The organism is Streptococcus infantis (assembly GCF_047460825.1).
Classification (GTDB): domain Bacteria; phylum Bacillota; class Bacilli; order Lactobacillales; family Streptococcaceae; genus Streptococcus; species Streptococcus infantis_V.
This window is the reverse complement of sequence record NZ_JASHFO010000003.1, coordinates 1-99,529: the sequence shown is the minus strand read 5'-3', so window position 1 is coordinate 99,529 and position 99,529 is coordinate 1. Positions and strand designations below refer to the sequence as shown.

83 protein-coding genes, 1 tRNA gene, 5 pseudogenes, 1 riboswitch and 1 other annotated feature are annotated in these 99,529 nt (G+C 39.0%); of the genes and pseudogenes, 10 read left to right on the top strand and 79 right to left on the bottom strand.

The genetic code is table 11. The annotated features are described in order from the left end of the window. From QM911_RS01965 to efeO, 14 genes and pseudogenes are all read right to left on the bottom strand, one after another. The coding region (locus QM911_RS01965; RefSeq protein ID WP_301393612.1) for an IS630 transposase-related protein at window positions 1-86 on the bottom strand (86 nt) is incomplete at its 3' end. Window positions 87-203: 117 nt separating this feature from the next. Next, window positions 204-1,115, bottom strand: a complete 912-nt coding sequence (locus tag QM911_RS01960; RefSeq protein ID WP_045763473.1) for a bifunctional riboflavin kinase/FAD synthetase — start codon at window positions 1,113-1,115, stop codon at window positions 204-206. A 65-nt stretch (window positions 1,116-1,180) separates the two neighbouring features. Beyond that, window positions 1,181-2,119: a dihydroorotate dehydrogenase gene (locus QM911_RS01955; protein ID WP_414312943.1), complete on the bottom strand. Its 939-nt coding sequence runs from the start codon at window positions 2,117-2,119 to the stop codon at window positions 1,181-1,183. Between the two features lie 10 nt (window positions 2,120-2,129). Further along, entirely contained in the window at window positions 2,130-2,930 is an 801-nt protein-coding gene (locus QM911_RS01950; RefSeq protein WP_414312942.1) for a dihydroorotate dehydrogenase electron transfer subunit, read from the bottom strand. Window positions 2,931-3,180: 250 nt separating this feature from the next. Continuing rightward, on the bottom strand, window positions 3,181-3,870 hold the full coding sequence (locus tag QM911_RS01945; protein WP_414312941.1) for a sugar phosphate nucleotidyltransferase: 690 nt from the start codon (window positions 3,868-3,870) through the stop codon (window positions 3,181-3,183). 12 nt (window positions 3,871-3,882) lie between these two features. Further along, window positions 3,883-4,761: a DMT family transporter gene (locus QM911_RS01940; protein ID WP_045615914.1), complete on the bottom strand. Its 879-nt coding sequence runs from the start codon at window positions 4,759-4,761 to the stop codon at window positions 3,883-3,885. After that, window positions 4,751-5,620 carry a phosphotransferase gene (locus QM911_RS01935; RefSeq protein ID WP_414312940.1) on the bottom strand — a complete coding sequence of 290 codons (870 nt, stop codon included), beginning with the start codon at window positions 5,618-5,620 and terminating at the stop codon, window positions 4,751-4,753. Before QM911_RS01935 ends, QM911_RS01940 begins: the two co-directional genes overlap by 11 nt. A gap of 12 nt (window positions 5,621-5,632) precedes the next feature. Then, on the bottom strand, window positions 5,633-6,655 hold the full coding sequence (locus QM911_RS01930; protein ID WP_414312939.1) for a ribitol-5-phosphate dehydrogenase: 1,023 nt from the start codon (window positions 6,653-6,655) through the stop codon (window positions 5,633-5,635). 4 nt (window positions 6,656-6,659) lie between these two features. Further along, on the bottom strand, window positions 6,660-7,367 hold the full coding sequence (locus QM911_RS01925) for a 2-C-methyl-D-erythritol 4-phosphate cytidylyltransferase (RefSeq protein WP_414312938.1): 708 nt from the start codon (window positions 7,365-7,367) through the stop codon (window positions 6,660-6,662). Window positions 7,368-7,714: 347 nt separating this feature from the next. Beyond that, window positions 7,715-7,882 carry a twin-arginine translocase TatA/TatE family subunit gene (locus QM911_RS01920; protein WP_414312937.1) on the bottom strand — a complete coding sequence of 56 codons (168 nt, stop codon included), beginning with the start codon at window positions 7,880-7,882 and terminating at the stop codon, window positions 7,715-7,717. Beyond that, on the bottom strand, window positions 7,866-8,597 hold the full coding sequence (gene tatC, locus QM911_RS01915) for a twin-arginine translocase subunit TatC (RefSeq protein ID WP_414312936.1): 732 nt from the start codon (window positions 8,595-8,597) through the stop codon (window positions 7,866-7,868). The genes QM911_RS01920 and tatC overlap by 17 nt, the downstream gene beginning before the upstream one ends. Next, window positions 8,597-10,285 (bottom strand): FTR1 family iron permease, encoded by a 1,689-nt coding sequence (locus QM911_RS01910; protein ID WP_414312935.1) that lies wholly within the window; start codon window positions 10,283-10,285, stop codon window positions 8,597-8,599. The genes tatC and QM911_RS01910 overlap by 1 nt, the downstream gene beginning before the upstream one ends. After that, window positions 10,260-11,474 (bottom strand): annotated as a pseudogene (gene efeB, locus QM911_RS01905) (iron uptake transporter deferrochelatase/peroxidase subunit). The gene QM911_RS01910 and the pseudogene efeB overlap by 26 nt, the downstream one beginning before the upstream one ends. A 5-nt stretch (window positions 11,475-11,479) precedes the next feature. Further along, window positions 11,480-12,352 carry an iron uptake system protein EfeO gene (gene efeO, locus QM911_RS01900; protein ID WP_414312934.1) on the bottom strand — a complete coding sequence of 291 codons (873 nt, stop codon included), beginning with the start codon at window positions 12,350-12,352 and terminating at the stop codon, window positions 11,480-11,482. A 182-nt stretch (window positions 12,353-12,534) separates the two neighbouring features. On the opposite strand from efeO, the gene QM911_RS01895 reads away from it, so the two are divergent. After that, window positions 12,535-12,834, top strand: a complete 300-nt coding sequence (locus QM911_RS01895; protein ID WP_000981533.1) for a YbaB/EbfC family nucleoid-associated protein — start codon at window positions 12,535-12,537, stop codon at window positions 12,832-12,834. A 46-nt stretch (window positions 12,835-12,880) separates the two neighbouring features. Here QM911_RS01895 and QM911_RS01890 read toward each other — a convergent pair whose 3' ends face one another. From QM911_RS01890 to QM911_RS01835, 12 genes are all read right to left on the bottom strand, one after another. Further along, a complete protein-coding gene (locus tag QM911_RS01890) occupies window positions 12,881-14,644 on the bottom strand; it encodes a glycerophosphoryl diester phosphodiesterase membrane domain-containing protein (protein WP_414312933.1) in 1,764 nt (587 codons plus the stop codon). 8 nt (window positions 14,645-14,652) lie between these two features. Further along, entirely contained in the window at window positions 14,653-15,243 is a 591-nt protein-coding gene (locus QM911_RS01885) for a 3'-5' exonuclease (RefSeq protein ID WP_414312932.1), read from the bottom strand. A gap of 70 nt (window positions 15,244-15,313) precedes the next feature. Next, window positions 15,314-15,805, bottom strand: coding sequence for a chromosome segregation protein RocS (rocS, locus tag QM911_RS01880; RefSeq protein ID WP_000021254.1), 492 nt, complete (start codon window positions 15,803-15,805; stop codon window positions 15,314-15,316). Window positions 15,806-15,981: 176 nt separating this feature from the next. Continuing rightward, entirely contained in the window at window positions 15,982-16,860 is an 879-nt protein-coding gene (gene truB, locus QM911_RS01875) for a tRNA pseudouridine(55) synthase TruB (protein WP_414312931.1), read from the bottom strand. A gap of 3 nt (window positions 16,861-16,863) precedes the next feature. Next, on the bottom strand, window positions 16,864-17,667 hold the full coding sequence (locus QM911_RS01870) for an alpha/beta fold hydrolase (protein WP_414312930.1): 804 nt from the start codon (window positions 17,665-17,667) through the stop codon (window positions 16,864-16,866). 31 nt (window positions 17,668-17,698) lie between these two features. After that, window positions 17,699-18,142: an N-acetyltransferase family protein gene (locus QM911_RS01865; protein ID WP_414312929.1), complete on the bottom strand. Its 444-nt coding sequence runs from the start codon at window positions 18,140-18,142 to the stop codon at window positions 17,699-17,701. A gap of 9 nt (window positions 18,143-18,151) precedes the next feature. Further along, complete coding sequence (locus tag QM911_RS01860; RefSeq protein WP_414312928.1) at window positions 18,152-19,426, bottom strand: DUF2130 domain-containing protein; 1,275 nt, start codon at window positions 19,424-19,426, stop codon at window positions 18,152-18,154. An 80-nt stretch (window positions 19,427-19,506) separates the two neighbouring features. After that, window positions 19,507-20,304, bottom strand: coding sequence for a formate/nitrite transporter family protein (locus tag QM911_RS01855; RefSeq protein ID WP_000254784.1), 798 nt, complete (start codon window positions 20,302-20,304; stop codon window positions 19,507-19,509). Window positions 20,305-20,694: 390 nt separating this feature from the next. After that, window positions 20,695-21,492: a formate/nitrite transporter family protein gene (locus tag QM911_RS01850; RefSeq protein ID WP_075226870.1), complete on the bottom strand. Its 798-nt coding sequence runs from the start codon at window positions 21,490-21,492 to the stop codon at window positions 20,695-20,697. Between the two features lie 71 nt (window positions 21,493-21,563). Beyond that, window positions 21,564-22,211, bottom strand: a complete 648-nt coding sequence (locus tag QM911_RS01845) for a hypothetical protein (protein WP_414312927.1) — start codon at window positions 22,209-22,211, stop codon at window positions 21,564-21,566. Window positions 22,212-22,277: 66 nt separating this feature from the next. Beyond that, a complete protein-coding gene (locus QM911_RS01840) occupies window positions 22,278-22,697 on the bottom strand; it encodes a hypothetical protein (protein WP_414312926.1) in 420 nt (139 codons plus the stop codon). A 117-nt stretch (window positions 22,698-22,814) separates the two neighbouring features. Next, complete coding sequence (locus QM911_RS01835; protein WP_045763277.1) at window positions 22,815-23,324, bottom strand: QueT transporter family protein; 510 nt, start codon at window positions 23,322-23,324, stop codon at window positions 22,815-22,817. Continuing rightward, window positions 23,325-23,422: riboswitch (PreQ1 riboswitch) on the bottom strand. A gap of 28 nt (window positions 23,423-23,450) precedes the next feature. On the opposite strand from QM911_RS01835, the gene QM911_RS01830 reads away from it, so the two are divergent. From QM911_RS01830 to QM911_RS01820, 3 genes are all read left to right on the top strand, one after another. Beyond that, window positions 23,451-23,885 carry a GtrA family protein gene (locus QM911_RS01830; RefSeq protein WP_414312925.1) on the top strand — a complete coding sequence of 145 codons (435 nt, stop codon included), beginning with the start codon at window positions 23,451-23,453 and terminating at the stop codon, window positions 23,883-23,885. Between the two features lie 71 nt (window positions 23,886-23,956). Beyond that, entirely contained in the window at window positions 23,957-24,337 is a 381-nt protein-coding gene (mscL, locus tag QM911_RS01825; protein WP_049526579.1) for a large conductance mechanosensitive channel protein MscL, read from the top strand. Between the two features lie 107 nt (window positions 24,338-24,444). Continuing rightward, window positions 24,445-24,516 (top strand) — tRNA-Arg (locus tag QM911_RS01820). A 45-nt stretch (window positions 24,517-24,561) separates the two neighbouring features. Here the strand turns inward: QM911_RS01820 and QM911_RS01815 are convergent. The 4 genes from QM911_RS01815 to QM911_RS01800 all read right to left on the bottom strand — a co-directional run bounded on the left by QM911_RS01815 (window position 24,562) and on the right by QM911_RS01800 (window position 29,854). Beyond that, the gene (locus QM911_RS01815) at window positions 24,562-25,728 is read right to left on the bottom strand and encodes an MFS transporter (protein WP_414312924.1); all 1,167 of its coding nucleotides are present in this window, start codon (window positions 25,726-25,728) and stop codon (window positions 24,562-24,564) included. A 75-nt stretch (window positions 25,729-25,803) separates the two neighbouring features. Beyond that, window positions 25,804-26,667 (bottom strand): XRE/MutR family transcriptional regulator, encoded by an 864-nt coding sequence (locus QM911_RS01810; protein ID WP_414312923.1) that lies wholly within the window; start codon window positions 26,665-26,667, stop codon window positions 25,804-25,806. Between the two features lies 1 nt (window position 26,668). Then, window positions 26,669-28,570, bottom strand: a complete 1,902-nt coding sequence (locus QM911_RS01805; RefSeq protein ID WP_414312922.1) for an ABC-F family ATP-binding cassette domain-containing protein — start codon at window positions 28,568-28,570, stop codon at window positions 26,669-26,671. Window positions 28,571-28,648: 78 nt separating this feature from the next. Next, window positions 28,649-29,854: a DUF4352 domain-containing protein gene (locus tag QM911_RS01800; protein WP_414312921.1), complete on the bottom strand. Its 1,206-nt coding sequence runs from the start codon at window positions 29,852-29,854 to the stop codon at window positions 28,649-28,651. A gap of 415 nt (window positions 29,855-30,269) precedes the next feature. On the opposite strand from QM911_RS01800, the gene QM911_RS01795 reads away from it, so the two are divergent. Next, entirely contained in the window at window positions 30,270-31,988 is a 1,719-nt protein-coding gene (locus QM911_RS01795; RefSeq protein ID WP_414312920.1) for a phospho-sugar mutase, read from the top strand. A gap of 257 nt (window positions 31,989-32,245) precedes the next feature. Further along, on the top strand, window positions 32,246-32,593 hold the full coding sequence (locus QM911_RS01790) for a thioredoxin (RefSeq protein ID WP_414312919.1): 348 nt from the start codon (window positions 32,246-32,248) through the stop codon (window positions 32,591-32,593). 137 nt (window positions 32,594-32,730) lie between these two features. Here the strand turns inward: QM911_RS01790 and QM911_RS01785 are convergent, their stop codons facing one another. The 7 genes from QM911_RS01785 to mutY form a co-directional block, all read right to left on the bottom strand. Next, window positions 32,731-33,504, bottom strand: coding sequence for a potassium channel family protein (locus QM911_RS01785; RefSeq protein WP_414312918.1), 774 nt, complete (start codon window positions 33,502-33,504; stop codon window positions 32,731-32,733). Window positions 33,505-33,556: 52 nt separating this feature from the next. Beyond that, the gene (locus QM911_RS01780) at window positions 33,557-33,811 is read right to left on the bottom strand and encodes a type II toxin-antitoxin system RelE family toxin (RefSeq protein ID WP_045615883.1); all 255 of its coding nucleotides are present in this window, start codon (window positions 33,809-33,811) and stop codon (window positions 33,557-33,559) included. 1 nt (window position 33,812) lies between these two features. Then, window positions 33,813-34,055, bottom strand: a complete 243-nt coding sequence (relB, locus tag QM911_RS01775) for a type II toxin-antitoxin system RelB family antitoxin (protein WP_223140897.1) — start codon at window positions 34,053-34,055, stop codon at window positions 33,813-33,815. Between the two features lie 89 nt (window positions 34,056-34,144). Then, a complete protein-coding gene (locus QM911_RS01770; protein WP_045763287.1) occupies window positions 34,145-34,954 on the bottom strand; it encodes an MBL fold metallo-hydrolase in 810 nt (269 codons plus the stop codon). A 1-nt stretch (window position 34,955) separates the two neighbouring features. Continuing rightward, window positions 34,956-36,305 (bottom strand): cell wall metabolism sensor histidine kinase VicK, encoded by a 1,350-nt coding sequence (gene vicK, locus QM911_RS01765; RefSeq protein ID WP_414312917.1) that lies wholly within the window; start codon window positions 36,303-36,305, stop codon window positions 34,956-34,958. Continuing rightward, window positions 36,298-37,002 carry a response regulator YycF gene (gene yycF, locus QM911_RS01760; protein ID WP_000722070.1) on the bottom strand — a complete coding sequence of 235 codons (705 nt, stop codon included), beginning with the start codon at window positions 37,000-37,002 and terminating at the stop codon, window positions 36,298-36,300. Before yycF ends, vicK begins: the two co-directional genes overlap by 8 nt. Before the next feature lie 64 nt (window positions 37,003-37,066). Beyond that, entirely contained in the window at window positions 37,067-38,230 is a 1,164-nt protein-coding gene (mutY, locus tag QM911_RS01755; protein WP_414312916.1) for an A/G-specific adenine glycosylase, read from the bottom strand. A gap of 177 nt (window positions 38,231-38,407) precedes the next feature. Between mutY and QM911_RS01750 the strand changes: the two genes are divergently transcribed. Beyond that, on the top strand, window positions 38,408-40,747 hold the full coding sequence (locus tag QM911_RS01750; protein WP_414312915.1) for a Xaa-Pro dipeptidyl-peptidase: 2,340 nt from the start codon (window positions 38,408-38,410) through the stop codon (window positions 40,745-40,747). Continuing rightward, complete coding sequence (locus QM911_RS01745) at window positions 40,698-41,168, top strand: arginine repressor (protein ID WP_414312914.1); 471 nt, start codon at window positions 40,698-40,700, stop codon at window positions 41,166-41,168. The genes QM911_RS01750 and QM911_RS01745 overlap by 50 nt, the downstream gene beginning before the upstream one ends. A gap of 35 nt (window positions 41,169-41,203) precedes the next feature. Here QM911_RS01745 and QM911_RS01740 read toward each other — a convergent pair whose 3' ends face one another. The 34 genes and pseudogenes from QM911_RS01740 to QM911_RS01575 form a co-directional block, all read right to left on the bottom strand. After that, complete coding sequence (locus QM911_RS01740) at window positions 41,204-41,368, bottom strand: hypothetical protein (RefSeq protein WP_049502767.1); 165 nt, start codon at window positions 41,366-41,368, stop codon at window positions 41,204-41,206. Window positions 41,369-41,377: 9 nt separating this feature from the next. Next, window positions 41,378-42,688 carry a GTPase ObgE gene (gene obgE / locus QM911_RS01735; protein ID WP_414312913.1) on the bottom strand — a complete coding sequence of 437 codons (1,311 nt, stop codon included), beginning with the start codon at window positions 42,686-42,688 and terminating at the stop codon, window positions 41,378-41,380. A gap of 75 nt (window positions 42,689-42,763) precedes the next feature. Further along, window positions 42,764-42,898: a DUF4044 domain-containing protein gene (locus QM911_RS01730; RefSeq protein ID WP_000863850.1), complete on the bottom strand. Its 135-nt coding sequence runs from the start codon at window positions 42,896-42,898 to the stop codon at window positions 42,764-42,766. 29 nt (window positions 42,899-42,927) lie between these two features. After that, the gene (locus QM911_RS01725; RefSeq protein WP_301559964.1) at window positions 42,928-43,119 is read right to left on the bottom strand and encodes a PspC domain-containing protein; all 192 of its coding nucleotides are present in this window, start codon (window positions 43,117-43,119) and stop codon (window positions 42,928-42,930) included. Between the two features lie 26 nt (window positions 43,120-43,145). After that, on the bottom strand, window positions 43,146-44,462 hold the full coding sequence (locus QM911_RS01720; protein ID WP_414312912.1) for a glycosyltransferase family 4 protein: 1,317 nt from the start codon (window positions 44,460-44,462) through the stop codon (window positions 43,146-43,148). An 8-nt stretch (window positions 44,463-44,470) separates the two neighbouring features. Then, the gene (locus QM911_RS01715) at window positions 44,471-45,523 is read right to left on the bottom strand and encodes a glycosyltransferase family 4 protein (protein WP_414312945.1); all 1,053 of its coding nucleotides are present in this window, start codon (window positions 45,521-45,523) and stop codon (window positions 44,471-44,473) included. Window positions 45,524-45,622: 99 nt separating this feature from the next. Then, complete coding sequence (locus QM911_RS01710) at window positions 45,623-45,952, bottom strand: metal-sulfur cluster assembly factor (protein ID WP_414312911.1); 330 nt, start codon at window positions 45,950-45,952, stop codon at window positions 45,623-45,625. A gap of 17 nt (window positions 45,953-45,969) precedes the next feature. After that, window positions 45,970-47,079, bottom strand: coding sequence for an RNA polymerase sigma factor RpoD (gene rpoD, locus QM911_RS01705; protein WP_000201894.1), 1,110 nt, complete (start codon window positions 47,077-47,079; stop codon window positions 45,970-45,972). Window positions 47,080-47,081: 2 nt separating this feature from the next. Beyond that, window positions 47,082-48,842 (bottom strand): DNA primase, encoded by a 1,761-nt coding sequence (dnaG, locus tag QM911_RS01700; protein ID WP_414312910.1) that lies wholly within the window; start codon window positions 48,840-48,842, stop codon window positions 47,082-47,084. Between the two features lie 180 nt (window positions 48,843-49,022). Further along, window positions 49,023-49,454 carry a hypothetical protein gene (locus QM911_RS01695; RefSeq protein ID WP_414267827.1) on the bottom strand — a complete coding sequence of 144 codons (432 nt, stop codon included), beginning with the start codon at window positions 49,452-49,454 and terminating at the stop codon, window positions 49,023-49,025. Window positions 49,455-49,618: 164 nt separating this feature from the next. Continuing rightward, window positions 49,619-50,377 carry an ABC transporter ATP-binding protein gene (locus QM911_RS01690; protein ID WP_414312909.1) on the bottom strand — a complete coding sequence of 253 codons (759 nt, stop codon included), beginning with the start codon at window positions 50,375-50,377 and terminating at the stop codon, window positions 49,619-49,621. Continuing rightward, window positions 50,374-51,240, bottom strand: a complete 867-nt coding sequence (locus QM911_RS01685) for an ABC transporter permease (RefSeq protein ID WP_223140889.1) — start codon at window positions 51,238-51,240, stop codon at window positions 50,374-50,376. Before QM911_RS01685 ends, QM911_RS01690 begins: the two co-directional genes overlap by 4 nt. Before the next feature lie 61 nt (window positions 51,241-51,301). After that, window positions 51,302-52,303 carry a tryptophan ABC transporter substrate-binding protein gene (trpX, locus tag QM911_RS01680; protein WP_414312908.1) on the bottom strand — a complete coding sequence of 334 codons (1,002 nt, stop codon included), beginning with the start codon at window positions 52,301-52,303 and terminating at the stop codon, window positions 51,302-51,304. Window positions 52,304-52,738: 435 nt separating this feature from the next. Next, a complete protein-coding gene (gene ppc, locus QM911_RS01675) occupies window positions 52,739-55,564 on the bottom strand; it encodes a phosphoenolpyruvate carboxylase (RefSeq protein ID WP_414312907.1) in 2,826 nt (941 codons plus the stop codon). A gap of 24 nt (window positions 55,565-55,588) precedes the next feature. Continuing rightward, a complete protein-coding gene (gene ftsW / locus QM911_RS01670) occupies window positions 55,589-56,800 on the bottom strand; it encodes a cell division peptidoglycan polymerase FtsW (protein WP_414312906.1) in 1,212 nt (403 codons plus the stop codon). A 272-nt stretch (window positions 56,801-57,072) separates the two neighbouring features. Next, window positions 57,073-58,014 (bottom strand): peptidylprolyl isomerase PrsA, encoded by a 942-nt coding sequence (gene prsA, locus QM911_RS01665; RefSeq protein ID WP_075226892.1) that lies wholly within the window; start codon window positions 58,012-58,014, stop codon window positions 57,073-57,075. A 73-nt stretch (window positions 58,015-58,087) separates the two neighbouring features. After that, on the bottom strand, window positions 58,088-58,801 hold the full coding sequence (locus tag QM911_RS01660) for an O-methyltransferase (protein WP_414312905.1): 714 nt from the start codon (window positions 58,799-58,801) through the stop codon (window positions 58,088-58,090). A 5-nt stretch (window positions 58,802-58,806) separates the two neighbouring features. Next, window positions 58,807-60,609, bottom strand: coding sequence for an oligoendopeptidase F (gene pepF / locus QM911_RS01655; RefSeq protein WP_414312904.1), 1,803 nt, complete (start codon window positions 60,607-60,609; stop codon window positions 58,807-58,809). 18 nt (window positions 60,610-60,627) lie between these two features. Continuing rightward, the gene (locus QM911_RS01650; RefSeq protein ID WP_414312903.1) at window positions 60,628-61,584 is read right to left on the bottom strand and encodes a competence protein CoiA; all 957 of its coding nucleotides are present in this window, start codon (window positions 61,582-61,584) and stop codon (window positions 60,628-60,630) included. 94 nt (window positions 61,585-61,678) lie between these two features. Beyond that, a complete protein-coding gene (gene pyk / locus QM911_RS01645) occupies window positions 61,679-63,184 on the bottom strand; it encodes a pyruvate kinase (RefSeq protein WP_178894771.1) in 1,506 nt (501 codons plus the stop codon). Between the two features lie 66 nt (window positions 63,185-63,250). Further along, window positions 63,251-64,258: a 6-phosphofructokinase gene (gene pfkA, locus QM911_RS01640; protein ID WP_414312902.1), complete on the bottom strand. Its 1,008-nt coding sequence runs from the start codon at window positions 64,256-64,258 to the stop codon at window positions 63,251-63,253. 81 nt (window positions 64,259-64,339) lie between these two features. Further along, a complete protein-coding gene (locus QM911_RS01635) occupies window positions 64,340-67,441 on the bottom strand; it encodes a DNA polymerase III subunit alpha (RefSeq protein ID WP_414312901.1) in 3,102 nt (1,033 codons plus the stop codon). Between the two features lie 117 nt (window positions 67,442-67,558). Continuing rightward, window positions 67,559-68,230: pseudogene (locus QM911_RS01630) on the bottom strand (B3/4 domain-containing protein). A 109-nt stretch (window positions 68,231-68,339) separates the two neighbouring features. Further along, window positions 68,340-68,726: a VOC family protein gene (locus QM911_RS01625; protein ID WP_371607433.1), complete on the bottom strand. Its 387-nt coding sequence runs from the start codon at window positions 68,724-68,726 to the stop codon at window positions 68,340-68,342. Window positions 68,727-68,783: 57 nt separating this feature from the next. After that, complete coding sequence (gene rplT, locus QM911_RS01620; RefSeq protein WP_000124830.1) at window positions 68,784-69,143, bottom strand: 50S ribosomal protein L20; 360 nt, start codon at window positions 69,141-69,143, stop codon at window positions 68,784-68,786. Between the two features lie 50 nt (window positions 69,144-69,193). After that, entirely contained in the window at window positions 69,194-69,394 is a 201-nt protein-coding gene (gene rpmI / locus QM911_RS01615) for a 50S ribosomal protein L35 (RefSeq protein WP_001125942.1), read from the bottom strand. A 32-nt stretch (window positions 69,395-69,426) separates the two neighbouring features. Beyond that, window positions 69,427-69,957 carry a translation initiation factor IF-3 gene (gene infC / locus QM911_RS01610; protein WP_000848177.1) on the bottom strand — a complete coding sequence of 177 codons (531 nt, stop codon included), beginning with the start codon at window positions 69,955-69,957 and terminating at the stop codon, window positions 69,427-69,429. A gap of 15 nt (window positions 69,958-69,972) precedes the next feature. Then, window positions 69,973-70,103 (bottom strand) — a sequence feature (ribosomal protein L20 leader region). A gap of 88 nt (window positions 70,104-70,191) precedes the next feature. After that, window positions 70,192-71,586 (bottom strand): peptidoglycan-N-acetylglucosamine deacetylase PgdA, encoded by a 1,395-nt coding sequence (gene pgdA, locus QM911_RS01605; RefSeq protein ID WP_414312900.1) that lies wholly within the window; start codon window positions 71,584-71,586, stop codon window positions 70,192-70,194. 286 nt (window positions 71,587-71,872) lie between these two features. Beyond that, entirely contained in the window at window positions 71,873-73,600 is a 1,728-nt protein-coding gene (gene ezrA / locus QM911_RS01600; RefSeq protein ID WP_414312899.1) for a septation ring formation regulator EzrA, read from the bottom strand. 81 nt (window positions 73,601-73,681) lie between these two features. Then, the gene (gyrB, locus tag QM911_RS01595; protein WP_414312898.1) at window positions 73,682-75,628 is read right to left on the bottom strand and encodes a DNA topoisomerase (ATP-hydrolyzing) subunit B; all 1,947 of its coding nucleotides are present in this window, start codon (window positions 75,626-75,628) and stop codon (window positions 73,682-73,684) included. A 14-nt stretch (window positions 75,629-75,642) separates the two neighbouring features. After that, on the bottom strand, window positions 75,643-76,206 hold the full coding sequence (locus QM911_RS01590; RefSeq protein WP_414312897.1) for an HAD family hydrolase: 564 nt from the start codon (window positions 76,204-76,206) through the stop codon (window positions 75,643-75,645). Window positions 76,207-76,312: 106 nt separating this feature from the next. After that, window positions 76,313-76,864 (bottom strand): DJ-1 family glyoxalase III, encoded by a 552-nt coding sequence (locus QM911_RS01585; protein WP_414312896.1) that lies wholly within the window; start codon window positions 76,862-76,864, stop codon window positions 76,313-76,315. Between the two features lie 10 nt (window positions 76,865-76,874). Then, complete coding sequence (locus tag QM911_RS01580) at window positions 76,875-78,098, bottom strand: FtsW/RodA/SpoVE family cell cycle protein (protein ID WP_414312895.1); 1,224 nt, start codon at window positions 78,096-78,098, stop codon at window positions 76,875-76,877. 32 nt (window positions 78,099-78,130) lie between these two features. Beyond that, on the bottom strand, window positions 78,131-80,584 hold the full coding sequence (locus QM911_RS01575) for a bifunctional DnaQ family exonuclease/ATP-dependent helicase (RefSeq protein WP_414312894.1): 2,454 nt from the start codon (window positions 80,582-80,584) through the stop codon (window positions 78,131-78,133). A 118-nt stretch (window positions 80,585-80,702) separates the two neighbouring features. On the opposite strand from QM911_RS01575, the gene QM911_RS01570 reads away from it, so the two are divergent. After that, a complete protein-coding gene (locus tag QM911_RS01570; RefSeq protein ID WP_414312893.1) occupies window positions 80,703-80,888 on the top strand; it encodes a hypothetical protein in 186 nt (61 codons plus the stop codon). Window positions 80,889-80,911: 23 nt separating this feature from the next. Here the strand turns inward: QM911_RS01570 and QM911_RS01565 are convergent, their stop codons facing one another. The 8 genes and pseudogenes from QM911_RS01565 to QM911_RS01530 form a co-directional block, all read right to left on the bottom strand. Further along, the gene (locus tag QM911_RS01565) at window positions 80,912-81,760 is read right to left on the bottom strand and encodes an NAD(P)H-hydrate dehydratase (protein WP_414312944.1); all 849 of its coding nucleotides are present in this window, start codon (window positions 81,758-81,760) and stop codon (window positions 80,912-80,914) included. A gap of 9 nt (window positions 81,761-81,769) precedes the next feature. Next, a pseudogene (locus tag QM911_RS01560) lies at window positions 81,770-82,588 on the bottom strand (phosphate ABC transporter ATPase); the annotation flags it as partial. Window positions 82,589-82,713: 125 nt separating this feature from the next. Continuing rightward, window positions 82,714-87,804, bottom strand: a pseudogene (locus QM911_RS01555) (SIALI-17 repeat-containing surface protein); the annotation flags it as partial. A gap of 291 nt (window positions 87,805-88,095) precedes the next feature. Further along, window positions 88,096-88,164: pseudogene (locus tag QM911_RS01550) on the bottom strand (YSIRK-type signal peptide-containing protein); the annotation flags it as partial. Window positions 88,165-88,334: 170 nt separating this feature from the next. Continuing rightward, entirely contained in the window at window positions 88,335-96,182 is a 7,848-nt protein-coding gene (locus tag QM911_RS01545) for an SIALI-17 repeat-containing surface protein (protein WP_414312892.1), read from the bottom strand. A gap of 238 nt (window positions 96,183-96,420) precedes the next feature. Further along, window positions 96,421-97,275 carry a bifunctional methylenetetrahydrofolate dehydrogenase/methenyltetrahydrofolate cyclohydrolase gene (locus QM911_RS01540; RefSeq protein ID WP_414312891.1) on the bottom strand — a complete coding sequence of 285 codons (855 nt, stop codon included), beginning with the start codon at window positions 97,273-97,275 and terminating at the stop codon, window positions 96,421-96,423. Window positions 97,276-97,407: 132 nt separating this feature from the next. Further along, window positions 97,408-98,142, bottom strand: coding sequence for an amino acid ABC transporter ATP-binding protein (locus tag QM911_RS01535; protein ID WP_000140935.1), 735 nt, complete (start codon window positions 98,140-98,142; stop codon window positions 97,408-97,410). Beyond that, entirely contained in the window at window positions 98,142-98,825 is a 684-nt protein-coding gene (locus QM911_RS01530; RefSeq protein ID WP_371620906.1) for an amino acid ABC transporter permease, read from the bottom strand. Before QM911_RS01530 ends, QM911_RS01535 begins: the two co-directional genes overlap by 1 nt. Window positions 98,826-99,021: 196 nt before the next feature. Here QM911_RS01530 and QM911_RS01525 point away from each other — a divergent pair, with 196 nt between their 5' ends. After that, window positions 99,022-99,252 carry a DUF1797 family protein gene (locus QM911_RS01525; protein WP_000443576.1) on the top strand — a complete coding sequence of 77 codons (231 nt, stop codon included), beginning with the start codon at window positions 99,022-99,024 and terminating at the stop codon, window positions 99,250-99,252. Window positions 99,253-99,529 lie beyond the last annotated feature (277 nt).

The following is a 99,529-nucleotide window of genomic DNA, read 5'->3' as shown; positions in this document are numbered from 1 at the left end:
TCAAAAACTTTGGATGCCTCGACATGGCTGTGTCCCTCTTTGATGTAATTTAATGCTCGTTGTTTAAAATCTGTACTATATGCCATAGCTTTATTATAACATGTATTTTATAAACTAAGTGACTATAAAATACATTTTTTAGATTGCTAATTCCCTATCTAAAAAGAGTTTGAGAAAATCCCAAACTCTACTATTTTTTGATTTTATTTTCTAGCTATCTTTTCATCTTCTTCTAGTTGTTTAACTAATTGATCAACGCTATCAAATTTTACCATATCACGGATACGGTCCAACCAGGAAACGATGACAGTTTCCCCATAGATATCGTCGGAAAAATCAAAGATATGAACTTCAAAACGCTCTTCTTCGCCATCAAAGGTTTCATTTTTACCTAGACTCGCCATACCACGATAGACTTTTCTTTGAATTTCAACGTCAACAGCATAAACACCATCAGCTGGCATATATGTCCGATCCAAGTTGACTAGATTAGCTGTTGGGAAGCCAATAGTTCGACCTCGAGCATTTCCATGAACCACTACACCTCTCGTTGGTAAAGGGAATCCCAGAAGTTTGCCTGCCTCTTTTACATCTCCTTCTAGAATGGCTTGGCGAATGCGCGTTGAACTAATTTTCCCCTTTTCGTCCTCAACTGGTGGAACAATAACTACTTCTCCATGGAAGAGTTCTTTTAAATCCTCAGCTGTTTTTCTATCTGAACCAAGAGTATAGTCAAAACCAACTACAATCGTATCTGCCTTTGCTTCCTTGACGTAGGTATCAATGAATTCTTTTGCAGTCATATTTGCTACTCGACTAGTGAAATCCATCAAATACAAGCTCTCAACTCCAGCTCGCTTCAATCGACGTTCACGTTCGCTAGCATTCAAAATATGCAATAAGTGTTCAGGTGAGTATTGGTTCAGAGTTAGTTTTGGTGATTCGTTAAAAGTTACTAGAGCTACTCCCTGGCGCTTTTCAGCAGCAATGTTAGAAGCTATATCAAACAATTTTTGATGGCCGAGGTGGACTCCATCAAAATAGCCTAGTACAAGGACGTTTGGTCCTGGTGTTGCAATATCTTTTTCTGTTTTAATAGGTACTGTAATAATCATAGTATTTATTATACCAGAAAAATGGCGCTTTCAAAACAATTTAGACTGAATTTAGGACATAAAACTTAGAGCAAACTTTCTCTGACTTCTTTTCGCAACATTTCTAGACTTTGGATCCCGTACTTATCCATGACTTTTGGTAGATTTTCGATAATATCTGGACAAGCATAGGGATTCGTAAAGTTGGCTGTTCCGACACCGATTGCTGAGGCTCCTGCCAGATACATTTCTAAGGCCGCTTCAGCTGAATCAACTCCTCCCATCCCAATGATTGGAAGCTTGGTTGTTTGAGCTACTTGACGAATCAATTTGAGAGCTACCGGAAAGACTGCAGGTCCAGACATACCACCTGTCCCATTTGCGATAATCGGCTTTCTGGTTTTAAGGTCAAAACGCATCCCAACAAGGGTATTGATCATTGTGAGACCACTAGATCCAGCATCTTCTACTGCTTTTGCAATAGTCACGATATCCGTCACACTAGGAGTCAATTTGACGTAAACGGGCACATCTGATGCTTCTACGGCAGCCTTCACCACATCATAGGCCAACTCAGGATCTTGTCCAATTAAAAGTCCATGATTTCCATGATCGACGTTAGGACAAGAGATATTGAGTTCAATGGCTTTCACGTTAGTTGCCTTGGAAATACCATGAGAAACGGCTGCGTATTCTTGTTTTGAAAAGCCAGCAACATTGGCGATAATGGGGAGATTTGGGTATTCTCTTTGAAGCCAAGGTAATTTTTCAGAGAGAACGACCTCTAAACCTGGATTTTGTAAACCAATAGCGTTGAGCATACCTGCAGGTGTTTCTGCAACTCGTGGAGTTGGATTTCCAAACCTGGGTTCCAGAGTCGTCGCTTTAATCATGATAGACCCCAAAAGATCTAAATCATAGTATTTTGCATATTCTTGACCAAAGCCAAAACAGCCAGAAGCAGGAATGATAGGATTCTTTAATTCTAAGCCTGGTAGAGAAACTTGTAATCGATTTGCAGTCATGACACTCTCCTTATAAAACTACTGTTCCTGTTTTAAATACAGGTCCATCTTCACAGACACGTTGACTAACTGTTTCACTATCAGGTACTTTCAAGACGCAAGCGTAGCAAGCCCCCATACCACAGGCCATACGGGATTCAAGAGATAGATAAGCTCTTGGATGGTCATGAAAAGCTTTGTCAATATACTTCATCATACCAGGTGCACCACATGAGTAGATGGCATCAAATTCACTGTCAAATTCCTTAATCACAACAGATACATTTCCCTTGATGCCATAAGATCCATCATCAGTTGTTACAAAGACCTGACTATATTTGGCAAATTCATCTTCCAAAATAACTGCATCTTTGGTCGCAAATCCTAGAACCGTTGTGACATCTACACCACGCTCATGCAGTTGCTTAGCTACTTCAAATAAAGGAGGCACACCAATTCCGCCACCAACTAAGAGAACAAGACTATGCTGCTCTAAATCAGATAAATCAAAACCATTCCCCTGAGGTCCCATAACATCTAAGCTATCACCTGTTTTTAAGGTTGAAAAAATTGTCGTACCAGAACCTTCGATACGATAGATAAGACGACATTGTTCATTAGCCTTATCTATAGATGAGATTGAAATCGGACGCCGCAAGAGATGAGCATCATCAGGAACTCGTAAATGAAGAAATTGGCCTGCTTTCATAGCTTCAACCATTTCTCCTTGAAGTACTAGTTCAAAGATCGCTGGTGCGATTTCCTGTTGAGACACTACTTTCATGGTTTCCAAGCGAATGGCACCCATGCGTTTTTTACAATTTGGATTCATAACTTTTCCTCCTTAAATTTTAAGGGGTTCAGAAAAAGAAAAACCTTGCAATCGCAAGGTTTCAGTAAGATACTTACAGAAAAGAATCAAATAAACTGTGTTTATTCGAAGTTTGTGTAATCTATTTTCTATCTGACACCTTGTGAGCCTCTCTGGACTTCCCTTAAAGGTTAAATTTTTACTAGTATACTGTATCAACCCTAAAAAGTCAAGTAAAAATAAGTAAGGTGTCTGACGTATTTTAGTTTACTTATTTTTGTGAAGAGAGAATCTTCTCCAATTTTTGATAATCTTTGACACTATCGATTTCGTAGATAGAGTTTTCTTCCAATTCCTCTACGTAAACATCCAGTTCTTTGATATTATCTTTAACCATGTTGTCCCAATAGAGATCAACAAATTCACCGCTTGCATAGGCCTGGTCGATAAATCCAACGATTTTCTCCGCTGTTGGAGCATCCCAGAATGACACACCACTCAGGATGCGACCATTCTTACTATCAACGATGATATCTTGAACTTTATAATCTTCTCCGTAAACTAGGAACCATTCATTGTCACAATCTTCACGATAAACGCTGAAGTATGTTGAACGCTCGAGGTCATTGCGGAACATATTTTTGAAAAGATAGTTATCCGCATCGATAACGTAGCTGTTAGCCAACTCTTCTTTTACCAAGTAAAGTGAGTAAAAATTATTGTAATCAGCATACTTGTCGTTGAAGACCAAACGAACGCCATACTTCTCTTTAAGGTAGTCGAATTGTTCTTTCAAATAACCTACCACGATGATAATGTCATCAATTCCACGTTCTTTCAAAAATTCAATTTGATATTCAACCAAAGGTTTCTGATTGACTTTAACCAAAGCTTTGGGAGTATTTTCTGTCATGGGTCTCAAACGAGTTCCCAATCCAGCTGCTAAGATGATCGCTTTCACGCGTTTTCTCCTTTATTCTTTAATAATAATATAAACACCAGCCATTACAACAAATGAAGTTATAATGGTCAAGACAGTCAGAGGTGTCCCCAAGAACATTGCTGCAAACAGGACAGTCCAAACTACATAACTGACATTTAAACCAGTTGCTTTTGCTGGTTGCAATCGATTGATAGCCATATAGTAGGCAAGATAAGAAATCATATTAAATGCTGCAAAGACAATTAATAGACCAAACAATTGGCCATTTGCCACTTCTGCAAATGAGTGATGCGAGAAAAGCACAATAACAAGATAAGACAAGAAGGATGTAACTTGACGAATCAAGAGAGCTTCAATTTCGCTGAGGTCACTTTCCATAGCAAAGGAGCTTAGAACACTTTCACTTCCCCAAGCAAAAGCACAAATCAAAGCACATAGAATACCTATGTAGAAAGAATTAACCTGCTCTGCTTTATAGGTCTGAGCAATAATCCCAGCAATGATTAGAAAGATACCAAAAATTGTATTTTTGGAAATCTTGTGCTTCAAAAAGAAGAAGGCAAGCAAGACCGAGACTGCCGGATAAATAGCTGAGACTGACGAAGCTAATGAACTTCCAATATACTTAACCGCATAGAGATTGGCCTGCATACCAATCGGACCGGCTAGTAAAGCTCCGATGATAACACTGACATTTCGAATGTTCAAGAAGATTGAAAAACGAACTCTGCCTTCCTTAACTAGAAGATATCCTAGCAAGATAAAAATACTTAGGAAATCGTGTGCTGCTGCTACTACAAAGGGCGATAAATCCGTGAATATTGAAAAGATATAAGCACTAATAGTTAATCCTAATCCCCAGAACACACCTGATAGTAGCCCAAAAGAAACTCCATTTTTAGCCTTCATTAGAACCTCCCATATAATCCAATTCCTTCACAGCTCTATTGTAACGAGAGATTCCATAATCTCCGAAATCTGCACCATTTTCTTCTTTGTAGATAGTCCAGAGACTCCAAATGATGTCTTGCAAGATTTTGTAGATACGAATTTTTTCTCTTGAAACTGGAGTCTTATCGCTCTCGTAATGACTTAAAAAGTCTTCTTCTTCTGCACTGGTAAATTCAGATTCTAGGAAGAGAGCTGCCAAATCCCACATAGGATCATTCATAGATGAATATTCCCAATCAATGAGATAAAGGTGACCATCTGGTCCTTCTATGAAATTTTCAGGAACCAAATCAATATGACACGATTTCTTATCCATTCCAATTTCTTCAAGTTGATCTTTCAGAGAAAATACTAACTTTTTGACAGTTTCATAGTTCGGATAGGAAATCTCCCCTTGAATCAAGGATTCATATTTTTTGATTTCCTCAAAAGGAGCAAACTCTCCTTTTAGTTCTTTACCAGAAGCGTGAATGGTTTGTAGAATTGGTGCAATCTTTTCAAATTTTGTTTTAATGGTATTAAAATTAAGTGTCTCAGCATTTTCGATGTACTGATTAACCTTGATACCTGCATCGATATCAAAAAGATAATTTTCTACATCTAATTTTAAATCTTTCAACAATCCAATATTGAACTTTTCATTCTGGCGATCGATTAATTTATCTGTACCTTTTCCGAAAAACTTAACGATATACTGGTTTGAGGTTGTTTTAACTAAGTAGTTTTGATTAGTCATTCCACCCAATTGTTCAACACTCTGAATTTCTTCACCACCAGATAGTAAAGATGCAATCTTTTCTTTAACGATTTCTTTCACAATCATCCTCCATTAGACTTCCCACTTAAAGACTGTCTTAAAGGCAGTATTAAGGTCCGTTGCAAAAACTCGGTGAATATCTTTAATTTCTCTTACTGGTTCTTCTAGATAAATGATATTCTTCAAACGATTGGCAAATTTTTTAATTTCCATCATATGGATTGCATTTTCAAAGTCAATTCTTCCAGAACGGGAAGAACCGACTAGTAACAAGCCTTTTTCTAAAGAATCACGAGTATTGATGTTGACCTTATACTCACTAACACCCATCATCAAAATGGTGCCTTGTGGTTTGATGTAACGAATCAAGTCATTAATAGCAGGCCCGCATCCATCACCACCACAGCATTCGAAACCATGGTCAAAACTAAGATCTTCTGGAATGCTATCCGTAATGTAGAGCTCTTTCGCAAATGAGAAGAGTTCTAACTTTTCCCAGTGACGACCGATAACAATAATCTCAGCTTCAGGCAAAGTGTAGTTGATAATATTAGCCATGACAAAAGCTAGGCTTCCATCACCAATAACTGCAATTCGCTCTTTTTTACTGTGAGAAACTGTCAAGAAACGATTCATCGCATGCATACCCACACTGACAAATTCAGTGATAGCAGCAACTGTATCCTCGATTTCCTCGTAAGCTACTACACGATCTTTTGGTAATGAAACAAATTCACGCATAAATCCATCGTAGCCACTAGAAAGGAAATACGTCCCAGTCATGTAATTTTCGTAGAATTCCTCGTCACTTTGCATAGGTGGTTGATTTGGAATCATAACAACCTTCTGACCAACCTTATAGGTACCTGTTGGATCAGAAATGACAGTTCCGCAAGACTCGTGAATCATAGCCATTGGAAGTTTCTTTGATAAGATTTTTGGATCGCGTTTACCTTGGTAGTAACGTTGATCCGCGTGACAAACCGCCATATAGTTTGGTCGGATGAGAATATGATTCTCTTGATCAATTTCTTCTTCCTGATATTTGATATTGATAAACTTTGGTTTTGTCAGTTGATAAATTTGATTAATCATGTCTCTAATCTTTCTCAATCATGCTTTTAGCAATCTTCAAGTCTGTAACTGTTGTAATTTTAAGGTTTGAGTATTCCCCTTTTGCCAAGGCAACATCTTTACCCTTAATGACAAAGATTTTACAAGCATCTGTCAAAATTTCTTTTTCTTCTGTTGATAAAGAACCATACAAGTCAATAAAGTCCTTGCAACGGAAGGTTTGGGGAGTTTGTCCTTGATAAAGATGAGAGCGATTTGGAATATCTGTGATAAACTGACCATTTGTACTTTCAACGATGGTATCAACTGCTTCAACCACGGTATCAACAGCATCATGGTTTTTAGCGAGTTCAATATTGTCTTGAATCATTCGAAGAGTGATGAAAGGACGAACTGAATCATGTGTTACTACGATATCATCTTCTGTTAGTGGACGGTAAGCATCGATGGCTTCAATAATCTTTTCAATACTAGAATTACGATCAGCCCCACCTTTCGTAATGATGATACGTTCCTTGTGGAGTGGAAGGAATTTTTCAACTAAATCCTCTGCGTGTGTCACCCAGTCTCCGTGAACTCCAACTACAATCTTTTCGATACTTGGCTCTAAGACAAATTTTTCAATTGTATGGATTAGGATTGGGCGGTCTCCCAACTCAAGAAATTGTTTGGGTAGGTTACTAATACCCATGCGTGTGCCGGTTCCACCTGCTAAAATTCCAGCGTAAATCATTTTGATACTCCTTTGGTTTGTTTTAAAAACTCATTGTTTACTATTATATCACAATCTACTGGTATCTTGAAATAAATAGCGAGCAAGCAAAGCTATAATGAATTTGTATTCAAATAATAATCTGAACTTTTAGGATTAATCATTTATTTAAAATAAACAATTATCCAAGAAAACTTTCTCTATTTATGAAACTGAAGATATTTGTTCGGATAATATAGAGTTCTTCAGAATATTATAAAAACCTTAAAGAAACCTTAAACTGTTTAAATAGCTAATTGAAAAAGAGCTGAGAATTTAGACAAGATAATGATCTTGTACCAATTTCTCAACTCTTTTAGTAAGTTTCTTTATTTTTCTTCCGAATCCCCAATGCCTTTAACGGCTTTTTTAAACTCAGCAAGCATTTTTCCTACTGATTCGCCTAACTCTGGTAAGCGTTTTGGTCCAAAAATCAACAAAGCACCAAGGATGATGATGATCAAGCCAGGGGCACCAATATCACGTAAGATTCCCATTCTCTTCTCCTTTCATTTTTCTTTTTTCAATTCTTTTACTTAAGGCAATACTAATCTCGTACAAAAGGATCAGGGGTACCGTCATTGCCAAGTCGCTAACAAAATCTGCTGGTGTCAGTATGACGGCCAGAACCAATAAAATAAAGTAAGCATAACGACGATAAGTTATCAATAAACTTGGCCCAATAAACCCAATGGAAGTTAAAAATCCAATAATAACTGGCAATTCAAAGATAAATGCTAGTGGTACAGTAGTTTGAAAGACAAAAGCTAGATAATTTTGTGCTGTTAACTGCGTCTCAAATAAGTTTTCACCCAGTCCTAGCAAGACCTGAAGTAAAGCTGGTGTTATAAAATAAAATCCAAAGGCTAATCCTAAGATAAAACAAAGGAAAGTTGCAGGGATATAAGCAAAAATCGCCCCTGCTTCTTCAGTTTTAAGTGCTGGTCGAACAAAACTCCAGACTTGATAGACCGTAAAAGGTAAGGTAAGGCTAAAGGACATTAAACTTGCTAAACGGAGATAAATCCATAAAATATCATTCGGCCCTAAGACCATCAACTTCTGACTAAAGCCTTGTGTGATAAATTGATAAATCTGATCAGCAAATAATAGTGAAACGCAGAATACTAGAAAGAAGCAAACAACTACTGCTAGCAATCTCTTTCTAAATTCTACCAAATGCTCAATAATTGTCAATTCCTTTTGATCCATCACTTTTCACCCTGTCTAATGGTAATTAGAAAAACTATGAAGATAAAGAGAATCTGACCTGCTAACCCTTCCCAACTAGGGTAAATTCCCAATATATCAATACTTGGTATTCTTGAGATCAGATGGTTTGGAATCATATTTGTCAACTGTAAGGCATGGATACTGACTCCCGTCATCTTAAAGGCTAAGGCATAAATCATCCAAGTCAGGATAAAGAAAACCTTATGAGGCAGGAAAAATTGACTAGCCTTGTTCATCACAAAGGCAATCACGACTAAAACTGAGAGGGCTAGAGAAATTCCTAGGACAAAATCAAAACTAGAAATCCTTGGCAGAATCCCCACATAGAATAAAATCATCTCAGCACCTTCACGGAATACGGCTAGAAAACTCAGAGCAAACATAGAAAGGAAAGATCCTGTTTTCGTGACAGTTTGCATTTGTGATTCCATAAAAGCATTCCATTTTTTAACAGAAGATTTGCTATGAAGCCAAATACCGATTAAAATCATCATGATAACTGCAAAAATCCCGACTGCTCCTTCGATGATTTCACGGTTAGTTCCTGAGGCAACTGCTGGAAAGGCAATCTGTAGGATATAGGCAATCAAAAGACTGGCCACTATACCAGCAAATGCACCACCATAGACCCACTTGAGGCCCTGTCTCATCTTGGCAGCTTTCAAAGTTGTCACAAGCGCCATGACAATCAAGAGTGCTTCTACACCTTCTCGGAGCAAGATGAGCATGGCGTCAAATGCATTATAGGAAGCGCTAGTATCAATTTGAGATAGCTCTGCAATCAAGCTAGAAAGCTTTTCTTGATAGTCACTTTCCTTTCCCTTAACCATGATGACAGGACTTTCACTTTCAACCTTGGTATAAAGCGAAGGATTGGTTGTACTTACAGAACCCTCGATGGTGGGCCAAATAGTAATAAACTCCTTCATCGTCGCAGCTGCATCACTATCTTGACCAGCTTGAAATTGGGTCAAGGCCTTCTTTAAAAGTTCTATCCCATCCTTCAGGGTCAGATTCGAAGATGTAGTCGCTATTTCTGTACCTTCAACAAAGTTAGAAATAGCTTTTTTCAAATCATCAAACGATGCCTGAATAGTATCAAAGTTCGTTGGTTCAGTCTCAATGCTACTACGCAGAAAGGAAATTGCTGTTTCCACTTGCCCATAATGAGCTGTACTATGGTCTCGAACTACCGCTTCATTGATGGTCCAGGTTGAATTCATTTTTTTATAGGCCTCTCTTACTGCTTCCAGATCTTGAGAAGCGATTGCCATGTCTAAGGCTTCAAAACGAGGTTCTAATCGTGAAACAAGTTTCTCTTTTTCTGCATCTAGGTCGACTGGATTTTGCTCTTTCTCAAATGTCAAAAGGGCTAAAGAAATCTGAGTTAACTGTTCCTCAGTAATATCACCAGTTAAGGCCAACTTTTCTCGAACTTGTCGTCCTGCTTCAGAGTCAGGATTCTCGACTTTCTCGAAGTCTTTGGTCATTTCATCGATTAGTTTTCTTGCCTGATCTTGTTTACCTTCTTTAACAGCTTTAGTTGCATCAGTTATTTTCACAAAGTAGGGACTCAAACTTTCCTTAGCTCCTACCGGAAAAATCAACAGGAAGAAACAAGCAAATAGGAGGATAATACTTTTAGGATTCCAATAATTTCTGCCCAATGTAACCTCCCTTCTCTACTCCACCAAAGCAGGCAAAAAGACCACTGCCTATATGGGTAACGTACTCATTCATTTTATCCGTAGCACCTAGATTGGTCTGCACCTTAACAAAGTTATCTGGATCCTTTTGAAAAGAAATAAAGAGCAAACCAGTGTCAAACTGACCAGTCTTTTCATCTATGCCATCAGAATAAGAATAAGAGCGACGTAGGAGAGGTTTATCCACTTCTTTTGCTAAGCGAACATGAGAATCGTCAGGAAGAAGACTCAAGTCCACCTCATCAAATTCGTTTTTCTTACCAAAAGGAGCTCCACTTTCCTTATAGCGCCCAAAGGTATTTTCTTGTTCCTCCAGATTCGTTCGGTCCCAAGTATCAAGGAACATCTGGATGCGACGAACGGCCATGTAGGAACCATTTTCCATCCAGTCCTTACTATCTGCCCACACAACCTGATCAAATTCTTTCTCAGTAGTGACATTAGCAGTCCCGTCTTTAAAACCAAAGAGATTCCGAGGTGTTTCCATACGATTACCAATAGCTGCAAAACCTGATTGGCTCCAACGAAGAGTAACGGCATTTCTTCCCTTTCGGATAAGATTTCGAATGGCGTGAAAGGCAACTTGCTCGTCATCTGCACAAGCTTGAATGACAATATCTCCACCTGTGTACTTTTCTCGTAATTGTTCCTTTGGAAACGGAGGTAAATCTCTAAAGAGTGTTGGACGTTTGTTCTCTAGTTTCATCTTTTCTAGGAAACTAGCCGAAACTCCAAAGGTCAAGGTTAAACGATGAGGATTAAGCCCAACTGTTTCTCCAGTATCACTTGGAGGCAGAAGGCTATTGTTACCATCTTTTTTAACCAATTCTCCTTCTACAAGTTAGGCACTATAATCCGTCCAATCTTTAAATAACTGGATGATTTTCTCTTTGTCGGTTGTATGCAAATCCAAGACAACAAAGTAGATGTTTTTCTGCATGACTGTTGTAATGCCAGCTTGGTGCTTGCCATAGAAGGCTATTTTTTCATCCCCGTACGAGATTTTCTCCTGACCATCAAGCTTAGGTGTGAAAAAAGCAGAAGCACCGGAGAGACCAAGTGCGAGACCAGCACCTCCAATACCTGCTTTTTTTAGAAATTCTCGACGGTCCATTTTTCGTTCAAAAAATTTTTCGCCTTTGTTTGTCATATTACTTATTCTCCACCAAGAAATTTACCCATTTGTGATAATGGTTCACCAAGTTTTGTCACTGCTTCAGACAATTCTTTAGTGTCTTCTTTCGTTAATTCTGTATAGAGCTTATAATGTTCCTTGTCTGTCATGTGTTTGTCTAACAAACTATTGACAGATTTGAAATCTTCCTCTAGCTCTTTCACCAAGGCTGCATCTGATTTTTCAAGCAAAGGTTTAAAGAGTTGGAAAATCTTCTCAGCACCTTGGATATTGGCACGGAAATCATACAAATCTGTATGAGAGTAAATCTCCTCTTCACCAGTAATCTTACTTGTCGCTACTTCATTTAGAAGGTCGACAGCCCCAGTTAGCATAATCTTGTAATCAACATCTACAGTTGCAATCTTAGCCTTCAATTCCTTGATGTCATTTACCAGTTGGTCACCATAAGACTCAGTTCCTTTAGTTGTATTTTCTTCCCAAAGAATGCGCTCGATACGGTGGAAACCAGACCAACCTTCTTCAGTCTTATTTTCATCTAGATAGTCTGCTAATCGAAAATCAATCTTCACATCAGATTCACCAAAGCTTTCAGCAATCGGCTCTGAACGTTCATAAGACATACGAATTAAAGGGTAGGCCTTTTTAGCTTCTTCTAGCTTACCATCCTTCAATAGTTGAACAAAACCTTCAGTATCCGTCAATAGTTTATCAATCTGTTCTTCTACAAAGGTTTTGTAGTCACTAGTTGCCTTATCCAATAATTTTTGGTTATCTTCTGATAATTTTGCGACCTGAGATGAATCACTTGTAGTTGACGATTGTTCAAAACGAACTGCACAAGCAGATAACAACAATGCCGAAGATAAAAGGATAAAACCAAGTTTTTTCATATAACGCTCCTATTAAATCATGGGAATACCATTTTTAAAATTTATTATATCATAGTTTTTCTAATTATTCAATAAATTGTCAGAAAATTTAATGTTTGTTCCTTTAAAATTAGAATAGACTTTTCTAGTTAAAATTGTTAAAATAATAGGGAAAATAAAAGAAAAGGAAGCTATATACCACCATGATGAATATGCAAAACATGATGCGTCAAGCTCAAAAACTTCAAAAACAAATGGAGCAAAGTCAAGCTGAACTTGCTGCTACAGAATTCGTTGGAACTTCTGCCCAAAACCTTGTAACTGCTACACTAACAGGGGACAAGAAAGTTACAAAAATTGATTTCAATCCAGCAGTTGTTGACCCAGAAGATATTGAAACTCTATCAGATATGACAGTTCAAGCAGTCAATGCTGCTCTTGAACAAATTGATGAAGCAACTAAGAAGAAACTAGGTGCTTTTGCTGGTAAATTACCATTCTAGTAGCATAAAAAGAGGCTGATGTTCAATTCAGCCTCTTTTGTCTTACCTAGAAAGTAAATATTTCTGCTGCTTTCTTGAGAAGCAAGTCCGTATATTCAGGATCTTCCTGAGCGGTTTCAAGCTCTTCTTTAATTCTTTCTAGATCATCTGTTATCATACCATCAACTCCCAAACGTAGGGACTTATCAAAGGATTCCGAACTATTGATTGTCCATACATAGAGTTTTTGTTTTGTATTCCAAAGCTTGGTTACAAAATATTCATCTAAGGTAGAATATTCCATGGTATAACCTGTAGCATTCGTTCTTGGAAAAACGGAATTGTAGGGCAGAATGAAATAGACTGGAATTTCCTTATCATACTGAGTTACTTTTTCAATAACATGATAATCCAAAGATTGCATCTGATGCCCATAGACTTTGATCTTTGCCCCATATTGATCTAGAAAATGATCCATCATTTGGGCACTATCTTTTCGACTCGTTTTAATTTCGATCAGCAATTTCTGATGAAGGTCATTGGCACGATTTATATAATCATCAAAGCTGGATATTTTAGCCTGATAACCATTTTCATAAATATCTAATTGCTTCAACTCATCTAAAGTTAAGTCTTGTGGTGTTACATTTAATCCCGCTAAACTTTTTAGGTTAGCATCATGCATCATGACAAACTGACCGTCCTTGGTTTCCTGCACATCCATCTCAACTAAATCTGGTTTTAACTGAGCTGTTTTTTCTAAGGATTCAACTGTATTTTGGACACCATTTCCATTAGAAACACCTCTGTGAGAGATGACAAGTGGAGGATTGACTACGGGTGCCTCTAGATAAACATAACCCTCAATCGCAAAGAAAACACTCGCGCACCCCATTACACCCCATCTCATGATATGATCTTTCTTTCGTCTTGACATAATATCCAACTCCTCACCAGTTAAAAAGGAGGTAAACTTAACCAAGAAGTAAGTCAAAGCCATATAGTGGATATTTTTAATCAATATATAGTTCGAAATAGCAAGAATCAAAGATTCTCGATGTGTAAGACCATCCACTAAAGACTGTATCAACAATAGAGGTATTAAAAGCAAATAGAAGAAAAGATTCGTTTTGACAAGGATTAGAAAGAGATGCCAAGCGTAAAACCAAAAATGATTTCTGGTTTTTTCTAGACTGTAGACCACAGCATCCTTAACTGTCATCTTGTCATAAAAAATTTTCGGAAGGGCAAACATCACTCTTACAGAGATGTAGAGAAATAGGATACTTAAGATAAAAATAGATAACCACCACATCCAGTATTTGTCTTCCATATAGGTCTGAATAAATTCAGGTATCACTATTTTATTAAAATAATAAATTTTAAAAATTTTCCTGATAAACGGAAAAATCATAGCTATATAAACGAAGATAAACAAGGCCTTGGAAACAGTCAGACGTTTCATGAAGGCTATACTTTCACGAAAGACCTTCCGACTATACTCAATCAAGGTTCGTTTTTCATGATAGAGAAGGTGTCGAGCCCCAATGAAGAGAAGACTAATTTGAAAATAGGCTACTAAAAGGTTAATGGCTATTAAGATTAAAAAACCAAAGCTGACTAAAGGTGCATGTTTTAAAATTTCAAAAACATTGTTATAGGAAATAAACAAATAGCCCGTCTGACTTAGTAAAAAGCCTGCTATCAATGAGTTCAGTGGCAACCAAATATAATCTACCAGCATGAAGATTAGAAAAAATAGAAAGAGGATTTTATCCAGATTCAGGTAAATCTTTTTAAAACCCAATTTTTTAGGTTTTTCAGGTTTCATAAAACCTCCTAATCAAACAGCTGTGATAAATCTAAACCACCGAAAGGATTAGAGTTTAGACTACTCTTGGAGTCCAGTAAGATTCTACTTTCATCAGATTCTAGGAAAGCTTCATAAACACGCGCAGTCATTCGCGCATCCTCTAAACTGTTATGAGATTGGCCCTTGAATCCTAGAAATTCAGCCACAGTCTGTAACTTGAGATTGGCAATACCATGAAGATCAGAACTACGTCGCTCAAAAGCTTCATCATAGAGATCAACTAGATATTGGCTACTATAATCCAAACCATGTTCCAATAAAATCGGTAAATCACTCTTGGCTGCATTATAACCAATAAGGGGTAACTCACCCACAAAGTCTTGAAAATTCTTAAGTACATCTTCCACCATCGGTGCATCTTTCAAGGTTTCAGAAGTGATACCCGTTAAACCGTTTATAAAACTTTTCAATGGTACGTCCGTATGAACATAAGAGTCAAAAGCTCCAATTTCTTCACCATCTTTAAAACGGACTGCAGATACCTGAATCAAGTGGGTTTTATCTTGGTGTTCATTAAATTCCAAATCAAATGAAATGTAATCTCTTAATTTTTCCATCTTATCCATTCCTTACTGTATGTGTAAAAAGAAACTACTTGGTTATACCTAGAAACCAAGCAGTTTTTTCTTATCCTCCAAATAAGCGAGCAAAGAAGCCTTTCTTCGTTGCTTGTACTTCTTGCTTAGCCTGATCCAACTCCAACTGAAGGTTTTCTTGGTCCTTCATGGCTTGTAGGGTTAACTGTTGTTGTTGATCCAATTGCTTATCTTTTTCTGCGATTTGACGGTCTTTGACACGCATCTGTTCATCTTTTTCAGCTAACTGTTTGTCTTTAGCCTTTAACTGCTCATAAAGACGGATGATTTCAGCGTTCTTTTCATCAACAAGAATCTCCATCAACTCACGTTGCTTCACATCATCACTAACAGGTTCATCTTCAAAAATAGTTTTTTTGTAGATTTCTTCAAGCTTAATCAAGCCACTGCGAGTTACCACAGTGACTCCTTTATCATTTTTAGTCGTATCTTCTTCAGGTAATTCCTTGACACGGTTATTGATTGCTTGGCGGGACAAGCCCAAGACCTCAGCAATCTCACTAACAGTCATCTCAATACTCATAATATCCTCTGAAAGTTTTCTAGCTTTTCTTTATTTAAATATTATCATAAGCAAGCAAAACTGTCAAATATCACCGTGTTTTCAACCCTTTTTCAAAATAATTTTTCTTCTAAACTAGACTGTCTATCAGCTTTTTTAGACTAAACATCAGTTTGCAATTTTTCCACCAGCTCTAATCAATTGAAAACCTTTCTTGGTTTATAAAGAGTATCCCGTTTCTCTAAAATGGCTAATAACTTATCACCTTCAAAACCAGCCAATTCCTTCTCAGTTTGCTCCAATTCAATAAAGCGACCAAAACGCACTTCTTCTGCTTGTTCTGGAGTCAAATAAACTTTAACTAAGTCACCTGTTCCAATCTCTAATGGATGAAGAAAGTCTAACTCACCAGCTTGAACCTTTTCCTCAATTTCATTCAAGGTCAAAGCATCATCTAACTGCAAACCTGCAGCGCTTGTTCGTGTTAAATGAGACATATGAGCTGCATAGCCAAGTTTTTCTCCCAAGTCGACTGACAAGGTACGGATATAAGTACCTTTGCTACATTTTACACGGAAGCTAAATCTAGCAAGATTCTCCACATAGGAAATGGGACTGGTTCTTTCGAAACTATAAATCGTCACCTGACGTTCTGGACGCTCCACTTCCTGACCAGCACGCGCATATTCATAGAGTTTGCGACCATTGACCTTGACAGCCGAGTACATAGGTGGAATCTGAGTGATAGGACCTGTTAGACTAGCGATTGCTTCATTAACGAGATTCTCATCCAAAGGTGACAAAACTGGTGTCTCTGCAACTACCTCACCACTAGCGTCTTCAGTTGTCGTTGAATAGCCTAGGGTGATTTCACCTTCATAGACTTTACCCTCGTCCTGCATAAACTCGACCATGCGGGTTGCCTTACCGACGGCAATCGGCAAAACACCGACAACATCAGGGTCTAAAGTCCCTCCATGACCAATCTTCTTAGTTCCTAAAATCCTACGCAGCTTGAAAACTGCATCATGCGAGGTCATCCCCGCCTCTTTTTTTAAGTTGATAATACCGTTCATTTATTAACTTTCTAAAAATACTAAAACTCTTTTTTGGAAATCCTTATTCTGTTCATAGAGTGCATGTCCACACCCTGGTAAAATAATCAGTTGGCTACCTCTGATATGATGATGCAATCCAAACGAACCATCTACGCCAAGAACATCATCTTTTTCTGCTCCAATGATTAACGTAGGGCAGTTGATTTTTTCCAAAAAATCTAGACTATCATGTTTCAAACAAGATACAGACTGAATATCAATACGTTGTTTATCTTTAATATGACCAAAAATTCCCATTATTCGATAAAGGTATTTAAATTTTCCAAAGGATTTAGTCGTGTAAGAATGACGAGCGATATCAATCATCAGATCTTTATAAGTTCCTGTTTGACTCAGGTTCAGCCAGCAACTAATTCTCTCCCTGCCTAGATTACTTAGTTTTGCAGTTGTAACAGCCAATACTAGCTTTTCAACCTTTTCAGGGAAATCCGCCACCAAACATTGGGCAATCATTCCACCTTGCGAAATCCCCATAACATAGGCACTGGTAATATTCAATACCTCCATTGCTTCTGCAACATCTGCTGCCATATCTCGCGTCGTATAGCCCTGTCTCAGCTCATTGATTCGAGAAAAAACATAAATTTTGTAACGTTTGGCAAGTATACGGTATGTGATTGAAAAAGACATATCCATACCTTTAACCGTCTGAAGCCCATCCCCCAACCCTGGTATGATAACGAGAGACTTCTTTCCTTTACCAAAGGTCACATAATCCATGCTCTTATCGTTAAAATATAAGGTTTTCCCTTTTGTTGAAGACATTACTTCGTTCCCTCTACTATTTTTTCACGATTTATCTATGTTGAGTTTTTAAATGCAAGGCAAATCCGGCAGTCACTTTTTCAAATCCAACTGCCTGATAAAACTGATGAGCAGCATTTCGTTCAGCGGTTAATCCACTATTTAGAGCCAGTGCCTTAACTCCTTCTTTTACCGCTTGTTTTTTCAATTCATCAATTAGCCTACTAGCAATTCCTTGTCGTCTTGTTTCTTTTGCAACTGACAAAGCTAAAATACGATAATAAGATCCATCTGTTTCAAAAAAGAAGAGCTTTGCAAAACCTAAGAAACCTAAAATTTCTCCGTTTCTTTCAGCTAGAAGACAGCCATAATGTGATTGAGAAAGAATCATTTCTAAACGTCGAGACAGATTAGAAGCGGTCGTTGGATAGCCCAAGTCTTCGTATAAAGACAGTAGGGCTTCAGCATCTTTCATGGTTGCTTTTCGTATCTGCATAGGATCCTCCTAGTCTTCCTTCAAGGCTTCAAACTTGGCTTTCATGGTTGGGTTTTTTCGTGTCAATTTTTTAACGGAAACATCATCCAATTTGTTGTTAGCAAGGCGCAGTTGGTTTTCTGATGTGGTCAGGAATTTCTTGACTTCTTCCATACGCTTAATGGCCTTGTCAATTTCGTCAATGGCCTTACCAAAGTTAACAGAAGCTGAATTATAGTTCTTTGCAAAGGCTACCTTAAAGGCATCCAAGTCTTCCTCGAAATGCGTGATGTCAATATTCTGTTCACGAACAAGCGCCAATTCCTGCTTGTATTTAAGGGAATTAAGGGCAGCGTTGCGCAAAAGTCCAATCAACTGAATAAAGAACTGGGGACGAATGACATACATCTTCTCATATTCGTGACTAACATCGACAATCCCAGTATTGAAGTAGTCGTTATCAGCCTCAAGCATACTTACCAAAACTGCATACTCACAGTTTTTCTCACGACGATCCTTATCCAACTCTTTATAGAAGTCTGCATTTTTATGTTTCTTCTCTGTCCCGTCAGCTTCATTTTTCATCTCAAACATGATGGAAATGAATTCTAATCCATTTTCATCAAAATCACGGAAGATAAAATCGCCCTTAGAACCACGTGCTGAAACCTTATTGTCCTTCTCAAAGTAGGCATTTGGAAAGGCAAAACTTCGAACCTTGTTGAATTCACTCTCCGCATAGTGTTCCAAACTTTCACCGATTGCCTTGGTTGATTGTTGCGCCTTGAAATTCTTGTAAAATTCAACCTGCTCGCTAGCTGCCTTGAGCTGGGCTTCGTAGTTTTGTTTAACAGAAGCAAGAGAAAGTTCGTTTTCTTTTTCTTGTAAGAGGAGCTGATTTTTGACCTGATCACGTTCTTTCTCTAAATCAGATAGTGTTTTTTGTAGTTGGTTCTCATGCTCCAAGCGCAGGGTAGCTAACTGATTTTCGAGTGCTTGGACTTCTTTTTCTTTCTCTAACAAGCTTTGACTAGCACTTTGCTCTACCTCTTTCTTAGCCAATTCTTTTTCTGTATCAAAGTTGTTAATTTGACTTTGTAGCTGGGCAATTTCTTGGTCTTTTTGAGCCAGTTTGGTCTGTTGCTCATTCAAAGCCTTTTGTTCAACCAGAGTCAACTCTTGTTTGATTCGTTCATGCAATTCCTTATCAAACTCTGCAGTGCGAACTTGAGAAAGTAGTTCTGCATATTGGCTTTCATTGACTGTAAATACTTCGCCACAATTGGGACATTTAATCTCGTTCATGTTATTCCTCTATATTTATCTATTCTACATTCATTATAGCATGGATAAACAAAAAGAAAAAGTTGGAATGAATCCAACTTTTAATCTACATATGTATCTTCGTTTTTGTTTAAGAAGGCGTAAGGCAATCCCATCAGTAGACCACCACCAATAAAGTTACCAATAAAGGTTACACCCCAGTGACGAAGAATATTTCCAATACCGAAGTTTGCGATTGAATCAGCAGCAACACTGAATTTCACGATAGCAAAAGATGCAAAGTTTGCGGCGATGTGTTCATTTGTTAAGAATACAAACATGTAAATAGCTGAAAGAACTAACCAAAGTTTAGCTCCCCCATCTTTGACTAAAACAAATGAAAGAATTGCGATATTTACAAAGACATTAGCCAAGATAGCTTCAAGCAAGACTAGTTCATTTGAACGGCCCAACTTCATTTCCACAACTCCAGAAATAAAGCTATCATGTGTTAGGTTTGCATAAGCTGCTGAATGGGCGAAGCCCCAACCTGCTATAAGCGCACCGATCAGATTAAAGAGTGTACAATATAGAAGGATTTCAGCTGTTTTTCTCCAGCTAATCTTTTTCAAAAAGCTACCAGCTGTCAAGAACATCATGTTAGATGTTACCAATTCAGCATTCAAGAAGACAATGTAAGCCAATCCCCAAGCGAAAACAAATGGGAAGAGGAAACGTCCACTACCAGGAGCAATCTTATTAATCAAGTCAGCTCCAACTGCACCAGCTGCTGTACTAAATGTTAAGAATGCACCAGCAAACATTGAACGGATAGCGTACTTGAATTTACTTTGACTGTAAAGACTTTCCTTTTTCTTACAAGCAAACTCAATTTTTGAGATAAATTCTGAAGAAACCATATAAACTCCTAAAACTTTTATTTGTGAATATTATAACATAAAATCGAAATTATGGGAAGGCTTTCTTAATTCTATTTACAATATTTTTATCATTTTTAGCAATCGTTTCCATTTGCTTTGTATCAGCATCTTTAATGTTTTCAACTCTTTATTTTCAAATTCTCCACTCCATATATTTAATATATGTTTTCATTTTGTTTTATACTGAATTTACAAAAGAGTCTCTTTGGTTTTCAGCTAAAGTCCATGTACTAATAATTTGTTTGAATTTATAGACAGAGAAAATAACGTTTTTATCAAAAGCTTCTTTGGAAAAAAAATCGAGGTCTGGATTTTTTTCCCTGACCTCCTATATTATTAATTTTCATTTTATTTAGTAAGAGCTAAGTGCTAATCAACATAAGTCTCTTCATTTTTATTAAGATAAGCGTATGGTAAACCTATCAAGAATCCTCCACCTATCAAGTTAGCAATGAAGGTAACACTCCAATGACGGAGGATATTTGGAATATCAAAGTTTGCAATCTGATCAGCTACAATGCTGAATTTGATAATGCTAAAAGATGAAAAGTTAGCTGCAATATGCTCGTTAGATAAGAAGACAAACATAGAAATAGCTGACAAGATAATCCAGAGCTTGGCATTGCTATCCTTAACCAAAATTGAAGACAGAATGGCAATATTTACAAACATATTTGCCAAAATCCCTTCCAACAAGACCAACTCACTAGGACGTGCCAGCTTCTTGGCTACAATCTTTGGAAGATAACTGTCGTGTGTCAGGTGTGAAAAAGCCGATGAATTAGCAAAGCACCAACCTGCTAACAGAGCGCCAACTAAGTTGAAAAAAGCACAATAAAGTAAAATGATAAAGGCTTTTTTCCAATCAATCTTCTTCAAAAATGTTCCAGCTGTCAAGTACATCATATTTGAGGTAACCAACTCGGCATTCAAGAAAACGATATAGGCAAGTCCCCAAGCAAATACAAAGGGAAATAGGAAATAACCAGCACTTGGAACGATGCTATTGAGTAGATCAGCACCTATGGCCCCAGCGGCTGTACTAAAGGTTAAGAAAGCTCCTGCAAACATCGAGCGAATGGCATATTTAAACTTACTTTGGTCAAATAAACTTTCTTTCTTATGGCAATAATAATCAATCTTTGAAATAAATTCTGACGAACTCATATAAACTCCTTAAAATATCATTGTTAATATTATAATATAAAATATTTTAAGTGGAATTAAATTTTTGTCCTTTACATTTGATTGTTTTTAGTGCTAGCAAAAGCTTCAATTTCTTCCGCAGTCATCCCTAGCAGCTCTGAAACCCACAAGCCCACAATATCTGACAAAATAGAATCACAAACATATTCATCCTCCCCATGACTATATTTGCAAGTGAATAGAGGAGATCTTATAGCTGATTGATAAAATTTTAAGGCCAACTCTTGTAGTTTTTCTGGCTGAAATTCAAGTCTCAACTCTTGTGCAAGTAGAGTTCTCACTTTGTCCCACTTTTCGCCTTTTGACTGGTAATTTTGTCGTGCTTTGTTGATAAATCCCTGACAGAATTTTGCCAACAAATCCTTGTTTTGGTAGAGTAACCGGCAAGAAAAGTCTGAGATAGAACCAGCATGAAGTAAGAAGGTAAGCAAGTCATCAAAGCTTTCTGCCACTCTCCCAACTTGACCTTCACTCCCTATAAAGCCGATACTCTCATCCTCAAGAATTACATATTCTCCTCCACTACCGTCTTTAGCAAAGGCTATGGGCGATAGAGAATAAACTTCATTGTTCTGAGAAAATTCAACCTCTTTCAACTGGTCATAAAATAGAATATCGCATTCTTTCATCAATAAAATTCTTAGTTGTTTATTTTCTCTTATTACTTGTAGTTGATTCATATTAGCTACTCTCCTAGCTTTGACAACTGTCACAAGTGACAACAATCCAATTTTAGCAATCAACTCTTAATAATAATAATAATAGATTTTAATATGGCACTTCTTGGCCACATTGGCAAGATTTTTCACTAACTCCTCGTTTCTTTTGCTTTTCCCAAAATGAAAAGTAAAAGATTTTCCATCTTTCCTTGTAAAATACAGATGATACCTGTCCCCATTCATTCTTCTCCCTCGAACGTAATCAATATCAATCTGTCTAATTTCAGCTAGAGGAACAATCCTTTTTCTAAAAAGAATAATCGTGTGAATGTATAATCTTCCCTTTGCAATATGAAAAGGATCCAACATACTCCCACCACTTTTTAAAGATGTCTTAACTCTTTGGAAAAAAAGATAGAAATAAAATAGTGCTAAAAAAATTAACAAAAATCTAATGACCTGATGTTTCCAAAGGACTTCAAAAACTGAAATACGATAACTATACATATTAAAATAATTCCTTTTTACCTTATTATATCACTTTTATTGAACAACTAGTTTTATGGACAAAGAAAAAGACTGAACAATGTTCAGCCATTTTCAATAATATTTCATGTGATATCTTTATCTAGTTAAATCAAGACGTTTACCGATTTTTCCGATAAGAATAGCACCAACAATGAGTGAAGCGAATTCTCCGATAGCAGTTGTAAACCAAGTTAAGAAGAAAGGTGCTTCTGCTACGATGTTCAATTCAGCAGCAATGGTGATCATTGAAATCGAAAAAAGAATTGAAAAGAAGAAATGATCTTTACGAATCAATCCATTAAAAAGATAGTCTTTTTTATATTTGCTAAACAACCATACGCCTAAACTTAGGAAGACAAGAGTTGATCCTCCACCAACCGCAACATCGATGATTCCAAAACTGAAGAAATTAGCAATCATACAGCCAAGAGTAACACCGATAATGTACTTAGGATTGTAAAAGGCAAGAAAATTCATCATTTCAGAGATACGGAACTGATAAGCACCGTAACTGATAGCATTAAGGGGTGGTGTGATTGTCAAAACCACATAAATTGCTGCGACAATGGCAATATCTGCCAAATCACGGACAGTAAGTTTTTTCATCTATTATTCTCCTTTAGCGATTAACCCGCGTATAATATGCTTGGTGAAAGAAGCTAAGCACCAAGGGTTGAACAAGTCAACCTTTCAAGTATAGCACATTTATGTCCTTTATGCTATACTATTTTCATGAAAACATGCATAAAAAATTTTTTCGACAATGAAATCCTCTCCTACTTATTTTTCGGGGTTGCAACCACTCTTGTTTCTATCATTGTTCGGATCACAATTTTTTACTTTTTCCAACAAGAATTATGGGCGACTGCGCTGGGAAATATAGCTGGGATTCTCTTTGCTTTTTTCACCAATGATACCATTGTTTTTAAACAGAAACGAAAAAATTGGTTCAAACGTTTGATAAAATTTACGACCGCAAGATTCATAACTTTCTTATTAGACCTGCTCCTGACCTTTATTTTTGTGACAAGTTACCCCCATATTATCGGTCAATTCGTAGGTGATAATCTCAATACTATCAATTCAATTGAGACTATTTTTGCACAGGTCACCATCATAGTCCTCAATTACATCTTCAGTAAAGTTTTTGTTTTTAAAAAACACTAAGCATATTTCTTGCATTCAACAGATGATTAAGTTATAATTTAGATTGTAAAAATTTCGAAAGGAAAAAGAAAATGTTAAAAGATCTTAAAGAATTTTTGCTCCGCGGTAACGTTGTAGACCTTGCTGTCGGTGTGATCATCGCTTCTGCTTTTGGTGCTATCGTTACTTCATTTGTTAATGATATCATCACTCCACTCCTATTGAACCCAGCCTTGGAAGCTGCGAAAGTACAAAACATCGCTGAGCTTGCATGGAATGGTGTTACATATGGTAAATTCTTGAGTGCTGTTATCAACTTCCTTGTAGTTGGTACTGTTCTATTCTTTGTGATTAAAGCAATGGAAAAAGCTCAAAGCCTTACTAAAAAAGAAGAGGTTGTTGAAGAAGCACCTGCTGGTCCAACTGAGTTGGAAGTTCTTCAAGAAATCAAAGCTCTTCTTGAGAAAAAATAATCGTCTTGAGGATTCGGTTCATACTGAATCCTTTTTTACTTCTCCTTTTGCTGAGTTTAGAAAAAACTTGAGTTCAGCTCTCTTTTTTGATATAATAATTAAAGTTTCCACCCTTAGTGTAATGGATATCACGTAAGATTCCGGTTCTTGAGATGGGGGTTCGATTCCCTCAGGGTGGATAGATGTAAACAAAAAAGCAACGGCGCCGTTGCTTTTTTTCTGTGTTACCCTTGCCTTTGAATATAGAACATTGATACTAAAGAAAGAAAAATAACTCCAAGACCGATAATTAAAAAGGAAGCTAAATGGACGCTTGGTAGAAAGGTCATTAACCCTTTTGCAATCGGCATAAAGAGAATCGCTAGTGTAAAAATGGTACTCAATACTCTCCCCAGATAGTCTCCGTCAACCTTGGTTTGTACCTGAGTGAAAAAATGAATATTAAAAATCGTCATAAAGAGTTCACAAACTAGGTTTCCTGAAAAAGTGAGAAAATTGGGTAGTGGCAGTCCCATCATGAAAACTCCTACTCCTGTTAAAATCAATAAGAACAAAAGTGTATTCATACTCGATTTAAATTTATTTGCAATCAATGCTCCGACGATTGAGCCAATTGCACCCATGGTTAAGATAGTTGCATAAGCTCCGTCTACACCATAGAGTTTATTTGAAAAAGGGAGCAAAAACTCAAAAGCTGCAAAAAAGAAATTCACACTAGAAGCCACTAACAAGAGAAAGAAAATTTCTTTTTGATGCCAGATATAGTGCAAGCCATCTTTGATATCTGCAAAAATATCTTTCCCTGTAAAACTCTTCTGCTCTTGAACCTTTGGTTCTTCTTTGGGAAGTAAAGCGACTAGGACAAAGGCGATGAAAAAGGTCAAAGCATCCAATAAGAGCGTCAGATGGAGACTAGCAAATTGTAAAACAAGGAAAGAAAGCACCGGAGAACTGACTCCTACAACCTGTAAAACTAACTCCAAGCGAGAGTTATAGGTCACTATCTCGTCCTTTGCTACAACTTCCGTTATAATAGCTTTATTGGCAGTGCGAGAAAATGCAAAGGCAATGGCCTGGACAATATTAGCAAAGATCAAAGCTCCAATCATCCAGCTATCATTTCTGATAAAAGAAATGGCCAGACAGAGAATCCCACAAACCAAGTCTGTTGTCATCAAAATCTTGCGACGCGAAAAACGGTCTGAAATCACTCCACCAAAGGGATTAACTAGAATGGATGTAACGAGTTCAGAGATCTGATAAATCCCTAGAACGGTTTGCCCAATCGTTCCCATTGATGCCAACCAAACACTATTCCCATAATCATAGAGCATATTTCCTAGTTTGTTAATAGCTCCACGACTAATCAACTGTACTGCATATCGATTCATAAAAACTCCTCTCAAATTTTGAAACTATTGTATCAAAACTTGAAGGAGTTTCTCATTTTTCCCTTATTTGGGAAATTAATCTTTTACAAATTTATCGTAATGTTCCTGATAGTAAGCTACTTGCTCCGGAAGATCTAGCACATCAAAAATATGCATGGCTTCCTGCATTTGTTTACAACCTTCTTCTTTTTGCCCCTTCTGATAAAGAGCAAATCCTTTAAGAAAGTGGAATACATTACGCTCATAGAGTTTGATGCTCTTACCTATAATTTTCTCTATATAAACTTCAAAGTAGCTGGCATTTTCAAAAGCAAGATGTTCTAAACAATGCTGGTAACAATTAAGAGCTAAAATCAAGACCAGTTTTCGATGGCGACCAATTTCTTTGTAGAAATCTTCACGCTCCATCACTTCTCTACCAAAGCGAGCAACATAGTCCACATCATAAAAGCTATAGAGATTGCCAAAGAGGATCAACTCATACATGGTCCATTCGTCTGTTTGGAAAAGATAATCTGCCACCTTATCCAGATCTGCTTGCTTCATAGTGAAGCTAGCATCTCTTTGACAAATCAGACCTTGTAACAAAATCCAGTTCAGTTCAAAATAGAGGGGATTTGTTGAACTCTTAGCTTTTTCAAGTTGTTCTTCTTGAAGCTTTTGAAAACCTGCAATATCATTTGAGTAGTAAAGCGGAATAATCTGAGCCATCAAGCTCACATGCTCATGATGTTGAAAATTTCTAGTCTTATCCATAAAATTCTCAATCGTCACGTGAATATTATCTAATATTTCAAAGAAACGAGATGCAGCCAGATCTGACTCCCCCAATTCAAAGCGGGATAATTGGGAGGTCGAACAGACCTCGCCTGCAGCTTCTTTTAGAGAGTAATTTTTACTGATTCGAAATTCACGAAAAACTTTTCCAAGATTTTCCATCTTACACCTGCTCCGATAATTCTTCCCACTCTAACATTGCTTCTTCTTGACGATGGCTAATTTTATCCAGTTCTGCTTGTAATTGCATGAGTTCATCTGCATCATTAGTGGTATGCATTTGTTCAGAGATAGCTTGGGCTTGAGTTTCCAGTTCTTCGATTTCTGTCTCAAGACTTTCAATTTGTCTCATTAACTTACGAAGTTCTTTTTGACTTTCCTTTTGAGCTTGGTAGTCAGTAACTGGAGAAACCTCATTTTCTTGGCTAACAGCTGCCGCTTCTTCCTCTTGACTAGCTACTAGCTCTGATTTTTTATCAACATAATAGTCATAATCACCAAGATAAAGTGTTGATCCATTTTCGGACAATTCTAGCACATGAGTCGCTACACGGTTGATAAAGTAGCGGTCGTGGCTGACAAAAATCAAGGTCCCATCAAAGGCAATCAGGGCATTTTCCAACACTTCCTTGCTATCGATGTCCAAGTGGTTTGTCGGCTCGTCTAGAATCAGGAAGTTGTTGTTTTCCATTGAAAGTTTAGCTAGAAGCAGACGAGCTCGTTCACCACCTGACAGCATCCCAACAGATTTCTTAACATCGTCACCAGAAAAAAGGAAGGCACCTAGGCGATTACGGATTTCAAGTTCAGGAGTCAGCTTGAAATCATTCCAGAGTTCGTCTAAGACTGTATTACTCGGTGTTAGTTTGCTCTGAGTCTGGTCATAGTAACCAACCTCAACATTAGCACCAAAGCGCTTCTCACCCTTGATAAAGGGAATCTGATCCACAATGGATTTAATAAAGGTTGACTTACCAATACCGTTAGGACCAACAATGGCAATAGCATTCATCTTACGAAGATCAAGGTTGATTGGTTCTGATAAGATTTCACCATCATAGCCAATAGCAGCATTTTCAACTGTCAAAACGACATTACCAGATACCCTGTCAGAATGGAAGGTCATATTAGCTGATTTTTTACCAGCTTCAGGCTTGTCCAAACGTTCCATTTTTTCCAGTTGTTTGCGTCGAGATTGGGCACGTTTGGTCGTTGAAGCACGGACAAGATTTCGATTAACAAAGTCTTCTAAGGCAGCAATTTCCTTCTGCTGCTTTTCGTAGTTTTTGGCTTCAGTTGCGAGCTTCTGCTCCTTCTGCTCCACAAAACTTGAGTAGTTTCCTACATATCTATCTAAAGAATGTTTGGTTAAGTCGAGTGTTATGGTCGCAACCTTATCGAGGAAATAACGGTCGTGACTGACGATAATGAGGGCACCGCTATAGTTTACAAGGTAGTTTTCTAACCAGGCAATGGTTTCAATATCTAGGTGGTTAGTCGGCTCATCCAAGACCAAGAGATTAGGTTTTTCAAGAAGCATTTTGGCTAGCGCTAGACGAGTATTTTGACCACCAGATAACTCTGCAATTTTCATCTGCCACATAGACTCGTCAAACTTGAAACCATTTAAGATAGCACGGATATCAGCTTCGTATGTAAAACCTCCAGCCTGACGAAAATTTTCTGATAGGCGATCATAGTCTGACATGAGTTTATCAAGTTCTGCTCCAGTCTTTTCCCCCATCTCCAACTCCATCTGACGAAGTTGTCTTTCAGTACGACGCAAGTCATCAAATACATGTAGCATTTCATCGTAAATGGTGTTCTCAGACTCAAAGCGACTATCCTGTGCTAGATATGAGAGGGAAATATCTTTTTTCTTATTGATTTCACCAGTGGTTGGCTCCTCTTCTCCAACCAATATCTTGAGCAAAGTAGACTTCCCAGCACCATTTTTTCCAACGAGGGCAATACGGTCTCTTTCATCTACTTGTAGGTTTATATTATCAAAAAGAACCTCTCCTGCAAAAGAACGTTCAATTTTATTAGCTTGTAAAATAATCATGTAACCATTTTACTATCTTTTTCCATTTTTAACAATTCTAACTAAAAAAGTTCGAGCTTTTCACTCGAACTTTTTATATTAGTAACCGATCCCTCCACGGAATGTGCGAGCCATATCTTTTAAATCATAGTTTTTAGAAGATGTATCGATAGTCCATTTACCATCTTTCTTAGTCATTTTAATTTCATACCCTTCTCTTTTCATACTATCACTAGTATCAAGAGGAGTTGAGTCAAATTGACTTGGTGCATTCTCTAAAATGTATTTCTCGCCAGCTTTCATAGCTTCTGAGTAGTTGCTGTATTTACCTTTATTTTCTTCATAGAATTTACGACTTAATTCATGAACATTCAAATTATCTAAGTCAATTGTTTCAGGTCTTACATAAATAACCGCGTAGTCTGGAAGATAAGTTTTTACTTTATAGTCTACTTTTGCTCTTTTAGCATTGGCTTTGATATATGCTTCTGCAAAGGTACGAAGTTCTGCATCAGAAGGCTTGTAGTTATAGAATCCTTTACCAAATGACTCGATAAATTTCTTAATGAATTCTTCTCGGTCAGTCTTCACATCATTTGAGATACCATCGGTTTCGTTAGAAGACTTCTTATCATCAGAGTTTTTATCTTCAGATTTCTTGTCTTCGGACTTATCTGATTTTTTATCATCGAGTGCGACAATTTGAGTTTTTTCATTAGTGAAACTTACGTTTGATGCTCCTCCAGTGTTTTCTCCATCAAGAAAAACAGCATCAACATATTTTTTCATTGCTTCTTTCGCTTCATCGATATGATCTTCATATTTACTTGGATCAACCTTGATAGCTACGTCATTATTCTCTTTTGCATTTTCTTTTACATCTTCATAAAAGCTTGGTGCAAAGTGAAGCTCATATTTAGCATCCTTATCAACTTCGTAAACAACATAACCAGCTACACTCTTACCTTTAGAGAGGCTATCACCATAGTCCATAAATTTGGTTTTACTATCTGATTCATAAACTTGGATTGGTTCAACCTTTTCATCTTTTTCATTGTAGAGTGTGATATCTCTGTTTGTAAAACTAAACTTTTTATCACGATTATTTTTAATTTCTACTTGAAGAGCAAGGTAGTGAGAAGAGGAATCTTCATCTTTGGGCAAAACATACATTCCATCTTTAACCGAAACTTCAAAGTTGGAGTTTGATGCAGTACCGTTATCGCTTGCTTTTTTGTTTGATCCACAAGCAACTAGCGCTAATGCTGATAAAACTAAAGCAGAATGCTTAAGAATTTTGTTCATAAATAGAAAATCTCCTTTAATTATTTATTATATTCTACCATACACAGAATAAATGTCAAAATAGAAACCGAAATTATTAAAAATATCTTAAATTTATGTAATATTTTCTAATTTTTTTAAAGAAATTTATTTGATACATTAAAGAATTCCCTTATGTATCAAGTGACAAGCGGAAATATTCTTAACACTTGCTTTTTACAAAATATTCATTTATTCATTACAAATTTTCATTTTTCCTCTGTCTACGACTAATGAATTTTTGTAAAAAATAATATAAACTTAAAAATATAATCAAATTTTAAAGTACCTAAATAAAAGTAAATTTCTTACATTTTAACTCATGCTAACGTTTTACTAAAACTTCAAATCGTGGTATAATGTAAGCGATTAGATTATATATTAAAGGAGATTTCCAATGGCTTACCAAGAAAACTACCAAAAATGGCTTGATTTCGCAGAACTTCCAGATTACCTTCGTCAAGATTTGGAAAACATGGACGAGAAAACTAAAGAAGACGCATTCTATACCAATCTTGAGTTTGGTACTGCAGGTATGCGTGGACTGATTGGTGCTGGTACTAACCGCATTAACATCTACGTTGTTCGTCAAGCAACAGAAGGTTTGGCTCGTTTGATTGAGTCAAAAGGTGGAAACGAAAAAGAACGTGGTGTAGCGATCGCTTATGATAGCCGTCACTTCTCTCCAGAATTTGCCTTTGAATCTGCAGCAGTTCTTGCTAAACACGGTATTAAATCTTATGTTTTTGAAAGTCTCCGTCCAACACCAGAACTTTCATTTGCCGTTCGTCACCTCAACTGCTTCGCAGGTATCATGATTACTGCTAGCCACAACCCTGCTCCATTCAATGGTTACAAGGTTTACGGAGAAGACGGTGGTCAAATGCCTCCACACGATGCTGATGCTTTGACAACTTACATCCGTGCTATCGAAAATCCATTTGCTGTTGAAGTTGCTGATGTAGAAGCAGAAAAAGCATCTGGTTTGATTGAAGTTATTGGCGAAGCAATCGATACCGAATACCTCAAAGAAGTTAAAGATGTGAACATCAACCCAGCTTTGATTGAAGAGTTTGGTAAGGACATGAAGATTGTCTACACTCCTCTTCACGGTACTGGTGAAATGTTGGCTCGTCGTGCTCTTGCTCAAGCAGGATTCGACTCAGTTCAAGTCGTAGAAGCTCAAGCAACTCCAGACCCTGACTTCTCAACTGTTAAATCTCCAAACCCAGAAAGTCAAGCAGCCTTTGCTCTTGCAGAAGAACTTGGTCGCCAAGTAGGAGCTGATGTTCTTGTTGCAACTGACCCTGACGCTGACCGTGTCGGTGTTGAAGTCCTTCAAAAAGACGGTAGCTACCTCAACCTTTCAGGAAACCAAATCGGTGCCATCATGGCTAAGTACATCTTGGAAGCTCACAAAAATGCTGGGACACTTCCAGAGAATGCAGCTCTTTGCAAATCTATCGTATCAACTGACTTGGTAACTAAGATTGCTGAAAGCTACGGCGCAACTATGTTCAACGTCTTGACTGGTTTCAAATTTATCGCTGAAAAAATCCAAGAATTCGAAGAAAAACACAATCACACTTACATGATGGGATTTGAAGAAAGCTTCGGTTACTTGATTAAACCATTCGTGCGTGATAAAGACGCTATCCAAGCTGTTCTTGTTGTTGCTGAACTTGCAGCTTACTACCGTTCACGTGGTTTGACTCTTGCAGATGGTATCGAAGAAATCTACAAAGAGTACGGCTACTATGCTGAAAAGACAATCTCTGTTACCCTCTCTGGTGTTGACGGTGCTGAGCAAATCAAAGCAATTATGGCTAAATTCCGTGAAAATGGTCCAAAAGAATTTAACGCAACAGCAATTTCAATTACTGAAGACTTTAAAGCACAAACATCTACTGCCGCTGATGGCACTGTAACAGCCTTAACTACTCCTCCAAGTGATGTATTGAAATACACACTTGCAGATGGATCATGGATTGCAGTTCGCCCTTCAGGTACTGAACCAAAAATCAAGTTCTATATTGCAGTTGTTGGTGAAAGCAACGAAGATTCACAAGCTAAGATTGCTAACATCGAAGCTGAAATCAATGCCTTTGTAAAATAAAAAACTATTTAAAGGTCGGGAAAATTCCTGACCTTTATTTTTGATGATAAAGTAAAAACTGGCTGTAATTTATATCTTCTTCTATTTCTTTTAACCTGAACTATAGTTTCTATATCTTTAAGGATACAAGAATATAGGACTAGAAAATCAGACTTAGTCTACCGCTTTCTGCACCACCATCTATTCTCGTATCAAAACTGAGCAATTTTAGAAACTTTATGGCATACTAGACATATCAATGAAAGCGAGGTAATCTCATGGAACAATTTTTAGAAAACATCAAAGATCTTGAAGTTACAACTGTAGCGCGTGCTCAAGAAGCTCTTGATAAAAAAGAAACTGCAACCTTCTTTATCGGTCGCAAAACTTGTCCTTACTGCCGTAAATTTGCTGGTACATTGGCTGGTGTAGTAGCTGAAACCAAAGCTCACATCTACTTCATCAATAGCGAAGAACCAAGTCAACTTGAAGCTTTACAAGACTTCCGCTCACGCTATGAAATCCCTACTGTACCAGGATTCGTCCATGTTGCAAATGGACAAATCAATGTCCGTTGCGACTCTTCAATGTCAGCTCAAGAAATCAAAGAATTTGCTGGGTTGTAAGAAACTTAGTTTAAATTGAATTTTAGGAGATAATCCAATAATTTTTTTTCATATTAAAACGCATAATATCAAGGTTTATGAACACCTGATATTATGCGTTTTTTGATTTTATAGACTGTTGAAGAACTATTTGTTTGCTAACTTTTTTTCAGCAAGTCTTTAACCATCTGATTCAGCTCCTCAAGCTTTTTATTTTGTGATTCTATTAATTGTCTTTGATTCTCAATTTCCTTATAAAGTTTATCAAGTTTTATTTGAGTTTTAGATTCATCCTTAACAAAAAAATTAGTTAAAGAACTTGTTAGCATTCCTATTGTTCCAATTCCAACTAGCATCAATAATACAGCAAGCCATTTTCCAAATAGGCTACTCGGTACAATATCCCCATATCCAACAGTTGTAACTGTAACAAGTGACCACCATACACTATCAGAAAATGACTTCTCTTCAACAACTGATAAGATTGAACTACCAACTAGAACGATAAAAAAATTGACATACAGAATGTAAATTAATCCATTTGTTCTTAGAAAAATTTTTAGCTTTTTCTCTAATTTACCAGTAAGACCTATAATTCTTAATAACCGAGTTAGTTTTACCAACTTTGTTAAGCGTGCAAGACGGAAGATCCTCCCCAAACGAAAAACTGTAAAAATAGCATTCAAAGGAAGAATTGCAAGCAAGTCAAAAGTGTTGTTTATAATAAATGACCATTTACTTTTGGAAATACTAAATCTCCAAATATAATCGACAAGAAAAACAAACCATATGACTAAGTCTATAATACTGTATGGAGATTTCTCAAGATCAATTAAATCTGTAAAACCAAGTATGACTAAAACAACTGATATTAAAGCTAATATTATAATACTAGTATCGTAATAGGCTTTTATCTTCCACTTGTTCTGCAATCTGTAAACTCCTCTTGTTATAAAAAGTAAATAAAATAGTTTAATGGGATTTCTAATAAATATCTCTACGATGACCAACTTCCAGAGTAGAGACTATCAGTTCATCATCCACAATTTGCACTATAACTCGATAATTACCAATCCGGTACCTCCATTGACCACCTCGATTCCCCACCAAAGCTTTCCCATGCCGTCTTGGATCCTCTAAAACGTTATTTTCTAGATACTTTGTAATTAATATTTGTGTATAACGATCTAATTTCTTTAGTTGTTTAATAAATCGTCTTGTTGGAACTAGCTTATACAAGTTAATCTTCCTCCAGACCTAGATCATGCATCATTTCTTCCCAAGTAATGGGTTTAAGCCCTTTTTCCAAATCTTCTAGATACTCTTGATAAGCTAAATCTGCTACACGCGCATCATATTCATCCTCTAAAGCTTCTAAAGTTTTTGTCCGTATCAACTCTGATAGAGAAACTCCTTCAAACTTAGCCATTGCTTTCATAAATGTTTTATCTGCTTCGGAAACTTTTAATGTAATAGTCGTCATGTTTCTTCTCCTATAACTATTGGTAATACCATTGTATTACTTTTTAAGAGCTCAGTCAAGATAAAAAGAACACCTCTCGGCGTTCCTTGCTATATCTCAGTCAATGGTGTTGCAGTGTCTGGTGAAGTATCGTAAACTTGAAAGTCTACTCCAACTCCAAGATCTGCTTGAGCTAACTGATTAACCATGGTCATGTGGGCCAGCTCTTTGATATTATTTTCCTTGGACAAATGGCCTAGGTAAATCTTCTTGGTACGATTACCTAGTGTACGAATCATGGCGTCTGCTCCATCCTCGTTTGAGAGGTGACCAAGGTCAGACAGGATGCGTTGTTTGAGTCGCCATGCGTAAGATCCTGCTCGCAGGATTTCCACATCATGATTTGACTCGATCAGATAGCCATCTGCATTCTCGACAATGCCAGCCATACGGTCACTAACATAGCCCGTATCCGTCAGCATGACAAAGCTCTTATCATCCTTCATAAAACGATAAAACTGTGGCGCGACTGCATCATGACTCACACCGAAACTCTCGATATCAATGTCACCAAAGGTTTTGGTTTTCCCCATCTCGAAAATATGCTTTTGAGATGAGTCAACCTTACCAAGATACTTACTATTTTCCATAGCCTGCCAAGTTTTCTCATTGGCATAAAGATCCATACCGTACTTGCGAGCCAGAACGCCCACACCGTGGATATGGTCTGAATGTTCATGCGTAATCAAGATAGCGTCTAAATCCTCTGGTTTACGATTGATTTCACTCAAAAGGCTTGTAATTTTTTTGCCAGATAGGCCCGCATCTACTAAAATTTTCTTTTTTGGTGTTTCCAAGTAAAATGAATTTCCACTGGAACCCGATGCTAAAATACTGTATTTAAAACCGATATCACTCATTCTAGTCTTCTAGTTCATCCTCCCAAATCTCTTCTTTCACGGCATCCTTATCGTATGGCAGTACGATAGTAAAGGTTGAACCCTTACCGTATTCACTCTTAGCCCAGATAAATCCATTATGTTGTTTGACGATTTCTTTAGCAATAGCAAGTCCTAGACCAGTACCACCTTGAGCACGACTTCTTGCCTTGTCAACACGATAAAAACGGTCAAAAATCTTTGGTAGATCTTCTTTAGGAATCCCAAGCCCTTGGTCGGAGATGGACAAAATCATCTGATCATCTGTAGTTTTCATGGTAACGGTGATTTTCCCACCATCTGGTGAATACTTGATAGCGTTATTTAAAATATTATCAATCACCTGAGTCATCTTATCCGTATCAATCTCAATCCAAACAGAGTTAATCGGATAATCTCTCACCAACTCGTACTTCTTCTCCTCATCCTGACTTTTCATTTTATCAAAACGATTGAGAATAAAGGTGATAAAGGCAGTAAAGTTAATCAACTCGACATCCAAGTGACTGGTCTCATTGTCAATCCGTGAGAGGTGCAAGAGGTCCGTCACCATCCGCATCATACGATTGGTTTCATCAAGAGAAACTCTGATAAAATCTGGGGCAACTGGCTCTGAAAGCGCACCTTCATCTAAAGCCTCAAGATAGGATTTTACACTGGTCAAAGGAGTTCGCAATTCATGACTAACGTTCGAAACGAAAAGCCTTCTCTCTCGTTCTTCCTTCTCTTGTTCAGTCGTATCATGTAGAACTGCTACTAAACCAGAGATAAAGCCAGACTCTCTACGAATCAAGGCAAAACGCACGCGCAAGCTGATATACTCCCCATTCACATTTTGCGAATAAATCATCAATTCAGGACTTTGGGTAATGAGATCTCTCAGCTCATACTCTTCTTCAATCTTGAGTAACTCTAGGATATTTTGATTAAGAGCATCATCCCTTTCAACTCCAAGTTGTCTCTTAGCCATGTCATTAATCATGATAATCTGACCACGACGATTGGTCGCAAGTACTCCGTCTGTCATGTAGGACAAGATACTATGCAACCTTTTACTCTCTTGTTCCAGATTTTCTTGAGTCAAACGGATTGCTTCTGACAAATCATTAAGATTGTTAGTGATATTGGTAATCTCTGAGCTTCCTTGCATATCCAAAACCTGAGAATAATCACCAGCAATTAAATCTTGTACCTTTTGATTAATCTGCCTCAAACGAATATTATCACGACGATTTTCAAGCAAGAGAAAAGTCACCAGCATAATAAAGCCAATTAAGATGAGGATAAAGATAAAGTCGCTCGTCAAAATTGTTTGTCTAATTACTTCAATCATTATTTCTCATATAATATCCTACTCCACGACGAGTTAGGATGTATTCAGGTCTACTTGGTGTGTCTTCAATCTTCTCGCGCAAACGTCTAATAGTTACATCAACTGTACGAACATCTCCAAAATAGTCATATCCCCAAACAGTTTCAAGAAGATGTTCTCGGGTAATAACTTGACCAAGATGAGAAGCTAAATGATGTAAGAGTTCGAATTCACGGTGGGTTAGGTCTAACTCTTCACCATATTTCTTAGCCACGTAAGCATCGGGTAAAATCTCCAAATCGCCAATCTGCAGACTTTGTAATTTCGTTTCAGGTTCTTGGTTATCAACTGAGACAATATCTGTACGACGGAGAAGAGCTTTAACACGGGCCTGTAGTTCACGATTTGAAAATGGCTTGGTTACATAGTCATCCGCTCCAAGTTCAAGCCCAATAACCTTATCAAACTCGCTGTCCTTTGCTGAAAGCATGATAATAGGAACACTACTTGTCTTACGAATAGTTTTTGCAACTTCAAGTCCATCAATCTCTGGAAGCATTAAATCTAAGATAATAATATCTGGTTGCTCAGCTTCAAATTGTTCAAGAGCTTCACGACCATTAAAAGCAGTTACAACTTCATAACCTTCCTTGGTCATATTAAATTTTATAATATCTGAGATGGGTTTTTCATCATCTACAATTAATATTTTTTTCATTTAGTCACCTTTTTCCTTATCTCATTATACCAAAAAAATGTAAAGAAGACACGAAAGACCGATACTAGCAGCTTCTTTTCAAGTAGGCTTGCCAAATCTTTTGCTGAGGTTTGGCTAGGGGATAATTGCTAAATTCTTCTGGACTTAACCAAAGGACTTCTCTATCTGCATATTCCTGTGTTTCAGTAACTCGGCCTGCAATTATCTGGATATGCCATTTACGATGGCTAAAAATGTGCTTGACCTCTTCAAATCGTAGATCTTGCCAATCAACTTCAAGATCATAGTCCTGTTCAAAACTCTCCTGTGGAGATGGTCCCAGTTCTAGAATTGGCTCCGCTACTTGACTAAAAAGGTCCAAGTTCTGAGTCTGGTCTGAGAATTCATCAACTTCAATCAAGGGAAAATGCCAAAATCCAGCCAAGAGTTTTTCACTCTCATTCTTCTCTAATAGAAACTGCCCCTGATTATTTTGCACTACAAGAGCCTTTAGATAAATAGGGATTGGCTTTTTCTTGGGAGCCTTAATGGGATAGCGATCCATGGTCCCATGTTGGTAAGCAGCACTGAACTCCTTAACCGGACTCTCTTCTGGTCTTGGATTAACAGGAGCCTCAATATCTGAACCTAAATCCATCAAAGCCTGATTGAAATCACCTGGGCGATCTGGATCTATCAGAACCTCCATCATCGCTTGAAATATTTTTCGATTGCTAGGATTTCCAATATCATGATTGACTTCAAATAAACGTGCCAAAACGCGCATAACATTGCCGTCTACTGCAGGCTGCGGAAGGTTAAATGCAATACTAGAGATTGCACCAGCTGTATAAGGACCTATCCCTTTCAAGCTTGAAATACCTTCATAAGTGGACGGAAACTTGCCTTCAAATTCATTCATAATCTGTTGAGCGGCTTTTTGCATATTGCGGACACGAGAATAATAGCCAAGTCCTTCCCAGGCTTTTAATAAGCGCTCCTCAGGTGCATCTGCTAAGCTCTCTACAGTCGGAAACCAGTCTAAAAAACGTTCATAATAGGGAATGACGGTATCAACTCGAGTCTGCTGCAACATAATTTCAGATACCCAGATATGATATGGATTCTTACTCCGTCTCCAAGGTAAATCACGCTTGTTTTCGTCATACCAGGATAATAGTTTTTGACGGAAAGAGAGAATCTTGTCCTCTTCCCACATGGTCACACCATATTTCTCCAAATCTAACATATTTCTAGTATAGCATAACCTTTTAGGATACTCAAAAAATCAAGATAGGGCTTGTTAAAACACTCTCTTAAACTCTGTTAGAAAATTAGCAATTCAGCCTTTACAAACCAGCTGATCCTATCATTTTCCCTACTTTTTTGATATAATAAATTTAATGATTCTTCAAAGGAGGCATCTATGCGTTTTAATCAATTCAGTTACTATCCTGTAAGCCAGAAAGAAGCTTTACAGGAATTATCCAGCCTTGGATTCAAGCTTGACCAATCAAATTCTGATAAAGAACTGTTTGAAACTTTTGTTAGAACTTGTTTTTTCAATTACAAAAATACGGATTATCCCCTCTCAACTTTAGCTGTTGATAAAGAAACTGATCTTCTCACTTTCTTCAATTCTGATCGTGAATTAACTGCAGAAATTTTCTATACTGTTGCCTTTCAGTTGCTTGGTTTCAGTTACTTGACAGACTTTGAAGATGGTCTTGCTTTTCATAAAGAAACAGCATTCCCAATTGTATACGGAGATTTGATTGACAATCTCTATCAATTCCTTAACACGCGCACTAAAAAGGGAAATACCTTAATCGATCAATTGGTTAGCGACGGTCTTATCCCTGAGGAAAATGATTACCACTACTTCAATGGCAAGAGTTTGGCAACCTTCTCTGCAAACAATGCTATTCGGGAAGTTGTTTATGTAGAAAGTCGTATTGATTCTGATAATGATGGACTGCCAGATCTTATCAAGGTAAATATTATCCGTCCATCTTATCATGGCAAAATTCCAGCTGTTATGACGGCAAGTCCTTACCATCAAGGAACCAATGATAAAGCAAGCGATAAAGCTCTTTACAAAATGGAAGCTGAGCTAGAAGTCAAGGAACCGCATGAAATTTCTCTAGAAAAACCAACATTAGACTTGGTTGAACCTGTTGGAGAAGCTGAACTTGTTTCAGAAGCTGAAGAAAGACTCACTCATATCAATAGCAGCTACACACTCAATGACTACTTCCTTCCAAGAGGATTTGCAAATATATACGTATCTGGTCTTGGTACCAAGGATTCTCAAGGTCAAATGACCAACGGAGATTACCGCCAAGTTGAAGCCTATAAAAATGTTATTGATTGGCTCAATGGTCGTTGCCGTGCCTTCACAGACCATAGTCGTGAACGTCAGGTCAAGGCTGACTGGTCAAATGGAAAAGTTGCCACTACTGGTCTTTCTTATCTAGGAACAATGTCTAATGGTCTTGCCACTACAGGAGTTGATGGTTTAGAAGTCATTATTGCTGAAGCAGGAATTTCTTCTTGGTACAACTATTACCGTGAAAATGGTCTTGTGACAAGCCCAGGTGGTTATCCTGGGGAGGACTTCGATTCATTAGATGAATTAACTTATTCTCGTAATCTCTTAGCTGGTGACTATATCCGTGGAAACGAGGCTCATAAAGCTTCTATAGAAGAACTCAAGAAAAATCTAGACCGTAAAACTGGGGATTATAACCAATTCTGGCATGACAGAAACTACCTACTCAATGCTGAAAAAGTTAAGGCTGAAGTTGTTTTTACACACGGTTCACAAGACTGGAATGTAAAACCACTTCATGTCTATCAAATGTTCAATGCTCTTCCAAGCAATATTAAGAAACATCTCTTTTATCATAACGGTGCCCATGTTTATATGAACAACTGGCAGTCTATTGATTTCCGTGAATCCATGAATGCTCTTTTGACGCAGAAATTATTGGGGCAGGAAACTGATTACCAACTTCCAAGAGTCGTTTGGCAAGACAATACAGCTCCTCAAACATGGATGACTCTTGAAGATTTTGGAAATCAAACCAACCACAAAACTTTCTCATTAGGTACTGAAGAAGCTGTCATTCAAAACCACTATCAAGACTCAGACTTTGAACGTTTTGGAAAGACCTACCAAACCTTTAACAATGAACTCTATCAAGGGAAAGTCAATCAGGTAACCATTGACCTGCCAGTGACGGAAGACCTTCATCTCAATGGGCGTGTTAAACTAAACCTCCGTCTCAAATCAAGTACAAACAAAGGCTTACTATCTGCCCAACTTCTCGAACTTGGTCAAAAGAAATACCTACAACCATATCCAGGAGTTTTGGCTGCTCGTACGATTGATAATGGCCGTTACCATATGCTTGAAAACCTTTGCGAACTACCATTTAGCCCAAATGCACAGCGTGTTATCACCAAAGGCTATCTCAATCTTCAAAATCGTCATGATTTATTGAAAATTGAAGAAGTCAATCCAGATGAATGGATGGAATTCCAATTTGAACTCCAACCAACTATTTACAAACTAAAAGAAGGCGATACAGTACGTCTCGTTCTTTACACAACAGACTTTGAGATTACTGTACGTGACAATACAGACTATCACTTGACTGTCGATCTTGCACAGTCCAATCTTGAGATACCTTTTCAAAGGGAGGTAACTGTAGATGAACAAAGCCGAGCAAAGACACCAACTCATCCGAGCCCTAATCACTAAACAAAAAATTCATACCCAAACTGAATTACAAGAACTACTGATTGAAAACGGAGTACAGGTCACACAAGCAACACTTTCAAGAGACATCAACCTGATGAATCTTTCTAAGATTCGTGAAGGTGAACACTCCTATTATTCAATCAACACTGGCTCTACATCCAAGTGGGAAAAACGGCTAGAAGTCTATATGGAGGAAGCCCTCTACATGATGCAACCCGTCCAACACCAAGTTGTTATCAAAACCTATCCAGGTTTGGCACAATCCTTCGGATCTATCTTGGACGCGCTAAACTTTCCTGAAATAGTCGCTACTATCTGTGGAAATGATGTCTGTTTGGTTATCTGCGAGGATAAGGAGCAAGCTCAATCTTGCTTTAAACGCCTCAAACAATTTGCACCACCTCTATTTTTTGATCGGTAACAAAAACCCGAGATGACTTTCATCACGGGTTTATTTTATGATTTGTTATTTTCAGCTTGCTTTTTAGTTCTTGCAAGTCTCAAAGCTCTATTTGGATTGAGACGATTAAAGAGTTCTTCTAACTTCTTCTCATTCCAGACATCTGCTGCAGAAACAAAATTTCCATCAGCATCACGGAAAGATATCGGTTTATCTCCCATAGCTATCTCCTAGTCCACAAATTCAAACTCAAACTTACCGATACGAACTAAATCTCCATCCTTGGCGCCACGGGCACGGAGAGCTTCATCAACTCCCATACCACGCAACTGACGAGCAAACTTCATGACAGACTCATCACGGTCAAAGTTAGTCATATTAAAGAGTTTGATGAGTTTTTCACCTGAAAGTACCCAAGTTGCATCATCATCACGACTAATTTCAAATGATTTTTCTTCTTCATCAAAGCCATAATAAACTTCTTCTTCCATTTCTGACTCATCATAAAGAAGGAATTCTGGGGTCTTATCAAGAAGTTCAGCCGTTGCGTCCAATAAAGGTGCTAAACCTTGTTTGGTCAAACCTGATATTGGGAAGATTGGCGGTAATTCCTCAAATTCATCATAATTAGCAGCCAATTTTTTCTTGAACTCTTCAAGGTTTTCCTGACTCTCTGGCATATCCATCTTATTAGCAACAATGATTTGGGGACGCTCCATCAGACGAAGGTTGTAAGATTCCAACTCTTTGTTAATAGCTAGATAATCTTCGTAAGGATCGCGACCTTCACTGGCTGACATATCGATGATGTGAAGGATAACGCGAGTACGCTCAATATGGCGAAGGAACTGAGTTCCCAAGCCCACGCCTTGACTAGCACCTTCAATCAATCCAGGGAGGTCTGCCACTGCAAAGGACTCACCTGATTGGGTACGGACCATACCAAGATTTGGTACAATCGTGGTAAAGTGGTAGGCACCAATTTTAGGTTTTGCAGAGGTAATTACGCTGAGCAGAGTTGATTTTCCAACTGAAGGGAATCCAACCAAACCAACATCAGCAAGAATTTTAAGTTCTAACTGTAATTCGCGCTCCTGACCAGGTTCTCCATTCTCAGAGATCTCTGGAGCGGGATTTTTTGGTGTTGCAAAACGGATATTTCCACGACCACCTCGACCACCGTGAGCAACGATAAACTCTTGGCCGTGCTCAATCAAGTCAGTGATGACTTTTCCAGTCTCAGCATCACGCACAGTTGTCCCTTGAGGTACACGAACAATTAAGTCTTCTGCCCCTCTACCATGCATTCCTTTGGTCATCCCTTTTTCACCCGATTGGGCTTTGAAATGACGATTGTAACGGAAGTCCATCAGGGTACGTAAACCTTCATCTACAACAAAGACAACGTTACCACCACGGCCTCCATCACCGCCCCATGGACCGCCATTAGGGACGTATTTTTCACGGCGAAAGGCAACCATCCCATCGCCACCATTTCCAGCCTTGACCTTGATCTTGGCTGTATCTAAAAACATACTCATATTCTTTTCTCACTCTAAAAAGGGCTGGGAAATCCCAGTCACCAACTATTACTACTTGCTAGAAAATCTAGCATTTTAAAATCTGCTAAATACACCGATGGCTGTAGCAAAGATACCTGCTAGGGTTACAAATAACATAATCAAAACGACAAACATTGTTAGTTTTTCAAAGAAAGTTTTTTTACGTTTCCCATTATCACCAAATGCCATTTTTTCTCCTTTACTATAATACTCTAATCTTAAAATTCATCTGATACAGGAGCGATTGCCCACAAGATCAAGTAAGCAATTAGTCCAGCACCATAACAGAAAGCTAGAACTCCCCAAACCACACGTACAATTGTAGGGTCAATATCAAAATAATTAGCTAAACCAGCGCAGACACCACCGATTTTTTGATCTCTACCACTTCTCATAAATTTCTTTTTCATATTTTTATTTCCTTTCTTTGATTCGATTAATCGTTCAAATATTTTCTTAAATGACTCAACTGTTTTCTAGAAGCTTTCAACATACGTCTTGAACCCTTGACCGGCATAGACACTGCTTGTTGTGGTATATAAAATACTGTCTTTAAAATGCGTTTCGTAACAGGTTCATCTGCAGTCAATTCTTTTTCAAAATTATTTGAAATAATAACATCTAGATAGAATTCATGAACTCTCTTAGCAAAATTCTCAGCTGAAATTTCATACAATTTTTCAGCCAAAAGTTTCTCATCCATCTTTGGAGTTGCAATTAAAGCTTCTAAAATAGCCCCTGCTAGATCTCTCTCTTCATAATAAAGAGTTCCAAACATTTTATAATTGATGAGGTTATCAAGATAGGGATTTCCATGAGCTATCACCGGAGTCTTACTTGCAAGACTTTCAAGATAGGTCAAGCCTTGCGTCTCACTAGTTGAAGCTGAGATAAAAAAGTCAGCAGCCTTATAGTAAAGTGCGGTCTCACTTGGGGCAATCATCCCTGTAAAAATAACAGAATCTTGAATCTGTAAATCTGATGCTTGCTCCTTGAGATTTTCCAGATAAGGACCATCTCCAGCTACGACTAATTTAACATTTTGTTCTTCTTTTAGAACATCTGGAAATGCTGCCAGAACGGCTTGAATATTCTTCTCGTAAGAGACACGTGAAAGGCTAAGAAGCATCTTTTCATCTTCCTTAATACCTAGTTTAACCCGTAAGTCTGCGATATGTTCTGGTCCAATCTCAGGTCGTTCAAACTTGGCTAGCTCAATCCCTGTAGGAATAACACGCTTTTCAACTTTTACCTTATAGTCAAATAAAAGGTCACGCACAATTTCACTCGGACAAATCACGCCATCAACATCATGAAGGAAGCCTCTTACAAGATACCTGACCATACCTGGACGAATCAACATCCCTTTAGCGATATAGTGAACATAATCTTCGTACTGGGTATGATAGGTATGAATAACAGGGATTTTCAACTCACGCGCTATCCAAATCCCTAATAAACCAAGAGAAAACTCAGTCTGTGTATGAATAATATCCAGCTTGTATTGTTTTGCTATCTCAAGAGCTTTTGTAAATCCACGATAGGCGAAACGTCGATCCTTAAAGGCAAAGAAAGGAACACTAGGGATACGGATAATCTGCCAGTCTTCATAACGATTGACATCCTTATCGGTTGTCGTGAAGATAAAGACGGCATGCCCTTGCTTTTCAAGTTCTGTTTTTAAGGTTCGAATACTGGTCGCAACACCCGAGACCTGCGGGAAATAAGTATCTGTAAATAATCCAATTCGCATATACTACCTCATTTTTTTCCTAAAGCTGCTTGCTCCCGATAGAATTTTAGCCAGATTTCAAGAAGATGCTCTTCTGAATATTCTCTTGAAATGGCCTTAGCCTTTTCTTTCAACTCTTTCAACGCTTCTGGATGCTCTCGGTATTCCAAGATAGCCTCTTTCATCTCTTCTACATCACTTGTTGGTCTGTAATTTCCTTCAAGAATGACCTTGTAAAGATCTAAATCACGAAGCATAATGGGTGCTTCACAACTCGCAGCTTCTAGAATAGTCATTGGAAAGAGCTCGTTATAACTTGGAAGCAAGAAAAGATCAGCCAAGGCATAGAATTCTCTCATCCTTTCTGGATCAACAATCCCTGGGAAAATTAGATTTTCAGGAGGGTTATCCATAATCTTTTTATAGCGTTCATAACCATCGGTTATTCCCCCAAAAGAGAAGCCACCAGCCCAAATAAAAGTGATATCAGGTAATTCCTCAGCTAGAGTGATAAAGTCATCTATTCCTTTACGCTTCTGAACCTGACCTGCACCAACGACTACAAACTGATTCTCATCAATTCCCATATCTTTACGAAGTTGTTCAACTTGCTCTATAGGAAGTGGATGCCATTTTTCTTTGTTGACAAAGTTAGGAATATAGGTCACTTTTTCACGTGGAATTCCAGCAGCAACCAAATCCTCAATGAAGCTAGGATTGACAACAACCAGATGCTCCATTCGGTCGTAAAAAGAAAATACATAGCGTTTGACAATCCCCTTTAAGAAGAATGGAATCTTCAAACTACCTTCCAAGGTATCCGGTAAGAAGTGAACATAGCCAATCTTACGACCAGAACGTTTTTTCTGAAAGGTCGAGAGGTAATAAGGAAAATCAATCGTATGAAAATGAGTAACATCCGCTTCGATTGGAAGATTTTCAGTTACGATCAGTTGGTCTTTCGCATCTCGTTTTAAAAGCTGCACCAGTTCACGGTAAGCGCCAGACACACCTTGGCCTGCCACTTTTTCACTTGAACTTAGCATGTTGATGCGTAATTTCTCTTTTTCCATAGTAACCATTATACCATTTTCTTCAAATAAAATCAGCAAATAAAAAGAGAGATAGCATAAAAGCTGGGAATTCCTGGCGTCTACACTATTTCTCTTTTCATAATATACTTACTTGATACCTAAAGCGATACGAGCGTAACGGCTCATTTTCTCAACTGTCCAAGCTGGATACCATACTAATTTGACTTCAACGTTAGTAACTTCTGGAACATCTGTCATAACATCATAGATTTGGTCAGTTAAAAGATCTGCCAAGGGACAACCCATGGTTGTCAAGGTCATATCAATTTCAGTCTCACCTGTATCGCCATCAAAACGAATCTCGTAAATCAAGCCTAGATTGACAATATCAATCCCCAATTCAGGGTCAATCACTTCTTCTAGTGCTGTCAAAATACGTGTTTTGATATTTTCGATTTGTTCTTCTGTGTAAGCCATCTTCACTCTCCCTCAACTTAATCTTCAATGAAATCACGAAGTGGTTTGCTTCGACTTGGCTGGCGAAGTTTTCTCAAAGCTTTGGCTTCAATCTGACGAATACGTTCACGCGTTACGTTAAAGACTTTACCAACATCCTCCAAGGTACGCATTTTCCCATCGTCAAGACCAAAGCGGAGACGCAAGACATTCTCTTCACGGTCAGTCAATGTGTCTAACACTTCATCCAACTGCTCACGCAAGACGATACGAGTTGTATAGTCCACTGGATTTTCAATCACTTCATCCTCGATAAAATCACCAAGGTGGCTGTCATCCTCTTCACCAATTGGTGTTTCAAGAGAAACCGGCTCTTGGGCAATCTTGAGAATTTCACGAACCTTGTCAGGTGTCATATCCATGCGTTCAGCGATTTGTTCAGGAGTTGGATCTTGTCCCAACTCTTGAAGAAGATTACGTTGTTCACGAACAAGCTTGTTAATGGTTTCCACCATGTGAACTGGGATACGGATGGTACGAGCTTGGTCAGCAATGGCACGAGTAATAGCTTGACGAATCCACCAAGTCGCATAAGTTGAGAATTTGAACCCTTTAGAGTAGTCAAATTTATCAACGGCCTTCATCAAGCCCATGTTTCCTTCTTGGATCAAGTCAAGGAACTGCATTCCACGTCCAACATAACGTTTAGCGATAGATACTACCAAACGAAGGTTCGCTTCTGCAAGGCGTTGTTTAGCTTCGATATCACCCGCTTCAACTGCAAGGGCCAATTCTTTTTCCTCTTCATTTGTAAGCAGAGGAACAACCCCGATTTCTTTCAAATACATACGAACAGGGTCATTGACCTTAGCTGAGGTTGAACCAATCAAATCTTCATCAGTCAACTCTGGTTCTTCCTCAGTGCTCAAAACACGCGCACTTGGATTTCCTTCGTTGTCCGTAATTGAGATACCAGCATCTTGAATACGTTGCAAAAGATTCTCAATACCTTCCACATCTAAAGTGAAGGGAATTACGAGGGCGTTATTGATTTCGTCATCTGTAGCCGTACCAGTTTTTTTATGATTGCGAATAAATTCCGCTACTTGGACGTCAAAGGTTGTTACTTCTTTTTGTTTTGTTGCCATTCTTACTCCATTCTTCTTTTTTTGGCAATTAAGCGTTCTAGCTCTTCTAATGCGGTGTCTGTATCACCGACATGGCTAGCTTCCTGAACTTTCTTTTTAATTTGCAGATTTTCCTGATTCAAAAGAGCTCTTTTTCGAGACTCTTCCACTTCAGCTAACTCGTGAGGGGACATCTCAGGTGGCAAATCTAAGGCTAGGACTTGATACCAAGCACTCTCCACTTCTCTAGTCTGATGAGCCAAATCCTCAGACGAGATACTTCCATTATCAATCAAGAGTCCATACAAGGTCTGAAACTCTGGAGTTTCAAAAATAAAGTCATCTCTTAAGCGGTAGTCATTGAGCACCAAAGGATGTTCCATCATTCGATAGAGGATATGGGCCTCCGCTCTCATCACTGCTGTCAGTTGCTTTGTGACAGACATGGTGACAGGACTCGGACTATAGGTCTCCTTGACCTTCTCCTTTCTCTGTCTGACACGACTTTCATTGACAATATGTTCGACTTGCTGATAGTCAAAAGATGGCAAGTGATCCGTCAAAATGTGAATGTAGGAATTCTGAGCTGTGATAGATGGTTCCTTGGCGATTAAGGGAGCAATTTTCTCTATAAATTCAATTTGAGCTTGTAGATTTTCACTATTTTCAGGTCTGAAATGATGAATGTAAAACTCAACAGGACTAATGCGTGTATTGGTTAAGAGATAAGCCAAGTCTTGAGGAGAGTTTTTCTGCAAATATTCATCCGGATCCATCGCGTCAGGAATCTGGACTACTTGGACAGGTATATCTTTAAGCTCGTCCAAGGCTTTAGCCGTCGCAGCTTGCCCAGCCTTATCTCCGTCATAGGTGACGATCACTTTTTTGGTAAAGCGTTTCAGATGCTCCACATGTTCACTCGTCAGTGCGGTACCCATAGAAGCAACTGCATTTTCAATACCAGCACGATAAGCCGCAATGACATCCATAAACCCTTCCATCAGGTAGATTTCAGGAGCCTTGCCCGATCCTTTTTTTACCCTCTCCAAATGATATAATTCGTAACTTTTGTTAAAAATTGCCGTCGCTCGACTATTTTTATACTTTCCAGTTTGAGAATCAGTCTCTTGCCATACACGACCAGAAAAGGCAATCACCTTTCCTTGATCATTTGAAAGAGGAAACATAATGCGATTATGAAAGGTATCAAAGAATTGGTTACTCTCAGATAGATAAAACAAACCCGAATCCAGCAAGTCCTTCTCACTATAATCATCTGCTAAACGCTGATATAGATAAGAGCGTTCTGCTGGAGCTAAACCAATCATAAAATGCTTGAGAACATCATCTGTTAAGCCACGTTTATAGAGATAGTTTCTCGCCTCTTCACCCATCTTAGTCGTCATGAGAATGGCATGATAAAAACGAGCGGCTTTCTCATGCATATCGTAGAGATTTTGATGGGGAGACCTAGGCTGTACAGAACCTTGAACAGGCGCTGCCATCTGAATCCCAAGTCTCTCAGCTAATATCCTCACCGCATCCGCAAAAGTTACTTGCTGATACTCCTCAATAAACTTAAAAACATCTCCAGAACGACCACATCCAAAGCAGTGGTAAAACTGCTTATCTTCGACCACGTTAAAGGAAGGGGTCTTTTCACCATGAAAAGGACAGAGCCCTAAAAAGTTCCGTCCAGATTTTTGTAAAGAAATCACTTCTCCTATGATTTCGACAATATTGGTATTGTTTTTGATCTCTTCGATGAGTCTCTTGTCAACCATAAACAATACCTCCATTTTATCACAGTTTACTCTAACTAGTATAGCTTATTTCTGAAAAAAAGTAAACCATTTCATACACTTTACATGAGACTATTTCATAAGTTTCCAGCTATCATGAAAAACTGAATCTTCTGAGCAAATCATTCTAATATTTGAAAGAAAAACAAAAGAAATAAAATCCTATTTCACTTGATCTTCGAGATTATTTTTCAATATTCTGCTAATATACTGACCATCTTTTCTACTAATACAAGCCGTTGCAAAAGTCATAGGTGCTATATAAACTTCTCCTCTATATGATGGGTCGGTCAATACAGGCATAGAATAATAGGCATTCTTTTTATTTTTAAGGTCAATAAACCATTTACCTCCTAGGTGCTTACGGAAGGTTTCACCGATATAAACGGTCAAATAATCCAACATCTGGCGGTCTGCTATCAAAACATGGTGGTCTTCGTAGTGAGCCAAGATCCAAGCCTCCAAATCATCCAAAGACTGCATGCTATAGTCTAAATGAAGGACTTGTTCCTCAGCAAACTCCCTAGTAAAATAGTCCATCTTAAATCCAATTTGAAAAATCCATTCTTGAAAATCTTCTTGTGTGTATGCCATATTTTTATCTCCTTACTTTTATCAATGTTTAAGATTCTTATATTGATTATACTCCAAAGTAAAACTGATGAATAGAAAAAAACAGTAATATTTAAAATTCACCAAAAAACTTAGAAGCAAAAGCCTACTTCTAAGTTTTTAAGGATGCTTGATTTAAAAATTATCTACTCAAAAAGTTGATAGTAATCAGAAATCTTCATCTTGGCTTTTTCATCCTTATTCAAATCTTGGATGATTTGTCCATCTTTCATAACAATCAAGCGATTTCCATACTTGAGAGCATCTTCCATATGGTGGGTAATCATCAATGCTGTTAGATGGTCCTTGCTGACAAAGTCATCTGTCAATTCCATCAAAGCAACACTTGTTTTAGGGTCAAGGGCAGCTGTGTGCTCATCCAATAAAAGGAGTTCAGGACGTTTCAAGGTCGCCATCAAGAGGCTCAAGGCCTGTCTTTGTCCACCTGACAAGAATTCAATCGGTGTATCCAAGTGTTTTTCTAGACCATTTCCGACTTTCTCAATAGTTGCTTGAAATTCTTCCTTGTAAGCTGAGAGTCTTCTCGGAAAAAGTCCACGTTTTTCACCACGAAACTTAGCAATCAAGAGGTTTTCTGCAACTGTCATACGTGGAGCTGTCCCCATCTTAGGATCTTGAAAAACACGAGAGAGATACTTAGCACGTTTCTCAGGGCTGAAATGAGTCACATCCTCGCCCATGATACGAATGCTACCGCTGGTTAAAGGTAAAGTTCCCGCAATGCTATTAAAGAGGGTTGATTTCCCTGCACCATTTCCCCCCAAGATTGTGATGAAGTCATGTTCATAAATATCAAGTGAAACATCGTTTAGGATAATCTTTTCTTCGTCAAATCCATTTGTCACAATTTTTGTGGCATTTCTTAATTCTACAATTGCTGTCATTTACTTAACTTGACTCCTTTCAAGTATTTATCCTTAAGGGTTGGAATTACCAAGCAAGTTGCCAGGATAAGAGCACTGTACAAACGGAGGTAGCTCGTATTAAAGCCGAGAGCAATAACTCCCCATACCAAGAATTGATAGCTGATGGAACCAACTACAATAGTAACCAAGCGTTCTGCTAAGGTAAGACTCTTAAAGAGAACCTCACCGATAATCAAGCTGGCAAGACCAACAACGATAACACCGATACCACGAGAGACATCCGCATAACCTTCTTGTTGAGCAATAAGTGCACCAGCAAGTGCGATTACACCATTTGACAAGACCAAGCCCATAAGCTCCATACGTCCTGTATTGATACCAAAACTACGAGCCATATCTGGATTATCCCCTGTAGCGATATAGGCCTGTCCAAGTTTGGTATCTAGGAAGAAAAGCATGAGAAGAATAACCAAAGTCACAAAAATTAAACCTGTCAGTAATTGATTAACCTCTGATGAAAATGGAAGAACATCTTGGATTTGCTTGGTATTTAAAAGCCCAAGGTTTGCTCGTCCCATAATCATGAGCATGATAGAATGACAAGAAGTCATCACCAGAATTCCAGACAAGAGTGTTGGAATCTTTCCTTTGGTATACAATAGACCAGCTGCTAAACCAGCAAGACAACCTGCTCCTACAGCCGCTAAAGTCGCAAGAAAAGGATTAACCCCTTGTGTAATCAGAGTAACTGCTACTGCTCCTCCAAGTGGGAAGGAACCCTCAGTTGTCATATCTGGAAAGTTCAGGATACGGAAGGTCATAAAGATTCCCAAACCTAGGATAGCCCAGACCAATCCCTGTGAAATAATAGATATTAGCATGTTTGATTCGTTTCCTTTATTCTAAAAATTGGAGGAGATGTCTCCAACTCCTCCTTTATTCTTATTCGATTACTTGACCAGCTTCTTTGAGAACTGATTCAGGAATTGTGATTCCAAGTTCTTGAGCAACTTTTTTGTTGATTACTGATTTACCAGTTGAGAAGACATTAACTGGTGTATCTGCAGGTTTTTCACCCTTCAAGACTTTGGCAATCATTTTACCAGTAGCAACACCAAGATCGTGTTGGTCAACAACGACTGATGCCAAACCTCCAGCTTCTACCATGGCAGTCGCACTTGGGTAGATTGGTTTTTTAGCTGTTTGGTTACTTGATACTACAGTTGAGAATGCAGATGCGATTGTGTTATCGATTGGAACCCAGATTGCATCTACTTTACCAGTCATAACGTTCACTGTTGAAGCAATTTCGTTAGTTGATGGAACTGCGAATGTTTCTACTTTCAAACCTGCTTTTTCAGCGTAAGTTTTAAATTCTTCAACTTGTGATTTTGAGTTATCTTCACTACTTGAGTAAAGAGCTCCAACCGTTTTGACATCAGGTGTCAATGTTTTGATCAATTCAACCTGTTGTTCAGCAGGGTTGTGGTCAGATACCCCTGTGATGTTCCCACCTGGTTTTTCCAAATTTTGTACAAGGTTAGCACCAATTGGGTCTGTGATAGCTGCCATGATAACAGGAAGGTCTTTTGTTGCACTTGCAAGACCTTGAGCTGCTGGTGTTGCAATACCAACAACGACATCATTTCCGTTTGCCACCAATTGTTTACTCATTGTCGCAACCTTACTTTGGTCACCTTCAGAGTTCATAAAGTCGATTTTAACTTGGTCACCTTTATAGCCTTCTTCAGCAAGTCCATCTTGGATACCTTGGTAAATCAAATCGAGTGACGGATGGCTTACAAACTGAAGAACACCAACCTTAGCTGTTTTATTAGCTGTCTCAGTTTTAGTTTCTTGTTTCGTTAAGCCAGAATATACTAAGCTTCCACCAACTACAAGTGCTAATGCTACGATAATACCGAGTAGACGTTTGTTTTTCATAATTTTCTCCTTATTTCTTCTTACCTTATTATTTTTTTATTCAATCACTTATTCAAGCGATGCCATCGTTTGATTTCCATAATTTTTTCCTCCCCATAGAAAAAGTCCTCACACAAAAAACTTGTGTGAGGACGTCGATGCGCGGTGCCACCTCAATTATAGGAACTAGTCCTATCGCTCTTACTCGCTAAAACGAGTTGCACTGTAAGGTGTGCTCACCGAATTCTTATGATTTCAAATTCTTAATAACATTCAGCCCAATTTTCATCACTTCCACCTATCTGTTTCCACCAACCACAGACTCTCTAAAAAATTTTAATGATTACTTTCTGAATGCTTAAATTATATCATTTTACTAAAACTTGTCAAGGGTTTTCATGAAATATTTTAAATATTAACAAAAATTCCCACGTTTTTTATAAAATCTAACTTGGATCAGCCTGAATTACGTAATCCTGTAGCAATTCCGTTGATAGTTGTATGAATCAATCGTTCTTCATCTGAAGATAGCTCACCTCGACGTTGACGCTTAATTAATTCCAACTGAATATAGTTAAGGATATTGAAATAAGGCATGCGGTAGTTGAGACTGTCTTTCAAATAAGTATTTTCTGCCAACAGCTCCTCATGGCCTTCAATAGCCAAGATAACGTCCTTAGTCAACTGCCATTCATCCAAGATAGTATAGTAGATTGCTTGTACTTCTTCACTTTCACAAAGTTTAGCGTACTCAAAGGCGATATTCATATTTGATTTAGATAATACCATGTCTACGTTAGATAGGAGTGACTGGAAGAATGGCCAGTTTTGATACATTTCACGAAGGAATTCAATATTTTTAGGATCTTGATCGATAAATTCCTTAAAGCTTGAACCAACTCCATACCAACCTGGGAACATAACACGACTTTGTGACCATGAGAATACCCAAGGAATAGCACGTAGACCACCAATTTCAGTGATTGTTTTACGAGCTGCTGGACGAGAACCAATATTGAAACTTGAGATCGCCTTGATTGGACTAGATTCAAAGAAATAATCATAGAAATGTTCATTTCCAAATACGAGCTCACGGTAGATATCGTAACTACGTTCTACTACTTGGTCCATGATGGCTTCATAGCGATTTGACGTATTGGTATCACTCTTCTTCTTGGTAATCATACGGTTGATAGCTGCTGAAACCAACATTTCAAGGTTATAGTAGGCTGCATCCTTGTTTCCGTATTTGTTGCCGATAACTTCCCCTTGCTCTGTCAAACGGATACGATCCTTGATGGACTTGAGCGGTTGAGAAGCAATGGCATCATAAGTAGGGCCACCACCACGGCCAACGGTACCACCACGACCATGGAAGAAGGTTACTTTGACTCCAAATTCGTCACCAATAGCTGTCAATTGTTGTTGGGCCTTATAAAGTGTCCAACAAGATGATAGATAACCGCCATCCTTATTACTATCAGAGTAGCCAAGCATGATTTCTTGGTAATTGTTTTTAGAAGCAATCCATTTCTTAGCAAGTGGTAGAGAGAAATACTTTCTCATTGTTTCTTCAGAATGGTCCAAGTCCTCAATTGTTTCAAAGAGAGGAACAATCTGAACACGCGCTTTTTCAGCATCCACCAGACCAACTTCTTTTAGCATAATAGCCAACTCAAGCATATCTGACACGCTTGTTGCATGAGAGATAATTGTTTGACGAATGACATCTTCTCCTAAACGGTCTTTTAATTCACGTGCTGTTTTGAAAATAGCTAATTCTTTTTCGAGCAGTTCAGACTTCTCAGCATGAGTCGCTGACAAGATTCGAGGATCTTCTAATAATTCATGCAATAGCAAGTCACATTTTTCATCTTCTGATAAATCACTATAGTGGTCATTGATTCCAGCAGATGCCAACAATTCTGCCACACAGGCTTCATGGACGCTTGAATCTTGACGCATATCGATAGAAGCCAAGAAGAAACCAAATACTTCTACAGCTTCTAAAAGTTCTGCAAATTCACCTGTGAGTAAGGACTCTGCCTTGTTTTCAAGTAATGAATCCTTAATAGTATATAGATCTTTTTTGAACTCTTCAACTGTTTCATAAAATGGTGGGCGATCTTCAGCCAGTTCTTGAATAGCTCCTGAAAGTCGATTGCTAATATAGTCTGTAATCACTCCTTGTTGATGCCCTTGAGTAGCAAGAAGACGTTCAACAGGGTGACGTTCATCAGCTGACGAGCCAACAACAGACCATTCTTTTAAATTCAAGAGAGTTTGAATCAATTTGGACTGAATCAAATGAAAGGCACGACGATAGGGTTCTTTCTCACGAAAGACGGATGTATCTCCAGACTGAGCAGCCATTTCTTCAACTGCTTTACTAGTTTTTGATAAATTCGTTGAGAGAGAGAAGGTACGATAGAGACTAGAAATCTTACTAATATAATAGTTCAAGATCACTTCACTTTGGATAGTAGCAGAACGCATAAGTGTTTCAGCTGTTACAAATGGATTTCCATCACGGTCTCCACCGATCCACATTCCCATAGTAATTGGTTTGGCTTGTTTAAGATCAATACCTTGTTCTTTTGCTAGACGCTTGTACTCTAACATCAAGTTAGGGACAGCCTGTAGGAAGGAACTATTGTAGTACTCCATCACGTTAGTGATTTCATTGGTTACTTTTAGTTTCTTCTCCCGAATCATATCAGTCTGCATGATAATCTCAATATAGCGACGAAGATCATTATGCCATTTTTCTTTGTTAATGAGTCCCATTCTCACGTCACGATATTTACGTAAAAGGGTATGGATATGAGTGGTCAAATCCAACATACTCTTACGTTGAACCTGAGTTGGATGGGCTGTCAAAACTGGTACCACATTCAAGTGTTCAAGAATCTCGGCAGCATTTTCTTTTTCAGCCACCATTTTAATAGTTGTTGACAATTTACCCAAATAGTCTTGATCAACATTATTTAGGTGGTTAATCTCATAAGCCAAGTCAACGTCTTCAGAGATGTTAATTAAAAGAGGCAAAATAGAGAAGTATCTAGAAATGTAGACCATCTCATCATTTGAAAGCCCTGTTACTACTTTATCTAGCCCTTGATAGTCAAGTTTTGAAGAAAGTTCCTTCAAGTGCATAATCTTATCGAAGGTTTCAGCAGGAAGCATATTTTTTGTGATATCTTCCAGCATATCTGTCAAGATTTGCACTTCTTCTTGTACGACCGTTTTGTTACTATAATTTTCTAACTTTTGAAGAGACATTTTTTTCTCCTTGTTATCTATGTCTTAAAGCTGTGCTTCGTATTCACTAAAAAGTCGCGCACGCTTCTCACTGGCATCAATATTTAATACAAATGCTATGGCTACCGAAAGAACCAAGAGGCTATTCCCCCCTTGCGAAAGAAAAGGGAAGGTTACTCCTGTTGAAGGAATCAAACCTGATATACCTCCGATATTAACAAATACCTGTATCAGTATCATACCACCAATACCAATTGCTACCATCGAGTTGAAAGGATCCCTTGCTCGAATACCTACCAAAATGATTCGGAGAATTAAGAAGAATAGGAGAGCAAGAATAAGACTTGCTCCTACAAATCCAAACTCTTCGATGACAATTGAAAAGACAAAGTCTGTATGGGCTTCTGGCAGATACCCTCGTTTTTCAATAGAATTTCCTAATCCCAGACCAAACCATCCTCCATTAACCATGGCATAGTAGGAATTGGCCAACTGGTGTCCAGCTCCAGCCAAGTCATTAAATGGGTTGAAAAAAGCACTGAACCGCTTGGCAACATAACCAAATACAGGAATTTTAGAGAATTTCTCAACACCGATTATCCGAATGGCTGTTAAGGAAACCATAGAGACACCAGCTAGTAAGCCCAGAATAGTTGTGAACCACCGATAAGCTATCCCACTAATGGTATACATTAGCAAGGATACTAAAATCAAAATGGTAGCATTCCCAAGGTCTGGGAAAATCGCCAAACTACCAATCATAACCAGTAGAACAAAACGCCAATCATTAAATGCTCTTGGCAACCACTGATTGAGGGTTAAAACTTGGAAGTCGTATACAGCTATTTCATCCTGTTGTTTTGAAAAACGCTGTGCTAGATACCAGACAATAATAATTTTCAAATACTCTGCTGGTTGAATCGTGATGGGACCAACCTTAATCCAGCCATAGGCACCGTTGACAGGAATCCCAATTAAACGCGCTAGTGCTAGAAGTATCAGCTCAACAAACATGACGATAAAGAGTAATCGCTCATTTCGCAGAAATCCTAATTTCAATTTATAAATCAAGGCAATTAAAAACAAACTGGCTATCCAGAAAATTCCTTGGTTTCGAACCAGTTGTAAGGTGCTTTTCCCCTCTTGGATAAGAGTTGCACTAGTTGTCGAATATACTACTATCAATCCTAAAATGGATAACAGTAAATAAGGAATCAAAATGGAATAATTCAGCAGGTGCCTTTTACTTATTTTCATATGTCACCTATCTTTCGGAAAAATATTTTTATTTTCCCTTATTATTTCTAGTTTTACATGCTATTATACCATTTTTTAGGCTAGAAAAAAACTCTTACAGTATAAACATTCGAATTTTACTCAAAACAGACTCTGGACTAGAATGTCTTGAGTGTTCCCCTTATCCGATCTATCGAGCGTTTTAAGTTACTAGGACTTTTAAAACTATAATGTTGATATTTTATAAACTTAAAAACTACCTTCCAAACAGAGGAAGGTAGTTCATTACTATCTTAGTTTGAGGCGCTACTGCTGCTGTCAGAAGTTGTTTCGCCTTTGATGTATTGTGTAAAGATATTTTGGAAGGCCTGATCTTTAACTTTAATGTTGGCATCTTGTAATTCTTTACTAATAACACCTTGAACAAAGGTTGCATCATTTTGTTTTTGAGTCAAAATGATTGTTTTAAGTTTTTCTTTGTAGTCATCCAAGTTTGAAGATTTTTCTGACTTCTTAGTTAGTTTCACAATGTAGAAACTACTTGTATAAGCTTGAGTTCCTGGAGCAGTGATAACATCTGAAATTCCGTTAACATCAAGCGCAAAAGCAGCTTTTTTAACCACGTCTGGCAATTCTGTTGATGCAGAGTCAAAGGTAATTTCTCCACCATTTTCTTTAGTCTTTTCATCTGTAGAATTGTCTTTTGCAAGTTGTGCAAAGTCAGCTCCAGATTCTTTTGCTTTGGCAAGAACTTCCTTAGCCTTATCTTCACTGTCAAGTTTAATAATTTGAGCCGTTACTTCTGGAGTATACTCTTCAAATGCTTTTTTATAGTTTTCATCTGTTAATTCAGCTTCAGCGGCTTTCTTAACAGCATACTCAACTAATTTACTTGTACGAATTTGAGCTTTACGGCTTTCTGCAGTCATACCTGAACGGGCGAGAATCGTTTGATAGCTATCACCGTATTTCTTTTGTTCTTCTGCAACGGCATCCTCTACTTCTTTATCGCTAACTTCTGAACCATATTGTTTTTCAAAAACTTTTTGAATGGTCATATTCAGCAAGACTTGTTGAGCAGTCGCATTGTTTTTAACTTCTTCAAAGAATTGATGCTCAGTAATAACATCGCCCTTCATACTAATCAAGTCAGTTCCTTCAGAACTGTTTGAACAAGCAGCCAAAGTGGCTACTGACAACAATGTGATGGCTCCTGCCATTAGTTTTTTCTTCATGTTTACTCCTTTTGTTCACTAAATAAAGGTTTACCTTATCTATTTTACCAGATTGTCTTAAAAATATCTGAAATCAATCAATATCAGGCAGTTCTACTTCTGCTTGATTTTTTCTAAGCATGAGAATTCCGTCTCCAAGTGGAACTAAAGTTGCTGTTAGACCTGGATTGTCCAAAGTCGCATCAAAGAGTCGTTGCAAGCCCCGATAAATCGTCCGTTGTCCACGTCGGACTTCCATGATATCCTTGGCAATATCTCCTCCTTGGAAAATATCATCCAAGACAACCACTCCCCCGACTTCGAGGTGTCTAAGAATTTCTGGTAGAAAAATGATGTACTTGGACTTGGCAGAATCCATAAATACAAAATCATAGGTCTCTGTCAACGTTGACAGGACATCTACCGCATCACCTTCTAAGAGAGTGATTTGTTTGCATTGATCAAATTTTGCAAAATTTTCCTTGGCAAAACCAATCATCTCAGGATTTCGGTCAATAGTGGTGATTTTTGACTTTGGTGAATGCTCTGCCATCAAAAGTGCTGAAAATCCAATCGCCGTACCAATCTCTAAAATATTTTTTGGTTGAATGGTTTCCATAAGGAAACGAAAGTAGGCGACGGTTTCATGAGGAATGATGGGAATATTTTCCTTGCGAGCGAACTTCTCTAATTCCTTGAGTGAGCCAGTCACTTGTTTTTGTCTATGGCGCATGAACTCAACAATCTCATGCTTGACAACAGGACGTCTCATGTTATGATTGGCATTTTTACTATAAGACTTTACCATATGCCTTATGCCAATCCTAATTTTTCAACAAGGGCTTCAAACTCATCCAAACGGCGTTCAAAGACTGCAAAGGCATCGTTGAGGTAATCTTCTTTTTCCATATCAACACCAGCTTTTCGCATGATATTGAGTGGATAGTCTGACTTCCCTGCTTTGAGGTAGTCGATATAGCGATCACGATCATCTTGGCTACCATGAACAATCTTTTCAGCCAAAGCTGAAGCTGCTGCAAAGCCTGTTGAATATTGATAGACATAGTAGTTATAGTAGAAATGCGGGATTCGGGCCCACTCATACTGGATTTGAGGATTGTCTTCCTTGCTCAAACCATAATATTCTTGGTTCAAGTCAGCATAGAGATTGTTTAGGAACTCGCTTGTCAAAACTTCACCATTTTGATCAGCTTGGTGAATAGCATGTTCAAATTCAGCAAATTGAGTTTGGCGGAAGACTGTTCCACGGAAACCATCTAGGAAGTTGTTGAGAATTGCAAAGCGTGTTGCATCGTCTTGAACTTCTTGCAATAATTTTTCTGTCAGGATGTTTTCATTAGTAGTTGAAGCAATTTCTGCCAAGAAGATTGAGTAATCTCCGTACACATAAGGCTGAGTTTCACGCGTATAGCTAGAATGCATACTATGTCCAGTCTCATGTACAAGAGTAAAGAGATTATCCAGGTTATCTTGCCAGTTAAGAAGCATGAAGGCGTTGGTATCATAAGAACCGCCAGAATATGCACCTGAACGCTTGCCTTGATTTTCATACACATCAATCCAGCGTTCGCTGAAGGCACGTTTAACACGGCTCAAGTAATCCTCACCAAGAACTGCCAAAGCATCTTCTGCTTTCTTCAAGGCTTCTTCATAAGTAAAGCTGTATTCCACTGAAGACAATGGTGTATAGACATCGTACATTTTGAGGTCTGGAATACCAAGGATTTTTGATCGAAGAGCCAAATAACGATGCAATAATGGCAAGTGCTTACGAACAGCAGATACTAAATTGTCATAAACACTTTCTGGCACAAAGTTTGCCGCAAGAGCAGCTTCACGCGCACTCTTGTAATTACGAACCTTAGCACGATAGTTTTGCACTTTAACATTGGTCTGCAAGGTTTTAGCGTAAGTATGCTGGTATTGCTCATAAGTAGCATAGAGGGCTTCATAAGCTTCACGACGAACCTCACGATTTTTAGATTCTACCAAGCGCATATAAACGCCGTGTGACAATTGAACTTCATTTCCATCTTCATCTTGAACATATGGAAAGACGATATCTGCATTATCTAAAATAGCAAAGGTTTCACTAGCTGCACCGAAGATTTCACCAGCACCTGCAAGCAACTCTTCTTCACGTTGTGAAAGGACATGGTCCTTATTTTGCAAGAGTTTATCAAAGAAGTGTTTATAAGGCTGGAGTTTTGGTTCTTCTGCTAAAAAGTTTTGATACTGCTCTTCTGTTATAGCCATAAATTCAGGCTCATAGAAAGAGAAGACTTGATCAAGTTGACTATAAAGAGTCATGGCTTTTGCATAGTATTCTTGATATTTAGCAACTCGTGTATCCTGGTCGTTTTTCATATGTGCATAGACATAGAGTTTTTCAAGACGACGACTCAATTCCAGATAACGCTCTGTAATATCAAGAAGACTTTCTGCACTATCCAAGAGATGTCCTTCAAGACTAGCTGCTTGTTTTGTATCTTCTGTTAAAAGGGCGAGTTCTTCTTCCCATTTTTGGTCTGTTTCAAAGATCGTTGATAGATCCCATGTATCTTTTTCATTGATTTCATTTCGTTGTAATACCATAAGTTTCCTCCATCCTTTCTATTTTACCATATTTTTCGAGAAATAATGCTGATAAAAGGCAGGTGGATAGAGCTTTTGTAACTCAGTTTGAGGATTTTTTTGATAATAAATTCGAAAGTTGCGATAATAATCACTAATATCCTGTTTAATTTGACAAAAAGAATCATTTTCTATCGGCCTTACTTGAGGATACCAGTCCTGATTCTTCAGATTCAAAAGGTTCTCCCCTCTCAAGTAGGCCTTGGCTTGTTGCTTCATCCAATAGGGATTTTGATAGTAGAGTTGTTTTTGAATGTAACGACAAATGTTCTTATCTTGTTCGACCGAAAAAGTGATAATATTTTGTTGCTGATAAGGAGTCCGTAATATTTCTAGAAGATTCCCTTTGTCATAAGAAAATTCCTTGACTTGATAATGGAGTTTCCCTTTCAAATCTTGATGAAGGAGGTACTTGAGTCTCAAAACCTGTTTTTTATGGTCTAACTCCCAAAGATGAAAGCCCATGTTATTACTAAAGTAAAGAAAATCTCTCTGAAGTTGAGTTAGTCGCTCTTTTAGCCAGAGCTTTTCTCCTAGTAGCCAAAGAACTTGAATTCCCAAACTTCGATAACCATTGCTTCTCTCCCGTAAAAGTTCACAAGAAATGGGACTACACTGAATTTCTAGAGCTAGTTGCTTGTTGATAAAGATATCTGCGATTTGCTTCAGTTCAGGTATGGGATATTCCATCTCTACTTCAGCATCTTTCTTAACCCAATTAAAAAGTGCCACCTTATTTTCCAAATGTTCTGGTCCTTCATTTTCATGAAAAAAATCACATTTTTTGAGACTTTCATGCGCAAAATGCCTTCTCACGTTTTTTCCTTTCCTCAAGCGGACACTCGTTCCACAAGCCGGACAATAATAAGCTTGCTTGACTAGTTCATCCTCCAAGGCATTGACTAGCCTCCCATTTCCATCTCTAGCTAAAAACATAAAACCTCCTTTTCTACTTTATTCGAAAAGGATAAGAAAAAAGACCTATCACACAAGCTAGAAAGCCTGATATGATAGGTTTTTTAATATTAGATTAACGTACAGTACGGATACGCATTGTGTTAGTACGAACTGCTTCACCAAGTGGCACACCTGCAACGATAACGATATCGTCACCAGATTGTACAAGACCTGCTTCAACTGCTTTACGTTCAGCAATTTCGAACATATCATCAGTTGATGATGGAGCTTCTGTCAACATTGGGATAACACCCCAGTTCAACATCAATCCACGTTCTGTCAATTCGTCAAATGTCAATGCCAAGATATCAGCATTTGGACGATATTTAGAGATCAAACGTGCTGTGTGACCAGTCTTAGTAAGAGTTACAACCAATTTGATGTCCATTGAGTTTGTAGCGTCTTTAACTGCTGAAGCCATAACTTCTGTCTTAGAGTTACGTTCAAATGAATCTGAGTTCAAACGTCCGTATTCGTTAAGAAGAGTTTGAGCGTTCTTGTCGATTGTAGCCATTGTACGAACAGACTCAAGTGGGTATTTACCATTTGCTGACTCACCTGAAAGCATTGTAGCATCAGTTCCGTCGATAACAGCGTTAAATACATCTGATACTTCTGAACGAGTTGCACGTGGTTTTTCAGTCATTGTTTCAAGCATGTTTGTTGCAGTGATAACAACTTTACCAGCAGCGTTCACTTTAGTGATGATCATTTTTTGGTAAACTGGAACCATTTCAAATGGTACTTCGATACCCATGTCACCACGAGCGATCATGATACCGTCAGCAGCTTCAATGATTTCATCCAAGTTATCGATACCTTGTTGGTTTTCAATTTTAGCGAACAATTGAACGTGACCGTTACCAGTTTCTTCACAGATTGCACGAACTTCGTTCACGTCTTTTGCAGTACGTACGAATGAGATCGCGATAAAGTTGATACCTTGTTCAAGACCGAAGCGGATATCAGCGTTATCACGTTCAGCAAGAGCTGGGAAAGGAATTTTAGTGTTAGGGATGTTAACACCTTTTTGTTTAGCGATAACACCGTCATTTTCAACTTCAACGATGAATTCACGAGTAGCATCGTCTTTTTCTACAACGCGAAGACCAAGTTTACCATCGTCAACCAATACTTGACGACCAACTTCAACGTCATCATAGATATCAAGAGCTCCAGCAACGTTCAAAGCAATCACTTCACGAGTTGATTTGATACCTTGTTTAGTTGCAACACGGATTTTTTCACCAGTTTTGTATGAGTACTCTTTAGCTTCACCTTCAAACAATTCAGTACGGATTTCTGGTCCTTTAGTATCAAGAAGGAAACCAACTTTTTTACCCGCAAGTTTTTCTGCAAGTTTAACAGTTGCCATACGGTCACCTTGTTCTTGGTGGTCACCGTGTGAGAAGTTGAAACGGAAAGTGTTAGCCCCTGCTTCAATCAATTGAGCAATGTTTTTAGCTGAAGCTTCAACGTCAAGTTTTTCACCCCAGTATCCGTCATCACCGAATTTTTTACCACCACGGATTTCTACCGCAGGACCCAAAGTTGCAACGATTTTTACACGTTTGTTCATGATTTTTGTGACTCCTTTATATAATTTGACCTTTTATGGTCATTTTACCAGTTTAGTTAAAGTTGATTATGACAAGCTCTTGTTCAAAGCAGAAAGTTCAAGGTCAGCTTTGTGAGGGTTGTTAACAACGATCTTACCATCAGCTGTTAGGCTAAACAAAGCTCCTTCTTCTGCAGTTCCAAGAATTGGATTTTCAACCATTTTCTCATTGCGAATACCAACAGCGACACCACCGATTCCTTGTTTAAGAAGTTTAACAGCGTGTGCACCCATGCGTGACGCCAATACACGGTCACGAGCAGTTGGAGATCCACCACGTTGGATATGACCAAGTTCAGTTACACGAAGGTCGCTTGTATCTCCAGCTTCTTTTAGCTTTTGACCAAATTCAGCCGCTGACATAACACCTTCTGCCAAAACGATAATGTTGTGTTTCTTACCGTGTTCATATCCAGCTTTGATACTTGCTACGATGTCTTCCATCTTGAAGCCTTCTTCAGGGATGATAATTTCATCAGCACCAGTGGCAATACCAGCCCAAAGAGCGATATCTCCAGCATTACGTCCCATAACTTCAACTACGAAAGTACGACGGTGACTTGATGAGGTATCACGAATCTTATCGATGGCATCCATTGCAGTTGTAACTGCAGTATCAAATCCGATTGTGAAATCAGTACCTACGATATCGTTATCGATTGTTCCTGGAAGTCCGATAGCAGGGAATCCATGCTCAGTCAAGCGCATAGCTCCGTGATAAGAACCGTCACCACCGATAACCACGATACCTTCGATACCGTGTTTTTTCAACTGCTCAATCCCTTTAAGTTGACCTTCGAGTTTTGCAAACTCAGGATAACGAGCAGAGTGAAGGAAAGTACCACCACGTGAAATGATGTCTCCCACTGAAGCAGCATCAAGTGGATAAATTTCGCCGGCAACCATACCTGCGTATCCATCATAGATACCAAAAACTTCCATTCCTTCTGAGATTGCTTGACGAACTACTGCACGGATGGCAGCATTCATACCAGGGGCGTCTCCACCACTAGTCAAAACAGCAATACGTTTCATTTGGTTTTGCTCCTTTTTCTTTTAACATTCTAACTGATTATACCATAATTAAAGTTAAAATTCTTTTATTTTCATTGATTTTTAACGATAAATCGTTTTCATAGTTATTTGACTCAAAGATTCCTGCAAACTAACATCTTTTGCAACAAAATAGCCCGGCAAAAGAACATTTTTTTGTTCATTTTCGTAGCGAATAATGACTGGAATTTGTCCCTTGTATTGTTCTAAAATATGATAAATTTCAGAATCATGTTCATGATCAGCAGCCTGAATCCAAAATCGTTCACTCACTGCTTCTTTTAGATTATTTAATACTAACTGAAGGCGACCGTCTCTTGCCTGCACTTTTCCATTAAGGTAGTAAAATCTTCCTTCATGTAAGAGATTGTTAAATTGACGATACTGGTCAGAAAAAACTGTGACTTCAAGCTTCGTTTTACTATCACTAACTTTCAGAAAAGCCATGTTTTCACCATTTTTAGTACGAATGACACGAATGGATTCTATCTCAACGAGTACTGTAGCTGTCTGTCCTTCAGATAGTTCAGACAAACTCACAATTGGATAGAGGGGATTCTTTGCTAAAATCAGTAAGGGATGCGGACTGATACCGACTCCAAGCCACTCCTGTTCCTTACGAAACTTTTCGACTTGCGTAAAATCCTCACTCTCAAGCCAATTGTAGCTATTATCCGCAAATAAACTACCTAATTCTTCCACAAAAATGAACAAAGTAGGTAAGTTGGATAAGATTTTTTGGCGATTTTTTTCAAAACTATCGAATAAACCAATCTCGACTAGGGGAGTTAAAAGACTCAACTTCTGATAATTTTTAGGCAAGCGAGTGACAAAATCTTCGACACTACTAAAAGGACGATTCTCTAAAATCCAATAGGCAAAATCTCGAGGCATCCCCTTGATACTCTTAAGTCCCAAGTAAATAGTCTTGTCTGTCAATTTATCCAAATACGGAATTGTATTGATAGAGAGTGGTGTTAGTTCAAAGCCCATTTCAAGGGCATCGAGAATATAATCTCCACTGGCATAGTTGAGCATGACTTGATAAAAGATTTCTGGGTAATGTGTTTTAAAGTAAGCAAGCTGGAAGGCTAAAGCCGCATAAGCATAAGCATGTGATCGGTTGAAACCATAACCAGCAAATTTTTCCATGACAGCAAAAACCTGCTGAGCCTGTTCCTTTCCATGACCTTTTTCGAGTGCTCCTTGGATGAAACTTTCCTCCATTCGGTGCATCTCAGCTGCATTCTTTTTCCCCATGGCACGACGTAAAATGTCGGCCTTCCCAAGGCTGAAACCAGCGTAACGCTGTGCCACTTGCATAACCTGTTCTTGGTAAAGCATAATTCCATAAGTTGGAGCTAAAATATTTTCCAAAACTGGGTCCAGAACTGTTACCTTTTCTTTACCATGTTTTCGAGCCACAAAGTTATCAATATAGTCGCTCGCACCTGGTCGGTTTAAAGAAGTTGTTGCTACTACTTCTTCAAAGTTTTGTGGCTTCACTCGTTTCAATAAACGGATAGCTCCAGGTTGTTCAAATTGAAAAATCCCCTTGGTCTTTCCAGCTGCAAAGAGGGCTAATGTTTCCCTATCCTCAAGGTCAATATCCTCAATCCTTAGTAAAATACCTTGAGTTTCATATAAGAGCTCCTGCATTTTTTGAGCGAAGGTTAGGTTTCGTAGGCCCAAGAAATCCATCTTGAGCAAGCCATTTCCTTCAACTCCATGGGCATCATACTGGGTAATGAGCATATCCTCACCATACTTAAGAGGGATATAATCCGTTAGATTTTTATCACTAATCACGACACCAGCAGCGTGGATAGAGGTCTGTCGAGGATAGCCTTCTATCTTTTTGGCAATTTCAAAAGCCTTTTGGTACTCAATCTTACTCTGAATCAGTTGTCTAAATCCTAGATTGCCTTCATAGGCGGTTGTCAAGGTATCTTTGAAACCAATTTTCTTGGTTATGGATGTCAACTCGTACTCGGGAACACCATATCGTTTAAAAACATCTCGGACGGCCTGTTTAGCACCAAAGGTTGAGTAGGTGACAATCTGCGCAGCATGGATACTACCATAACGGTCACGAACATAACGAATAAACTCAGGGCGATAGATATCTGGAATATCAATATCGATATCTGGCATGGTGTAGCGTTCACGATTCAAGAAGCGTTCAAAGATAAGATTTTTAGCTACAGGATCAATTCCAGTGATATCTAAAGCGTAGGCCACTAAACTTCCAACTGCGGATCCGCGTCCCATTCCCATATAATAACCTTGAGAACGACCGAAACGTAAGAGGTCCCAGACAACCAAGAAATAATCATCGAATCCCATGTCATGAATCACAGATAACTCATCTTCTAAACGAGCCTGATAATCTTGATTCCATAACCCTTTCTGCTTCAGACCCTGAATAGCTCGTTCCCGAAGTTCTTCAACAGCAGGTCTCTCTGGATTGAAACGTGGAAGTTTGAGACTACTATCAATCTCGTAGGAAGTATCCTTGGTCAATTTTGCAAGATTTTCCAGAGCGATTGGGAACTTTTCAAGAAAAGCCTGTTCTAGACGATCAGCTGGCAAAAACAAGCCCTGTTGAGATTGAACATCAACCTCTCTCAAGGTCACATTTTCCTTAATCGCCTTGAGCATTTGAAGCGTTTCTAAATCCTCAGATTCGAAGGAATTAACACGATAAAGTGGGAGAATGGGGTGAGAAAAATTCGACTGAGGTGTATCTGGATACACTCCGATATAATAGTCATGTCCTAAGTCCAAGGAATCAATTGCAGAATAATAGGGAACAATAACACAAACATCTTCTAGATAAGTAGAAAAATCAGTCCATTCCTTTTTACCTGTCATTTTTAGAGTCGAAAGCTTCATGAGATTTCGATAGCCATGATTTGACAAGGCTAAAAATCGAAGGTTGACGAGTTCCTCCTTATGATGAACGGTCACCTCAAGACCTAATACAGGCTGGATCTCCTGTTTCTGGCACTCTTTGATAAAATAATAAGCTCCATATAGATTGTCAACATCCATGATTCCAAGTGCTGAGTAGCCGTATGCTTTTCCTTGATCAACATACTTCCGAATGGAAATCATACTCTCCATGAAACTATAAACCGTTTTTGTATCAAGTTGTGCAATCACTCGCTATCACCTCCCTTTTTCTCCTTATATTATACCATTTTAAAAAATAGAAAAACAATTTCTTTCTTCCCTTGAAGAAAAAAGAACCACAGTTGAATTAACCGTGATTCCCACTTATCAATCTATTTCCAAGATAGGATTTGTAGTTGTTAAGTGGCTAATCTTACCACTGACACCGAAATATTTACCAATTTTAGTATGTAGTTCTAGCATTGCTTCCCGAGCTCGTGATGCCTGCTCTTCATTGATAGCTTCAATGACTAAAATAGCATCTTTGGTTTCTTGCGTTAACATGGTTCTTTGGGCTTCACGCCAGTTTAAACAGCGACAAACCGTATCTTATTCTTCAAAATAAATCATTTCATCAGCTAATGCAGAAGCATCACTTTCAGACCCTAGTGGAAGAAGGATTCATTCCTTCGTGCTCTTCCAAGAAGTCACCAACAATCTTAGCTAAATCCTCTTCCCCACAAGGTACTGCGTAAGAAAGTGAAACGCTATTATAGATATCTACCAAAGGATTTATTGGATTACATTCTCTTCCTTGACTCACACGCTTTAATAAAGCTTCAAGAGAAGAACGAGCACATTTTTTGGTTTTGAATTAAGTGAATGCCTGATGCCATTCTTGACTCACCTCATTCTGAGTGAAATTTTCATCTGGTATAAAAATCCGTGCTTTTTTGTTCCTTCATCTAGTAAAGTTTTAAAATATGGATCTTCACTCTCATCAATAGTATTGTTGAGAACTTTTTCCACCAATACACTGATTTGAGCATCTGGAAACAGGTGCCAAAAATCATCTTTTACATAAACTTCCCTGACCTTGCTCTATTCTTTTTCTTTCATTCTACTACAAATTAAAAAAACGAGTAGCATACAAGCTACTCGATAGGAACTATAATGAATTTTCACGAATTACTTCTACCTTGTATCCATCTGGATCTTTGATAAAGTAATAGTTTGGTTGAGTCCCTGGAAGTCCATTAGGTGCTGTCACTTCATAGCCTTTGTCGCTATGTTCTTTGTGAAGAGCCTCAAGATCAGGTGTGCTTAGGGCGATGTGAGCAAAACCGTCACCGACAACATAAGGTCCGTGATCATAGTTATAAGTCAACTCTAACTCATAATCATCACCTTCAAGTCCAAGATAAACAATCGTAAAAGCATAGTCTGGAAAATCCTTGCGACGCAATTCCTTAAATCCAAAAGCATCTTGATAAAAAGCAATTGATTTTTCAAGATTTTCTACTCGCAAGCATGTGTGTAGCATTTTTGAAGCCATTTTTTTCTCCTTTGTTTAAAAAAGACTGGGACAAACTTGCACCAGTCTTATGAATAATTATTTACCAAGTTTTGCTTTAGCTGCATCTGCAAGAGCTGTGAAAGCTGCTGCATCGTTAACAGCCAAGTCAGCAAGCATTTTACGGTTAACTTCGATCTCAGCCAATTTCAAACCATGCATCAATTGTGAGTATGAAAGTCCGTTCAAACGAGCTGCCGCATTGATACGTGTGATCCACAATTTACGGAAGTCACGTTTCTTTTGACGACGGTCACGGTATGCATAGTAGTAAGAGTTCATTACTTGTTCTTTTGCAGTACGGAACAAGATGTGTTTAGCTCCATAGTAACCTTTTGCTAATTTTAAAATACGTTTACGACGTTTGCGTGATACAACGCCACCTTTAACACGTGCCATTTATATTTCCTCCAAATATTTCCTAGAATTCTTTACTTACAAATACGCGATTATTTCAAGCGAGTAAGCATTGCTTTGATACGTTTGAAATCTCCTGAATGCACCATAGATGCTTTACGAAGATGACGACGTTGTTTTTTAGTTTTTCCGTGGAAACGGTGAGAAGTGTAAGCACGGAAACGTTTAAGTCCACCAGAACCTGTACGTTTGAAACGTTTAGCTGATGCGCGGTGTGTTTTTTGTTTTGGCATGATTTTTTCTCCTTTATTTAACTTTCTGACAATTATTTTTTGTCAGTTGCTGGCGCCAATTGCATGAACATTTGGCGTCCATCCATTTTAGCACGTTGTTCAATGATAGCAATATCTTGAGTTGCTTCAGCGAACTCGGCTAAAACTTTTGCACCAATCTCTTTATGGGTAATCATACGCCCCTTAAAGCGAATAGATACCTTCACTTTGTTTCCTTTTTCAAGGAATTTGCGAGCATTGCGAAGTTTAGTTTCGAAGTCACCCTTGTCAATAACCGGGCTCAAACGAACTTCTTTCACGGTCACAACGCTTTGTTTTTTGCGTTGTTCTTTTTGTTTCTTCTGGTACTCAAATTTGAACTTGCCGTAGTCCATAATTTTTGCAACAGGAGGTTTAGCTTGAGGTTGAATGAGAACCAAGTCCACATTAGCTTCATCCGCAAGTGCTTGCGCTTCGCTTAGTGGTTTGATACCCAATTGCTCACCTTCAAGACCGATTAAACGAACTTCGCGTACACGAATTTCATCATTGATGAATAAGTCTTGCTTTGCTATGGTTTTCACCTCTTTTTTTAGTTTAGAGAAAAACAAGAGCGGACTTGCTAACGCAAACCCGCACTACATGATTGTATTTCATTTCTGAAACTTGATCCGTAGGGGCCAGACAACGTTAGTCGCAAGGCGAGAAGTTCTCACTTCTGCTTTTCTCAACTTTTATATAATATCAAGTTTTCCCCTACTTGTCAAGATTAAAACTATCTTTTTTTAATTTTTTCTAAATAGTTGCCGACTGTGAACTTACTGGTTACGAGAATAGTAAATCTCATGTGGCTTCAAACGAGTGTTGAGTAGTTCTGATACAGTCACAAAACTATAGCCTTGTCCCTGTAGATACTCAATTACTTTGGGTAGTGAGTTAACAGATGTTTGATGAATATCATGCATCAAAACGATAGATCCATTACTTACTTGCCGCTGAATTTCTGTAAAAATCGCCGCTTCATTTTTACTCTTCCAATCCAAACTATCCACATCCCACATGATAAAGCTTAAATCAAGACTATTGCGAATATCATCTGAAATAGCACCGTATGGTGGACGCATCAATTTAGAGCTTTTCCCAAGAACTTTTGTAATAGCGTCTTCAGTATCTGTGAGCTGTTTCTTAGCATCTTCCAATGATAGTTTTGTTAAAACCGGGTGGTTCCAACTATGGTTTCCAACTTCGTGCCCCTCAGCCTGCATACGTTTGAGGATAGCTTCATTACCTGCAATATTTTTTCCTTGTACAAAAAAGGTTGCCTTGATCTTGTACTTGGCTAGAATATCTAGAGCTTGTGGAGTTGTATTTCCGTCCGGTCCATCATCAAAGGTAAGAGCTACTAGTTTTTTATTTTTCTCAGCCTGAGCCTTCTTATAAAGTTCTGCATCATTTTCAGTTAGATAGGACGATTGGATAACATCAAAGAAGTCTGAAATAGGCAAAGCTATTTCTTCTACATTATTAGTTTGTTTAACTGGATATAAGACCAGTTGACTATCTTTGTAAGCAAACTTCCAAGTTGATAATTCTGCAGCTGAAAAATCGGCTACTACTTGATCGACAAGTGCTTGTTCGAGCTTTTTATCTTGGAGTGTTGACTTGATATCTTCAAGAATCTTTTCCTTGGCTTTACTAGCATCAGTAAATAACTGATCTAAAGTAAACAGAGTCCCATCTTCCTTAAGATAAAGCTGATCTAATGACGTGTTCTCTAATTCAACAACAGTAGAATCACTCAAGTCATAGGCCTGTTTTTTCACAAGATGACTCTCCACACCCTTGATGGAAGAAGAATCTTTTTCAGAGTAGTAAAAAATCAAATGTTCTTTATCTTCTACCTTATCCGTGATATCTTTTATAATAATATCCTGAACAGAGCTAATGACCTTGTCCCCCGTCATAGGATAGTAGGTGATGATTTCTGCCTGCCCTTTACGAAAATGATCTTTCTGACTTCCTTGTGAATAGGAATCATCTTTTTCTTTTTTCAGTGCTTCTATTTTTTCCTCAAAAACCTTTTTATTCGCTACCTTATAAGTTATGATGCCTTGCAAAGTCACCATTGTAAAAAAAAGCAAAGCCACTATTATCCATAAATTTCTTTGCTTCTTATCTTCAACTGTTTTACGTTTTTTTCTATTTCTTGTCATAGTCTTATCATATCAAATATAAACTATAATTTCAATGATAAATAGGAAAATGTCCATTTTTTCGAAAAAGAAAGGTAAAAGAAAGAGGTTGGGACAAAAGTCCTAGCCTCTCAATTTTCTTTGGATTGTCGAGCAAGACGCAGTGGTTGAGTGGGCTCTACTACGCTGATTTCATCAACTTTTACAGCCCTACTCAACTGTGCGGAGGTGGGACGACGAAATCGAGACTTTGTCTATCGATTTCTGTCCCACTCTTATTAGCAGTCAAACTTTGACGCGAAGATGATTAAAATCGAATGATTTCTCTTGTTTTTTCATATGAGGAAACAAAGCGGTTTGTTACTCCTGGTTCAGCAACTTCCAAAGCTTGGGAAATCTTTTCAAAAGACGCTTGATAATCAAAGGCATTTTCAAAGATTTCTAAAGATTCGTGGAAGGCTTGTTGAATCCCTTCATCAAATGATCTGTAACGGTTAGAATATTGAAGTAATTGCTCTGTCAAGGTAGCATATTGCACAATACTATATGTTTCTGTTTCCAAAACTTCCATATCATGTGATGCGATTTCTAGGATACGATTAACAGACTCAATGTTGACTTGTGACTGTTCTAACTCTGCCATCAAATCCTCTGTACTATGGCTAGCAGCAAAGAACAATTTCAAGAAATTCTGTGGAATTCCTGGAAGATTCCTCTTTTCCATGTAGCGCTTGATTGTGTGGAGGCGATTGACGTAAACATTTGCCTTTTGACGTGCATTAACATCATCTTTTTCAATCTGTATCAAACGTTCGCTCACTGAAACTTGATCATCTTCAATTTCTTTCAAAGTAGCTTGAACATTTTCTAAACGTTCTTCTAATACAGAGTAAGCCTCTGAATATTCCTCTTGTTCTGAGGTCAAATCTCTAATCGTAACTTCTAGGGAATCTAAGTCCACTTGAAGACGACGAACATGATTTACATCACTCTCTGCCATCAAGTAGGTCTTGCTCAAACGCTCAATATCTTTCACCAAGACTTGATTGTTGTCTTTTAAATGGTCAAGATAGGTTGGAAGTGTTGCCAACAAGTTTTCAACAACTTTTTGAGAAGCAATCTCTCGTGTGAAAATATTATAGAGAGCATTGATTTCTTCTTGAATCTGATTATTTTCATATTCAGCATTGTCCAATTCCAATTTTTTAATATTTTCTTGGTTATTTTTCAAAGCTTCATACAACAACTGCAAACGTGATTCAATGTCAGTTTCTACAAAGTTATAGTTGGCATCAAGCAACTTACGGTAGCCAGCCTCTAAATCTTCCAGTTGATCAGGAAGTTCAGTCGTCAGTTTAGCAACAATTGCTGGAATTCTCTCTACGATATGTGTCAGAGCTAGGATATGGTTTTCAGCATTATCCAGAATTCCTGCTGCTTCAACTGGATCTCCTGAAGTGTTTAGCGTCACAAATTGAGAAAATTCTGATTGGATGTTCTCCAATTGTTTTTCAATTTCAGGAAGTGATCGACCATATCTCTCAGAATCTTCAGCGACCGTCTTCTGTAAGCTTTCAAATAAATCTAAAGCATGCAAGACACGACCACTATTTTTTGATTCTTGTTTTTCTAGATCTGCCAAAGCATTTCGAATGGAAGCAATATCTTCTTCGATAAGGGTAATCTGGCTTTCAATTTGATCAATTTTATGTTGAGCTTTCAAAAAGCGAAATGAATTATTGTAACATTCTGCTTCAAACAGATTATTCTCAATATCCGCAAATGAGTTGAGTGATAGGTCTACCCATTTTTGATTCCACTCTCTAAATGCAATCTGACTTTGACCAATCAGATGCATATTCTTAACAGCTTCTACTTCATCGTTAACTGGAAGGTTATACAACTCTTCCTTTCTTTCTTCTAATACTGCGAGCTTCTTTTCATTGCGTTTGCGTAACAAAATTGCCACAACATATGCAATAATCAGAAGAGCCGCGATTGCAATTATAGTAATAATCAACAGATTATCAGACATATCAAACTCCTTTTTATACATGAAACAATTGTAATGATTATATCATATTTTTCAAACCATGGGAACTATTTCCCAATTTTTTTATACGTCAAGAGTACTGTAAACAGCGTTTTCTTCGATAAATTTTCGACGTGGTTCCACACGGTCGCCCATGAGCATATCAAAAATCTTATCAGCTTCAGCAGCGTCATCTACTGATACTCTAGCCATGAGGCGGTGTTCAGGATTCATAGTAGTTTCCCAAAGTTGGTGGTCATCCATTTCTCCAAGACCTTTATAACGTTGAATGGTTGGTTTAGAACGACCTTCGCTGTAGCGAGCCAAGGCTTCTTGGAGGCGGATTTCTTGGTCTGCGCCTGGTTGAATATATTCTTTAATTTCACTACCGACTTTAACACCGTAAATTGGTGGTTGAGCGATATAAACATAACCTGCCTCTAGAACGGGTTTCATATAACGATAAATTAGAGTTAACAAGAGAGTACGGATATGGGCTCCATCAACATCGGCATCTGTCATGATAACCAATTTCTGATAACGCGCCTTGCTGACATCAAATTCAGCACCAAAGCCAGTCCCCATAGCTGTAAAGAGGCTACGAATCTCCTCGTTCGCAAGGATTTTATCCATACTTGCCTTTTCAACGTTAAGGATTTTACCACGAATTGGTAAGATAGCTTGGAACTCACGATCACGTCCTGATTTTGCAGAACCTCCCGCTGAGTCTCCTTCGACGATGAAGAGTTCAGTTTCAGCTGGATTGTTTGATGAACAGTCTGCTAACTTTCCTGGAAGGTTTGAGATTTCTAAACCTGACTTCTTACGAGTAACTTCACGCGCACGCTTGGCAGCCACACGTGCTTTCGCAGCTAAAATCCCTTTTTCTACGATGCGTTTAGCAATCTGTGGATTTTCCAGAAGGAAGTCAGAAAATGCATCGCTAAATAGGCGATTCGTAATCTTCACAACTTCACTATTTCCAAGTTTAGTCTTGGTTTGACCTTCAAATTGTGGGTTTGGATGTTTCACAGAAATAACGGCAGTTAAACCTTCACGGACGTCTTCCCCTGTTAGGTTTTCTTCATTGTCTTTGAGAAGTTTGTTTTTACGAGCGTAGTCGTTAATAACACGAGTTAATGCTGTACGGAAACCTTGTTCGTGTGTCCCACCTTCATGGGTATGAATATTGTTAGCGAAACTCATGACATTTTCATGGTAACCCGTTGTATACTGCATAGCAACTTCTACTGTAATGTCATCCATTTCACCATCTGTGTAGATTGGGTTTTCAAAAATAACATCCTTGTTTTCATTGATGTACTCAACGTAGCTCGCAATCCCACCTTCGTAGTGATAATGTTTGGTTTGTTCAAGCCCTTCACGTTTATCCGTGATGGAGATTTGAAGACCGCGATTCAAAAAGGCTAACTCTTGAATACGTTTGTTTAATTTATCAAAGTCAAATGTGGTTGTCTCTGTAAAAATTTCTGGGTCTGGAGTAAAGTGAACGATTGTCCCTGTTTTATCTGTATCTCCAATCACCTCGAGATCAGCAACAACATGACCACGGCGGTATTCTTGGTAATGAATCTTTCCGTTTTTATGAACGCGAACATCTAACTGTGTTGAAAGAGCATTTACAACGGATGAGCCCACACCGTGCAACCCACCTGACACCTTGTAGCCACCACCGCCGAATTTACCTCCGGCGTGAAGGACAGTAAAAACTGTTTCAACGGCAGGTCGTCCTGTTTTCTCTTGGATATCAACTGGAATACCACGACCGTCATCGACAACAGTAATGGAATTATCAGGTTCAATAAAGACCTCAATATGACTAGCAAATCCTGCCAAGGCCTCATCAATAGAATTATCTACAATTTCCCATACAAGATGGTGAAGACCTTCTTTGGCAGTTGATCCAATATACATCCCTGGACGCATACGAACAGCTTCCAGACCTTCCAAAACTTGAATTTGACTGGCATCATAATCTTGTACCTGTTGGTTTTTAATATCTTCTGTCATTTTTCCCCTTTTTCTTACATGTCTAATACTTGTCTCAATGTCACGATATTTTTAAAGAGATGCGTCGCTAAGCCTGCTGCTTGTCCAGCTTCAATATCGATAGGACGGTCACCAATCACGATACCAGAACTAATCTTATACTTATCTCGCAAATAGATCATAGACTCTGGATTTGGTTTTCTCTTAAAGCCAGAGCTAGCTGTTACTACTTCTGTAAAATAGCCAGCAATACCTGTCTTTTCAAGAATATCCAAAACTTGGTCATTGCGATGCGAAACTAAAAAGTTCCGTCCTCCCTGGTCTGAGATTTCCTCCAATAAAGCAGGTACTCCCTCAAACAAGGCAGGATGTTCAAGCTCTCGCGCTTCGTTTTCCTTATATTTTTCTAAAAAATGCTCTATTGTTGGGGCAAATTGGTCAATCGCAAAAGCAGTTGACACTTTCAAGGCATTATAAACTTTATCATGTTCTTCTTCGATTCCAAATTGAGCTAATGTTTCCACAAAAGCCGCGGTCGAAGTCTCATAATTATCAAGTAAAGTTCCACCTAAATCCCAGATGTAATCGTGATATTTCATACCCTTCATTATAGCATTTTTTTATCAAAAAAGCGACGATTTCCTTCTATATTTAACAGTAAAAAACGAGAAGAATCCCCTAATTGATAGATTCCTCTCGTTTTAGTTAATCTATTCCAAACACATCACGATAGAGCATGGCTTCTCTCAAAGCATCTGCATCTCCACCAAGTTGTTCTACTAGGTTATAAGCAAAGGCAAGGGCAGTTGCTGGACCGCGACTGGTAATCAAGTGACCATCGACAACTACTGTTTCCTTGCGATAGTGACCATCAGCAATTTGCTCTTGGACACCATCATAGCAGGTGAACTCTTTGTCCTTGAGGAGACCGGCTCGATTCAGTACAATTGGTGCTGCACAAATGGCTGCTACTTTTTTACCAACTTGCTCACATTTTTGAAGTTCAGCAATCAATTGCTCATTATCACGCAAGTGAGCTGAACCTGGCATACCTCCTGGTAAGACAATCATGTCATAGTCAGATAAATCACCATCAAACACACGATCTGCTTGTACTTGGATGGCATGTGATCCCGTCACTCGGGCTTCAAAGCCAACCATATGACAAGTAATATTGGCACGACGTAATACGTCCACAACTGTTAGGGCTTCGATTTCTTCAAAGCCATCTGCTAAGATAACTGCTACTTTAGCCATGATTTACTCCTTATTTAACTTTTTTCAAAACAACTTTCTTCCGTTTAAATCTTGTCTTACCGCTCTTTTCTTCGGCTAGATGCGTTTGATAACTCATCGATAGAAGCAAACCAACACCAATCAGATTACTGATAATGGCTGATCCTCCTTGGGAAATGAAAGGCAAAGGAATCCCTGTCAGAGGTAGCAGGCCTGTCACCGCCCCAATGTTTTCAAAGATATGGAACAAGAGCATCATAATAAATCCAGTTGAAATGTATGTATAAAATTGGTTATTGGACTTCAGAGTGATTTTTAACATTCGATAGATAAGTAAGAGATAAAGTGTAATTACAAGGACAGAGCCGATAAAACCAAAATCTTCTGCAATGACTGTAAAAATCATATCACTCTCACGAACGGGAATAAGGAGATTGGATACATTAAATCCTTGACCAAATAATCCTCCACTTCCGATGGCGATTTGCCCTTGGGCCTGTTGATAGGTGGTCGTTTGTGCATAATCAAAGGGATTGAGCCAAGCAAGGATACGGTTGATCTGATAGGTTGGCATCCCGATCTGATGCATGAAAGCACGCCCATCTTTTGTGATGAAAATTGCCAAAAATCCTGCAATTCCTGATACAACTGTCGCAAAAATTGGAATGATAATTTTCCATGATACCCCAGAAAGCAAGACGAGTCCAGCAAAGATTGCGACAAAGACCAAGGCCGTTCCTAAGTCACTCTGCAAGGCCAGTAAAACTAAAACTGGCAGTGTGAAGACAATCAACCACAATATCAAGTGAAAGTCTAATGCAATCGTTCGTTCTTTTTCCTTATGTTTTTGTGTGAATTGGACAATGACCCGAGCCAAGATCAAAATATAGGAAATTTTCATGAATTCGGAAGGTTGGAAAAGTGTCACTCCTCCAATTGACACCCAGTTTTTAGCCCCTGTTGCCGCCACCAAATTGGGATTGTAAAAAACCAAGGGTAAAACCATGAGGACTAGACCTAGGGCGTAGAGATAGGGAGTCGCCTGCCATAAAAATTTTGTATTAAAAAACATGACTACAAAGCTGATGACAATTCCCAAGACGATCCATGCTAGTTGCTGACCAAGAATAGGCCAAATATTTTGAGGATAGTCATGGCTGACAGCAATGTAAATAGCTACCACTCCAATCACCAGCAAACAGAATACTGGTAAAATCAAACTATAATCGACCCGAGAGTCGAGAGAACGTTTCATAAAGGTCTCCTTCATTCTTTCAGATGTTTATTTTATTTTTTGTGTAAAAATTCTTGAACTTTTGAGAATACTTGCTCTTTGCCAACTTCTCTCACTCGACTAGTCTGTGACAAGGCCTTGCTAATCTGCTTTCCATATCGTTTGCTTGTCATTCGGCTATCTAAGATAAGGACAGATGAGCGCTGTCCAAGACGACGCATGGTTCTACCAATCGCTTGTTTGAGGCGAATAATAGCCATCGGCAGTTGATAGTCATAGAAAGGATTTTTCCCTTCAAGACGCAGTTCCTGATTCATTTTTTTCGTAAAGGGATCTTCTGGATTTTGGAAGGGCAGGCGTGTCACCACTTCAATCACTCGAGGATGAGTTGCAAAATCAACTCCTTCCCAAAAACTACCTGTCCCTAGTAAGAGTTGAGAGTCTCCTCTTTCAAATCGTTTCTTGAGTTGAGCAGGATCTCCGTTTTTATATTGGGCTAGGTGAGGCTGAGAGAGAGAGTCAGACACCTGCAACAAAAGGTCTTTTGAAGTGAATAAAACGAGCATGGGTTCTTCAAGATAGGACAAATCTTCCAGCACTTCCACGAGAGCCTGAGCATAGTCTTCTTGAGAGGTTTCTGTCACCAATGGAAAATCCTTGACGATCAAAATTTCTTGATTTTCTTGAAAATTCTCTTCCAGTCGGTCAAAGGATGCATGAGGAAATCCCATTAGTTCTGGTAAAGATACTCTGCTACTAATTTCCAAGGTTGCAGAGACAGCTAAGAGTTGACAACTCTCTGGAAAAATCTCAGAAAAGAGCAGACGTTGATTGCGACTGGAAGAAATGACAACCTTCTTGCTAGACAAGTCTGAGGCTGATAGCCAAAATTCTCCATCAGTACAGAAAAATCGCTGATAGTCCTGGAAACCTTGAACGCCTAGCTCAGAGAAATCCTGTTGGAGTTGTGCCATTGTAGTCGTCGGGCACATTCTACGCTTACCAGATAGGAACTGGTCCATCAAGTGACAAAGCTCAAAGCGAATACTCTCCATCAAGCGTCTCTGAAGCGTCCCTTCTTCTCGAACTAAGGCTTGATCTAGCTGGTCTACTATGTCGTTTAATACGAAACTCTTCTGCGAAAGATTTTCCAAAGTTAATAAGATTTTTTGAGCCTCATCCAAAATCAAGAGACGGCCCTCTAACAGACTGGGATCGTCCTCAAGTCGGGTAACGAGATAAGCATGATTGGTCACAAGTAGCTGGCAAGAGCGAGCTTTTTTCTGCCCCCGTCTCCAAAAATCCTCTAGCCAAAAGAGAGAGGCTTTGGGAAGGTTCCCATCATGTACCAAGTTTGGCAAAAATTGCTGGTAACGGTAAAGCTGGCCAATCTCATCTAGGTCCCCTGTTTCTGTTTCAGTCAACCAAACTAGAAGTTGCATCTTGAAACGTGTGTACAAGCGATTGGACTCTTCTTCCTCTAGCGCTGCGTGAAAGGCATCTAGTTTTAAGTAATTTTGTGGTCCCTTAAGACTATGAATCGAAAGGTGAAAGACCTCTTCCAATCTACGAGCCTCTTCTTGCATCACTTGATTTTGTAGAACTTTAGTAGGAACACTGAGGAGGATTCCTTTTTCATTTTCTAGTGATAAGGCTGGCAGGAGATAGCCGTAGGTTTTTCCGATCCCCGTTTGAGCCTGAATAAAAGAAATTGTTTCCTCTTGTAAAAACTCTTGGACCTTTTGAGCAAAGCTAGCTTGCGGGGCTCTATCTTCCAACCCCAACAAGGCAATATTGGTTTGGAAATCTTTTGAGAGTTTGCGTGGAGAAAGGGCTGGTTTTTCTTTTCTTAAAAATAAACCTTGCACCTCTACCAAGTCATGTTCAACTAGGATGGAATGCTTCTGATAAACTTCCTCGATGACCAGATAAGACTCATATAATAAACCATCTGACAAACTTAACAAGCGCTCCAATAAGCCTTTTGGCAGTTGAAACATTTTTTGTCGCATACAGAGGAAGAGCTCTGCTGTTGCTTGGGCATCTGATAGGGCAGTATGGGCTTTTTCTAGTGAAATTCCCAACTCTTGACAGAGAATCCCCAGATTATACTTTTCAAGCTGAGGATAAAACACCTGAGCCAACTCGACTGTATCGATACGGGGAGTGCGCAATTCATAGCCCTCAAAAAAGAGAAATTCTGCCAACAAATTGGCATCGAACTGGACATTGTGCGCAACAAAAACACCGTCCTTGACCAAGTCAAAAATTTTTCCAGCCACCTGAGAAAACTCTGGTGCCTCTGCTAGTCTCTGGTCGGTCAAACCCGTTAATTCTTTGATATGAGAATCCAAAGGTTCGTGGGGATTGACATCCGTGGCATATTGGTCAACAATCTCACCATTTTCAATGACCACGATTCCTACTTGGATAATTTTTGCCTTGCTTCCGGTACTAGTCGCCTCTAAATCCACGACAACGTACCGATCATTTCTAAAATTCATCATTAAAAATTATATCAAAATTTACAGCATTTGACATCCATGAACTTTATTGGAAGGGGCAAGTTTCTTGCAAGTTTTTTCAAAAAATGATTGAATAGAAGTGTAGAAAAGGAGTGACTTCATGAACCCATTAGATTTGTTTAATCAAGTAAAAGAGCTAATCGAGAAAAAAGATTTGGCTGCCGCAAAAACCTTTGTCGAAGAAAATAAGGACCAACTCGGTGAGTATCTTAACCAAGCACAAGCTTTGGTTTCAGGCTCAGAAGGGCTTGACAGTCTTGTAGATAAGGTCAAAGGCCTCTTCTAATCCTTAAAAGGCACCTGAAAACCTCAGGTGTCTTTTTGTATTTTCTTCATAAAGGCTGGGATATGTTGACTGACCGTGGTTGGCAGAACTACAAAATTATCCTCAGCCAGTTCTTGGGCAATTGCTGAATGTAAATAGGTCGCTACCGTCACTCTTTCATAGAGACTAACCTGTGGGAATTGACCTGCAAAGCCAGCAATCATCCCAGCCAGAGTATCCCCCATACCCCCAGTCGCCTGATAGGGACCCCCAACCTCTAACTGATAAAAATCAACTTGACCAGCTTGCCAGATTCGAGTCGCAGGGCCTTTTTGAACCAAAATCGTTCCTGAAGGAAAACTCATCAAAGCTTCTCTTGTTTCCTCAGTTCCTTGGGACGTCAAATCTAATCCTGACAAGGCTTGCCATTCCCTTTGGTGTGGCGTTAAAACAAGCTTAGCTTTAGGAAATTTCATCCCCCTCTTAGCAAAAATAGATAAGGCACCACCATCCAGTATGAGAGTCTGGTCTTGATTTAAATGATGAAAGACTGTTTGAAGTAGCTGTTCTCCGCGCTCATCATCCACTAACCCAGGTCCAACTAAGACAACATTCGCTTTCTCTAACTGCTGCTCAAGTAATTGCTTATCGTCAAGAGCAAAAGCCATAGCCTCAGGCAAATGGCTATGTAGCGCTGGAATATTCTCTTTATCCGTAGCTACTGTCACCAAGCCTGCGCCACTTCTAACAGCCCCTAAGGCAGCCATAATAATGGCTCCCCCATAGGGATACGTCCCCCCAATCAAGAGAAGACGACCATAGTCTCCCTTATGACTAGAACGAGGACGCTCGATGATTACTTTTTTTAGTAGAGCTTGATCAATCTCTCTCATACACTCCCCCTTCAACTTATCCTTACCATGTAGTACTTGATTAACCTTAGTACTCCAAGCCTGTAACCCTTCTCCTTCATAGTCTAGGTAAGTCACTCTATCTTGTAATTGACAAGGAATCAAACCTTCAAAACAAGACTTATCTTTTGAAGGAATAACACACAAATGAAGAAAGGTATCTAAATCTAAACTATCTCTTACCTTCGCAACATGATAGCCATCAAACATATAGCCTGGTGCTTGAATTAATTCTTCATACAGAAAATGAAAACTAACGCCAGGAATGAACTTTTCTTGTAATTCCTCCTCAGACGGTGCCCGTCCTAACAAACGCTCCATAGCGAGTCGGTAGCCTGAAGTCGTATTAGACCATCCGAACATGATATAGTCAAAATAGTCTGCTGGATCAGAAGCTGCATTACGACTATCTGTAACTAGCTCAGCCCCACTTTTACCAAATACTTTTACCGCCGACATGAGTTTTCCAATCTGAAAAATAGCCTGAGCCACCTCAACTGTACAAGTATGACTACAATAATTTGAAGTAACCAACTTCCTCTGGATATCATAGGTAGAAGCTACAAGTCGATGACTTGGCCTGTACGGAGGAAAAAAGCTATGCTCTTGCAAGTAATCATGAATTTGTATATTTAATTCATGATTCTCACATTCCACAATGGTCTGACGATGATGGTCCTGTTCGTAAGCAATAAACTTTGCTAGCTTCTCCAATTCCCATTCTTTAATCTGAGGATAGTTTTCAAGAGCAAATTGATACATCCCATCCCACTGGAGACTAAAATCTGCATTACAAACTTTTACAATCATGGACCTTCTCCTCACATTCTCTTACTTTCATTATACACCTCACTACCCAATTAATAAAGGAGAAGACTATGCTATCTTCTCCTTCTTTTATAATGATTAGCTTTTAGAGCTGGGAGTTTTCAACCTTACTTTTCTTTACGTTTAACTGTTAGTAGAGCTACTGATAAAACAAGACTGAGACTTGCTAGGAAGGCAGCTGTATCAGATCGACTTTCACCTGTTTCTGGAAGTCTTGCTGAATTTGCTTTTCCTGGATTATTTCCAGAAACCTCTCCCTGAGCTGCTAGCCCATGAGCTTGGTCTACTGATTCTACTGGTTCTTGGTTTTGTTCTTTATAGACAATCGCATAAAGTCCTAGATCTTTGGTTGTAAATTCAATCATATCACCTACAAGCGTCACCTTTTGAACCTGCAAGCCTTGATCTAAGCTCATGTGATAAACTCCTTGAACCTGACCCTTGACTGGCAATCTCACTAGAACAGCACCTTTAAGTTCAACTTCTTGATTGTCCTTATCCAGCAATTTCACTTGATAAGCATCGTAGTGCTTACCAGCTAATTCTTGACGTAGAACCTTTTGAACTTGAAGCTTGAGGTCTTTAGATAACTCTGTAGTTAGCCCTGCTACCAGAACTCCAGTTTCCTTATCAGTCAAGATACGGACCTCTTCGGCTGGTTTAACAAGACTTGGTGCAGGCTCATTTCCAGCTGTAGCCACTGTTCCTGTGTAATCTGGTAATTCATTCTTAGCGGCTTCTAGCGCATTGACGCCACCCTTGAATTCTGGGATTTCTACTACTGGAGCTGGTTCGTCGCCTACTGTGCCAACTGCCTCTGTGTATTCTGGCAATTCATGCTTAGCAGCCTCTACTGCATTGACGCCGCCCTTGAATTCTGGGACTTCTACTACTGGTGCTGGTTCGTCTCCTACTGTACCGATTGCATTTGTGTACTCTGGCAACTCATGCTTAGCCGCTTCTACTGCATTGACACCACCCTCAAATTCTGGCACTTCTACTACTGGAGCTGGATCCTCACCTGCTGTACCAACTGCCTCAGTGTATTCTGGCAACTCATGCTTAGCGGCTTCTACTGCATTGACACCACCTTCAAATTCTGGGACTTCTACTACCGGAGCTGGTTCGTCGCCTTTACTTGTTGTCGGTTCTGGATCGTTTTCCACTTCTTGATAGAAGGTAGTCATTTCGTAGAACTCTGGTTCTCCACCTTCCCAAGAAACTTTTACATCGAGAATCCGTGGATTTTTTCCTGAAAGGGCAAAGGTTTGGAAACTTGATCTTACTTCACCCAAATTTTTCCAGACTGATTCACCAGCATCATTCAAGGTACGAACTTGGACATTTACTTTTGCACCTTCTGGCAAGTCAGCAATCAAGCGAACATGATTGACCTTGGTTTCTTCAGATAAATGATAAACAAGCTCTCCTTTATCTTCAGTAGCTGCATAGCTTGTCAATACATTACCGTCAGTCATATTTTTCTTCAGGTTATCCGCTGCTTCTCTACCATTTCCTGTCACTGTAGGATTATTTTCAGGATTGATAAATTCACCATCATTGATCACGATTTCGCTAAATCCTACAAAACGAGCATTATAATCCGCTGTAAAGAGAACACGCATAAACTTAGCGGTTACAGGTTGATCCAGAACACCTTCGATATAACGATTTCCTGGGTTGGCAGAATCATGTGTCCATCCGTCGGTCAAGGAATTATCACGAATTTCATTTTCCACACCATCTCCGACTGTTACAACATCCGTCCAATTCTTACCATCTTCACTGACTTGAATCTTTCCATCACGCAAATAATTACGCTGAGCATCCTGAATATAGGCACGAATCTTCTTGATTTGACGAGTTGTGCCAAGTTTCATGACAATTTCCCCGTTTTTACGTTGATAATCAGAAAATTCTACAAAATTATTAAAGTCTCCATCAAAAAGTTGACCTAAATTGTGAATGCGACGAACATCATTAGCACCATAATATTGGTGAATACCCATAGTGGTTGATATGAGTTCAGTTGGATCCACTTCTTTTGTCTTGACGACTAATTTTCCAGTAGGAAGCGCTTGATCCTTATCTGTCTTGTTCACGATGCGTACATAGCGTACCAAGGCGTGTTCTGGAAGTTGGTCAGCGCTCATCCATTCTACTTCATTTGCTGAATATTCCAGTGTCAAACCTGTTTCACCTGCACCTTCAAGTGCAATTGAACTAGCTTCATGGAGGCGGTCTAATTTCAAGCCAAGATAGCCATTTGCTGGAAGATGATTCCCTTGAGGTAAGGTCATTTCATAGCGACCACGACTGTCTACTACTGGCGTTTCCTTCAGGCTGTCGACATTGGTGACGGTCAAATCAGTATTTGGTGTATCAACGTCAACTCTAAAGTCCGCAATTCTCCACCATTTGCTGAGAAGCTGTGTATTACGAACACGAACGTATTGGGCTGTGAAGGTTTGGCTAATATCTGAAATTCGATCCCCAGCTAAGGTCTGAAGTGTCTTCCAGTTTGTACCGTCTGTAGAATATTCGATGACACCAGCTGTTAGTTTATCACCTTCCCCTTGAACTAGATGAACATGTTTCACTTTCTTAGCTCCACCCAAGTCCATTTGAACCCAAGCATTTTCTGGAGTCACATTTGTTTGATTGGCATGAGCCATCATAGATTCGGTGTTATCTTTGCCATCTTGCATTTGAAGCACACTGGTTCCATACTTGTAAACCAGATTTGGACTAAGGGTAATGGTTCCTTTTACCTTCTTGCTTCCAAGTTCGAGCGGTCTATTGACGGCAATCTCACGCATGGCAAGCCAAGCATTATCTTTCTTAGCAGTGGCACGCATGCGAACTGCTTGTGCCGTAATATCAAGATTAGTAAATTCAAGCGTACGTTCTCTACCTGTGTAGGCTGGACTTGTGAGAGCTACCCAGTCGCCCTGTTCGTTTTGATACTCGACAAGGGCATTACCAAAGGTATAATTATCGGCTGTCTTTGTTCCTGTAGCAAAACCTAGCGTATGGACCTTAATGGCTTTATTGAAACGAAGTCCTACATAATCATCTCGTTCAATAACGGTTGTCGTCTTGACAATCGCATGAGTATCCAAGTCGCCATCTGTTACTTCTGCAAGACCTCCTTCAATCCCCGCACGGTTGGTAATAAAGGTGGTCACAAGTTTATCTGGATGAAGCATGGTCTGGATATGTGTTGCCAAGTATTCCTTTAAGTTATTGATAAACGGACGAATATGTTGCACTCCAAACTCTGCACGTTCATAATGGTCCACATAAAAGAAGGAATAACTAATGGACTGATCGTAATACTTAACCCCAGCATAGTAATACTCCCAAACCTTAGCATCATTCTTTTCAGCCAGACCTTCTGTCGCTGTCAGCAAGGCTTCTAAAGCATCCATCTGATCCACTGTATTATCTAACCAGTAGTGGATTTGGTCAATAAGCTTCTTGTCCCCTTTTTCTTTCAGAAGGAGGGCGTCAGCCTTCAAGTTTGCAAAGATATCCTTTAATTCTTTTCTCTCTGCGTCTACATTTTGACCAGCCTTCAATTTGTTATAAAAGTCTGTCAATTTAGGTGCAAGCTCAACAGATTCTTCCAATTTTGTGACATGTGGAGGACGGTTTTGGTTGCGCATATGCTTACCAAGTTCACGAAAGGCTTTTGATACATCACTTTCCTCAAAATTTCCATTGACCACATAGTTAAAGGCCATATCATTGATTTTTTCAGCTTCTTCCGCACTTCTCCATTGTTTCCAACCATACTGAGCCACATCAAAAAGGGCTACCTTTGAAGCTTCGGATTGTTGCATCGGATTTAGCATGATGCCCTGCGCCAAGGACAAATCAACATTGGGATGTAAGAATTTTTCACCACCACCTAGAATCAAGTGTTGCTTGGTATTATCATTACAAGGCCAGTTAATCCAGAAATGAATCGGACGATACTTCTTGCCACCTTCTGTCAAATTCTTCTTCAAATTTGTTAGGAAGGTTTGGTCAACTGCACCCCAAACTTTTCCTCCTGTTAGAGTTAAATGGACCGTTTCTGGAAGGCGTTCATTGAGCGTACGAAGTTCATCTTCTGTCCCTTGTCCCATATACCAGGCTGGAACGAAAATCATATCTTTACGAAGGCCGCTATATTTTGTTTCTTGTTCAGTTAGCCAATTTGTCAGGTCGGTCATTAACCGAACATAACTATTGTAGCCACCAACAGGCCAGGCCGCATCATCAGCTAGAACCCCAAATTCACGCACACCTGCATCCAGCAATTGGGTGAATTTCGCTTTAATGACATCTAAATCCTGTTTATATAATTCATCCGTATCAAAACGCATCTTATTATGCATAAATGGATGGATGGTCCATACATAACGAGTCTTTGTTTCATTCCCCACACGAGCTAGATCACGAATCTCTGACATTTTTTCTTCTGGATAGAGTTCACGCCATTTTGCATTGTGATAGGGATCGTCTTTAGGCGCAAAGAAGTACTGAGTTAGCTTCAAGTCGCCACCATAGCGCATCAACTCCTCACGGTTTTCCTTGGTCCAAGGATTTCCATAATAACCTTCGATAAAGCCACGATTCTTCACTTCTGCGTAGTCTTCTACGGTCACATCTCGAAGAACTGGGACAGGACTCTCCTTCAGCATCTGTTTCAAGGTTGTTAGTCCAAAGAAGACAGCATCGGTATCCTTTCCGACAATCGAAATCTTATTGTCCTTCACGCGCAAGACATAGGCATCAATTTTATCGTATAATTCAGACGAAATATCTTGGACTTCTTTTTCTGCCAGAGGAGCTTTCCCACGCACTCCAAGGAAAATGTTGGTCGCCCCTTCTGTAGCTTTTGTACTGGTAGTGTAAGACACATTACTAGCTTGGAGAACTTCTTTGGCACGGTTACGTGTATAGATATCTAAGCCATCGCTAAAGACAAGGTTTACCTTTCCTTCTAGAGCAGTAACACCATCGCCATAAGTAACCTTTTGAGGTCTTGGAAATACCGTATATTCTTTTTTAGCTACTTGAGATTTTGCGGCATCAATTTCTGCATTACTTGCAGGTTTGTCTGCTGTAAATGAATCAGCTTTCTCCACCGTTCCATTTACTTCAGCTGGTTTCGTGGGTTCTATTACTGCATTGGTCTCAGTAGGAGCTACTTCTGTAGAAGCATTTTCTACGGTTGTTACTCCCTTCTCTACTGTAGAATTTTTAGTTTCTACTGGTTTTGAAGAAGTTTCTTCGAGAGCTTGGGACTTAGTAGCTACCTCTTCCACTTTAGTCTCTGAAACAAAGTCTGCCTCTGCACTTTTAATAGCGCCTGCCAAATCTGGTGATAACTTATCCTCTGGTGGAAGCTGTGTAAGACTGGTTTCTGCTTCTAGTGCGGACTCTGTCTCTGCAGCTTGTACCATGCTGGCTCCAAAGATACTCGCACCAACCATTACTGAAGCTGCTCCTATTGCAAATTTTCGAATGCTATAATGACAACGTTTCTCAAAAAATTGATGATCCATCTTTCTTCTATTCCTTTCCTCCAACCACTCATCTAAGCGGTTTCATCCCTATTTTAAAAAATGGAGAGAAACAAGAGGTCCTCTCCATATGGTTGTAGCATTTTTCGATCCTATCCACTGGGATAGTCCAAGTATTTCTACAATCAATCAGCAATGTAGAGTTCCAAACTCTATTTTTCTTTACGTTTAACAGTTAGTAGAGCTACTGATAAAACAAGACTGAGACTTGCTAGGAAGGCAGCTGTGTCAGATCGACTTTCACCTGTTTCTGGAAGTCTTGCTGAATCTACTTTCTCTGAAGCATTTTCAAAGTTTTCTCCCTTAACTGCTGGTTCATGAGCTTGTTCTACTGGTTTTACTGGTTCTTGGTTTTGTTCTTTATAGACAATCGCATAAAGTCCTAGATCTTTGGTGACAAATTCAACCATGTCACCTACAAGCGTCACCTTTTGAACCTGCAAGCCTTGATCTAAGCTCATGTGATAAACTCCTTGAACCTGTCCCTTGACTGGTAATCTCACTAGGACAGCACCTTTGAGTTCAACTTCTTGGTTGTCCTTATCCAGCAATTTCACTTGATATGCATCGTAGTGCTTACCAGCTAATTCTTGACGTAGAACCTTTTGAACTTGAAGCTTGAGGTCTTTAGGTAACTCTGTAGTTAGCCCTGCTACCAGAACTCCAGTTTCCTTATCAGTCAAAATTCGAACCTCTTCGGCTGGTTTAACAAGATTTGGTGCTGGCTCATTTCCAGCTGTAGCCACTGTTCCTGTGTATTCTGGTAATTCATTCTTAGCGGCTTCTAGCGCATTGACGCCACCTGTAAATTCTGGGACTTCATTCTTAGCTGCCTCTACTGCATTGACACCACCCTTGAATTCTGGGATTTCTACTACTGGAGCTGGCTCATCGCCTACTGTGCCAACTGCATCTGTATATTCTGGTAACTCGTTTTTAGCGGCTTCTACTGCATTGACTCCGCCCTCAAATTCTGGGACTTCTACTACTGGAGCCGATTCGTCGCCTACTGTGCCAACTGCCTCTGTGTATTCTGGTAACTCGTTTTTAGCGGCTTCTACTGCATTGACTCCGCCCTCAAATTCTGGCACTTCTACCACTGGAGCTGGTTCGTCACCTACTGTGCCAACTGCATCTGTGTATTCTGGCAATTCATGCTTAGCTGCTTCTGCAGCATTGACTCCGCCCTTGAATTCTGGGACTTCTACTACTGGAGCTGGTTCGTCACCTACTGTGCCAACTGCCTCTGTGTATTCTGGCAACTCATGCTTAGCAGCCTCTACTGCATTGACGCCGCCCTCAAATTCTGGCACTTCTACCACTGGAGCTGGTTCATCACCCTTACTTGTAGTAATGGCTGGTTTGACCTTGACTTCAACAACTCGATCTTGCGCCTCTGTCGTATCTGTATGAACAGTGGTACGGTTAGATCCTAGAACCTCAACATAATCAACTCTTTCACCCTTCTTACCTTCTGAGATTACACGACGTTCATCTTGAGCTAAGTCATTGTTTTCACGAATAATTTCCTTAAATGGAATTTCGGTCTTGACAACTTCTAAACTTGGTCGTTCGAGAACAGGACTTTGGTCACCTTCTTCAGGAACTATACGGTGACTAGGCTTGAAGTGAATACGATATTCCTTGACAAGACTACCATCCTTAGCAAGGAGACGAACAAGGCTAGGAAGGTTATCCTGACTAGATTCAACAACCGTTGTCACACCGTGACCACTTGCTTGAGCAGTCACCTGTGGTTTAGTGCCATTTAAGCTCACTGTATAATCTGAAACCGCAGGATCAAAGTTTTCCAATGCTTTTCCAGCAACCGAAATAGTCACTGAAGGAGTTTCCACATCGTTTGCTTTAGCAGGAGAGTAAGCACTAAATTCGACCATTGCTAGACCATTAGTTGTAGATTTACGAGTCATACGTGCTCGAATAGCTGTTGTCTGAATTGGATCAAAGGTAAATTCGATTGGCTTACCAGCCACGATTTCTCCAGACGCCTTATAAGGAATTTCTTGCCAATTTTCTGCCTTGTTAAATGGATGATCCGCATTTTCTTCATAACGAGAAATAGTACTTGGTTCTGTATAGGCAGGCCCAACATATCTTTCTAGTACCATTTTAGCTGGTGCATCTGTTCCACTGTCTTTAAAGAATTGAATAGCTACTTTTCCAACAGATTGAGGTGTAATCTGACCATTCTTCTTAAAGAGAATTCCCACAGATGTTTCTTGGTCTTTCGGAGTACGAGACCAGTTAGTCCAACGTCCATCTTCGTTAAAGTGCCCATCGTTGATATAGAAAATCTTATCCCGAGAAGCTGCTTGTGTGTCATTTGTAGTAGACGCAAAGGCTTTAGAATCAGTCTCATTATTATTTGCATTTTCTGAAATGACTTGATTACCTTTTATAACAACTGTTACTTGCATCTTGGTTGTTAAGTCTGTTCCTAGAACATGACCAAGAACTTCAAAGCTACCTTCTTCGGCAGTCGCATGTTCTGGAACTGCATCCCATTGTACAGCAAGGTTAGCCTTAACCCAGCCAGTCTGTGATGGATAGTAGACTGTTACCTCTGCAGGCAATTGAAGTTGATCACCAACATTCAAGGTCTGGGCACTATTTTCTGCAGCTACTGGTTGTGTTGACTCTTTTTCGTCATCACGGAAGATGCGGTATTCTTTCAAGATGGTTCCGTCTTCTGCTTTCAAGATAAGGCGTGTCGCACCTTTTTCACTTGTTGCAGGAACAACTGTTACCACACCGTTGTTGCTGGCTGTTGCAGTGATTTCCTTGCTTGCTTGAGGAATATAATAATCTGTCTTAGACGGATTGAAATGCTCAAGCTTCTTGCCATCTACTTGGATAGAAATTTCTGAGCTGGTAGCACTTGGAACTTTACTTCCTAAAATAGTGATTTCTGTCAATCCAACACCAGCAGTTCCATCTGCTTTCTTCATACGCATACGAACAGCATAAGTTTCAACCTTATCAAATGTAAAGTGGTTTGTTTGACCTGCAGATAATTGTCCTGGAGCTTTGAGATGTTCAACTTCTTTCCAGTTGGCAGCATTGTTGAATGGATGGTTGGTATCACGCTGAGCATTATTGACATCATTTGGAAGATCTGGAACTTCTTGACCGACATAGTATTCAATAACATATTCTTTTGGAAGTCCGATTGCCCCGTCTGTGTAGAAATCGACTGATAGATTGTCTACAAAACGTTTGGTCAAATCACCAGAGTTACCAAACAAGATAGATGCCCAGTCATTATCAGTATTTGTTCTCCAAGTTGTCCATCTGTTCTTGACATCTGTGCTAGCTCTTGAAACTGTCAAATCGTTCAAGGTATTTGCCGAATCATCACCACCCGTATTGGACACGATAGCTGCTGGCAATTGGGAACCCGTCCATTGTTTCGAGATATTATTTCCCGCAACAACCTGACTGGAAACACGAACATGAGCCTTGGTAGTCAGATGGCTACCCACTAATTGACCCTTGATTTCATAGATACCTTCAGTCTGACTAAAGTTAGCTGGCACCTTATCCCAAACGACATCTTTATAAACCGTTGTTCCATTAGAATGGTAGGCACGAACGTTAGCTGGCAATTGAACTGTTTCACCCTTAGGTAGAGTTAAACTGATTTCCTCAGCAACCTGCAAACCTTCAACAGTCACGTTTGCAGTAGCTTCAATATCTGTACCTTCTACATGACCTTTTAGGGTAAAGCTATGATAGCTAGCAAGTTCTTTTTCATTCACCTTATCCCAAGTTACAGTTACCTTACGAGGCAAACCTTTGTCAAATTCTGCTCCGATTTGATCAGGCAAATTCGGTTGCTGATTGATATCTGTAGAGGTCGTCACTGGATGAAGCTTGACAATTTTCTTGTCTACTGTATTTTCTTTTATCACAAGTTCAGTGGCTACAGATTGAGTCTTATCAGTTTGATTGTCAATACGAGGAGTGAGGGTTACACTACCTTTCTTGTAAAGAAGCAAGTTCTGACCATTTACCTCCAGATGACCACCATCAGCTGACTTAGCTTCCAAATGGATATCTGATGCTGAAAATTCAGTCTGTGAACCATCCTCATAATGACCAATTACATGATAAGGAAGAACTTGATCTTCTGTTGCATTTTCTTTTCCTTCTACACTTACTTCCAAGCGTGTCAAGGCAGGAGCTTCTTTCACAAATTGAATCAAGTAAGTTTGAACCAAGTCACCCTTTTGATCACTCAAGAACACAGAAGCCTGATAATCATTAGCTGCCGAAGCCTGTTGAACTGTTACCTGATAGCCAGTAGTTTGTGCACCAACACTTGGGATTTCAGCAGTATAAGGAAGGGATACTCGGTAGTAGGTCTTTCCAGGCTCAAAGTTTTCAAGAGTCTTATCTCCAACTGTGAGACCTGTAACAGTACTTTCTGTTTCCTGATCACTTGCGATAAAGGTTGCTGTCACCTCGTAGTCATTTCCAACTAATTTACCAGTTGCTTCAGTACGTCCACCTTCTTTTGTCAAGGCAGAAGGATCTTTCAAGGTCCAAGAAACGACATCCGCATCAACCAAGTTACCATCTGACAAAACAGCCGTTACAGTTTTATCCAAATCTTCTGCAGCTGTACCAACTGGCACAGTTGCTACCTTAGGCAACCACTTATCGAGCGCAACCACCTTAACAAGGGCTTCAGCCTTAGCTTCAAGTCCTTCCACGCTACCAAGAACTTTTTTCTCACCTGCACTAGTAAGGAGATCATCTGGTATATCCCAAGTTACAGCTTTTTCTTCAACACTGCCGTCGCTATAAATAGCTGTCACAGTTTTTGGCAATTTAGGATCCTCACTGACATCAGTTCTTGCCTTAACAGGGGCAAAAGCAACAAAGTGACGGTTTTCTTTCTTACCTGAAACAGTTGTGACTGTTGCTTGATCAGAAGCTAAATCTGCAGAATCTGCAAAGAGGGTAAATTTCCCTTCTTTTTCAGTGGATTTAACAATGACAACACCTTTACCATTGAAGGCTTTTCTCTGCCATGTGCCGTCTTTCTGAGCTTTGTAGCGTTCACGGCTAGCTTGTTCTCCATTATCCACACCAACGATTTGTCCTTGGCCATGAAGATTGAAATGAACAAGATTATTGGCAGTTGGAACGACATTGCCATCTTCATCAACGATTTCATAATGGATATAAGACAAATCTTTACCGTCTGCAGTGATGACATGTTCTTCCTTGGTGAGTCGAACTCTAGCTGGCTCCCCTGCTGTTGTCACACTAGCACGCGCAATTTCTTTGCCATTTTCATCACGAGCAATAGCAGTTAAGGTACCTGGTCTATAGTCAACCAACCACTCAAGATACAATTCACTTGGTTTAGCTCCCTCGTGATAAGGGCGCCCATCTTCAGTTGTTTTCTTAACAAATTCTTTCTTACCAAGGGATTCGTTATTCAAGAACAATTCTACGCTAGCAGCATTTGAGAAGGTCCGAACTGGAACCTTGCCATTGATGAGCATATTACGTTCCTTGAGCGTTTCTTCTGTCCAATTCCAGTGTGGCATGATACGAACAGTTGGTTTTTCTTTGGCACTATACCACTCACTACGGTATAAATAGAAATCATTCTTAGGCAATCCTGCCGTATCAATGATACCAAAGTAAGAGCTTTTCACTGGTGTATTATCTTGATTATGCCATGGTGTAGGTTCCCCGATATAGTCAAAACCAGTCCAGATGAACTGACCTGCATAGCCAGCACGATCACGGTCAAAGGTCCATGATTCAGTAGCTGTTCTACCCCAGGCTACGCGGTCATTACCATAGTCTGATTGTTCATAGTGACGATTTGGACGATTGTCGTGATAGAGATTTTTAGCAGGATAAAAGTAGGAATCACGTGTTCGAGTCGCTGAAGAAGTTTCAGAACCATAAATCAACCAGTCTGGATGGGCTTTACGAACAGCGTCGTAAAAACGCTCTCCATAGTTCATACCTACAGCATCCATGATTGCTGCTAATTCTAAGAACAAGCCCGTAGAAGCACGACTGAATTTGTTTTCACCCATGGTCACATAGCGCTCGGTATCGATAGCTTTGATAACTGCTTTCAAGCGCTTAGCTGTTTCTAGTGATCGTTCTCCACCATCAGCCTCATCAACTTCATTTCCGAGTGACCACATGATGATTGAAGGATTGTTTTTATCTCGTTCAACCATGGTTCTAAGATCAAAATCAGACCACTTCTCACCCTTCTTGGCTTCTGGGTGAGTTGCATCTTGGTCAAAGAAACGTCCATAGTCATACGTTTTCTTGCCACGATACCAAGTATCAAAGGCTTCTTCTTGGACCAAAAGTCCTAGATTTGCAGCAGCGTCAAGCAACTGTGGACTTGCTGGATTGTGGGTTGTACGGATTGAGTTAACTCCCATATCTTTTAGGAGTTTTAATTTTCGGTAGGTTGCCTTATAGTTTTCTTCTGCCCCCAAGGCTCCATTATCATGGTGAATACTAACTCCATGGAATTTCATTCTCTCGCCATTAAGAGAGAAGCCTTCCTTGGCTGTCCAGTTGAAATAACGATAACCAAAAGTATCTTCTGTCACATCAACTAGCTGCCCGTCATTATAAACCTTGGTTTTTAGAACATAGAGTTGAGGATGGTAGCTTTTTGTTGTCCAGAGAGTTGGTTTATTAACCAAAATCGTTTGCTTAAAGTCAGCTGTCTCATTTCCTGCTAGACTCTTAGTTACAGAACGAATCAAATCTGAAACAGCCTTACCTTCCTTAGTAAAAATCTGTTGCTCTACATATACCTTAGCTAGAGTCTTGGCAGTATTTTTGATTTTGCTTTGAATTTGTGTTTCAACATTGCCATCTTTTTGTTCAGCCAATTTTGGAGTGGTAATATGGTTTCCATTTTCAGCCACCTGTACCTTATCACGATAGCTTAAAGTCACATCTCGATAGATACCGCTTCCTGAGTACCAACGACTACTTGGCTGCTTATTAGTAACTTGGACCGCAATGGTATTTTCACTACCATCTTTATTTAAAAATTCAGTGATGTCATATGAAAAATGATTATAACCACTTGGATAATGACCGACAAATTTGCCATTTACATAAACCTTAGAGTCCATGTAAACTCCATCAAAATTAATACGAACATCCTTGTCCTTGGCAGCTTCGTCTACAGTAAAGGTCTTACGATACCAGGCAGTCCCACCATTTAATTGACCACCCTCATTTCGAGCAGGAGACTTGTGATCAAAATCAAAATAGATACTCCAATCATGAGGAAGGTTCAACTTAGACCAGTCATGAACATCTACATCTTTCTTAGAAAAATCACCTTGAGAATTTAATTTAAAATACCAGTCTTTGTTGAAATTTTGTTTTCTCTCTTCAAGAAGCTGATTTTCTTTTTCCTTCTCTTTTGTAGCTTGAGGTGATTCACTTGCAGAAGCTTTTTCTTCCTTGCTTTTATCATCCGTTACAGGTTTATTTTGATTAGGTGTATCAGTATGTTCTTCTCGAACTGCTGGCTTTTCAGCATTTGCTTCTGAAACTGTAGACTCTTTCCCCTCTACTTCAGCAGCAGGTTTTTCAGTTTTTTCAACTTTGTCTTCTTTAGGGCTGACTACTTCCGCTTCCTTTTCTTCCTTAGGACTTGTTGCCTCAGTCACCTTTTCTTCAGTTATTGGTTTTGCGGATTCAACAGTATCACTTTCTTTTTCAGTAGCGGAATATTGTGGGCCATTTTGCTCAGCTTTTGCAATGGCTGCAGCAATATCATCTGGAAGCTTATCTAAAGGTTGAACTTGATGAATCGTTTCCTCACTGGGACTTGTTGTTTCGGTTTCAGCTGCTTGAGCCACCTGAAGACCAAATATACTAGCTCCAATCATAACTGAAGCCGCACCAATGGCAAATTTACGAATACTATAATGACACCGTCTTTCAAAAAATCTCTTATCCATTATTGTTCCTTTCCAATGCTCTAGTAAGCGATTACATTTTACTCCAAAAAATAAACCTCCCTCTAGACGCTTACTTATTTTATCCATATAAATATTGATGCTTTTAATATATCAAAATAGTAGAGTTTTTTCAATAATTTGTAGAAGTTTTACTGTAATTTTATTAAAAGAAGTGCAAGAAAAAAACAAGTTCATTTTTTAGAACTTGTTTCTTCACTATATAAAATCAATGCTTGTATTATTTAACCAAACTACGCAATGCCGCCTGATAAGTCTGCTCCATCAACATAGTAATGGTCATAGGTCCAACTCCACCAGGTACAGGTGTGATATGGCTAGCGATTGGCGCAACAGCATCATAGTCAACATCTCCACAGAGCTTGCCATTTTCATCTCGGTTCATCCCCACATCAATAACAACAGCCCCAGATTTGACAAAGTCAGCAGTCACAAATTTAGCACGACCGATTGCTACGACAAGAATATCGGCCTTAGAAGCTACCTTGGCAAGATTGTGTGTTCGTGAGTGGGTTAAGGTTACAGTTGCATTCTTAGCTAATAACAACTGGGCCATTGGTTTACCGACGATATTAGAACGACCAATGACGACTGCATTCTTACCTTCTAGTTCAATCCCATACTCATGAAACATTTCCATAATACCAGCTGGAGTTGAAGGGATCATAACTGGATGACCAGACCAAAGGCGCCCCATGTTGAGCGGATGAAAACCATCCACGTCCTTTTCTGGATCAATAGCCAATAAAACTACTTCTTCATCGATGTGTTTTGGTAAGGGTAACTGCACCAAAATACCATGCCAAGCTGGATCGTGATTGTATTTGGCAATCAAGTCCAACAATTCCTCTTGGGTAATGGTCTCAGGAACTCGCACGACTTCACTTTGGAAACCTGCAGCTATCGCTGAACGTTCCTTGTTACGAACGTAAACCTGACTGGCTGGATTTTCTCCCACTAAAATAACTACCAAACCAGGCACCAAACCTGTCTCTTCCTTCAATTTCGCAGTCTTTTCAGCCAATTGTCCTTGTAGCTTGGCTGCTAAAGCCTTGCCATCAATAATCTGTGTCATGTGTTTTCTCTTTTCTAACAAATATCTTCTATTATATCAAAAAAACACTTGTCCCTCTAACACTTCTTACCTAAGAGACCTTATAGTCTGAAACTATAAGAAAAAGCTCAGTTGGAGCTTTTCATGATATTCTTACAAAACCTTACTCAAGAAATCCTTGGTTCTTTGTTCTTGGGTTTGTTCAAAGACTTGCTCTGGAGTTCCGTCTTCGACAACAACACCGTCAGCCATAAAGATGACACGGTCTGCTACTTCACGCGCAAAGCCCATCTCATGTGTTACGATGACCATGGTCATACCTGACTTGGCAAGTTCCTGCATAACCGCTAGTACTTCCCCTACCATTTCTGGGTCTAGGGCAGAAGTCGGTTCATCAAAGAGTAGGACATCTGGTTCCATGGCAAGACCACGAGCAATAGCGATACGTTGTTGCTGCCCACCAGACAAACTTTGTGGATAAGCATTTGCCTTATCTGGTAAACCAACTTTTTCCAAGAGCTCATGCGCTCTTTTCTCAGCAACTTCCTTACTTTCCCCTTTGGTCTTGATAGGAGAAAGCGTGATGTTATCCTTCACTGTCATATTGGGGAAGAGATTGAACTGTTGGAATACCATTCCCATCTTTTCACGCATGGCAAAGAGGTCGTTTTTCTTATCTGTAATGTCTACTCCTTCAAAAATAACCTTGCCTTTTGTCGCTTCTTCGAGGAGATTCATAGAGCGAAGGAGGGTTGACTTCCCGCTACCTGATGGTCCGATAATCACCACAACTTCCCCTTTTTTGATTTCAAGATCAATCCCTTTTAAAACTTCATTCTTTCCAAAGCTTTTATGAAGGTTTTCAATTTTAATTAGCGTTTCAGTCATTATTTTTTCTCTCCTTGTCCCATACGATTTTCAAAAGCTTTCAAGGCTAGTGTCAAGATAGAGGTCATAATCAAGTAGTAAAAGGCTGCAAATAAGAGTGGAGTTAAAGGCAAGTAGGTGGTTGTTGACACCGTAGTAGCTCCATTCCACAATTCCATGACACCGATTGCTGACAAGAGTGAACTATCCTTGATAATGGTAATAAACTCATTCCCCAAGGCTGGCAAGATATTCTTGATGGCCTGTGGCAAGATGACATAGCGCATGGCATTTTTAGGACGAATCCCTAGAGAGTAAGCCGCCTCTAATTGACCTTTAGGTACTGCATTGATACCAGCACGAACTGTTTCTGATACATAGGCACCACTATTCATAGAGATAATGATAATCCCTGGAATCAAACGTGAAAAATCAACTCCCAAAACTCCAATCTGAATTGTCGGAGCATTGATATGCATAAGAGCAAAAGCAATCATGATCTGTACCATCATAGGTGTTCCACGGAAAATCCAAATATAAACATTGGCAAGCCAAGTTATGGGCTTCATTTTAGAACGTTGAGCAAAAGCCAAGACTACCCCTAAAATTGTCCCCAAAAAGACAACCAAAACAGAGATCAAGACTGTTACGAGAGCACCATAGTTAAAATATGGCAGATATTTAGGTAAAAAAGAAAAATTCATAAATCCACTACTTTCTAATTTCTAACTTAAAACTTGTATGAGTATAACATGTTTTGAATAAAAATGCAATCTTTTTCCTTTTATTTTCAATAAAATTTCAAAGAAAACAGAAATAGCAAGAAATCTTAGTTTTTTCTAGTCAAGTGGATACTCTTTATGGTAAAATAGTAACGATAAGAAATGAAGGAGAATCAAAATGGAATCACATTTGGTTAGAATCATCAACCGCCTAGAAGCAATGACAAAAGATGGTGGTAACTTAAAACGTAACTTTGAGCGCGAGGGAGTTGTTGTAGCTGAAGTTGCTTTTAACCATGATGAAGAAAATGGCCCAATCTTTACACTTCGTGATGTTGAAGCTCGTGAAACATATACTTTTGACAGCATCGACTTGATTGCGATGGAAATTTACGAACTTCTATACTAATAATAGATATACAGAGGTTGGGACAAAAGATCCCGACCTCACTTTTTATTAGCAATCAAACTTTGACGCGGTAGCTGATTGGACTTTTCGTTCGTCTTTTAGACTTCCAAAACTCCTAATCATCTTCGCGGGGCTGGGACTACGAAATCGAGACTTTGTCTATCGATTTCTTATACGAAAACTCAAAAGAGCGCAAAAAGACTCCCCTTGTGATATAATGAAGGTGAAAAAATTGTATTAGGCTACTGGCTCGTCTCTAGTAGCCTTTTTTGTAGCA

What these genes read in the sequence shown, in the direction of transcription:
- QM911_RS01960 (WP_045763473.1), bottom strand. Translation starts at nt 1,115, where the DNA reads ATGATTATTACAGTACCTATTAAAACAGAAAAAGATATTGCAACACCA.
- QM911_RS01955 (WP_414312943.1), bottom strand. Translation starts at nt 2,119, where the DNA reads ATGACTGCAAATCGATTACAAGTTTCTCTACCAGGCTTAGAATTAAAG.
- QM911_RS01950 (WP_414312942.1), bottom strand. Translation starts at nt 2,930, where the DNA reads ATGAATCCAAATTGTAAAAAACGCATGGGTGCCATTCGCTTGGAAACC.
- QM911_RS01940 (WP_045615914.1), bottom strand. Translation starts at nt 4,761, where the DNA reads ATGAAGGCTAAAAATGGAGTTTCTTTTGGGCTACTATCAGGTGTGTTC.
- QM911_RS01930 (WP_414312939.1), bottom strand. Translation starts at nt 6,655, where the DNA reads ATGATTAATCAAATTTATCAACTGACAAAACCAAAGTTTATCAATATC.
- QM911_RS01925 (WP_414312938.1), bottom strand. Translation starts at nt 7,367, where the DNA reads ATGATTTACGCTGGAATTTTAGCAGGTGGAACCGGCACACGCATGGGT.
- QM911_RS01920 (WP_414312937.1), bottom strand. Translation starts at nt 7,882, where the DNA reads ATGGGAATCTTACGTGATATTGGTGCCCCTGGCTTGATCATCATCATC.
- tatC (WP_414312936.1), bottom strand. Translation starts at nt 8,597, where the DNA reads ATGGATCAAAAGGAATTGACAATTATTGAGCATTTGGTAGAATTTAGA.
- efeO (WP_414312934.1), bottom strand. Translation starts at nt 12,352, where the DNA reads ATGAAAAAACTTGGTTTTATCCTTTTATCTTCGGCATTGTTGTTATCT.
- QM911_RS01895 (WP_000981533.1), top strand. Translation starts at nt 12,535, where the DNA reads ATGATGAATATGCAAAACATGATGCGTCAAGCTCAAAAACTTCAAAAA.
- QM911_RS01890 (WP_414312933.1), bottom strand. Translation starts at nt 14,644, where the DNA reads ATGAAACCTGAAAAACCTAAAAAATTGGGTTTTAAAAAGATTTACCTG.
- QM911_RS01885 (WP_414312932.1), bottom strand. Translation starts at nt 15,243, where the DNA reads ATGGAAAAATTAAGAGATTACATTTCATTTGATTTGGAATTTAATGAA.
- rocS (WP_000021254.1), bottom strand. Translation starts at nt 15,805, where the DNA reads ATGAGTATTGAGATGACTGTTAGTGAGATTGCTGAGGTCTTGGGCTTG.
- truB (WP_414312931.1), bottom strand. Translation starts at nt 16,860, where the DNA reads ATGAACGGTATTATCAACTTAAAAAAAGAGGCGGGGATGACCTCGCAT.
- QM911_RS01870 (WP_414312930.1), bottom strand. Translation starts at nt 17,667, where the DNA reads ATGTCTTCAACAAAAGGGAAAACCTTATATTTTAACGATAAGAGCATG.
- QM911_RS01865 (WP_414312929.1), bottom strand. Translation starts at nt 18,142, where the DNA reads ATGCAGATACGAAAAGCAACCATGAAAGATGCTGAAGCCCTACTGTCT.
- QM911_RS01860 (WP_414312928.1), bottom strand. Translation starts at nt 19,426, where the DNA reads ATGAACGAGATTAAATGTCCCAATTGTGGCGAAGTATTTACAGTCAAT.
- QM911_RS01855 (WP_000254784.1), bottom strand. Translation starts at nt 20,304, where the DNA reads ATGGTTTCTTCAGAATTTATCTCAAAAATTGAGTTTGCTTGTAAGAAA.
- QM911_RS01850 (WP_075226870.1), bottom strand. Translation starts at nt 21,492, where the DNA reads ATGAGTTCGTCAGAATTTATTTCAAAGATTGATTATTATTGCCATAAG.
- QM911_RS01845 (WP_414312927.1), bottom strand. Translation starts at nt 22,211, where the DNA reads ATGAATCAACTACAAGTAATAAGAGAAAATAAACAACTAAGAATTTTA.
- QM911_RS01840 (WP_414312926.1), bottom strand. Translation starts at nt 22,697, where the DNA reads ATGTATAGTTATCGTATTTCAGTTTTTGAAGTCCTTTGGAAACATCAG.
- QM911_RS01835 (WP_045763277.1), bottom strand. Translation starts at nt 23,324, where the DNA reads ATGAAAAAACTTACTGTCCGTGATTTGGCAGATATTGCCATTGTCGCA.
- QM911_RS01830 (WP_414312925.1), top strand. Translation starts at nt 23,451, where the DNA reads ATGAAAACATGCATAAAAAATTTTTTCGACAATGAAATCCTCTCCTAC.
- mscL (WP_049526579.1), top strand. Translation starts at nt 23,957, where the DNA reads ATGTTAAAAGATCTTAAAGAATTTTTGCTCCGCGGTAACGTTGTAGAC.
- QM911_RS01815 (WP_414312924.1), bottom strand. Translation starts at nt 25,728, where the DNA reads ATGAATCGATATGCAGTACAGTTGATTAGTCGTGGAGCTATTAACAAA.
- QM911_RS01810 (WP_414312923.1), bottom strand. Translation starts at nt 26,667, where the DNA reads ATGGAAAATCTTGGAAAAGTTTTTCGTGAATTTCGAATCAGTAAAAAT.
- QM911_RS01805 (WP_414312922.1), bottom strand. Translation starts at nt 28,570, where the DNA reads ATGATTATTTTACAAGCTAATAAAATTGAACGTTCTTTTGCAGGAGAG.
- QM911_RS01800 (WP_414312921.1), bottom strand. Translation starts at nt 29,854, where the DNA reads ATGAACAAAATTCTTAAGCATTCTGCTTTAGTTTTATCAGCATTAGCG.
- QM911_RS01795 (WP_414312920.1), top strand. Translation starts at nt 30,270, where the DNA reads ATGGCTTACCAAGAAAACTACCAAAAATGGCTTGATTTCGCAGAACTT.
- QM911_RS01790 (WP_414312919.1), top strand. Translation starts at nt 32,246, where the DNA reads ATGGAACAATTTTTAGAAAACATCAAAGATCTTGAAGTTACAACTGTA.
- relB (WP_223140897.1), bottom strand. Translation starts at nt 34,055, where the DNA reads ATGACGACTATTACATTAAAAGTTTCCGAAGCAGATAAAACATTTATG.
- QM911_RS01770 (WP_045763287.1), bottom strand. Translation starts at nt 34,954, where the DNA reads ATGAGTGATATCGGTTTTAAATACAGTATTTTAGCATCGGGTTCCAGT.
- vicK (WP_414312917.1), bottom strand. Translation starts at nt 36,305, where the DNA reads ATGATTGAAGTAATTAGACAAACAATTTTGACGAGCGACTTTATCTTT.
- yycF (WP_000722070.1), bottom strand. Translation starts at nt 37,002, where the DNA reads ATGAAAAAAATATTAATTGTAGATGATGAAAAACCCATCTCAGATATT.
- mutY (WP_414312916.1), bottom strand. Translation starts at nt 38,230, where the DNA reads ATGTTAGATTTGGAGAAATATGGTGTGACCATGTGGGAAGAGGACAAG.
- QM911_RS01750 (WP_414312915.1), top strand. Translation starts at nt 38,408, where the DNA reads ATGCGTTTTAATCAATTCAGTTACTATCCTGTAAGCCAGAAAGAAGCT.
- QM911_RS01745 (WP_414312914.1), top strand. Translation starts at nt 40,698, where the DNA reads ATGAACAAAGCCGAGCAAAGACACCAACTCATCCGAGCCCTAATCACT.
- QM911_RS01740 (WP_049502767.1), bottom strand. Translation starts at nt 41,368, where the DNA reads ATGGGAGATAAACCGATATCTTTCCGTGATGCTGATGGAAATTTTGTT.
- obgE (WP_414312913.1), bottom strand. Translation starts at nt 42,688, where the DNA reads ATGAGTATGTTTTTAGATACAGCCAAGATCAAGGTCAAGGCTGGAAAT.
- QM911_RS01730 (WP_000863850.1), bottom strand. Translation starts at nt 42,898, where the DNA reads ATGGCATTTGGTGATAATGGGAAACGTAAAAAAACTTTCTTTGAAAAA.
- QM911_RS01725 (WP_301559964.1), bottom strand. Translation starts at nt 43,119, where the DNA reads ATGAAAAAGAAATTTATGAGAAGTGGTAGAGATCAAAAAATCGGTGGT.
- QM911_RS01720 (WP_414312912.1), bottom strand. Translation starts at nt 44,462, where the DNA reads ATGCGAATTGGATTATTTACAGATACTTATTTCCCGCAGGTCTCGGGT.
- QM911_RS01715 (WP_414312945.1), bottom strand. Translation starts at nt 45,523, where the DNA reads ATGGTTACTATGGAAAAAGAGAAATTACGCATCAACATGCTAAGTTCA.
- QM911_RS01710 (WP_414312911.1), bottom strand. Translation starts at nt 45,952, where the DNA reads ATGGCTTACACAGAAGAACAAATCGAAAATATCAAAACACGTATTTTG.
- rpoD (WP_000201894.1), bottom strand. Translation starts at nt 47,079, where the DNA reads ATGGCAACAAAACAAAAAGAAGTAACAACCTTTGACGTCCAAGTAGCG.
- dnaG (WP_414312910.1), bottom strand. Translation starts at nt 48,842, where the DNA reads ATGGTTGACAAGAGACTCATCGAAGAGATCAAAAACAATACCAATATT.
- QM911_RS01695 (WP_414267827.1), bottom strand. Translation starts at nt 49,454, where the DNA reads ATGGCATACACACAAGAAGATTTTCAAGAATGGATTTTTCAAATTGGA.
- QM911_RS01690 (WP_414312909.1), bottom strand. Translation starts at nt 50,377, where the DNA reads ATGACAGCAATTGTAGAATTAAGAAATGCCACAAAAATTGTGACAAAT.
- QM911_RS01685 (WP_223140889.1), bottom strand. Translation starts at nt 51,240, where the DNA reads ATGCTAATATCTATTATTTCACAGGGATTGGTCTGGGCTATCCTAGGT.
- trpX (WP_414312908.1), bottom strand. Translation starts at nt 52,303, where the DNA reads ATGAAAAACAAACGTCTACTCGGTATTATCGTAGCATTAGCACTTGTA.
- ppc (WP_414312907.1), bottom strand. Translation starts at nt 55,564, where the DNA reads ATGTCTCTTCAAAAGTTAGAAAATTATAGTAACAAAACGGTCGTACAA.
- ftsW (WP_414312906.1), bottom strand. Translation starts at nt 56,800, where the DNA reads ATGAAAATAAGTAAAAGGCACCTGCTGAATTATTCCATTTTGATTCCT.
- prsA (WP_075226892.1), bottom strand. Translation starts at nt 58,014, where the DNA reads ATGAAGAAAAAACTAATGGCAGGAGCCATCACATTGTTGTCAGTAGCC.
- QM911_RS01660 (WP_414312905.1), bottom strand. Translation starts at nt 58,801, where the DNA reads ATGGTAAAGTCTTATAGTAAAAATGCCAATCATAACATGAGACGTCCT.
- pepF (WP_414312904.1), bottom strand. Translation starts at nt 60,609, where the DNA reads ATGGTATTACAACGAAATGAAATCAATGAAAAAGATACATGGGATCTA.
- QM911_RS01650 (WP_414312903.1), bottom strand. Translation starts at nt 61,584, where the DNA reads ATGTTTTTAGCTAGAGATGGAAATGGGAGGCTAGTCAATGCCTTGGAG.
- pyk (WP_178894771.1), bottom strand. Translation starts at nt 63,184, where the DNA reads ATGAACAAACGTGTAAAAATCGTTGCAACTTTGGGTCCTGCGGTAGAA.
- pfkA (WP_414312902.1), bottom strand. Translation starts at nt 64,258, where the DNA reads ATGAAACGTATTGCTGTTTTGACTAGTGGTGGAGACGCCCCTGGTATG.
- QM911_RS01625 (WP_371607433.1), bottom strand. Translation starts at nt 68,726, where the DNA reads ATGGCTTCAAAAATGCTACACACATGCTTGCGAGTAGAAAATCTTGAA.
- rplT (WP_000124830.1), bottom strand. Translation starts at nt 69,143, where the DNA reads ATGGCACGTGTTAAAGGTGGCGTTGTATCACGCAAACGTCGTAAACGT.
- rpmI (WP_001125942.1), bottom strand. Translation starts at nt 69,394, where the DNA reads ATGCCAAAACAAAAAACACACCGCGCATCAGCTAAACGTTTCAAACGT.
- pgdA (WP_414312900.1), bottom strand. Translation starts at nt 71,586, where the DNA reads ATGACAAGAAATAGAAAAAAACGTAAAACAGTTGAAGATAAGAAGCAA.
- ezrA (WP_414312899.1), bottom strand. Translation starts at nt 73,600, where the DNA reads ATGTCTGATAATCTGTTGATTATTACTATAATTGCAATCGCGGCTCTT.
- gyrB (WP_414312898.1), bottom strand. Translation starts at nt 75,628, where the DNA reads ATGACAGAAGATATTAAAAACCAACAGGTACAAGATTATGATGCCAGT.
- QM911_RS01590 (WP_414312897.1), bottom strand. Translation starts at nt 76,206, where the DNA reads ATGAAATATCACGATTACATCTGGGATTTAGGTGGAACTTTACTTGAT.
- QM911_RS01585 (WP_414312896.1), bottom strand. Translation starts at nt 76,864, where the DNA reads ATGGCTAAAGTAGCAGTTATCTTAGCAGATGGCTTTGAAGAAATCGAA.
- QM911_RS01580 (WP_414312895.1), bottom strand. Translation starts at nt 78,098, where the DNA reads ATGAAACGTTCTCTCGACTCTCGGGTCGATTATAGTTTGATTTTACCA.
- QM911_RS01575 (WP_414312894.1), bottom strand. Translation starts at nt 80,584, where the DNA reads ATGATGAATTTTAGAAATGATCGGTACGTTGTCGTGGATTTAGAGGCG.
- QM911_RS01570 (WP_414312893.1), top strand. Translation starts at nt 80,703, where the DNA reads ATGAACCCATTAGATTTGTTTAATCAAGTAAAAGAGCTAATCGAGAAA.
- QM911_RS01565 (WP_414312944.1), bottom strand. Translation starts at nt 81,760, where the DNA reads ATGAGAGAGATTGATCAAGCTCTACTAAAAAAAGTAATCATCGAGCGT.
- QM911_RS01545 (WP_414312892.1), bottom strand. Translation starts at nt 96,182, where the DNA reads ATGGATAAGAGATTTTTTGAAAGACGGTGTCATTATAGTATTCGTAAA.
- QM911_RS01540 (WP_414312891.1), bottom strand. Translation starts at nt 97,275, where the DNA reads ATGACACAGATTATTGATGGCAAGGCTTTAGCAGCCAAGCTACAAGGA.
- QM911_RS01535 (WP_000140935.1), bottom strand. Translation starts at nt 98,142, where the DNA reads ATGACTGAAACGCTAATTAAAATTGAAAACCTTCATAAAAGCTTTGGA.
- QM911_RS01530 (WP_371620906.1), bottom strand. Translation starts at nt 98,825, where the DNA reads ATGAATTTTTCTTTTTTACCTAAATATCTGCCATATTTTAACTATGGT.
- QM911_RS01525 (WP_000443576.1), top strand. Translation starts at nt 99,022, where the DNA reads ATGGAATCACATTTGGTTAGAATCATCAACCGCCTAGAAGCAATGACA.